This is a genomic window from Streptomyces sp. NPDC047853 (genome assembly GCF_043204535.1).
Classification (GTDB): Bacteria; Actinomycetota; Actinomycetes; order Streptomycetales; family Streptomycetaceae; genus Streptomyces.
Genome location: NZ_JBIDCI010000003.1, coordinates 107,480 through 220,176 on the forward strand (window position 1 = coordinate 107,480; position 112,697 = coordinate 220,176).

At 74.0% G+C, this 112,697-nt stretch carries 101 protein-coding genes and 1 riboswitch (2 of these 102 running past the window's edge); of the genes, 54 read left to right on the top strand and 47 right to left on the bottom strand.

The window, feature by feature from the left end; genetic code table 11:
- On the top strand, window positions 1–821 hold the 3' portion of the coding sequence (locus tag ACGF5T_RS07395; protein WP_356608503.1) for an RICIN domain-containing protein. The gene continues 619 nt to the left of window position 1, outside the view; only the last 821 of its 1,440 coding nucleotides appear in the window; its start codon lies off the left edge, out of view; the stop codon is at window positions 819–821.
- Between the two features lie 36 nt (window positions 822–857).
- Here the strand turns inward: ACGF5T_RS07395 and ACGF5T_RS07400 are convergent, their stop codons facing one another.
- From ACGF5T_RS07400 to ACGF5T_RS07410, 3 genes are all read right to left on the bottom strand, one after another.
- Window positions 858–2,897, bottom strand: coding sequence for an ATP-binding protein (locus ACGF5T_RS07400; RefSeq protein WP_366766749.1), 2,040 nt, complete (start codon window positions 2,895–2,897; stop codon window positions 858–860).
- Between the two features lie 110 nt (window positions 2,898–3,007).
- Window positions 3,008–3,763, bottom strand: a complete 756-nt coding sequence (locus tag ACGF5T_RS07405) for a DUF4255 domain-containing protein (protein WP_356608501.1) — start codon at window positions 3,761–3,763, stop codon at window positions 3,008–3,010.
- 166 nt (window positions 3,764–3,929) lie between these two features.
- The gene (locus ACGF5T_RS07410; protein ID WP_392887158.1) at window positions 3,930–4,613 is read right to left on the bottom strand and encodes a LuxR C-terminal-related transcriptional regulator; all 684 of its coding nucleotides are present in this window, start codon (window positions 4,611–4,613) and stop codon (window positions 3,930–3,932) included.
- Window positions 4,614–4,913: 300 nt separating this feature from the next.
- On the opposite strand from ACGF5T_RS07410, the gene ACGF5T_RS07415 reads away from it, so the two are divergent.
- Entirely contained in the window at window positions 4,914–8,327 is a 3,414-nt protein-coding gene (locus tag ACGF5T_RS07415; RefSeq protein ID WP_366766737.1) for an AAA family ATPase, read from the top strand.
- A gap of 19 nt (window positions 8,328–8,346) precedes the next feature.
- On the opposite strand, the gene ACGF5T_RS07420 is transcribed toward ACGF5T_RS07415, so the two are convergent.
- Both ACGF5T_RS07420 and ACGF5T_RS07425 read right to left on the bottom strand, forming a co-directional pair.
- Window positions 8,347–9,252 carry an aminoglycoside phosphotransferase family protein gene (locus ACGF5T_RS07420; protein WP_392887159.1) on the bottom strand — a complete coding sequence of 302 codons (906 nt, stop codon included), beginning with the start codon at window positions 9,250–9,252 and terminating at the stop codon, window positions 8,347–8,349.
- A 73-nt stretch (window positions 9,253–9,325) separates the two neighbouring features.
- Window positions 9,326–10,828, bottom strand: coding sequence for an MFS transporter (locus ACGF5T_RS07425; RefSeq protein WP_361015672.1), 1,503 nt, complete (start codon window positions 10,826–10,828; stop codon window positions 9,326–9,328).
- Window positions 10,829–10,931: 103 nt separating this feature from the next.
- On the opposite strand from ACGF5T_RS07425, the gene ACGF5T_RS07430 reads away from it, so the two are divergent.
- The gene (locus ACGF5T_RS07430) at window positions 10,932–11,624 is read left to right on the top strand and encodes a pentapeptide repeat-containing protein (protein ID WP_366766735.1); all 693 of its coding nucleotides are present in this window, start codon (window positions 10,932–10,934) and stop codon (window positions 11,622–11,624) included.
- A gap of 43 nt (window positions 11,625–11,667) precedes the next feature.
- Here ACGF5T_RS07430 and ACGF5T_RS07435 read toward each other — a convergent pair whose 3' ends face one another.
- Window positions 11,668–12,168 carry a hypothetical protein gene (locus ACGF5T_RS07435; protein WP_356608491.1) on the bottom strand — a complete coding sequence of 167 codons (501 nt, stop codon included), beginning with the start codon at window positions 12,166–12,168 and terminating at the stop codon, window positions 11,668–11,670.
- A gap of 82 nt (window positions 12,169–12,250) precedes the next feature.
- Between ACGF5T_RS07435 and ACGF5T_RS07440 the strand changes: the two genes are divergently transcribed.
- Window positions 12,251–13,312: a bifunctional GNAT family N-acetyltransferase/NUDIX hydrolase gene (locus tag ACGF5T_RS07440; RefSeq protein WP_366766734.1), complete on the top strand. Its 1,062-nt coding sequence runs from the start codon at window positions 12,251–12,253 to the stop codon at window positions 13,310–13,312.
- A gap of 31 nt (window positions 13,313–13,343) precedes the next feature.
- Here the strand turns inward: ACGF5T_RS07440 and ACGF5T_RS07445 are convergent, their stop codons facing one another.
- A complete protein-coding gene (locus ACGF5T_RS07445) occupies window positions 13,344–14,747 on the bottom strand; it encodes a M1 family metallopeptidase (RefSeq protein ID WP_366766733.1) in 1,404 nt (467 codons plus the stop codon).
- Window positions 14,748–14,858: 111 nt separating this feature from the next.
- Complete coding sequence (locus ACGF5T_RS07450; protein WP_356608485.1) at window positions 14,859–15,428, bottom strand: heme-binding protein; 570 nt, start codon at window positions 15,426–15,428, stop codon at window positions 14,859–14,861.
- Window positions 15,429–15,831: 403 nt separating this feature from the next.
- Here ACGF5T_RS07450 and ACGF5T_RS07455 point away from each other — a divergent pair, with 403 nt between their 5' ends.
- Together ACGF5T_RS07455 and ACGF5T_RS07460 are read left to right on the top strand one after the other, a co-directional pair.
- Window positions 15,832–17,058 carry a sensor histidine kinase gene (locus tag ACGF5T_RS07455; RefSeq protein WP_366766732.1) on the top strand — a complete coding sequence of 409 codons (1,227 nt, stop codon included), beginning with the start codon at window positions 15,832–15,834 and terminating at the stop codon, window positions 17,056–17,058.
- Window positions 17,055–17,714 carry a response regulator transcription factor gene (locus ACGF5T_RS07460; protein ID WP_356608481.1) on the top strand — a complete coding sequence of 220 codons (660 nt, stop codon included), beginning with the start codon at window positions 17,055–17,057 and terminating at the stop codon, window positions 17,712–17,714. Before ACGF5T_RS07455 ends, ACGF5T_RS07460 begins: the two co-directional genes overlap by 4 nt.
- Before the next feature lie 102 nt (window positions 17,715–17,816).
- Here ACGF5T_RS07460 and ACGF5T_RS07465 read toward each other — a convergent pair whose 3' ends face one another.
- On the bottom strand, window positions 17,817–18,392 hold the full coding sequence (locus ACGF5T_RS07465) for a TerD family protein (protein ID WP_053133088.1): 576 nt from the start codon (window positions 18,390–18,392) through the stop codon (window positions 17,817–17,819).
- A gap of 159 nt (window positions 18,393–18,551) precedes the next feature.
- Here ACGF5T_RS07465 and arfB point away from each other — a divergent pair, with 159 nt between their 5' ends.
- The gene (gene arfB, locus ACGF5T_RS07470; RefSeq protein WP_356608479.1) at window positions 18,552–18,989 is read left to right on the top strand and encodes an alternative ribosome rescue aminoacyl-tRNA hydrolase ArfB; all 438 of its coding nucleotides are present in this window, start codon (window positions 18,552–18,554) and stop codon (window positions 18,987–18,989) included.
- A gap of 18 nt (window positions 18,990–19,007) precedes the next feature.
- On the opposite strand, the gene ACGF5T_RS07475 is transcribed toward arfB, so the two are convergent.
- Together ACGF5T_RS07475 and ACGF5T_RS07480 are read right to left on the bottom strand one after the other, a co-directional pair.
- Window positions 19,008–19,478, bottom strand: a complete 471-nt coding sequence (locus tag ACGF5T_RS07475) for a GNAT family N-acetyltransferase (protein ID WP_366766731.1) — start codon at window positions 19,476–19,478, stop codon at window positions 19,008–19,010.
- A gap of 47 nt (window positions 19,479–19,525) precedes the next feature.
- Complete coding sequence (locus ACGF5T_RS07480; RefSeq protein ID WP_356608475.1) at window positions 19,526–20,134, bottom strand: flavin reductase family protein; 609 nt, start codon at window positions 20,132–20,134, stop codon at window positions 19,526–19,528.
- Between the two features lie 336 nt (window positions 20,135–20,470).
- On the opposite strand from ACGF5T_RS07480, the gene cdgB reads away from it, so the two are divergent.
- Both cdgB and ACGF5T_RS07490 read left to right on the top strand, forming a co-directional pair.
- Window positions 20,471–22,135 carry a diguanylate cyclase CdgB gene (cdgB, locus tag ACGF5T_RS07485; protein WP_356608473.1) on the top strand — a complete coding sequence of 555 codons (1,665 nt, stop codon included), beginning with the start codon at window positions 20,471–20,473 and terminating at the stop codon, window positions 22,133–22,135.
- A gap of 118 nt (window positions 22,136–22,253) precedes the next feature.
- Window positions 22,254–23,237, top strand: a complete 984-nt coding sequence (locus ACGF5T_RS07490; protein ID WP_366766730.1) for a carbohydrate-binding protein — start codon at window positions 22,254–22,256, stop codon at window positions 23,235–23,237.
- A gap of 33 nt (window positions 23,238–23,270) precedes the next feature.
- Here the strand turns inward: ACGF5T_RS07490 and ACGF5T_RS07495 are convergent, their stop codons facing one another.
- From ACGF5T_RS07495 to ACGF5T_RS07505, 3 genes are all read right to left on the bottom strand, one after another.
- The gene (locus tag ACGF5T_RS07495) at window positions 23,271–24,203 is read right to left on the bottom strand and encodes a 1-phosphofructokinase family hexose kinase (RefSeq protein WP_361015656.1); all 933 of its coding nucleotides are present in this window, start codon (window positions 24,201–24,203) and stop codon (window positions 23,271–23,273) included.
- A 147-nt stretch (window positions 24,204–24,350) separates the two neighbouring features.
- On the bottom strand, window positions 24,351–25,496 hold the full coding sequence (gene nagA, locus ACGF5T_RS07500; protein ID WP_361015654.1) for an N-acetylglucosamine-6-phosphate deacetylase: 1,146 nt from the start codon (window positions 25,494–25,496) through the stop codon (window positions 24,351–24,353).
- Complete coding sequence (locus tag ACGF5T_RS07505; RefSeq protein WP_356608465.1) at window positions 25,496–26,467, bottom strand: ROK family protein; 972 nt, start codon at window positions 26,465–26,467, stop codon at window positions 25,496–25,498. The genes nagA and ACGF5T_RS07505 overlap by 1 nt, the downstream gene beginning before the upstream one ends.
- A 180-nt stretch (window positions 26,468–26,647) precedes the next feature.
- Here ACGF5T_RS07505 and ACGF5T_RS07510 point away from each other — a divergent pair, with 180 nt between their 5' ends.
- The 3 genes from ACGF5T_RS07510 (at window position 26,648) to otsB (ending at window position 29,077) form a co-directional block, all read left to right on the top strand.
- Entirely contained in the window at window positions 26,648–27,865 is a 1,218-nt protein-coding gene (locus ACGF5T_RS07510; RefSeq protein ID WP_356608710.1) for an extracellular solute-binding protein, read from the top strand.
- Between the two features lie 35 nt (window positions 27,866–27,900).
- Entirely contained in the window at window positions 27,901–28,134 is a 234-nt protein-coding gene (locus ACGF5T_RS07515; RefSeq protein WP_356608463.1) for a DUF3263 domain-containing protein, read from the top strand.
- A 73-nt stretch (window positions 28,135–28,207) separates the two neighbouring features.
- Window positions 28,208–29,077 carry a trehalose-phosphatase gene (gene otsB, locus ACGF5T_RS07520; RefSeq protein WP_361015650.1) on the top strand — a complete coding sequence of 290 codons (870 nt, stop codon included), beginning with the start codon at window positions 28,208–28,210 and terminating at the stop codon, window positions 29,075–29,077.
- 128 nt (window positions 29,078–29,205) lie between these two features.
- Here otsB and ACGF5T_RS07525 read toward each other — a convergent pair whose 3' ends face one another.
- Both ACGF5T_RS07525 and ACGF5T_RS07530 read right to left on the bottom strand, forming a co-directional pair.
- Entirely contained in the window at window positions 29,206–30,594 is a 1,389-nt protein-coding gene (locus tag ACGF5T_RS07525) for a trehalose-6-phosphate synthase (RefSeq protein ID WP_361015648.1), read from the bottom strand.
- Window positions 30,595–30,667: 73 nt separating this feature from the next.
- Complete coding sequence (locus ACGF5T_RS07530) at window positions 30,668–31,612, bottom strand: glucosyl-3-phosphoglycerate synthase (protein ID WP_356608457.1); 945 nt, start codon at window positions 31,610–31,612, stop codon at window positions 30,668–30,670.
- 138 nt (window positions 31,613–31,750) lie between these two features.
- Window positions 31,751–31,898: riboswitch (SAM riboswitch) on the top strand.
- A gap of 17 nt (window positions 31,899–31,915) precedes the next feature.
- On the opposite strand from ACGF5T_RS07530, the gene thrC reads away from it, so the two are divergent.
- From thrC to ACGF5T_RS07560, 6 genes are all read left to right on the top strand, one after another.
- Window positions 31,916–33,220 (top strand): threonine synthase, encoded by a 1,305-nt coding sequence (gene thrC / locus ACGF5T_RS07535; protein WP_356608455.1) that lies wholly within the window; start codon window positions 31,916–31,918, stop codon window positions 33,218–33,220.
- The gene (locus ACGF5T_RS07540) at window positions 33,217–33,492 is read left to right on the top strand and encodes a MoaD/ThiS family protein (RefSeq protein ID WP_053133038.1); all 276 of its coding nucleotides are present in this window, start codon (window positions 33,217–33,219) and stop codon (window positions 33,490–33,492) included. The genes thrC and ACGF5T_RS07540 overlap by 4 nt, the downstream gene beginning before the upstream one ends.
- A 439-nt stretch (window positions 33,493–33,931) precedes the next feature.
- Window positions 33,932–34,135 carry a cold-shock protein gene (locus ACGF5T_RS07545; protein WP_004929928.1) on the top strand — a complete coding sequence of 68 codons (204 nt, stop codon included), beginning with the start codon at window positions 33,932–33,934 and terminating at the stop codon, window positions 34,133–34,135.
- A gap of 339 nt (window positions 34,136–34,474) precedes the next feature.
- A complete protein-coding gene (groL, locus tag ACGF5T_RS07550) occupies window positions 34,475–36,100 on the top strand; it encodes a chaperonin GroEL (protein ID WP_053133035.1) in 1,626 nt (541 codons plus the stop codon).
- A gap of 217 nt (window positions 36,101–36,317) precedes the next feature.
- Window positions 36,318–37,448 carry an NADH:flavin oxidoreductase gene (locus tag ACGF5T_RS07555; RefSeq protein ID WP_356608453.1) on the top strand — a complete coding sequence of 377 codons (1,131 nt, stop codon included), beginning with the start codon at window positions 36,318–36,320 and terminating at the stop codon, window positions 37,446–37,448.
- 79 nt (window positions 37,449–37,527) lie between these two features.
- A complete protein-coding gene (locus tag ACGF5T_RS07560) occupies window positions 37,528–39,036 on the top strand; it encodes a carboxylesterase family protein (protein ID WP_366766729.1) in 1,509 nt (502 codons plus the stop codon).
- 423 nt (window positions 39,037–39,459) lie between these two features.
- On the opposite strand, the gene ACGF5T_RS07565 is transcribed toward ACGF5T_RS07560, so the two are convergent.
- Entirely contained in the window at window positions 39,460–39,663 is a 204-nt protein-coding gene (locus ACGF5T_RS07565; RefSeq protein ID WP_356608449.1) for a DUF397 domain-containing protein, read from the bottom strand.
- On the bottom strand, window positions 39,647–40,486 hold the full coding sequence (locus ACGF5T_RS07570; protein ID WP_356608447.1) for a helix-turn-helix transcriptional regulator: 840 nt from the start codon (window positions 40,484–40,486) through the stop codon (window positions 39,647–39,649). The genes ACGF5T_RS07565 and ACGF5T_RS07570 overlap by 17 nt, the downstream gene beginning before the upstream one ends.
- 118 nt (window positions 40,487–40,604) lie before the next feature.
- Between ACGF5T_RS07570 and ACGF5T_RS07575 the strand changes: the two genes are divergently transcribed.
- Window positions 40,605–40,994 carry a hypothetical protein gene (locus ACGF5T_RS07575; protein ID WP_356608445.1) on the top strand — a complete coding sequence of 130 codons (390 nt, stop codon included), beginning with the start codon at window positions 40,605–40,607 and terminating at the stop codon, window positions 40,992–40,994.
- 41 nt (window positions 40,995–41,035) lie between these two features.
- On the opposite strand, the gene ACGF5T_RS07580 is transcribed toward ACGF5T_RS07575, so the two are convergent.
- The 4 genes from ACGF5T_RS07580 to ACGF5T_RS07595 all read right to left on the bottom strand — a co-directional run bounded on the left by ACGF5T_RS07580 (window position 41,036) and on the right by ACGF5T_RS07595 (window position 45,058).
- The gene (locus tag ACGF5T_RS07580) at window positions 41,036–41,605 is read right to left on the bottom strand and encodes a hypothetical protein (protein WP_356608443.1); all 570 of its coding nucleotides are present in this window, start codon (window positions 41,603–41,605) and stop codon (window positions 41,036–41,038) included.
- Window positions 41,553–43,013, bottom strand: a complete 1,461-nt coding sequence (locus ACGF5T_RS07585; RefSeq protein ID WP_356608441.1) for a PTS transporter subunit EIIC — start codon at window positions 43,011–43,013, stop codon at window positions 41,553–41,555. Before ACGF5T_RS07585 ends, ACGF5T_RS07580 begins: the two co-directional genes overlap by 53 nt.
- A gap of 15 nt (window positions 43,014–43,028) precedes the next feature.
- Window positions 43,029–43,964 (bottom strand): N-acetylmuramic acid 6-phosphate etherase, encoded by a 936-nt coding sequence (gene murQ / locus ACGF5T_RS07590; RefSeq protein ID WP_366766728.1) that lies wholly within the window; start codon window positions 43,962–43,964, stop codon window positions 43,029–43,031.
- Between the two features lie 113 nt (window positions 43,965–44,077).
- The gene (locus tag ACGF5T_RS07595; RefSeq protein ID WP_356608437.1) at window positions 44,078–45,058 is read right to left on the bottom strand and encodes a MurR/RpiR family transcriptional regulator; all 981 of its coding nucleotides are present in this window, start codon (window positions 45,056–45,058) and stop codon (window positions 44,078–44,080) included.
- A gap of 55 nt (window positions 45,059–45,113) precedes the next feature.
- On the opposite strand from ACGF5T_RS07595, the gene ACGF5T_RS07600 reads away from it, so the two are divergent.
- Both ACGF5T_RS07600 and ACGF5T_RS07605 read left to right on the top strand, forming a co-directional pair.
- Window positions 45,114–45,491, top strand: a complete 378-nt coding sequence (locus ACGF5T_RS07600) for a hypothetical protein (RefSeq protein ID WP_356608435.1) — start codon at window positions 45,114–45,116, stop codon at window positions 45,489–45,491.
- A gap of 10 nt (window positions 45,492–45,501) precedes the next feature.
- A complete protein-coding gene (locus ACGF5T_RS07605; protein WP_356608433.1) occupies window positions 45,502–45,780 on the top strand; it encodes a DUF4031 domain-containing protein in 279 nt (92 codons plus the stop codon).
- On the opposite strand, the gene ACGF5T_RS07610 is transcribed toward ACGF5T_RS07605, so the two are convergent.
- A complete protein-coding gene (locus tag ACGF5T_RS07610; RefSeq protein WP_356608431.1) occupies window positions 45,762–46,829 on the bottom strand; it encodes a GNAT family N-acetyltransferase in 1,068 nt (355 codons plus the stop codon). The two genes, ACGF5T_RS07605 and ACGF5T_RS07610, sit on opposite strands and share 19 nt — an antisense overlap.
- A gap of 10 nt (window positions 46,830–46,839) precedes the next feature.
- Entirely contained in the window at window positions 46,840–47,502 is a 663-nt protein-coding gene (locus ACGF5T_RS07615; RefSeq protein WP_366766727.1) for a hypothetical protein, read from the bottom strand.
- 132 nt (window positions 47,503–47,634) lie between these two features.
- On the opposite strand from ACGF5T_RS07615, the gene ACGF5T_RS07620 reads away from it, so the two are divergent.
- Together ACGF5T_RS07620 and ACGF5T_RS07625 are read left to right on the top strand one after the other, a co-directional pair.
- Window positions 47,635–48,336 carry a maleylpyruvate isomerase family mycothiol-dependent enzyme gene (locus ACGF5T_RS07620; protein WP_361015632.1) on the top strand — a complete coding sequence of 234 codons (702 nt, stop codon included), beginning with the start codon at window positions 47,635–47,637 and terminating at the stop codon, window positions 48,334–48,336.
- An 89-nt stretch (window positions 48,337–48,425) separates the two neighbouring features.
- Complete coding sequence (locus ACGF5T_RS07625; RefSeq protein WP_361015630.1) at window positions 48,426–49,115, top strand: copper homeostasis protein CutC; 690 nt, start codon at window positions 48,426–48,428, stop codon at window positions 49,113–49,115.
- Between the two features lie 105 nt (window positions 49,116–49,220).
- Here ACGF5T_RS07625 and ACGF5T_RS07630 read toward each other — a convergent pair whose 3' ends face one another.
- The gene (locus ACGF5T_RS07630; RefSeq protein ID WP_361015628.1) at window positions 49,221–51,278 is read right to left on the bottom strand and encodes an ATP-binding domain-containing protein; all 2,058 of its coding nucleotides are present in this window, start codon (window positions 51,276–51,278) and stop codon (window positions 49,221–49,223) included.
- A 307-nt stretch (window positions 51,279–51,585) separates the two neighbouring features.
- Between ACGF5T_RS07630 and ACGF5T_RS07635 the strand changes: the two genes are divergently transcribed.
- Complete coding sequence (locus tag ACGF5T_RS07635; protein WP_053132991.1) at window positions 51,586–51,771, top strand: hypothetical protein; 186 nt, start codon at window positions 51,586–51,588, stop codon at window positions 51,769–51,771.
- Between the two features lie 24 nt (window positions 51,772–51,795).
- Here the strand turns inward: ACGF5T_RS07635 and ACGF5T_RS07640 are convergent, their stop codons facing one another.
- From ACGF5T_RS07640 to ACGF5T_RS07650, 3 genes are all read right to left on the bottom strand, one after another.
- Complete coding sequence (locus ACGF5T_RS07640; protein ID WP_356608421.1) at window positions 51,796–53,439, bottom strand: DNA repair helicase XPB; 1,644 nt, start codon at window positions 53,437–53,439, stop codon at window positions 51,796–51,798.
- A gap of 83 nt (window positions 53,440–53,522) precedes the next feature.
- A complete protein-coding gene (locus ACGF5T_RS07645; protein ID WP_356608419.1) occupies window positions 53,523–53,738 on the bottom strand; it encodes a hypothetical protein in 216 nt (71 codons plus the stop codon).
- Window positions 53,739–54,122: 384 nt separating this feature from the next.
- Window positions 54,123–56,708, bottom strand: a complete 2,586-nt coding sequence (locus ACGF5T_RS07650; protein ID WP_366766726.1) for a helicase C-terminal domain-containing protein — start codon at window positions 56,706–56,708, stop codon at window positions 54,123–54,125.
- Between the two features lie 148 nt (window positions 56,709–56,856).
- On the opposite strand from ACGF5T_RS07650, the gene ACGF5T_RS07655 reads away from it, so the two are divergent.
- Together ACGF5T_RS07655 and ACGF5T_RS07660 are read left to right on the top strand one after the other, a co-directional pair.
- A complete protein-coding gene (locus tag ACGF5T_RS07655) occupies window positions 56,857–57,927 on the top strand; it encodes a hypothetical protein (protein ID WP_366766725.1) in 1,071 nt (356 codons plus the stop codon).
- Window positions 57,928–57,977: 50 nt separating this feature from the next.
- Window positions 57,978–58,628: an HAD family hydrolase gene (locus ACGF5T_RS07660; protein ID WP_356608414.1), complete on the top strand. Its 651-nt coding sequence runs from the start codon at window positions 57,978–57,980 to the stop codon at window positions 58,626–58,628.
- Here ACGF5T_RS07660 and ACGF5T_RS07665 read toward each other — a convergent pair.
- The gene (locus ACGF5T_RS07665; protein ID WP_356608412.1) at window positions 58,589–58,855 is read right to left on the bottom strand and encodes a hypothetical protein; all 267 of its coding nucleotides are present in this window, start codon (window positions 58,853–58,855) and stop codon (window positions 58,589–58,591) included. The two genes, ACGF5T_RS07660 and ACGF5T_RS07665, sit on opposite strands and share 40 nt — an antisense overlap.
- A 162-nt stretch (window positions 58,856–59,017) precedes the next feature.
- Here ACGF5T_RS07665 and ACGF5T_RS07670 point away from each other — a divergent pair, with 162 nt between their 5' ends.
- The gene (locus tag ACGF5T_RS07670; RefSeq protein WP_053132946.1) at window positions 59,018–59,401 is read left to right on the top strand and encodes a cold-shock protein; all 384 of its coding nucleotides are present in this window, start codon (window positions 59,018–59,020) and stop codon (window positions 59,399–59,401) included.
- A 49-nt stretch (window positions 59,402–59,450) separates the two neighbouring features.
- On the opposite strand, the gene ACGF5T_RS07675 is transcribed toward ACGF5T_RS07670, so the two are convergent.
- Genes ACGF5T_RS07675 through ACGF5T_RS07690 form a run of 4 tightly spaced genes read right to left on the bottom strand, consistent with a single transcriptional unit; the run spans window position 59,451 to window position 62,983 of the window.
- Complete coding sequence (locus ACGF5T_RS07675; RefSeq protein WP_366766724.1) at window positions 59,451–60,299, bottom strand: 1,4-dihydroxy-6-naphthoate synthase; 849 nt, start codon at window positions 60,297–60,299, stop codon at window positions 59,451–59,453.
- On the bottom strand, window positions 60,289–61,008 hold the full coding sequence (locus tag ACGF5T_RS07680; protein ID WP_356608408.1) for a futalosine hydrolase: 720 nt from the start codon (window positions 61,006–61,008) through the stop codon (window positions 60,289–60,291). The genes ACGF5T_RS07675 and ACGF5T_RS07680 overlap by 11 nt, the downstream gene beginning before the upstream one ends.
- An 11-nt stretch (window positions 61,009–61,019) precedes the next feature.
- On the bottom strand, window positions 61,020–61,532 hold the full coding sequence (locus ACGF5T_RS07685) for a DUF2771 domain-containing protein (RefSeq protein WP_356608406.1): 513 nt from the start codon (window positions 61,530–61,532) through the stop codon (window positions 61,020–61,022).
- A 59-nt stretch (window positions 61,533–61,591) separates the two neighbouring features.
- Window positions 61,592–62,983: an MFS transporter gene (locus ACGF5T_RS07690; protein WP_356608404.1), complete on the bottom strand. Its 1,392-nt coding sequence runs from the start codon at window positions 62,981–62,983 to the stop codon at window positions 61,592–61,594.
- 332 nt (window positions 62,984–63,315) lie between these two features.
- On the opposite strand from ACGF5T_RS07690, the gene ACGF5T_RS07695 reads away from it, so the two are divergent.
- Together ACGF5T_RS07695 and ACGF5T_RS07700 are read left to right on the top strand one after the other, a co-directional pair.
- Complete coding sequence (locus ACGF5T_RS07695; RefSeq protein WP_356608402.1) at window positions 63,316–64,242, top strand: DUF3027 domain-containing protein; 927 nt, start codon at window positions 63,316–63,318, stop codon at window positions 64,240–64,242.
- Window positions 64,243–64,347: 105 nt separating this feature from the next.
- Entirely contained in the window at window positions 64,348–67,500 is a 3,153-nt protein-coding gene (locus tag ACGF5T_RS07700) for a sacsin N-terminal ATP-binding-like domain-containing protein (protein WP_366766723.1), read from the top strand.
- A gap of 110 nt (window positions 67,501–67,610) precedes the next feature.
- On the opposite strand, the gene ACGF5T_RS07705 is transcribed toward ACGF5T_RS07700, so the two are convergent.
- Together ACGF5T_RS07705 and ACGF5T_RS07710 are read right to left on the bottom strand one after the other, a co-directional pair.
- Window positions 67,611–70,013, bottom strand: coding sequence for an HAD-IC family P-type ATPase (locus ACGF5T_RS07705; RefSeq protein ID WP_366766722.1), 2,403 nt, complete (start codon window positions 70,011–70,013; stop codon window positions 67,611–67,613).
- A 145-nt stretch (window positions 70,014–70,158) separates the two neighbouring features.
- Window positions 70,159–70,413, bottom strand: coding sequence for a DUF2530 domain-containing protein (locus tag ACGF5T_RS07710; protein ID WP_356608396.1), 255 nt, complete (start codon window positions 70,411–70,413; stop codon window positions 70,159–70,161).
- Between the two features lie 180 nt (window positions 70,414–70,593).
- Here ACGF5T_RS07710 and ACGF5T_RS07715 point away from each other — a divergent pair, with 180 nt between their 5' ends.
- Window positions 70,594–72,051: an NCS2 family permease gene (locus ACGF5T_RS07715; protein ID WP_356608394.1), complete on the top strand. Its 1,458-nt coding sequence runs from the start codon at window positions 70,594–70,596 to the stop codon at window positions 72,049–72,051.
- A 10-nt stretch (window positions 72,052–72,061) separates the two neighbouring features.
- Here the strand turns inward: ACGF5T_RS07715 and ACGF5T_RS07720 are convergent, their stop codons facing one another.
- On the bottom strand, window positions 72,062–72,244 hold the full coding sequence (locus tag ACGF5T_RS07720; protein WP_053142536.1) for a hypothetical protein: 183 nt from the start codon (window positions 72,242–72,244) through the stop codon (window positions 72,062–72,064).
- 156 nt (window positions 72,245–72,400) lie between these two features.
- Between ACGF5T_RS07720 and ACGF5T_RS07725 the strand changes: the two genes are divergently transcribed.
- From ACGF5T_RS07725 to thpR, 3 genes are read left to right on the top strand one after another with little or no spacing between them, the layout of a single operon-like run.
- Window positions 72,401–72,838: a MarR family winged helix-turn-helix transcriptional regulator gene (locus ACGF5T_RS07725; protein ID WP_217139705.1), complete on the top strand. Its 438-nt coding sequence runs from the start codon at window positions 72,401–72,403 to the stop codon at window positions 72,836–72,838.
- 26 nt (window positions 72,839–72,864) lie between these two features.
- Window positions 72,865–74,226 carry an MFS transporter gene (locus ACGF5T_RS07730; RefSeq protein ID WP_366766721.1) on the top strand — a complete coding sequence of 454 codons (1,362 nt, stop codon included), beginning with the start codon at window positions 72,865–72,867 and terminating at the stop codon, window positions 74,224–74,226.
- 47 nt (window positions 74,227–74,273) lie between these two features.
- Window positions 74,274–74,846 carry an RNA 2',3'-cyclic phosphodiesterase gene (gene thpR / locus ACGF5T_RS07735; RefSeq protein WP_366766720.1) on the top strand — a complete coding sequence of 191 codons (573 nt, stop codon included), beginning with the start codon at window positions 74,274–74,276 and terminating at the stop codon, window positions 74,844–74,846.
- Window positions 74,847–74,978: 132 nt separating this feature from the next.
- On the opposite strand, the gene ACGF5T_RS07740 is transcribed toward thpR, so the two are convergent.
- The 3 genes from ACGF5T_RS07740 to ACGF5T_RS07750 form a co-directional block, all read right to left on the bottom strand.
- A complete protein-coding gene (locus ACGF5T_RS07740) occupies window positions 74,979–75,971 on the bottom strand; it encodes an aldo/keto reductase (RefSeq protein WP_356608388.1) in 993 nt (330 codons plus the stop codon).
- 51 nt (window positions 75,972–76,022) lie between these two features.
- A complete protein-coding gene (locus ACGF5T_RS07745) occupies window positions 76,023–76,610 on the bottom strand; it encodes a Uma2 family endonuclease (RefSeq protein ID WP_366766719.1) in 588 nt (195 codons plus the stop codon).
- Window positions 76,611–76,729: 119 nt separating this feature from the next.
- The gene (locus tag ACGF5T_RS07750; RefSeq protein ID WP_366766718.1) at window positions 76,730–77,410 is read right to left on the bottom strand and encodes a GDSL-type esterase/lipase family protein; all 681 of its coding nucleotides are present in this window, start codon (window positions 77,408–77,410) and stop codon (window positions 76,730–76,732) included.
- Between the two features lie 100 nt (window positions 77,411–77,510).
- Between ACGF5T_RS07750 and ACGF5T_RS07755 the strand changes: the two genes are divergently transcribed.
- The gene (locus ACGF5T_RS07755; RefSeq protein ID WP_366766717.1) at window positions 77,511–78,491 is read left to right on the top strand and encodes a WD40 repeat domain-containing protein; all 981 of its coding nucleotides are present in this window, start codon (window positions 77,511–77,513) and stop codon (window positions 78,489–78,491) included.
- On the opposite strand, the gene ACGF5T_RS07760 is transcribed toward ACGF5T_RS07755, so the two are convergent.
- Window positions 78,465–79,313, bottom strand: coding sequence for a TetR/AcrR family transcriptional regulator (locus tag ACGF5T_RS07760; protein ID WP_366766716.1), 849 nt, complete (start codon window positions 79,311–79,313; stop codon window positions 78,465–78,467). The two genes, ACGF5T_RS07755 and ACGF5T_RS07760, sit on opposite strands and share 27 nt — an antisense overlap.
- A 90-nt stretch (window positions 79,314–79,403) precedes the next feature.
- On the opposite strand from ACGF5T_RS07760, the gene ACGF5T_RS07765 reads away from it, so the two are divergent.
- Window positions 79,404–80,384, top strand: coding sequence for an ATP-binding cassette domain-containing protein (locus ACGF5T_RS07765; RefSeq protein WP_361015594.1), 981 nt, complete (start codon window positions 79,404–79,406; stop codon window positions 80,382–80,384).
- Window positions 80,381–81,205 (top strand): ABC transporter permease, encoded by an 825-nt coding sequence (locus ACGF5T_RS07770; RefSeq protein ID WP_366766715.1) that lies wholly within the window; start codon window positions 80,381–80,383, stop codon window positions 81,203–81,205. Before ACGF5T_RS07765 ends, ACGF5T_RS07770 begins: the two co-directional genes overlap by 4 nt.
- A gap of 87 nt (window positions 81,206–81,292) precedes the next feature.
- On the opposite strand, the gene serC is transcribed toward ACGF5T_RS07770, so the two are convergent.
- Window positions 81,293–82,411, bottom strand: a complete 1,119-nt coding sequence (serC, locus tag ACGF5T_RS07775; protein WP_356608375.1) for a phosphoserine transaminase — start codon at window positions 82,409–82,411, stop codon at window positions 81,293–81,295.
- Between the two features lie 110 nt (window positions 82,412–82,521).
- Between serC and ACGF5T_RS07780 the strand changes: the two genes are divergently transcribed.
- Entirely contained in the window at window positions 82,522–85,374 is a 2,853-nt protein-coding gene (locus tag ACGF5T_RS07780) for an FAD-binding and (Fe-S)-binding domain-containing protein (protein WP_366766714.1), read from the top strand.
- A gap of 176 nt (window positions 85,375–85,550) precedes the next feature.
- Here the strand turns inward: ACGF5T_RS07780 and ACGF5T_RS07785 are convergent, their stop codons facing one another.
- Together ACGF5T_RS07785 and ACGF5T_RS07790 are read right to left on the bottom strand one after the other, a co-directional pair.
- A complete protein-coding gene (locus tag ACGF5T_RS07785) occupies window positions 85,551–87,248 on the bottom strand; it encodes a serine/threonine-protein kinase (protein WP_366766713.1) in 1,698 nt (565 codons plus the stop codon).
- A 145-nt stretch (window positions 87,249–87,393) separates the two neighbouring features.
- A complete protein-coding gene (locus ACGF5T_RS07790) occupies window positions 87,394–88,401 on the bottom strand; it encodes an EamA family transporter (RefSeq protein WP_356608371.1) in 1,008 nt (335 codons plus the stop codon).
- A 196-nt stretch (window positions 88,402–88,597) separates the two neighbouring features.
- Here ACGF5T_RS07790 and ACGF5T_RS07795 point away from each other — a divergent pair, with 196 nt between their 5' ends.
- From ACGF5T_RS07795 to ACGF5T_RS07840, 10 genes are all read left to right on the top strand, one after another.
- Window positions 88,598–89,050, top strand: coding sequence for an NUDIX domain-containing protein (locus ACGF5T_RS07795; protein WP_356608369.1), 453 nt, complete (start codon window positions 88,598–88,600; stop codon window positions 89,048–89,050).
- A gap of 149 nt (window positions 89,051–89,199) precedes the next feature.
- Entirely contained in the window at window positions 89,200–89,775 is a 576-nt protein-coding gene (locus ACGF5T_RS07800) for a dihydrofolate reductase family protein (RefSeq protein WP_356608367.1), read from the top strand.
- Between the two features lie 229 nt (window positions 89,776–90,004).
- Complete coding sequence (locus tag ACGF5T_RS07805; RefSeq protein ID WP_361015585.1) at window positions 90,005–90,799, top strand: TIGR03084 family metal-binding protein; 795 nt, start codon at window positions 90,005–90,007, stop codon at window positions 90,797–90,799.
- Window positions 90,796–92,472: an acyclic terpene utilization AtuA family protein gene (locus ACGF5T_RS07810; protein ID WP_366766712.1), complete on the top strand. Its 1,677-nt coding sequence runs from the start codon at window positions 90,796–90,798 to the stop codon at window positions 92,470–92,472. The genes ACGF5T_RS07805 and ACGF5T_RS07810 overlap by 4 nt, the downstream gene beginning before the upstream one ends.
- Window positions 92,469–94,067: a carboxyl transferase domain-containing protein gene (locus tag ACGF5T_RS07815; protein WP_356608361.1), complete on the top strand. Its 1,599-nt coding sequence runs from the start codon at window positions 92,469–92,471 to the stop codon at window positions 94,065–94,067. The genes ACGF5T_RS07810 and ACGF5T_RS07815 overlap by 4 nt, the downstream gene beginning before the upstream one ends.
- Window positions 94,068–94,098: 31 nt before the next feature.
- On the top strand, window positions 94,099–95,943 hold the full coding sequence (locus tag ACGF5T_RS07820) for a biotin carboxylase N-terminal domain-containing protein (RefSeq protein ID WP_366766748.1): 1,845 nt from the start codon (window positions 94,099–94,101) through the stop codon (window positions 95,941–95,943).
- Between the two features lie 88 nt (window positions 95,944–96,031).
- Window positions 96,032–97,162 (top strand): acyl-CoA dehydrogenase, encoded by a 1,131-nt coding sequence (locus ACGF5T_RS07825; RefSeq protein ID WP_366766711.1) that lies wholly within the window; start codon window positions 96,032–96,034, stop codon window positions 97,160–97,162.
- 17 nt (window positions 97,163–97,179) lie between these two features.
- Complete coding sequence (locus ACGF5T_RS07830) at window positions 97,180–98,748, top strand: 4-coumarate--CoA ligase family protein (protein ID WP_366766710.1); 1,569 nt, start codon at window positions 97,180–97,182, stop codon at window positions 98,746–98,748.
- Entirely contained in the window at window positions 98,745–99,479 is a 735-nt protein-coding gene (locus ACGF5T_RS07835; RefSeq protein ID WP_361015577.1) for an enoyl-CoA hydratase family protein, read from the top strand. The genes ACGF5T_RS07830 and ACGF5T_RS07835 overlap by 4 nt, the downstream gene beginning before the upstream one ends.
- Window positions 99,467–100,090, top strand: a complete 624-nt coding sequence (locus ACGF5T_RS07840) for a TetR/AcrR family transcriptional regulator (protein ID WP_366766709.1) — start codon at window positions 99,467–99,469, stop codon at window positions 100,088–100,090. The genes ACGF5T_RS07835 and ACGF5T_RS07840 overlap by 13 nt, the downstream gene beginning before the upstream one ends.
- Before the next feature lie 13 nt (window positions 100,091–100,103).
- Here the strand turns inward: ACGF5T_RS07840 and pdxH are convergent, their stop codons facing one another.
- Window positions 100,104–100,733 carry a pyridoxamine 5'-phosphate oxidase gene (pdxH, locus tag ACGF5T_RS07845; RefSeq protein ID WP_356608706.1) on the bottom strand — a complete coding sequence of 210 codons (630 nt, stop codon included), beginning with the start codon at window positions 100,731–100,733 and terminating at the stop codon, window positions 100,104–100,106.
- A 302-nt stretch (window positions 100,734–101,035) separates the two neighbouring features.
- On the opposite strand from pdxH, the gene ACGF5T_RS07850 reads away from it, so the two are divergent.
- The 3 genes from ACGF5T_RS07850 to ACGF5T_RS07860 all read left to right on the top strand — a co-directional run bounded on the left by ACGF5T_RS07850 (window position 101,036) and on the right by ACGF5T_RS07860 (window position 104,507).
- A complete protein-coding gene (locus ACGF5T_RS07850) occupies window positions 101,036–102,136 on the top strand; it encodes a citrate synthase 2 (protein ID WP_361015575.1) in 1,101 nt (366 codons plus the stop codon).
- Window positions 102,137–102,465: 329 nt separating this feature from the next.
- Complete coding sequence (locus ACGF5T_RS07855; RefSeq protein ID WP_361015573.1) at window positions 102,466–102,945, top strand: GNAT family N-acetyltransferase; 480 nt, start codon at window positions 102,466–102,468, stop codon at window positions 102,943–102,945.
- A 98-nt stretch (window positions 102,946–103,043) separates the two neighbouring features.
- The gene (locus ACGF5T_RS07860; protein WP_356608347.1) at window positions 103,044–104,507 is read left to right on the top strand and encodes a PAS domain-containing protein; all 1,464 of its coding nucleotides are present in this window, start codon (window positions 103,044–103,046) and stop codon (window positions 104,505–104,507) included.
- Window positions 104,508–104,522: 15 nt separating this feature from the next.
- On the opposite strand, the gene ACGF5T_RS07865 is transcribed toward ACGF5T_RS07860, so the two are convergent.
- A complete protein-coding gene (locus ACGF5T_RS07865; RefSeq protein ID WP_356608345.1) occupies window positions 104,523–105,278 on the bottom strand; it encodes an SIS domain-containing protein in 756 nt (251 codons plus the stop codon).
- Between the two features lie 213 nt (window positions 105,279–105,491).
- On the opposite strand from ACGF5T_RS07865, the gene ACGF5T_RS07870 reads away from it, so the two are divergent.
- Together ACGF5T_RS07870 and ACGF5T_RS07875 are read left to right on the top strand one after the other, a co-directional pair.
- Entirely contained in the window at window positions 105,492–106,184 is a 693-nt protein-coding gene (locus ACGF5T_RS07870) for a metal-dependent transcriptional regulator (protein ID WP_356608343.1), read from the top strand.
- 564 nt (window positions 106,185–106,748) lie between these two features.
- Window positions 106,749–107,750: an alpha/beta hydrolase gene (locus ACGF5T_RS07875; RefSeq protein ID WP_366766708.1), complete on the top strand. Its 1,002-nt coding sequence runs from the start codon at window positions 106,749–106,751 to the stop codon at window positions 107,748–107,750.
- A gap of 83 nt (window positions 107,751–107,833) precedes the next feature.
- On the opposite strand, the gene ACGF5T_RS07880 is transcribed toward ACGF5T_RS07875, so the two are convergent.
- A complete protein-coding gene (locus ACGF5T_RS07880; protein WP_361015567.1) occupies window positions 107,834–108,487 on the bottom strand; it encodes a bifunctional DNA primase/polymerase in 654 nt (217 codons plus the stop codon).
- Between the two features lie 359 nt (window positions 108,488–108,846).
- On the opposite strand from ACGF5T_RS07880, the gene ACGF5T_RS07885 reads away from it, so the two are divergent.
- The gene (locus tag ACGF5T_RS07885; RefSeq protein WP_356608336.1) at window positions 108,847–110,232 is read left to right on the top strand and encodes a transcriptional regulator; all 1,386 of its coding nucleotides are present in this window, start codon (window positions 108,847–108,849) and stop codon (window positions 110,230–110,232) included.
- A gap of 201 nt (window positions 110,233–110,433) precedes the next feature.
- Window positions 110,434–112,179, top strand: a complete 1,746-nt coding sequence (locus ACGF5T_RS07890; RefSeq protein WP_366766707.1) for a hypothetical protein — start codon at window positions 110,434–110,436, stop codon at window positions 112,177–112,179.
- Between the two features lie 50 nt (window positions 112,180–112,229).
- Here the strand turns inward: ACGF5T_RS07890 and ACGF5T_RS07895 are convergent, their stop codons facing one another.
- Window positions 112,230–112,697, bottom strand: the 3' portion of a protein-coding gene (locus tag ACGF5T_RS07895; RefSeq protein WP_366766706.1) for an ABC transporter substrate-binding protein. 852 nt of this gene lie beyond the right edge of the window; 468 of the gene's 1,320 nt are visible here — the last part of the coding sequence; the start codon falls outside the window, past its right edge; it ends in the stop codon at window positions 112,230–112,232.

The following is a 112,697-nucleotide window of genomic DNA, read 5'->3' on the forward strand; positions in this document are numbered from 1 at the left end:
TCGAGGGTACGTACGTCCAGCGCGGGTTCCTGCCCGGCTGGCTCGCGGGGGCCTTCGGCATCGTCCTGGCGCTGACCATCGCGTTCGTCATGATCTGGATCGCCTACAAGCCGCAGGTCCGCACCAGTGCCACCGAGCAGGTGGAGAACGCGGGCAGCGCCCTCGCGCCCAGCCCCAGTGCCAGCCCGGAGACGCTGCCCAGCGCGGCCGAGTCGCCCGCCGGGGTGCCGGCACCGCCCGAGCAGCCGGCCGCCGAGGAATCCGAGAAGGAGGACGGCGGGGGCGGGGGCGGCGGCGGTGGCGGCGGAGAGTCGAAGAAGCCCGCGCCGAAGGGCGTGGTGCCCGCCGAGAACGTCCTGCTGCGCAACACCACCAGCGACATGTGCGCCGAACTCCCCGGCCGGGAGAAGGGGGAGATCAACGGGCCGGTGCAGCAGGCCGTCTGCGACGAGACCGACGGGGACAACCAGATCTGGGACCTGGAGGTCAAGTACCCCAAGGGCGGTCCCGGCGGGACGGCCCTCTTCCAGATCCGGAACGTCAAGGACAAGTTCTGCATGGACCTGGGCGAGTACGGGGCCCGGCCCATCGGGACGCCCGTCGCCGAGTTCCACTGCGACGGCACGACCGCCGACAACCAGCTCTGGTGGGCCGACAAGCAGCCGAGCGGCGACTACTGGATCCGCAACTTCGCCGGCAACAACAAGTGCCTGGACGTGGACGGCGCCGACAACGGCGGTCTCTTCGCCCGGTTGACGATCTGGAACTGCACCAACTCCGACGACCAGGAGTGGAAGATCATCCAGCTGAAGAAGGACTGAGCCGGAGCGTTACCGGCGGCCCGGCGGGGCCGTCGGTCACCAGCCTCCCTCGCCGGGTACCAGCCGTCCGGCCTTGCGGTACTCGCGGCGGGCGCCCTCCAGGAGGTCGCCCGCCGTCACGTGGTCCCCGCGACCGGCGGCGAGGTAGGCGGCGGTGACCACCGCGCTGCGGATCGACCCGCCGGCCAGCTCGAACTCCCGCGCCAGCGGGGCCGGGTCGATGCCCTCGGCGGACGGGACGTGCGACAGTCCGTGCCGCCACAGCGCCAGCCGCTGGCCGGCGTCCGGGAACGGGAAGTCGACCACCAGGTCCAGGCGCCGGGTGAACGCCTCGTCGATGTTGGCCCGCAGGTTGGTGGTGAGCAGGGCGATGCCGTCGAAGGACTCCAGGCGCTGGAGCAGGTAGGCGCTCTCCATGTTGGCGTACCGGTCGTGCGAGTCCTTGACCTCGGAGCGCTTGCCGAAGACGGCGTCGGCCTCGTCGAAGAGGAGCACGGCGTCGGTGCGGTCGGCCTCCGTGAAGATCCGTTCGAGGTTCTTCTCGGTCTCCCCGACGTACTTGTCCACGATCGACGACAGCTGGACGACGTAGAGGTCCAGGCCCAGGTCGGCCGCGACCACCTCCGCCGACAGGGTCTTGCCGGTGCCGGACTCGCCCGCGAACAGGCCGAGGACGCCCCGGCCGCGTCCGCCGCCCGCGCTGAGCCGCCAGTCGCCGAGGACACGGTCGCGGTGGCGGGCGCGCAGGGCGAGTTCGCGCAGCTGGGTGAGGGGGGCCTCGGGCAGGACCAGGTCCCGCCAGTCCACGGCGGGGCGGATCCGCCTCGCGTGGCTCTCCAGGCCGGACGCCGACTGCCGGCGGGCCGCGAGCCGGACGTGGTCGGCGGTGACCGGGCCGCCGTCGAAGGCCGCGAGGGCGCGGGCGGCCTGCGCGGCCCGCTGGATCCGGTCGCCGCCCAGCCGGTAGGGGGCGACGGCGGTGGCCAGGTCGAACCCGTCGGCGTCCGGGCCCAGCGCGGCCCGCCAGGCGGCGGCACCACCGGCCCGGCGGCCCGGTGCGTCGAGGATCAGGGGGTCGACCGGGGACCAGTGCGGGTCGTAGGGGCGGGGGTCGGTCAGCAGCACGGTCACGTCCGTCGCCGCGGTCAGCGCCCGCACCAGCGGGCCCGGCCGCTCGGGCAATCCCGAGACCACGACGGCCCGGCCGCCGAGGCGGGCCTCGCGCAGCAGCTCGGGGACGCCCGGGAGGTCCTCCTCGGACCCGGAGCAGCAGAGCGCGTCGAGACCGGCGGCGCGCAGGACGGAGGCGAGCGCGGCCAGTCCGTCCCCCTCGCGCTGTTCGCGGAGGTAGACGGTGAGCGGGCCGTCGAGAAGACGGGCCGTCAGATGGCGTACGAAGCCGTCGGCGGCGGCGTCGGTGCCCGTCGGCAGCGGGGCCGGCAGCGGATGCAGCCGGCCGAGGAGCGCGGCGTCCGGGGCGTCGTCGCCGAGCAGATGCCCGGCCAGCCGGTCCGGGACGCGCAACGAGCGGGTGAGGAAGGGCCGGTCGCTCTCCTCCACCTCCAGCAGGCCGAGGGCGCGCAGGGATGCCGAGGCGTGGAAGCGGGCGCGGACCGCCGCCAGGTGGGCGGGGGCGCCGCACAGGTCCAGGGCGAGGCTCACGGTGGCGCGGCGACGGCTCACGTCGTCGTTGAGGTAGCCGTAGAGCGGCTCGAAGGTGCGGTCGACGTCGGGGGCGAGCGCGGTGAGCAGGACGGCGGTGTCCAGCTCGGTCAGCCCGTTCCGTCCGGCCAGCAGCGCCAGCCGGTCACCGGAACCGGCGGGGCCGCCGGCCGGCGCGTGCGGCGGTACGGCCCCGGGGGCGCCGGGCGCCGGCCAGGTGCGGAGCAGGTGGCGTACGGCGTCGTCGGACAGGTACAGGCCGCGCAGGGGGTCGTCGGCCGTGGGGTCGCCGGCGGCACGGTGCTCGACCAGCGCGGTCACCCGCTCCCGCAGGGCGGCCAGCCGACCGAGCAGGGCGTGCGCGGGGTCGGCGTACGGGTCGTGTGGGACCTGCGGGGTGTCGGAGGTGCGCAAGTCGTGCGAGTGGTGCGGGGCGGGGGAGTCGTACGGGTGGGGGGAGTCGTACGGGTCGGAAACCACGGAGTCGGGGAGGCCGGCCGCGGACGGCCTCCCGGCCGAGGCGCTCACCGCCGGTCCGCGCGCCGGCCGGCGGCGTCCTCGCGGGCAGCCGGGTCCTGGCCGGAGGCCGGGTCTTCGCGGGAGGCCGGGTCCTCGCGCGAGCCGGGGCCCGCGTCCTTGCGGGCGGTGCGGGCGGCCGCCACCTGGTGGGGCCGGTGGGAGCGTTCGCTGGACCGGGACGGCTCGCCCGGCAGCTCGCGCACCCGGACCACCGCGCCCTCCGTGACCGGCGGCCCGGCGTCGTACTCCGGGAAGGCGGGGAAGGGCACGGTCACCACCAGGTCCAGGGACGGTTTCAGCTCGCCGCCGAGGGCGGACCAGATCTCCGCGAGGGAACGGGACTCCGTCTGGGTCCCCGCCACCGTCAGCGGCATGGACAGTTCCAGGGCCCGCAGGCCGGGCGGGAGTTCGGCGGGCGCCAGGACCTCGCGCGGCAGCAGCGTCGCCAGTACGGCGGACAGCAGCCGGTGCTCGTCCTGCGGGGTCTTCGTCCAGGCGGTCACGAGGTACGACAGCTTGAACCAGCGCGGTGGCCGTCGGCGCCGTACCTCGATGTCCCGCTCGTCGCGCACCGACACCCGGCCGCTCTGCCGCCGGGCCACGTCCTCCCGGATGTCGTACAGGTACGCGTTGACCACCGGAGCGTTGCGCCGGGCCGCCCAGTCGCGGGTGGGTGCCTCGAAGGACACGTCGATGCCCGAACCCGTCAGAGCCCCGCCGCCGAGGAGGCCCCTGAGGACCTCGTCCACCTCGTGGATCACCCGTGCGCTCCCGCCCTGCCGTCTCGCCCGCCGCCCTGCGCCCTGCGCCCTGCGCCACCGATCGTGCCCCGGGCGCCGCCCGGCCCGCAGGCGCACCGGGGACGGCGGCCGGGCACCCCGCCCTGCCCGCGCGGCCCCAAGGGACCGCTCTCGCTTGCCCGTTCGGTCAGATGTAGCCTTCCCGCAGGGCAAAGGCCACGGCGTGCGCACGGTTGCGCAGATGGAGCCGGGTGGTGAGTCCGTGCATGACGTTCTTGACGGTCCGTTCGGAGTAGGACAGCTTGCCGGCGATCTCACCGGTGTCGAAGCCCTCGGCGACCAGTCGCAGGACGTCCACCTCGCGGGGTGCGAGCCCCAGCGAGGGGGCGCCGGGGCGGCCCGCCGCGCCCCGGTGCAACGTGCCCACCTGGCTGATGAGCCGGCCGAGCAGGTCGGCGGGCAGGTCCCCGTCACCGCGGGCGGCGGCCAGCACCGCCTGCACCAGCCGGTGGGCGGTGGCCTCGTGCCGCCAGACGATGGCGCCGACGCCGCACTCGACGACGTCCAGCAGTTCGCTCTCCCGGATCGTGCCGACCACCAGCACGGCACGCGCGCCCTCACTGCGCACGAGCCGGCGCAGCCGGGTGAGCGTCGCCTCGTCGAGCGTGTCCGCGATGAGGAGGGCCACCGTGCCGGGGCCGGACTCCTCGCGCAGGTCGATCTCCGGGTGGCGGCGCAACTGGCTGACCGCGCCCTCACGGCTGATCGGGTCCGGCGCGGACACCGCCACCGGGACGCGCCGGTCGGTGACGCCGACGGTCCCGCCGGCGCCGAGGGTGGACGTGGTGATGGTCCGGGGTGAGTTGAGCAACCGTTTCCCCCCTGTTCAGAAGCCCGCCGTCCGGCGTGGACCGGGGGCGGATGAGCATCTTCCACACTTCTGGGACTGTTGGGGCGAGCGCAATCGTGGAGGACCACGAGGCACACCACGAGACCAGCGCGGCCGGTGCGGCGGGCGGATCACCGGGTGGGCGTCGCAGCAGGTCAGCGCCGTGACGCAGGAGCGGGGGAAGGCCCGCGGCGCGGGTGAGGTGGGCCACTTCACACCACCACGGGACCGTAGGGCACGTCTCACACACCGGGGGATCATCATCCAGCACGGGAGGCAGCGATGACCGGACCGCTCAGCGAACGCGACGACGCTCTCGCGCTGCTCGCGGCCGAGACCGAACGAGCCCGGGCCGGCACCGGCGCCCTCGTCCTGCTGCGCGGTGCCACCGGCACCGGCCGGACCGCCATCCTGGAGGCCGCCGCCCGGCACGCCGCCGACCGCGGCCTGCGGGTGCTGCGGGCCCGCTGCTCGCCCGAGGACACCGGGGTGCCGCTCGCGACGGTCCTGCATCTGCTGGGCCCGGTGGCGGAGTTCACGGACCTGGCGCCCGGCGGCGACGACCGCGGCAGCGCGGCCCGGCTGTGGCGGCTGCTGCGTTCGTACGCGGACGAAGGGCCCCTGATGCTGGCCGTGGACGACGTCCACCTGGCCGACGACTCCTCACGCCGCTGGCTGGTCGAGGCCGCCCGGCGCGTGGACCGATTACCGGTGCTGGTGGTGGTCACCGAGCGCAGCCAGTACGACATCGACCCGCGGCCCGCCGGACTCACCCAGGCCCTGTCCCCCTCCCTCGTGCGCACCCACACCCTCGCCCCGCTCTCCGACGCGGCGGCGGCCGCCCTGGTCCGCGCCGCCTTCCCCGCGGCCGGCGCGCGCTGGACGGCGGAGTGTGTACGGGCGGGCGCCGGCAGCCCCCTCCTGCTGCACGCCCTCCTCGACGACCTGCGCGGCATCCCGCCCACCGAGGGCGACTCGCACGGTGGGGGCGATCCCTGGGCCGGGGGTGAGGTGCCCGCCGGGGGCGGCCCGTACCCCGGGGGCGACATGCGCGCCGCCGGGGATGCGTACGCCGGGGGCGACATGCGCGCCGCCGGGGATGCGTATGCCGGGGGAGTCCCGTACGCCGAGGGTGACGTGCACGCCACCGGAGGCGATTCGCCCGCAGGGGACGACTCACGCGCCGCCGGAGGCGATACCCCCGCCGGGGGCGGTCCGTACGCCGGGGGTGACGTGCCCGCCGGGGGCGTTACGCCCGCCGGGGGCGAGGTGCCCGCCGGGGGCGGCCCGCACGCCGGAGGCGATACCCCCGCCGGGGGCGGTCCGTACGCCGGGGGTGACGTGCCCGCCGGGGGCGGCACGCACGCCGGAGGCGGTCCGCACGTCGGGCGTGTCCCGCCCGCGTGGGGTGTCCCGTCGCTGCCCGACAGCTCGGCCGCGCTGTACCCGGGGGCCTACCCGGCCGCCGTCTCCTGGTGGCTGAACAGCGCCGGTGACGCCACCGCCGACGTCGCCCGTTGCCTCGCGACGCTGGAGCAGGCCTGGCCGCCGGGCCGGCGGGACGCCCCGCCCGCTCCGCCGGCCGCACGCGGAGCGGCCCGCCCCGCTCCACCGCCCCCGGGCGGCGGTTCCGTCCCCGCGGGCGAGCACCCGCCCCCGTACCCGCATCGCACCGACCGCGAGCGGGACGCCGGTGGCGCGGGTGGCGAGCCGCACGCGCGGCACCACCTGCTCGCCGAGGCGGCCGGCGCCGACCCCGCCCGGGTCGCCGGGTGGCTCGCCGCCATGACCCGGCTGGGCCTCCTGCGCCCGGACGCCGCCGGTCAACCCCGCTACGCGCACCCGCTGTTGCGCGACGCCGTGCTCACCGGCTGGCCGAGGTCCCGGCGGGAGGCGGCGCACCGGGTCGCGGCGGAGGCGATGCTGCGCCGCGGCGACCGGGTCGAGGCGGTCGCCCGGCACCTCCTGCGGACGCCGGCCGTCGGCCTGCCCTGGGCACTGCGCGTCCTGCGCGACGCGGTCACGGTCGCCGTGCACGACGCCCGGCCCGACGACGCCGTCGGCTATCTGCGCCGGGTGCTGGACGAACCGCTGCCGGACGACCTCCGCCAGCGGCTGCTGACCGAACTGGGGTCGCTGGAGTACGCGTCGGCCGACACCCCGGCGGCCATCGCGCGGCTCGCCGAGGCGCAGCACCTGCCGGCCGACCCCCGCAACCGGGTCCGGACCGCCGTGGCCCTCGGCACCGCCCTGGCCGGCCGCGGCGAGATCCGTACCGCCATGGAGGTGCTGCGCCGCACGGAGGGCCGGCTCTCCGGCCACCCCGGCCTCACCCGCACCGTGCAGACCGCCGTCGCGCTGCTGTCCGACCAGGATCTGGCGACCCGTCAGGAGGTGTACCGGTCGCTGTGCGAGGCCGGCGCGCGGTCCCCGGAGATGCTGGGCACCGCCGGGCAGGCGCTGCTCGTGCGGTACGCGGCGACGGCCGCGCTGATCTCGGCCGAGGAGGCGATGTCCCGCCTGCGGGCCCTGCTGGCGCAGCCCACCGACCCGCTCGCCGAGCCCTTCCTGCTGGGCACGGCCGCCGCGGTCGCCCAGTGGGCCGACGAACTCGACGAGGCGGACCGGCTCGTGGAGCGCGGCCTCGCCGGGCAGCACCCCGCCCTGCTCCACCCGATGCAGCACGCGCTCCTCAACACCCGCGCGGACATCGCCGGGGCCCGCGGGGACCACGCCCGGCTGCTCGCCGCCGACGGCGAACCGGGGGGTCCGACGCCGTTCCGTACCGGCCCCTCCAACCGGGACGCCCACGTCCTGATGGCGCTCGTGCACACCGGCCGCGCCGACGAGGCGCGGCGCTTCGCCGACCGGTTCGACCTGCGTGCGGTGCCGGAGAACTGGGAGCTGAACCGCTTCCTGTACGCCCGCGGCGTGCTGCGCGCCGCCATCGGCGACCCGGCGGGCGCGCTCCACGACTTCCTGGAGTGCGGACGGCGCCAGACCGCCCGCGAGGTCGTCAGCCCGGTCGTCACCCCGTGGCGGACGGCGGTCGCGGAGTGCCGGCTGGCGCTGGGCGGCGGTCAGGAGGCGCTGGCCCTGGCGACGGAGGAACTGCGGCTGGCCCGCGTGTGGGACACCCCCCGCACGGTGGGCCGCGCCCTGCGCGTGCTGGGCACCGCGACCGGCGGGCGACGCGGCCTGGAGCTGGCCGAGGAGGCCGTACGGACCCTGCGGAAAGCGCCCGCCGACGCCGACATGGAGCTGATCCCGGCGCTGCTCGCCCAGGGCCGTCAGCTCACCGCCGCCGGGGAACGCGGCCGGGCCCGCGACTGCCTGCGCGAGGCGGCGGAGCTGGCCGAACGCAAGGGCGCCCAGCGGCTGCTCACCCTGGTCGGACAGGCGCTGCGCGCGGGCGGCGCCCGGGGCCCGGCGACGGCCCGGACCGGCTCGGGCGCACTGACCGGCAGCGAGCGCCGCATCGCCGAACTGGCCGCCGACGGCCGTACGAACACGGAGATCGCCGACCTGCTGCACCTGGCCCGGCGCACCGTGGAGACCCACCTGACCAGCACGTACCGCAAGCTGCGGATACGCCGCAGGACGGAGCTGCCGGACGCGCTGGGCCAAGGCCGGAGCCGCGCCGCGCCCCCCGCTCCCCCCGACGACGCCGGTACCGCCGACCGTGCTCAGGACTGACGAGCAGCCACCCCACGCGTCACCCCGTCCGCAGCAGCCGTCCGATCTCCAGCTGCGGGGTCTCCAGCGGGTCGCCGTCCTCGACGTTCCACAGGCTGTTCTGCAGGACGCGGCCGAGGGACCAGGCGCGGGCCCGTTCCCGGTCCAGGCCGAGGACGTCGGTCATGGCGTCGAAGCGCCACCGCGTCTCCGCCGGGTCGTAGCGGTTGTCGAGGGCCGGCAGCAGGTCGAAACCGGGGTCGCCGGCCAGCGGCTTGGGGTCGATGGCGAGCCAGGGCGCGCGGTCGGAGCCGAGGACGTTCTCGTAGTGCAGGTCCCAGTGCAGCAGCCGGTCACCGGGCTGGTCCGCGACCTCGCGCAGGGCGGCGGCGCAGTCGGCGACCAGGCGCCGGTCCGCCGGGTCCGGGATGCGGTCGAGGGCCCACCGCGTCCGCTCCAGCATGCCCCGCGCGATGTCGCCGAGGCGGCGCACGCCGGGCGGCGCGGGGGTGGCGGTGAGGTGGGCGAGCAGCCGGGCGAGGGCGAGGACCGCCTCGCGGGAGTCCTCGACGTGGGCGAGCGTCCGGTGCGGGTCCAGGCGTTCCAGGAGCATGGTGCCGGTGGCCGCGTCGTGGTCGAGCAGCCGCACCGCCCCGTCCCCGTCCCACCGCCGCAGGGCCACGGGCTCCCCCTCGGTCTCCTCGTCGAGGAGCTGGAGCTTCAGCGCCGCCGGTGTGCCGTCGCGGCGCACGACGGGCAGCACCAGCGCCGCCCAGCCGTGCATGGACGGCCCGTCGAGACGCAGTTCCCAGCGGTCCAGGAACCCGGCCGCCAGCGCGGGCAGTCCCGCGACGAAGGCGCGGCCCACCTCCCCGTTGTACTTCGACTGCGACACGGCCAGCGCCTGCGGTACGTCGATCACGTCGGCCGACGCTACAGGGGACACGGCACGGCGGGCACGCGGTTTTCGGCTCCCCGCTGCTCCCGACGCCCCCTCGGCGGGGCGAATCCGATGGTTCTCAGGCCACCGGTTCCGGCACCGGCCGGTCGGCCGGGGTGGCGCGTCCCGGAGCCTTGGCCGTCACCATCAGGCCCGCGATCAGGCCCGCCAGCAGCATGATGCCGGCGGCCACCCAGATGGCGACCGTGTAGCCGTGCACGATGCCCGCCCGCACCACCTCCGCCCGCTGGGAGGCGTCGGTGAGGTGGGAGGCGACGTAGGACGCGCCGGTGCTGGTCGCGATCGTGTTCAGCAGCGCCGTGCCGATCGAGCCGCCCACCTGCTGAGAGGTGTTGACCGTCGCCGAGGTCACGCCGGAGTCCCGCGGGGCGACCCCGGCGGTGGCCGTGGAGAAGACGGGCATGAAGGTCAGGCCCATGCCGAGCCCCATCAGCAGCAGCGCGGGCAGGATCGCGGAGGCGTACTCCGAGTGCACGGTCATCCGGGTGAGGATCACCATGCCGCTGGAGGCGAGGAGCATGCCGGGGACCATCAGCATCCGGGGGCCCACCCGGCGCAGCAGCCGGGCCGAGATCTGGGTGGAGCCGACGAGGATCGCGGCGGTCATCGGCAGGAACGCCAGGCCGGTCCGGAGGGGGGAGTAGCCGAGGATCTCCTGGAGGTAGTAGGTCATGAACAGGAACATCCCGAACATGCCGACCACGGCCAGCATCATCGTCAGGAAGCAGCCGGCGCGGTTGCGGTCGCGGATGACGTGCAGGGGCAGCAGCGGGTTCGGGGCGCGGGTCTGCCACCACACGAAGACGACCAGGAGCACGACGCCCGCGGCGAAGAGCCCCAGCACCAGCGGGTCCGTCCAGCCGCGGGGCTGCGCCTCGCTGAAGCCGTAGACCAGGGCGACCAGCCCGCCGCAGCCCAACAGCACGCCGGGGACGTCGAGCCGGGCGCCGGTGCGGGCGGGGCGGTCGTGCAGCAGCAGGTACGCGCCGATCACGGCGGCGACGGCGATGGGGACGTTGACGTACAGGCACCAGCGCCAGTTCAGGTACTCCGTGAGCACACCGCCGACGATGAACCCGACGGCGGCGCCGCTGGCGGCCAGCGTGCCGTAGATGCCGAAGGCCTTCCCCCGCTCCTTGGGTTCGGTGAACGTCGTCGCCAGCAGCGACAGCGCGGAGGGCGCGAGGACGGCGGCGAACACGCCCTGGAGGGCGCGGGCGCCGAAGAGCATCGTGGGCGTGGTGGCGGCCCCGCCGAGCGCGGAGGCGGCGGCGAAGCCGATCAGCCCGACGACGAAGGTGCGCTTGCGGCCCACCAGGTCCGCGATCCGCCCGCCGAGCAGCAGCAGACCGCCGAAGGCGAGGGTGTAGGCCGTGATCACCCACTGCCGGTTGCCGTCGGACATGCCCAGGTCGCGCTGGGCCGAGGGCAGCGCGATGTTCACGATGGTCGCGTCGAGGACGACCATCAGCTGTGCCAGGGCGATCACGACCAACCCCCACCAACGGCGGGGGTCGGAGTGCGTGGGCGCGGCCGGCTCACCTGTCCGGGGGCCACTCATCTGGCCAGAAGACCATGAATCGGGGCATACCGCATCCTGTTGAGGTGGCACCGTCCGGCTGCTCGTGGACCGGGATGTCAGTGGCGGGGTGCAGCATGGGGCCATGGCGAGGAGAGCGGCGGGCGGCGGCGGTACGACGAAGGTACGGGCGGCGCGCCGCCCCGAGCTGCGGCTGCCGCCGCTGGAGCCGTACGACGGCGGCGGGCTGGAGGCGGACGGGGACTACGACGGGCTGGACTTCCGGGAGCGCGACCTCGCCGGGCAGGACGGCGCGGGCGCCCGCTTCATGGACTGCGCGCTGACCGGGTGCGCGCTGGACGAGACGTCCCTGACCCGGGCCCGGCTGCTCGACACGGTCCTCACCGGTGTCCGGGGCGTCGGTACGCGGCTGTCCGAGGCGACGCTGCGCGACGTCGAGCTGGTCGACGCCCGCCTGGGCGGCACCCAGCTGCACGGTGCCGTGCTGGAGCGGGTCCTGATCCGCGGCGGCAAGATCGACTATCTGAACCTGCGCCGGTCCCGGCTCAAGGACGTCGTCTTCGAGGGGTGCGTCCTGGTGGAGCCGGACTTCGGAGGGGCCCGCCTGGAGCGGGTCGAGTTCGTGGACTGCGCCCTCAAGGGGGCGGACTTCAGCGCGGCGGTCCTCACCGACGTCGACCTGCGCGGCGCGTCCCCGCTGGAGCTGACCCGGGGCGTGGACCGGCTCTCGGGCGCGGTGATCAGCCCCGCCCAGCTCCTGGACCTGGCGCCGGTGCTGGCGGCGGAGCTGGGCGTGCGGGTGGTCGCGGAGGAGTAGGGGCGCCGCCGGGGCCGCCGGCCGCCCGCCCGCTCCTCGGCCGTCAGGAGACCCGTGGGAAGCGGGCCTGGAGGGTCCAGATCGCCGGGTTCTCCGCCAGGTCGTCGTGCAGGTCGACGAGGTCCGCGAGCAGGTCGTGCAGGAAGTCCCGCGCCTCCCTGCGCAGCTCCGCGTGGGAGAAGGACAGCGGAGGCTCGGTCGCCGGCAGCCACTCCGCCTCGATGTCGACCCAGCCGAAGCGGCGCTCGAAGAGCAGGCGGTCGGTGGACTCGGTGAAGTCCAGCTCCGCCCGCTGCGGCCGGGCCGCCCGGGAGCCCGCCGGGTCCCGGTCGACGCGCTCCACGATGTCGCACAGCGCCCAGGCGAAGTCGAGCACCGGCACCCATCCCCAGGCTGTGGACAGCTCCCGGTCCGCCTCGGTGTCCGCGAGGTACACGTCCCCGCAGAACAGGTCGTGCCGCAGGGCGCGCACGTCCGCCCGGCGGTAGTCCGTCTGCGGCGGGTCGGGGAAGCGGTTGGAGAGGGCGTAGCCGATGTCGAGCACGCAGGTGATGGTGTCACGGCGGCCGGGCAGCGCGCCGCCGCGGGCCGGTCCGGCCGCCCCGGGCGTCGGATAGGTTGCCCCCGTGATCCTCAGCCGCCTCCCGCTCACCCCCGACCGGGACATCCCGGGCCCCCTGCTCACCGAGCTGACCGCCCTGTACGCCTCCCACCGCGCCTTCCACGCGCTGAGCGGCGACTTCCCCGACCCGGACGACATCCGTCCGGAGCAGGTGGCGGCGGCGCTGGCCGAGGAGCTGGCGCGGCCGGGCGCCGAGGTGCTGCTCGCCCGGGACGCGGGCCGGCTGGTGGGGTGCGCGGTCACGCTCGCCCGGCATCCCGACCCGGCCGACCCGGACCCGTGGATCGGGCTGCTGATGGTGGACGCGGGCCTGCGACGGCAGGGGTACGGCAGACGGCTCGCCTCCCTCGTCGAGGACCGCTTCCGCGCCGAAGGCCGCGCCGCCGTGCGGCTGGCCGTCCTGGACGGCCACACCGACGGGCTCGCCTTCTGGACCGCCCTCGGCTACACGGTCGTCGACCACCGCCCGGACCTGGGTCACGGCCGCCCCTGCGCGGTGCTGCGCAAACCGCTGGACGGCCCGAGCGAACCGCCGGACGGCCCGAGCGAACCGCCGGACGGGCTGCGCGAACCGCCGGCCGGCCCCCGCGCACCGCTGGACGGGCCGGCCCGTACCCCGCGCCGCGCCGCCCGCGTGGCGGTGCTCGACCCCGAGGGCGCGGTCTTCCTCTTCCGGTACGACAACGTCGAGGTCGGCGTGCACTGGGCGATGCCCGGCGGCGGCCTGGAGGCGGACGAGGGTCCGCGCGAGGGAGCCCTGCGCGAGCTGCGCGAGGAGACCGGCTGGACCGACCTGGAACCCGGCCCGCTGCTCTGCACCTGGGAACACGACTTCACCCACCTGAGCGTCGGCCCCGTCCGGCAGCACGAGCACGTCTACGTCGCCCGGGGCCCGCGCCGCGAACCCACCGGCCCCGGTCTCGCCGCCGTCCACGCCGCGGACGGAATCCTCACCTGGCGCTGGTGGACCCGGAAGGAACTCGCCGGGGCTCCCGAGCCGCTCTGGCCCCCGGACCTGGCCCGGCTGCTCGACGCGTTCGACCGCTCGGGCGCGTCGGAGGACTGAGGCGGCCGACCGGGAGGAGGGGCCCGACGGCTCAAGGGCTGTCCGGCCTGCCGTCCCCGTACAGCCAGTCCTCCCAGATCTCCGTGAAGTCCTCGTCCGGCGCCGACTTCTCCACGTACGCCGTGAAGTCCGCGGTGTCCGCGTTGCCGTGGCGGTGGGCTGCGGCCCAGCCCCGCAGCAGGGCCGGGAAGGCGTCGTCGCCGACCGTCTCGCGGATCTTGTGCAGCACCATCGCGCCGCGCTGGTAGACGGGGCTCGCGGAGATGTGCTCGGCGTCGGGCGGGTCCGCGGGCGGGAAGGCCCAGACCGAGTCGTTCGCGTCCTCGTCGGGGTAGTAGGAACCCTCGTAGAGCGCGTCGAAGGTCTCCTGCGCGGTGTCGCCGCCCTCGTCCTCCTCCCACAGCCACTCGGCGTAGGTGGCGAAACCCTCGTTGAGCCACATGTCCCGCCAGCTCTTCGGGCTGACGGAGTTCCCGTACCACTGGTGGGCGAGTTCGTGGACGAGCAGGACGGTGTCGGGGGCGCCCGGGAAGTAGGGGCGGTTCTGGGTCTCCAGGGCGTACCCGGCGTCCTCCACGCGATCCACGATCGCGCCGGTGGAGGAGAAGGGGTACGGGCCGAAGTTCTCCCGCGCCCACGCCATGACCTCGGGGATCCGCCCCAGTACCTCGCGGCTCGCGTCGGCCTGCTGCGGGTCGACCGCCGTGTACACCGGCAGGCCGTCGTCCGTGGTGGAACGGCCGGTCTCCCAGTCGCCGACGGCGACCGTGACGACGTGGCTCGACATCGGCTCGGCGGAGTGCCAGATGGACGTCGTACGGCCGTCGCGCGTCGTCTCGTCCGTCAGCTCGCCGTTGGAGACCACCCCGAAGCCCTCCGGAACGGTCACCGCGAGGTCGTACGCGGCCTTGTCGGAGGGGTGGTGGCTGCCCGGGAACCAGGCCATCGAACCCGTCGGCTGACCGAGTGCGACGGCGCCGTCCTCGGTGGGCAGCCAGCCCTCCTCGGAGCCGTCGGGATCGGTGATCGTCACGGGCTCGCCGGAGTAGCGGACGGTCACCCGGAACGTCTCCCCGTCGCGCAGCTCGTCCGCCGGGCGGACGGTCAGTTCCTGCCCGGCCCGGTTGAAGCGGGCGGCCCGGCCCTCGACGGCGACCTTCTCGACGTCCAGGCCCTTGAGGTCCAGGTGGAAGGCCGACAGGTCCCGGGTCGCGCGGGCGGTGATCGTCGCGGTGCCGTCGAGGTGCTCGGCGTCCGGGTCGTAGGCCAGGGTCAGGTCGTAGTGGCCGACGTCGTAGCCGCTGTTGCCCGCCTTCGGGAAGTAGGGGTCCCGCACGCCCGAGCCACCGGGAGTGCCCTCGACCGAACCGCCACCGCTGCACGCCGCGAGGGCGGTGACGGTGGCGGCGGCGACGAGCAGGCGGGTGGTGCGCACGTCGTGATCCTATGGGGCGTTTCACGTGAAACGCCCGTTGGGCCCGGCTGTTGAGCCTGCCGCCGGCTCGGCTGCCGGGCCCGGTGGCAGGGGTGCGGGTCCCCGGTGCGTCTAGTTCAGGGCTGCCGCGCCCGCCTGCGCGAACTTCTCGTCCAGGGCGCCGGACGGCGCACCCGCCACGCCGATGCCGGCGATCGGCGCCTTGTCGGCGGTGACCGGGACGCCACCGCCCAGGAACAGCGTGCCCGGGATGTCCTTCAGGTTCGGCGCGTTCTCCAGACGGCCCTCCAGCTCGCTGGTCGGGGCGTTCCAGGAGACGGCGGTGAACGCCTTCTTCTCGGCCGACTCGTACGACTGCGGGCCGGCGCCGTCACCGCGCATGGTCAGGATCGTGTTGCCGTTGCGGTCGACGACCGCGACCGTGATCCGCTGGCCCTCCTTCTTGGCGGCGCGCAGCGCGGCCTGCGCCGCCTCGGTCGCGGCGTCGATCGTCAGGTGGGTGGAGGTGGTGGTGTCGCGCTTGCCGGCCGCGGCGGCGGGAGCGGCGGCCACGGCCGCGTCACGGGCGGCGTCCGGCGCGGAGGCGTTCGCCGCCACGGTGCCGAAGGTGCCGGCCGCGACGGCGGCGAGGACGGCGCTGCCGGTGGCGATGCGGGCGCGTCGCGAGAGCGTCTTCTTCATGGTGGTCTGCTCCTGGTGTCGGGTGGGTCGGGGCCACGGGCGGTCCGAGCCGGCCGGGTCCGGTCGGGACGGAGGTTCCGGTTCGGACGGAGGCTCCGGTTCGGACGGAGGTTCCGGTTCGGACGGAGGGCGCCGGTTCGGACGGAAGGTGCCGGCCGGGGGCGGAGGGTGCCGGGCCGAGGTGGTCGGGCCGCCTCCTTCCGCCGCTTTCCACCCTCCGCCCCGCACCGGGGGAGCACGGTCGCCGGTCCGGCTCCTCCCGGGCGACGGAACGGGCGACGGCGGGGTCGTCCGATCGGCTGACCCGCAGACCCCCCACAGAGGGCACCATGGGAGTGTTCGCGCAGCTCAGCGGTCACCTACGACACGTTGGGGGAGACAGGCCAGGAAGGACGGGCGCGGGATGACCAAGCCGTACGACCCGGACACCCGGTGGCTCGGCGCCGTGATGCACGCGGCGTTCCTCCTGCTGCTCGGCGGCGCGCTGGCCCGCTTCCTGCTGCGTCACCCCGGCGAGCCCCGCACGCCGTGGGTCCTCGCCCTGTCCCTGGCCCTCGCGGTGCTGCACCTGCTCGGACCCGCGCTGAGCGGCCCGACCCCGCGGCCGACCCCGCGGCGCCTGGTCTGGCTGGGCGCGGTGGTCGCGGTCTGGATGGTGCTGGTCGTCCTCGCGCCGAGCTTCTCCTGGTGCGCGGTGCCCCTCTTCTACACCGGTCTGCGCACCCTCCCGGCCCGGGCGGCGCTGGTGCTGGTGACCGTCCTGACGGTGTTCGTCGTGGCCGCCCAGCTCCGGCTCGCCGGGCGTTTCGACCCGAACCTGCTGCTCGCGCCGCCCGCCGTCGCCGCCATCGCCGCGGCCGTGTTCCTGCACACCGAGCGGCAGACGGCCCGGCAGCGCGCCCTGATCGACGACCTGATCCGCACCCGCCGCGAACTCGCCGCCTCCGAGCGCCGCGAGGGCACCCTCGCCGAACGCCAGCGGCTGTCCATGGAGATCCACGACACCCTCGCCCAGGGGCTGTCCAGTCAGCGGATGCTGCTCCAGGCGGCCGAGCGGGTCTGGGGGTCCGATCCGGGCAAGGCCCGCACCCACGTCCGGGGCGCCGCCGCCGTCGCCGAGCACAACCTGGCCGAGGCCCGCCGCTTCGTCCACGACCTCGCCCCGGCCGACCTCGCCCGCGGCGGCGGCCTGGCGGCGGCGCTGCGCACCCTGGCCGCGCGGGAGTCCGGCGACCACCTCACCGTCCGCGTCCACGTCGACGGCGGCACCCCCCTGCCGCCGCTGCCCGACCGCGTCCAGTCGGCCCTGCTGCGCATCGCCCAGGGCGCCCTGGCCAACGTCCGGGAACACGCGGGCGCCTCCACCGCGGCGCTCACCCTCACCCTCCTCGACGACCAGGCCGTCCTGGACGTCACCGACGACGGACACGGGTTCGACCCGGCCGCCGTGCCCGGGGCCCCCGCCGGGGTGCGCGGACACGGGCTGCCCGCGATGCACGCCAGGCTGCGCCAGCTCGGCGGCACGCTCACGGTCGAGTCCGCCCCGGGCGAGGGCACCGCCCTGTCCGCCGCCGTCCCCCTGGAAACGCCCCGGACCGACCCCGCCGACCCGCAGGAGGCACCCCGATGACCGACCCGGCCGGCCCCGGCCCCGCCCCGGCCCCCGTGCGCATCCTGGTCTGCGACGACCACGTCGTCGTACGGGCCGGGCTGCTCGCCCTGCTCGACAGCGCCCCCGGCATCGAGGTGGCCGGCGAGGCGGGCACCGGTGAGGAGGCCCTCGCGCTCGCCGCGCGGCTGACACCGGACGTGGTGCTGATGGACCTTCAGCTCGGGGAGGGAATCGACGGCGTGGAGACCACCCGCCGCCTCACGGCCGGCCCGGGCGCGACGCCGCACGTGCTGGTCCTGACCACGTACGACACCGACGCCGACATCACCCGCGCCATCGAGGCGGGTGCGACCGGGTACCTGCTCAAGGCCGAACGCCCCGAGGAGCTGTTCGCCGCCATCCACGCCGCCGCCCAGGGCCGCACGTCCCTGTCCGGGCCCGTCGCCAGCCGGGTCATGGCCAACCTGCGCAGCCCCCGCCCCTCGCTCACCGACCGCGAGCGCGACATCCTCGCCCAGCTCGCCACCGGCCTCGGCAACCGGGAGATCGCCCGGGCCCTGTTCATCAGCGAGGCCACGGTCAAGACCCATCTGCGCCGCGTCTACGACAAGCTGGGCGTCGAGACCCGCGCGGGCGCGGTCGCCGTGGCCAAGGAGCGGCGCCTGCTGCCCTGACACCCCGCCCGGCGGAGCGCGCCGCCCCGTCACCGGGCACGCCGAAGGCCCCCCGACGCACGACCGGGGGGCCTTCGTACGGAACGAACGGGGGCGTGAACGTCAGACGTTCACGCCGAAGTCCTGGGCGATGCCCACCAGGCCCGAGGCGTAGCCCTGGCCGACGGCGCGGAACTTCCACTCGGCGCCGTTGCGGTACAGCTCGCCGAAGACCATGGCGGTCTCGGTGGCCGCGTCCTCGGACAGGTCGTAGCGCGCGATCTCGGCGCCGCCGGCCTGGTTGACGATGCGGATGTAGGCGTTGCGCACCTGGCCGAAGTTCTGCGAGCGGTTCTCCGCGTCGTAGATCGACACCGGGAAGACGATCTTCTCGATGTCGGCCGGCAGACCGGCGAGGTTGACGTTGATCGCCTCGTCGTCGCCCGCGCCCTCGCCGGTGCGGTTGTCACCGGTGTGGACGATGGTGTTGTCCGGCGTCTGCTTGTTGTTGAAGAACACGAAGTGGGCGTCGGAGTAGACCTTGCCCTGCGTGTTGACCGCGATCGCGGAGGCGTCGAGGTCGAAGTCGGTACCGGTGGTGGTGCGGACGTCCCAGCCGAGGCCCACGGTGACGTCGGTCAGGCCCGGTGCCTCCTTGGTGAGCGAGACGTTGCCACCCTTGGACAGGCTTACAGCCATTGTTGGGAGTCCCTTCCCTCGTTTACGTACGGCAAGAAAGCTACAGCTACCCCATGAACGACGAGAGGGGTGTGCAAGGTTCCTGCTCCCTTTACTTTCTTTACCGAGTGACCGGGGCCGAGGATATTCGGGTGACGTGGACCGCACGGGGACGGGAACATGGACGGCATGTCCGGTCCCCATGTCATCCGCGGCTCCGTCTCCCTGCCCGAGGCCGAGCTCGTCTGGCGTTTCTCGCGCTCCTCGGGGCCCGGCGGGCAGCACGTGAACACCACGGACACGGCGGTGGAGCTCCGCTTCGACCTGGCGCGCACCGAGGCGCTGCCCGAGGTGTGGAAGCGGCGGGCGCTGGAGCGGCTGGCCGGGCGTCTGACCGACGGCGTCGTCACCGTCCGCGCCTCCGAGCACCGCTCCCAGTGGCGCAACCGCGAGACCGCCGCGGTCCGCCTGGCCGCCCTCCTCGCCGAGGCCACCGCGCCCCCGCCCAAGCCGCGCAGAGCGACCCGCATCCCGCGCGGCATCAACGAGCGCCGGCTGCGGGAGAAGAAGCAGCGTTCCCAGACCAAGCAGGGCCGCTCCCCGAAGAGCTGGGACTAGCCGAGCCGCAGAGGGCGGCTACCGGTCCAGTGCCAGCACGCCCACCGTCTCCCCCTCGCTCGTCTCCCCGTCGGGGGTGAAGCCGAGGCCCAGGTAGAAGCCCTCGGGGCCGTGCGGACCGGTGTGCCACGTCACGTAGCACTCCTGGCCGCCGCGGCGGCGGACCTCCGCGGCCACCGACTCCACGGCGAAGCGCCCGTAGCCCCGGCCCTGTTCCCCGGCGGCGATGTTCAGCCGCCACAGTCCGGACCGCCGGACGCGGCCGTCCCCGTACCAGTCGATGTCCAGGAAGGCCATGAGGAAGCCGACGGGACGGTCCCCGTCCACGATCAGCCGCGGCCAGGCGACCCCGGCGTGTGCGTAGGCCTCCGCCAGGGACTTCACCACCGGCGAGACGGCGAACTCCTGCTCCGGGCGCACCCGGATGTCCAGGGCGGCCTCGATGTTCGCGGGAGTGATCTCCTCCAGGCGGAGCGTGCTGCTCGTCATGCGCGCACCCTAGGCGGGTGTCCCGCGCCGGACGAACGCATTACCTGCTACCCCAACTGCCGGTAGCGCCCCTTGAAGTACGCCAGCGGCCCCCCGTCCGCGCTCGGCAGCGAGGCGGTCAGCACCCGGCCGATCACCAGGGTGTGGTCCCCGGCCGGCACCCGCTGCTCGGTACGGCACTCCAGCGTGGCCAGGGCCCCGCCCACCAGGGGCACCCCGGTCGCCTCGCCGCGCCGGTACGGGATGTCCGCGAAGAGCAGCCGGTCGCTGACACGGCCCTTCATGGCGAACCGTCCGGCGATGTGGCGCTGGCTCTCGGAGAGCACGGAGACCCCCCACAGCGGCTGTTCGTCCAGCAGGTCGTCCATCCGGGAGCCCTCGCGCAGGCTCACGAGCACCAGCGGCGGGTCCAGCGACACCGACATGAAGGCGGTGGCCGTCATCCCGACGTCCTCGCCGCGCGGCGCCTGCGGGTCGTCGGGGTCCAGCGGCGGCTCCTGGGCGGTCACCAGGACCACGCCCGAGGCCAGCCGGGACATGGCGGCACGGAACTCGTCGTTGCTCACCCCCTCAGCATGCCCGGCGGCCGGTGACGGCAGCGGCAGCCCGGTGGACGTGAGGGGCGCGGGGGACGTGAGGGAGGGAGTGTTCGGCACCCCGCCACGCTAATCTCCGGGCCGTCGGCGCGGCATCGGGCCCCGGTCCGAACCGGGACCTAGGACCACGGAAGGAGAGCCCGCGGAGGTCTCGGGGGAGACGTGCGCATACCTACAAACTTTGCGTTCAGTAAACGCACAGGGAAAACGCAGAAACCCCACTCAATTGTTCATCTTTCGCTGTGACTTGAGTCACAAGGAGCGGTAATTGTTGACCCTGTGTACCGAGTGGGGAGCGCGCTGTGATTCAGTGGCGGAGAACCTGCAAGGGCACCATCAGTGAAGGCGCCGAAGGGAACCCTTGATTCGCTGCGAGGTCTCGGGGGGAGGGCGAGCATGGAGACCGAGTCGGAGCCCTACGTCCGTCTTGCGTCCCTGCGGCAGCTGCACCAGGTCATGGCCGAGATGAACAAGGCTCGCAGCCTGGCGGACACCCTGCAGGCCGTCGCCGACGGCGTCGTCCAGGCCCTCGGGTACGAGCTGGCGTGCGTCAACCTGGTCCGGCCCGACGGTGACCTCGTCGTCGCCGCCTTCTCCGGCAACCAGGCCGCCGAGGCGCTGATCACCGGCCGGGCGGGCTCCCGCGAGTCCTGGGACCGCCGCCTGAACATGGGCGAGCAGTGGGGCGACCTGATCTTCATACCCCACACCGAGGGCTGGATCCTCGACGACGACGACGTCCCGCAGTGGTACACCGACGGGCCCGCCCCCCGCTTCGAGGACGAGTGGCACCCCTCGGACCGCCTCTTCGCCCCGATGTACGCGCCCGGTCCGCAGGGCGGCGGCAACAGCGGCGAGCTGATCGGCGTCCTGTCCGTGGACCGGCCGCGCAACGGCCGTCGCCCCGGTGCCTGGGGCCGCGAGGCTTTGCAGATGTACGCGTTCCAGGCCGCCATCGCGATCAGCAACGCCCGGCTCCGCTCCAACATGCAGCGCGCCCTGGTCCGCCTGGAGCGCGACCAGCAGGCCCTCAGGGCCAGCGAGGAGAGCTTCCGGCAGGCCTTCGAGTACGCCCCCTCCGGCATGGCCATCGCCGAGATGGGCGGCGACCAGCACGGCCGCATCCTCAGGACCAACGACGCGCTCTGCCGCCTGCTGGGCCGCCCCGCCTCCGCGATGCGCCGCTACGCCTTTTCCGACCTCGTCCACCCCGAGGACATCGGCACGCTGCTGCGGACCTCCGCCGAGGGCGGCCGGGCCGAGCTGCGCCTGGGCCGCCGCGACGGCACCTACGTCTGGGTCTCCCTGCGCAACAGCGTCGTCGCCGACGCCGCCGACGGGCCGCGTTTCCTGCTCACGCACGTCGAGGACATAGAGGAGCGCAAGCGCCGCGAGCTGCAGCTCGCCCACCGCGCCTCCCACGACTCCCTCACCGGCCTGCCGAACTCCGCCGAGCTGCGCTCCCGCCTCTCCGCCCGGCTGTGCCGGCGCCCGCAGTCCTCGCACGCGGCCGTGGTCGACGCCATGGACGCGGCCTACGGCCACCCCGCCGTGACCGACTCCGGCGGCCACACCTTCGACTTCGGCGCGACGCCCGAGCCCTACGGCGCCTACGACCACCACGTGCACGCCGTCGCGCCCGCGGACGGCCGGGACGACGGCACCAAGGGGCTCGCGGTCCTCTTCTGCGACCTGGACGGCTTCAAGTCGATCAACGACCGGTTCGGGCACAACGCCGGTGACGCCGTGCTCATCGAGGTCGCCCGCAGGCTCAGCGGCGGCGTCCGCGACGGCGACACGGTGGCCCGGCTCGGCGGCGACGAGTTCGTGATCCTCGCCAACGGGCTCGGCCTCGCCGACGCCCAGGACCTCGCCGTACGGCTGCGCAACGAGATCATCCAGCCGATCCGGGCCGAGGGACGGGCCGTGCGCGTGGGGGCCAGCTTCGGCATCGGATGGGCGCACTGCGGCATGACGGCGGACGAGGTGCTGAAGTCAGCTGACGAACGGATGTACGTCGAGAAACGATCTCGTCCCAAACAACATCGCCGAGCGGGATGATCGCCAGGTCAGAGCGTTGATGCGGTCTGAGTCACCCGTTCGGGTCAGTCGGAGCGGGTAGGCTCGCTCTCTCACACCCATACCGCACACGCACCGCATCTGGTTAGGAGACCAAGGGATGACGCCCGGCAACAACGGCGCGAGCACGCCCGAGGACGACGACCCCTTCGGCTACCTCTACGCCGACGGGCAGGCCAATGGAGCCCAGCCGCCCTCCGGTGGCTACGGCTACCCGAACTCCGTCAACCGGGTGCGTCCCGTCGGCGCACGGCAGTACGGGGCACCGCAGGGCCAGGCCGCCCAGACCGCCGCCTACGGCCAGGCGGCCCCGCAGCAGCAGGGTGCCTACGGCCAGCAGCAGGGCGCCTACGGCCGGTCGAACGCGCACTACGCCGCGCCGGAGACCTTCCCCGGCGGCGGTGCTCCCACCGCCCCGCAGCAGTCGGCGCACGGCGGGGGCGGCGGACGCCGCGGTCCCAACACCAAGGGCCTGCTGATCGGCGCGGTCGCGGTCGTCGCCGCGGTCGTCATCGGCATCGCCGTGGCCATGACCAGCAGCGGCTCGGACGACGACAAGGGCGGCGACGAGGCGGGCGGCGGCACGGCCCCCACCCAGTCCCAGACCACCGACCCGAGCCCGTCGTCGAGCGGCGGCGCCGAGGACGAGGTGGAGCTCCCGACGATCGACGCGAAGGCGCTGCGGCTGTCGCCCGGCGTGGCGACGGCATCGGACATCGAGGGCGCCCGCTCCGACGGCGGCGTCTACGTGGGCAATCTCAACCAGCCCGGCGCCTCGGTCACCTGGACCGTGGACGGCATCCCCGAGGACGGTCCCTACACCCTCTTCGCGGGTTACAGCGCGGCCGGTGAGGACCAGTCGATGACCCTGACGGTCAACGGCAAGGCGTTCGGCAGCAAGCTGAACCTGGGCAACTTCGCCAACGCCGAGGACGGCGACTTCGCCAAGGGCTGGACCAAGACCTACGCCTGGCCCACTCTCAACAAGGGCACCAACACCATCTCGCTGTCCTGCGCCGAGGGTGACAAGTGCAACGTGCTGTTGGACCAGCTCTCCCTGAAGAAGGGCCAGGTCAAGGACTAGGACGTCCTGGGCCGGCCCGCCGGGCCGGGGGCGTCACGCCGCGCCCGCCTCCGTCGTCACGGCGACCCCGCGCCCGAGCAGCTCCTCGTACGCCCCCCGGTCGAACTCGCCCGCCACCGGTGACAGCACCGTCGCCGCCGACAGGGCGACCGCGCGGGCCAGGCGGTCCGGCCAGGGGAGGTGCTCGACCAGGCCCGACAGCAGGCCCGCGACCGCCGAGTCGCCCGCGCCGGTCGGGTTGCCGCGGACGTGGGCGGGCGGGGCGGCGCGCCAGCGGCCCTCCGGGGTCACCGCGAGCAGCCCCTCCGCGCCCAGCGAGGCGACCACGGACCGGGCACCGCGCCGCCGGGCGGCCTGGGTGGCCCGCAGCGGTTCGTGCGAGCCGGTCAGCTCGGCCAGTTCGTCGGCGTTCGGCTTGATCAGGTCCGGGCGGGCGGCGACCCCCCGGCGCAGCGGCTCCCCGCTGGTGTCCAGCAGCACCGGCACGCCCGCCGCGCGGGCGGTGCGCACCAGACCGGCGTAGGCGCCCACCGGGACACCCGGGGGCAGGCTGCCGCAGAGGGCCACGGCCGAGGCGGCGGCGACCAGGGGCCCGTACGCCTCCTGGAAGGCGTCCCACTCGGCGGGGGCGACGGCCGGGCCCGGTTCGTTGAGCTGGGTGGTGTCACCGGTGCGCTCGTCGACGACGGCTATGGTGCGCCGGGTGGCCCCCGCGACGGGCACGAGCGCGTCCGTCACCCCGCGCACACCGGTGAGCCCCGCGCGCACGACGTCCCCGGTGCCGCCGCCCGCGAAGCCGGTGACCGTCACCTCGTGGCCCAGGGCCGCCAGCACCCGGGCCACGTTCAGCCCCTTGCCGCCGGGGCGCTCCGTCACCGCGGTGACCCGGTGGGAGGCGTGCGGCCGCAGGCCCGGGACGCGGTAGGTGATGTCGAGAGCGGTGTTCAGCGTGACGGTGAGGATCACCCGGGCCGGCCTCCCCCGATCGTCTGCGGCTTTCCGTGCGTCCCGGTGACGTGCTCCGGGGGACACGATCATGCCAAACGGACGGCGGTGCGCCCAGCCCCCGGTTCGGCCATCGGGCGCCGGTCCGGGAGCGTACGGGGGGACGGATCAGCCCAGTTGCGGATCGACCGCCCACTCGCCCCGGCGCATCACGCCCACCAGGTCGAACGCGGCGTCCAGGACCACCAGGTCGGCGTCCTTGCCGGGCTCCAGGGAGCCGATCCGGTCGTCCATGCCGAGCAGCCGCGCCGGGTTGGCGGAGATCGCCGCGACGACGTCCTCGACGGGCAGCCCGTCCACCGTCACCGCGCGCTTGAAGGCGCGGTCCTGGGTGAGCGTGGAGCCCGCGATCGAGCCGCCCTCCACCAGCCGGGCCACGCCGTCCGCCACCTCGACCTCCAACGGGCCGAGCAGGTAGCGGCCGTCGCCGAAGCCGGCGGCGTCCATCGCGTCGGTGACGAAGGCGACCCGGGCGGCGCCCGCGCGGTGGAAGGCGAGCCGCAGGGCGGCCGGGTGCAGGTGGGTGCCGTCGTTGATCAGCTCGACGGTGATCCGCTCGTCCTCCAGCAGCGCCGCGATCGGGCCGGGGGCGCGGTGACCGAGCGGCGGCATCGCGTTGAACAGGTGCGTGGCGACCGTGGCGCCCGCGTCGATGGCCAGGAGCGTCTGCTCGTACGTCGCGTCGGTGTGCCCGACGGCCGCGATCACGCCGTGCTCCGCGAGCAGCCGTACGGAGTCCAGTCCGCCCGGCAGCTCGGTGGCCAGCGTCATCATCTTCGCGTGCCCGTGCGCGGCGTCGATGAGCTTGCGGACCTCGGCCGGGTCGGGGTCGCGCAGCAGCTGCTCGTCGTGCGCGCCCTTGCGGCACGGGGAGATGAACGGCCCCTCGAAGTGGATGCCCGCGATGTCGCCCTGCTGGGCGAGTTCGGCGAGCATCCCGGCGTGCCGGGCGAGGAAGTCCAGGTCACCGGTGACGGCCGAGGCGACCACCGTGGTGGTGCCGTGCCGGCGGTGGGTGGCGACGCCCTTCAGGACGTCCTCGGCGGTGCCGCCGGCGAAGGACGCCCCGCCGCCCCCGTGGTTGTGGAGGTCGACGAAGCCGGGAACCACCCAGTGGCCCGACAGGTCGACGACCTCGGCGTCGGGGGAGGCGGCGGAGGCGATCCGCGTGCCGTCGACGATCACGCGGCCGTCGTCCACGGTCCCGGTGGGCAGTACCACCCGGGCACCGGCGAGAACCTTGCTTGGGGCCATCAGGTGGTTACCTCCGGGGGAGTCGCGGTCGTCGGGGTGGTGCCGTTCGGATCGGTGCCGAGCAGGTCCCAGGCCATCAGCCCGGCACCCAGGCAGCCGGCGGTGTCCCCCAGCGCGGCGGGGACGATCTCCGGCAGCTTCTGGAAGGTGACGCGCCGCCCCACGGCCTCCCGCAGCGGTGTGAACAAGGTTTCCCCCGCCTCGGCCAGGCCGCCACCGATGATCAGGACCCGCGGGTCCAGCAGAGTGAGCGCGGTGACCAGTCCGTCGGCGAGCGCGTCCACGGCGTCCTGCCACACGGCGAGCGCGCGGGCGTCCCCCGAGGCGACGGCCTTGGCGCAGTCGGCGGCGTCCGCGCCCGGGTCCCCGCAGGCCTCGGCCCACGCCTGGCTGACGGCCGACGCGGACGCGAACCGCTCCAGGCAGCCGCGCTGCCCGCACGGGCACGGGGAGCCGCCGGGGCGTACGACGACGTGGCCGATCTCGCCGGCGAAACCGTGGGCGCCCGACTCGACCCGGCCGTCGATGCCGATGGCGCCCGCGATACCGGTGCCCAGCGGCACGAACAGGAACCGGTCCGCGCCGCGGCCGGCGCCGATCCTGCCCTCGGCGAGCCCGCCGGTGCGCACGTCGTGGCCCAGGGCGACCGGGATGGAGCCGAGCCGTTCGCCGAGCAGCGATCGCAGGGGCACGTCGCGCCAGCCCAGGTTGGCCGCGTAGACGGCGGTGCCGTGCTCCTCGTCGACGATGCCGGGGACGGCGACCCCCGCCGCGAGGGCGGGCTCGCCGAAGCGGTCGGCGCCGTGGGCGCGCAGTTCGGCGGCGAAGTCCAGGATGCCGGCGACCACCGCCTCGGGCCCGCGGTCGCGGCCGGTGGCCCGGCGGGCCTCGTGGAGCAGCTCGCCCCCCGGTCCCGCGAGGGCGGCCTTCATCCCGGTGCCGCCCACATCGAGGGCGATGACATGTCTCACGGAGACAGTGTGGCCCGTCGACCCGGGAGAGGTCTAGTCCACTGCCGTGGTGTAGACCTTAATCCGTTAAACGGACAGGCGAACAAGCGCGTGCGTGTGATCGACGAACGTCGGCAGGGTTGGGGAATCAGGGTGCAGCGGCACAGGACAGGAACGGTCGCGGCGGTGTCCGCGCTGGGCATGGTGGCGGTCCTCGGCGGCTGCGGGCTCACCGGCGACTCCGGCGAGGTGACGCTGAGGCTGGTCGCCGCCGACTACGGCGACAGCGAGGCCAACGGCTCGAAGGAGTACTGGGACGAGCTGGCCAAGGCCTACGAGGCCAAGCACCCCGACGTGACCGTGGACGTCACCGTCCACTCCTGGAACGACGTCGACCGCGAGGTCCGCGAGATGGTCGACGCCGGTGAGGCGCCCGACCTGGCGCAGATCGGCGCCTACTCCGACTACGCGGAGAAGGACCTGCTGTACCGGGCCGACGACGTGCTCTCCATCCCGGTCCAGGCCGACTTCGTCTCCCAGCTCGCCGGCGCCGGCCAGGTCAACGGCGTCCAGTACGGGCTGCCCTTCGCCGCCTCCACGCGCGTGCTCTTCTACAACAAGACCCTCTTCAGCGAGGCCGGCATCACGCCCCCCAAGAGCTGGGACGACCTCGCGGACGCCGCCGAGGCGCTGAAGGCGGAGGGCGTGAAGTACCCGTACGCGCTGCCGCTGGGCCCGGAGGAGGCGCAGGCCGAGACCATGCAGTGGATGCTCAGCGGCGACGGCGGCTACACCGACGACGTCGGCACCTACGCCGTCGACTCGCCGCAGAACGTCACCACCTTCACCTGGCTCCGGGACGAACTGGTCGGCAAGGGCCTCACCGGCCCGGTCGCCCCCGGCAAGCTGAACCGCGCCGCCGCCTTCGCCGCCTTCGCGAACGGCGAGGTCGGCATGCTCAACGGCCACCCCTCGCTGATGAAGATGGCATCCGACAAGGGCGTGAAGTACGGCATGGTGACCACCCCCGGCGCCGAGGGCGAGAGCCGGAACACGCTCGGCGTCACCGACTGGATGACCGCCTTCAAGGCGGGCGGCCACCAGGAGGAGATCGGCGACTTCCTCGACTTCGTCTACAGCGACGAGAACGTCCTCGACTTCTCCCGCCGCTACGACCTGTTGCCGGTGACCACCTCCGCGTCCCAGGTCATGAGCACCGCGGAGGAGGACAAGGCCCTGCGGCCGTTCCTGGACGAGCTGCTGCTCTCGGAGCTGTACCCGGTCGGCAAGACCTCCTGGGCCTCGGTCAGCGCGGACGTCAAGAAGCTCATCGGCCAGGCGGTCGCCCCCGGCAACAGCCCCTCGGAGGTGCTCGGCCGGATCCAGACGACGGCGATGCGGGCGGGCAGCGCGGAGTAGCGGGGCTGTCGGTGGCGGGCGCTACGGTGCCGTACATGGACCTGGGACGGCTCGGACAGAGGGAGCGGAACATCCTCGCGCTGGAGCGCCGCGGCTTTCCCGGCCCCGGCGCGAAGGAGCGGGCGATCCGCGAGGAGCTGGGCCTGGCCCCCGTCCGCTACTACCAGCTCCTCAACGCCCTCCTGGACGACCCCCGCGCCCTGGCCGCCGACCCGGTGACGGTCAACCGCCTGCGCCGGGTGCGCGAGACGCGGCGCGGGGAGCGGTAGGCCACCGGCCGGACGCACGGGCCGGATGCGCGGGCCAGGCGTGCGGTGCGGGTCCGCGGGATAGGTTCGCGGTATGGGCAGCCATCAGGAATCCACCCGAGACGACACGCCGGACCACCTGCCGACGCCCGCGACGGAGGCCGGACGTGCGGGGCTCGACGCCCTGCTCGCCCGCCCCGCCCGCGCGGTCGTCGCGCTCGACTTCGACGGCACCCTCGCGCCGATCGTGCCCGACCCCGACCGGGCCCGCGCCCACCCGGACGCCGTACCGGCGCTCGCGGCCCTCGCGCCGAAGGTCGCCTCCGTCGCGGTGATCACCGGCCGTCCGGCCGAGGTCGCCGTCCGCCACGGCGGCTTCGCGAACGCCCCCGGTCTGGAGCACCTCGTCGTCCTCGGCCACTACGGCGCCGAGCGCTGGGACGCCGCCACCGGCACCCTCTCCGCACCCGAACCGCACCCCGGCGTCGCCGCCGTCCGCGCCGAGCTGCCCGAGCTGCTGGAGCGGTCCGGCGCCGGGCCGGGCACCTGGGTCGAGGAGAAGGGCCACGCCGTCGCCGTCCACACCCGCCGCGCCCCCGACCCGCAGGCGGCCTTCGAGGCGCTGCGCGCCCCGCTCACCGGCCTGGCCGCCCGCCACGGCCTGATCGTCGAGCCGGGCCGCATGGTCCTGGAGCTGCGCCCGCCCGGCATGGACAAGGGCGCCGCGCTGCGGGCCCACGCCCGGGACGTCGGCGCCGAGACCGTCGTCTACGCCGGCGACGACCTCGGCGACCTCCCCGCCTTCGCGGCCGTCGACGCCCTGCGCGCGGAGGGCACCCCCGGCCTGCTGGTGTGCAGCGGCAGCGACGAGGTCCCCGACCTCAGGAAGCGCGCGGACGTGGTGGTGGACGGCCCGGCGGGAGTCGTACGGCTGCTGCGCGCCCTGGCGGACCGGCTGGCCTGAACCACGGCCCCCCTGCACGGAGAGGCCGAAAGCGGGTGCGGGGAGTCTCCCCGCACCCGCACCCGCACCCGCTCCCCGCACCCGCTTCCGCGAGACCCGCCGGTCACTCGCCGGTAGTCACCCGGCGGTCAGGACCTCAGCGCGTCCAGCTGCTCCAGGAACCACCGCGCCGGAGGCAGCGCCGTGCCCGCCGCGGCCAGCCGCTTCGACCGCTCCGCCCGCTCCCCGGCACCCACCGACAGCGCCTCGTGCAGCGCCCGGGCCGTCCCCGACACGTCGTACGGGTTCACCACCAGCGCGTCCTCGCCCAGCTCCTCGTACGCCCCCGCCTCCCGCGACAGCACCAGCACGCACCCCTCGTCGGAGACGACCGGCACCTCCTTGGCGACGAGGTTCATGCCGTCCCTGATCGGGTTGACCAGGGCCACGTCGGCCAGCCGGTACGCCGCCAGCGACCGTGCGAAGTCGTCCTTCACGTGCAGCACGACCGGCGTCCACCCCGCCGTCCCGAACTCCACGTTGATCGACTCCGCCACCCGCTGCACCTCCGCGGTGTAGTCCCGGTACACGGCGAGGTCCTGCCGCGACGGGTAGGCGAACGCCACGTGCACGACCCGCTCGCGCCACTCGGGCCGGTCGGTGAGCAGCTGCCGGTAGGCCAGCAGCCCGCGCACGATGTTCTTGGACAGCTCGGTCCGGTCCACCCGCACGATCGTCCGGCGTCCCTCGCCGATCTCCGCCCGCAGCGCGGCCATCCGCTCGTCCACGTCGGCCTCGTGCGACCGCTTCCGCAGGAAGTCAGCGTCCGCGCCCAGACCGTGCACGCCGATCTCGGTGGAGCCGGTCCCGCCCACCAGCGCGTCGCAGCACGCGGTGAACGCGTCGGCCCAGCGCCGGGTGAGGAACCCGAGCCGGTCGGCGCCCAGCATGCCGCGCAGCACCTGCTCGGCGATGTCGTCCGGCAGCATCCGGAAGTAGTCCACCGGCGCCCACGGCGTGTGCGAGAAGTGGCCGATGCGCAGGTCGGGACGGAGTGCGCGGAGCATCCCCGGCACCAGCGTCAGGTGGTAGTCCTGCACGATCGCGACCGCGCCCTCGGCGGCCTCCTCGGCCAGCGCCTCGGCGAAGGCCCGGTTGTACGCCTCGTAGGAGGCCCACTGCCGCCGGAACTCCGCGTCGAAGACCGGCTCCACGGGCGTCTGGTACAGCATGTGGTGCACGAACCACAGCACGGAGTTCGCGATCCCGTTGTACGCGTCCGCGTGCACGTCGGCCGGCACGTCCAGCATCCGCACGCCGTCCTCGCCCACCCCGCGCCGCACCGCCTCGCGGTCGCCGTCGCTCAGCGCGGAGCACACCCACAGCGCCCCCGCGTCGGGCCCGATGGCCGACAGTCCCGAGACCAGCCCGCCACCCCCGCGTTTGGCGTGCAGCGAGCCGTCCTCGCGCACCTCGTACGAGACGGGCCCCCGATTGGAGGCGACCAGCACCTGAGCAGCACCGAACCTTGAAGCCATACGCCTCAACCTAGCCCGGCCCCCGAACCCTCAAACGTGGACCGCCGGCCCTTCGGTGCGCGTCGGCCGAGATTCACGCCACCCTCCGGGCCGCGTACTCCGCGATCTCCGTCATGGGGGGCCGTTCCTCCGTGTCCACGGGGTACGTGCGCGGCTCGAAACCGGCGGGGCCCCGCTCGAACTGGGTGAGGGCCGGCCGGACCAGGTGGCCGCGGGCCAGCCGGAGCTGGGCGGTGCGGTAGATCGCGGCGGACATCCGGCCCAGGGCCTGGCCGTCCTGGTGGCGGTGTCTGCGGACCCCGACGTCGACCTGCGCCAGGCCGTCCAGGCCGACCAGGTGCAGGGCGTCGACCAGCATGCCCAGCTCGACGCCGTACCCGACGGGGAAGGGCAGCCGTTCGAGCAGCGAGCGGCGGGCCGCGTACTCGCCGCCCAGCGGCTGGACGAAGCCGGCCAGCCGCGGCCAGTGCATGTTCAGCAGCGGGCGGGCCATCAGCTCGGTGACCCGGCCGCCCTGCCCGGGAGCCGCGCCGAGCGGACGGTCGTACATGGCCTTGACGAGGTGCACGTCCGGGTCGGTGAGCAGCGGACCCACGATCCCGGAGACGAAGTCGGCCGAGAACTCCCGCAGGTCGGCGTCGACGAAGCAGACGATGTCGCCCCTGGTGACCAGCAGCGAGCGCCACAGCACCTCGCCCTTGCCGGGGACGGCCGGGATGCGGGGGAGGATCGCGTCGCGGTGCACGACCCGGGCGCCCGCCGCCGCGGCCACCGCCGACGTCCGGTCGCGCGACCCGGAGTCCACGACGACGACCTCGTCGACGAGCGGGTCCCGCCCCATCAGCTCCCGGCGGATCACCGTGACGATGTCACCGACCGTCGCCTCCTCGTCCAGGGCGGGGAGCACCACGCTCACCGTCTGTCCGGTGGCGTGCTTGGCGGTCAGCAGCTGCTGGACGGGCCGGTCCGTCACGGACCAGGAGCGTGCGCCCAGCCAGCGCTCGACTTCTTCCAGCACGGTCCGTGGCTCCTCTGTGATCCATCTCGCGGTACGGACGGCTGTCTCGACCGCCCTGGCCTTCGGTTACAGTCTTGAACAACGCGTGGGGCCACCGCATGCCGGGGTCGCCGCGCGCACCGCACAACAATCGAATACCGCTCATCCAGAGGGGCAGAGGGATACGGCCCGTTGAAGCCCCGGCAACCCTCCAGTCGGTTCTTGTCACGCAGACGTGGCGAGGCTCCCGGCTAGGGAAGGTGCCAAATCCGTCTCACGGCGAGATGCGTCGTGAGGAAGATGAGGAGAAAGGGCCTCGCCTCCATGGCTGTGCAGACCGCCGAAAGCACCACCACCACCCCCTCCGCCGCCCCCGCCGGCTCCGTCGATCTGGGCCCCGCCGCGGCGCTCTCCTGTCGCGAGTGCGGTCACCGCGTGCCGCTCGGCCCGGTCTTCGCCTGCGAGGAGTGTTTCGGCCCGCTGGAGATCGCCTACGACTTCTCGGCCTACGACACCGAGGAGCTGCGGGGGCGCATCGAGGCGGGCCCCGCGAACATCTGGCGGTACGCCCCGCTGCTGCCCGTCCCCGCCGACGTGGCCGACAAGCCGAACATCAACCCGGGCTGGACCAAGCTCGTCAAGGCCGACAACCTCGCCCGCGAGCTGGGCGTCACCGGCGGCCTCTACGTCAAGGACGACTCCGGCAACCCGACGCACTCCTTCAAGGACCGTGTCGTCGCCCAGGCCATCGAGGCCGCCCGCGCCTTCGGCTTCACCACCCTCTCCTGCTCCTCCACCGGCAACCTCGCGGGGGCCGTCGGCGCCGCCGCCGCCCGCGCCGGCTTCCGCTCCTGCGTGTTCATCCCGCACGACCTGGAGCAGGGCAAGGTCGTCATGGCCGCCGTCTACGGCGGAGAGCTCGTCGGCATCGAGGGCAACTACGACGACGTGAACCGCTTCTGCTCCGAGCTGATCGGCGACCCGGCGGGCGAGGGCTGGGGCTTCGTCAACGTCAACCTGCGGCCGTACTACGCCGAGGGTTCCAAGACGCTGGCCTACGAGATCTGCGAGCAGCTCGGCTGGCGGCTGCCCGACCAGCTCGTGGTCCCGATCGCCTCCGGCTCCCAGCTCACGAAGATCGACAAGGGACTGCAGGAGCTGATCAGGCTCGGTCTCGTCGAGGACCGGCCGTACAAGATCTTCGGTGCCCAGGCCGCCGGCTGCTCGCCGGTGTCCACCGCCTACAAGGCCGGCCACGACGTCGTACGCCCGCAGAAGCCGGACACCATCGCCAAGTCCCTCGCGATCGGCAACCCGGCCGACGGGCCGTACGTCCTGGACATCGCGCGCCGCACCGGCGGCGCCGTCGAGGACGTGACGGACGAGCAGGTCGTCGACGCCATCAAGCTGCTCGCCCGCACCGAGGGCATCTTCGCGGAGACGGCGGGCGGCGTGACGGTCGGCGTCACCAGGAAGCTGATCGAGGACGGCGTCCTGGACCCGTCGCTCACCACCGTCGTCCTCAACACCGGCGACGGCCTGAAGACGCTGGACGCGGTGGCCGGCACCGGACTCACCACCACCATCCGCCCGAACCTGGACTCCTTCCGAGAGGCTGGCCTCGCATGAGCGTGACCGTTCGCATCCCCACCATCCTGCGCACCTACACCGGTGGAAAGGCCGAGGTCGCCGCCGACGGTGCGAACCTCGGTGAGGTCATCGCCGACCTGGAGAAGAACCACACCGGCATCGCCGCCCGCGTCCTGGACGACCAGGGCAAGCTGCGCCGCTTCGTCAACGTCTACGTCAACGACGACGACGTCCGCTTCGAGCAGGGCCTGGAGACCGCCACCCCCGACGGCGCGGGCGTCTCCATCATCCCGGCGGTCGCCGGCGGCTGACCCGCCCCCGTCGTTACCATCGGTAATTGAGATAACGCAGCGTTCATCGAACGGCCCCCTCCGTGAGAGAAGCGGAGGGGGCAATTCCATGGGATTGAGCGCGGTAGAGTTGGGGAACGCGCTCCCGACCGAAAGATCGGGAATCCCGAATTCCTGCCCGGCGCCCGACAAGATGTAGCCAAAGTGTGGGCGTATTTCGCGGCTTTTGTGCCCTTTGCGTGCCCCGACTTGACCCGAATTCAGGCGAATTCTCGCCACATTGCGGACCGGGTGCGTCCAGATTTCTCGTCCGACTGACCTGTTGCAGACGGCAGTTGGACAGATACATTCAGCCGCGGTCGACGCGTTCCGGCGCACGCCCCCAGTCGTGGGGGGCGAGGTCTGACCCGGGTCCGCGAAGTGCGGATCTGTGCAAGGGCCAGTAATAGGGGAGTTAGGCATGGCTCAGGGCACCGTCAAGTGGTTCAACGCGGAGAAGGGGTACGGCTTCATCGCGGTCGACGGTGGTGCGGATGTTTTCGTCCACTACAGCGCGATTCAGATGGACGGTTACCGCACCCTCGAAGAAGGCCAGCGGGTCGAGTTCGAGATCTCGCAGGGTCAGAAGGGCCCGCAGGCCGACATGGTTCGCCTCAGCGCCTGAGACGTCCGGCCACGCAAAGCGAACGGTTCTTCTCCGAAGGGCCCGCACCTCCCCGGAGGTGCGGGCCCTTCGGGCTGTCCGCGGCCGCCGGCGCGGGGCCGCACCGGTGTTCGCGGGCGGCTGAGCCGCCGGGCCGATCCCCGGAAGGCGCTTGCACTCGATGGGGGCGAGTGCTAATCATTGGCGTTAGCACTCTGAAGGTGAGAGTGACAACGAAGGACCGGGTCGGTGAGGCCCGCAGGCCGGGTGGGGAAGGAACCACAAGGCCGGCGAGCCGTCCGTCGCGGGCGCGGGCGCGGTCCGAAGGAATCACCCCCAGTCCTGGAGGGACCACTTCACATGGCCAAGATCATCGCGTTCGACGAGGAGGCACGGCGCGGCCTCGAGCGCGGCATGAACCAGCTCGCGGACGCCGTCAAGGTGACGCTCGGCCCCAAGGGCCGCAACGTCGTCCTCGAGAAGAAGTGGGGCGCCCCCACGATCACCAACGATGGTGTCTCCATCGCCAAGGAGATCGAGCTCGAGGACCCGTACGAGAAGATCGGCGCCGAGCTGGTCAAGGAAGTCGCCAAGAAGACGGACGACGTCGCCGGTGACGGTACGACCACCGCGACCGTTCTCGCCCAGGCCCTGGTCAAGGAAGGCCTGCGCAACGTCGCGGCCGGCGCCAACCCGATGGCCCTGAAGCGCGGCATCGAGAAGGCCGTCGAGGCCGTCTCCGCCGCCCTGCTGGAGCAGGCGAAGGACGTCGAGACCAAGGAGCAGATCGCCTCCACGGCCTCCATCTCCGCCGCCGACACCCAGATCGGCGAGCTGATCGCCGAGGCCATGGACAAGGTCGGCAAGGAAGGCGTCATCACCGTCGAGGAGTCCCAGACCTTCGGTCTGGAGCTGGAGCTCACCGAGGGTATGCGCTTCGACAAGGGCTACATCTCGGCGTACTTCGCCACCGACATGGAGCGTATGGAGGCGTCGCTCGACGACCCGTACATCCTGATCGCCAACTCCAAGATCGGCAACGTCAAGGACCTGCTGCCGCTCCTGGAGAAGGTCATGCAGTCGGGCAAGCCGCTGCTGATCATCGCCGAGGACGTCGAGGGCGAGGCCCTGTCGACCCTGGTCGTCAACAAGATCCGCGGCACCTTCAAGTCCGTCGCCGTCAAGGCCCCGGGCTTCGGCGACCGCCGCAAGGCCATGCTCGGCGACATCGCCATCCTCACGGGCGGCGAGGTCATCTCCGAGGAGGTCGGCCTCAAGCTGGAGAACGCGACCCTGGACCTCCTGGGCCGCGCCCGCAAGGTCGTCATCACCAAGGACGAGACCACCATCGTCGACGGCGCCGGCTCGACCGACCAGGTCAACGGCCGCGTCAACCAGATCCGCGCCGAGATCGAGAACAGCGACTCGGACTACGACCGCGAGAAGCTCCAGGAGCGCCTGGCGAAGCTGGCCGGCGGCGTGGCCGTCATCAAGGCCGGTGCCGCCACCGAGGTCGAGCTCAAGGAGCGCAAGCACCGCATCGAGGACGCCGTTCGCAACGCGAAGGCGGCCGTCGAGGAGGGCATCGTCGCCGGTGGTGGCGTGGCCCTGCTCCAGGCCTCCCAGGTCTTCGAGAAGCTGGAGCTGACGGGTGACGAGGCGACCGGCGCCAACGCCGTGAAGCTCGCCCTGGAGGCCCCGCTGAAGCAGATCGCCGTCAACGGTGGTCTCGAGGGCGGCGTCGTCGTGGAGAAGGTCCGCAACCTCACCGTCGGCCACGGCCTGAACGCCGCGACCGGTGAGTACGTCGACATGATCGCCGAAGGCATCATCGACCCGGCGAAGGTGACCCGCTCTGCCCTGCAGAACGCCGCCTCCATCGCCGCGCTGTTCCTCACCACCGAGGCCGTCATCGCCGACAAGCCGGAGAAGGCCGCCGCGGGCGGCGCCCCGGGCGGCATGCCGGGCGGTGACATGGACTTCTGATCGGCTCCGGTCGATCAACCGTCCTACGGACCGAGGGCGGCACTCCCCGACAGGGGGTGCCGCCCTCGGGCGTTCTCCGCTCCCCGACCCCTCCGGGCGGATGTGACCTGGACCACTCATGACGGCCCGTCGGAATGCGGACGGCGAGCGGGCCTGTTGGCGCCGGTGGGTGCATGCGCATGCACATACTGACCGGTACCTCCCAAGGAGCCCCCACGTGACCGTCACCGCCTCCGACACCGCCTCGCGCGCCGCGCAGGTCCTCGCCCGGCCCGTCACCGTCAACGGCCTGACCGTGCCGAACCGGATCGCCATGGCCCCGATGACCCGGATGTTCTCCCCGGGCGGCGTCCCCGGTGACGACGTGGCCTCCTACTACGCCCGCCGCGCCGCCGCCGGCGTCGGTCTGATCGTCACCGAGGGCACCTACGTCGGCCACGCCTCCGCCGGGCAGAGCGACCGCGTGCCGCGCTTCCACGGCGAGGAGCAGCTGGCCGGCTGGGCGAAGGTGGCCGAGGCGGTGCACGCGGCGGGTGGCACGATCGTGCCGCAGCTGTGGCACATCGGCATGGTCCGCAAGCAGGGCGAGCCCCCCTTCGCCGACGCGCCCGCCGTCGGACCCTCCGGCCTGCGCATCGGCGAGGACGAGGTCACCGGCACGGCGATGACGCAGCGCGACCTGGACGACGTGATCGGCGCCTTCGCCGAGGCCGCGGCCGCCGCCGAGCGCATCGGCCTCGACGGCGTGGAGATCCACGGCGCCCACGGCTACCTCGTCGACCAGTTCCTGTGGGCCGGCACCAACCGGCGCACCGACGCCTACGGCGGCGACCCCGTCTCCCGCACCCGGTTCGCCGCCGAGATCGTGGCCGCCGTGCGCGACGCCGTCTCGCCCGCCTTCCCCGTGATCTTCCGCTACTCGCAGTGGAAGCAGGAGGCCTACGCCGCCCGCCTCGCCGAGACGCCCGAGGAGCTGGAGGCGATCCTCGCCCCGCTCGCCTCGGCCGGCGTCGACGCCTTCCACGCCTCCACCCGCCGCTACTGGCGCCCGGAGTTCGACGGCTCCGACCTCAACCTGGCCGGCTGGACCAAGAAGCTGACCGGCAGGCCCGCCATCACCGTCGGCTCGGTCGGCCTCGACGGCGACTTCACCAAGTCCTTCCTGGGCGAGGGAGCCCCCGTCGGCAGCCTCGACAACCTCCTCGACCGCATGGAGCGCGACGAGTTCGACCTCGTCGCCGTGGGCCGTGCCCTGCTCCAGGACCCCCAGTGGGCCGAGAAGGTCCTCGCCGGCCGCTTCGACGCGCTCGCCCCGTACGACGCGGCGTCGATCAAGACCCTCAGCTGAGCGCCGTGCGCACCACGGCGTAGGGTCCGTGGATCACCAACTGGCGTACGGCCTGCGGTAGACCAGTGAGGAGTGATCGATGAGCACGACCGGACCCGTGGTGCGCACCGTCGGCGGCGCGGTGCGCGGACAGACCTCGGACGGCCTGACCGTCTTCCGCGGCATCCCCTTCGCCGAGGCCCCGGTCGGGCCGGCCAGGTTCGCCGCCCCGCGCCCCGCCCGCCCCTGGGACGGCACCCGCGACGCGTACGCCTTCGGCCCGCCGCCCCCGCAGGACCTGGGCCTGGCGGGCCCGGCCGGCACCCATTCCGGGGGCGACGACTGGCTGACGGTCAACGTCTGGACCCCCGAGCCCGACCCGGCCGCGCGCCGCCCGGTGATGGTGTGGATCTACGGCGGTGCCTACAAGCTCGGCCACTCCGGCAGCCCCGGCTACGACGCCCGCCGCATAGCCGTCGACGGCGACCTCGTCGTCGTCACCTTCAACTACCGCGTCGGCATGGAGGGCTTCGCCCACATCGAGGGCGCCCCCGCCAACCGGGGCCTGCTCGACCAGGTGGCCGCGCTGGAGTGGGTGCGGGACAACATCACCGCGTTCGGCGGCGACCCGGAGCGGGTGACCGTCTTCGGCGAGTCGGCGGGCGCCGGTTCGGTCGCCTCCCTGCTGGCCATGGACCGCGCGGCCGGCCTCTTCCACCGGGCCATCGCCCAGAGCGTGCCGGGCACCTTCTTCTCCGCCGAACTCGCCCGCGACATCGGCACCGTCCTCGCCGCCGAACTGGGCCTGCGCCCGACCGTCGCCGACCTGGCAGCCGTGGACCCGGCCGAACTGGTCAAGGCGGGCCAGACCCTCGCACCCCGGATGCCGCAGTACGTGGACCGCTGGGGGCAGGCCGCGCCCACGACCACCCCGTACTCGCCGGTCGTCGACGGCGACGTCCTGCCGGTCACCCCCTGGCAAGCGCTGGCCTCCGGCGCCTCCCGGGACGTCGAGCTGGTCGTCGGCCACAACCGCGACGAGAACCGTCTGTTCACCGCCATGGCCGGCAAGCTCGGCCGGATCGGCGAAGAGCGCGCGGACAAGGCGCTGCGGCTGTACGCGCCGGGCGGCGAGGCGGCCTACCGCGCCGCGTACCCCGACGCCTCCGCGAACGACCTGTACGACCGCGTCCAGACCGACTGGCTGTTCGGCATGCCGTCCCTGCACCTGGCCGAGGCGCATCTCGCGGGCGGCGGCCGGTCCCACGTCTACGAACTGACTTGGCCGGCGCCGGGCGGCGGCGGCGCCCTCGGCGCGTGCCACGCCCTGGACGTTCCCCTGCTCTTCGGCACGTTCCAGGCCGACCTGGGGGTGCTGCTCTTCGAGGGCGCGGAGCCGTCCGCCGACGCGCTGGCGTTGTCGGCCCGGTTCCGTGCCTCGTGGACGTCGTTCGCCCGTACTGGCGACCCGGGCTGGCCCGCCTACGACACGCAGCGGCGCCTGGTGCAGATTCTGGACGCGGAGCCGGTGGTCGCGCCGTACCCGGAGGAGGCGTCACGGCGGCTGTGGGAGGGCCACGAGTTCGCGGCGCTGCCTCTGCTGGGGTGAGGCCGGTACGCCGGGCCGTGCCGGTGGAGTGACCGTCGGGCCGCCCGCTTTTCTGCCAGTGTCGTACGTCCGCGAACCGAGTGAAGGGCGCTGCGCGTCGCTTTCGGTGATGGCCCTGCGGGGCCACCCTTGACCCGGTTCGCTCCAGCACGAGGGAGAAGCGAGCGGGCGGCCTGGGGAAAGCGGGGTCCCAGCGGCAACGGTCCCTCACGTCGGCTACGGAGCCCTCCGGCGTGACGGGACGCGCTCGCGCCTCGCATGCACGCCGGGCCGTCTCGGCGGCTGTCGGTGGGTGGTGGGGCGCGCGGGTGCGCGGCGGCACGTGGCGTGTGGGCTGCTCCGCATGTCCGGCGGGGGAGGGTGGTGTCGAAAAGCGTGAACACTTCGGGCCGAAGTGTTCACGCTTTTCGAGAGGCCCCACGGTCATCTGGAAGCCGACGACGCCTTGAGGGCGCTGACGAAGAACACCCAGGCATCGGCCCGGAACAGGAGGTTCGGGCCGTAGGGGTTCTTGGAGTCGCGGACCGGGACGACGGCCGCATTGCCGACGGAGGCTTCGAGGCAGTTGTCGCCGCTTCCGCCGCTGTAGCTGGACCTGTGCCAGTCGTTCTCAGGGGTGGTCTCCATGGGCGTAATTCTGCGCCACCTGCTCGATCATGGACAGGGACTTCCCAGGCGGGAGGGCGGACATCATCAGCAGGTCGTAGTAGCCGCGGTAGCGCGCGACCGTAGCGGGGTCGTCGTCGACCCGTCCGGTACCGACTCCTTCGAGATAGACCAGGGGTGGGGTGTCCGCGAAGTCCATCAGCCGGACACAGCCCTGCATCGCCGGATGCGCGCCCACATCGAAGGTCAGCACCTGCACGATGACCCGGTTGTCCCGCATCAGCGCGGCGAGGTGGCGGAGGGCCTCCGCCATGACCGCGCGCCCGCCCGTGGCCCGGTGCAACGCGGCTTCGTCCAGGACGGCCCACAACACAGGCCCTGTTGGATCGGCGAGCACACGGGCTCGCTCCATCCGTGCCGCCACGAGCTCGTCAATCACATCGTCCGCCGCAGTCGGCTGGTAGGCGCGGCAGACGGCCCGCGTATATCCCGGGGTTTGCAGCAACCCCGGGACCAGCATCGACGCGTACTCCCTGATCGTCGTCGCCGACCTCTCCGCCTCCGCCGCCTCGGCGAAGTGCTCGGGATACTTCGACTTCGCCGAAGCCGCGCAGTTGCGCCGGAAAAAGTCCTCCGTTCCCAGCGCCTCGTCCAGCAGCCGCGCGTACTCCGGCTGCATCCTGCGCGTACCGGACTCCAGTTGTCCGATGAAGGAGCCGCTGACGAACAGCCGGCCGCCCAGTTCCTCCTGGCTCAGCCCGGCCTTCTCGCGGGCGTGCCGCAGCTCGGCGCCCAGGAGGGCGCGGGGGGACGACGAGGGGTCGAGGTCTTTGGGTCCAGGCATGGCAGCGGAACTCCCGGTCGTACACCGAAGGTTGTTGGGGCGCCCTGTCTGGCCAGGTTAGAGCCGGTTCGGACACGCTGTGTCGCGATTCACGAACTCTGCGTGGAGGTGAGGAAGCGTGCGGTCGACCGAAGAAGTCGTCGAGACCTTGCGACAGGCCCTCGTGGGCGCCGGTGTGGTGTTGCCGTCCCTGGGCGTCGATCCGGTGACGGGTGCGAGCGAGGAGCCGTTCGCGCTGGTCGAGCTGGGGCGCTGCAACGTGCGGGTCGCCGAGCGGCTGGCGTCGGTGGTGCGGGGTGAGCGGCCGCCGGTGGGCGCGCACGCCGTGGACGCGCGGGACGGGCGCGTGGGCGAGGTCATGGGGCATGGCGAGGGCGGCGTGCGGCTGCGCCCGGTCGGCGGTGGCCGTGCGTGGGACTGCCCGGTCGCGTCGGTGGCGGACGCGGAACCGGGGGACGTGCTGCGGGCCCGGCTGCACCGGACGAACCAGGAGAGCGCCCAGGGCTAGTCCGGAGCCGCGATCCGTTCCGCCGCCGTCACCGGCTCGGCTCAGAGGCCGCCCATCGGCTCGACGTCCACCCGCACCGGCGTCCCCCACACCCGCAGCACCTCGTAGTCCGTGAACTCGTGGACGAGCCGGTACGCCATCGCCGCGCGGGGCGCGCGCAGTTGGGCCGCGATGTACAGCTCGGCCTCGCGGCGGTCGCGGCGCGGGGTGCCGCACAGCTGCCACGCCTGCCCGTTCCACAGCTCGGGCAGCCAGCGCTGCTGGGGCTGCGGCCGGTCGCCGCGCGTCCCGTACCGGGACGGGACCGGCTCGGTGGGCCGCGCGGGCAGCGGGCCGCCGTTGTACTCGGCGCGGCGGGCGGCGCGGCGCCGGGTCTCGCAGAGCAGGCAGAGATCGGGGGCGGCCTGGTCCACCGGCCCGTTCGGGTGCTCGGGGCAGCGGGTGCTGGGGGCCGCCGCCGTGACGCTCTCCTCCAGCTGGTCCAGCGCGCGCTTCAGGTCGGCGCGGACCTCGTGCAGCTTGGCGTCCGGCGTGTCGGCGGTGAGGGCCTCGCCGTGCTCACCGAGGAGACGCAGGGCGCGGCCCAGGGCGGTCAGCTGGGCGTGGTTCATGCTCCCCAGCGTCGCACACGGCGCGGCCGGCGCCCTCGTCCAGACCGAAGAAGTACGTCGCCGCGAACCCGACCACGTACCCGGTGAGCAGCCCGCCCCCGTACACCCCCGCCGTCGCCGCCCAGCCCCCGCCACCCGCCAGGAGCGGGAACAGCGCCCAGCCGGACGGGCCGATCGCCGTCGCCCCCACCTCGGTGCCGAGCATCGCGAACAGGCCGACGAAGGCGCCGCCCGCCGCTCCGCCCACGCAGGCGGTGAGGAAGGGGCGGCCGAGAGGCAGGGAGACGCCGTAGATCAGGGGTTCGCCGACGCCCAGCAGGCCGGCGGGGAGCGCCGACCTGATCGTCGTCCGCAGGGACGTGTCGTGGCGCAGCCGGACGTAGACCGCCGCGGCCGCGCCGACCTGGCCGGCCCCGGCCATGGCCAGCAGGGGCAGCAGGACGGTGTGGCCCTGCTGCTCGATGAGGGTGGTGTGCAGCGGGATGAGGGCCTGGTGCAGGCCCAGCATCACCAGGGGGAGGAAGAGGCCGCCGAGGACCAGGCCGGCCAGGGCGCCCGTCGTCGCCAGCAGCCAGGTCGCGGCCGCGCCTACGGCCGTGGCGACCTCGCCGGCCGCGTACATGAGGACGTACAGGGTGACCAGGCCGGGGACCAGGACCGTCAGGGTGGGGGTGAGCAGGACGTCCAGGGTGCCGGGGAACCGGGCGCGGCACCACTTCTCGACCCGGGTGGCCAGCAGGGCCGCCGCCAGCGCCCCGAGGACGCCGCCCTGGCCGGGGGCGAGCGCGGCGCCGAACACGGTCACCTTCGCGACGCCCGGGTAGACGACGACGGCGGCGACCGCGCCGCCCAGCACGGGCGTGCCGCCGAACTCCTTGGCCGTGTTGTGGCCGACGAACACGGCGATCAGCGCCATGAACCCGGAGGCGACGGCGGCCAGGGCGGCGGTGAGGCCGGGCAGCAGCCCCAGGTTGCTGAGCAGGCCGCCGACGCCCGCGACGATCCCGCAGCCGATCAGCGCCGGGATGAGCGGGACGAAGATGTCCGCGACGCGGCGCAGGGCCGTCCGCAGCGGCGTCGCGGCCCGCTCCCGCTGACGCTCCTTCAGCGCGGCGCCGCGCCGGGCGAGGACGTCGGCCGTGCCCCCGCCCCCGGCCGCCAGCAGCGCCTCGAAGGCCTCCGTCACCCGCCCGACCACCCCGGGGCCCAGCACCACCTGGTACGTGTCGCCGTCCTCCACCACCCCGAGCACACCGGGCAGGGCGCGCAGCGCCTCGTCCTCCACCCGGGACCGGTCGGCCAGGCCCAGGCGGAGGCGGGTCATGCAGTGGGCGACGGAGACGACGTTGGCGGGGCCGCCGACCAGGGGGAGCAGCGCGGCGGCCGTGGCGTGGGGGTCCTTGTGCACCCCCCGAGCGTGCGGTCAGCCCCGTCCCGCCGCCAGCGCGGCGCGCAGGTGGCCGCCGGAGTCCTCCAGAAGGCGGGCGGCCGTCGGGCCGTCCACGTCGGCCAGCAGGGTCAGGATCGCGGGCTTGACCTCACCGCCGGTGGCGGTCAGGGCGTGCTCGATCTCGTCGTCGGCGGCGCCGGTGGCCAGCGCGACGATCCGGCGGGAGCGGGCGCGCAGCTTCTCGTTGGAGGCGCGCACGTCCACCATCAGGTTCCCGAAGGTCTTGCCGAGACGGATCATCGTGATCGTCGACAGCATGTTCAGGACCAGCTTCTGCGCCGTGCCGGCCTTCAGGCGGGTCGACCCGGTGATCAGCTCGGGACCGGTGACGACCTCGATGCCGTGCTCGGCGGCGGCCGCCAGGGCGCTGCCCCGGTTGCAGGCGAGGCCCACGGTCAGGGCGCCGAGCGCGCGGGCGTGCTCGACGGCGCCGACGGCGTACGGGGTGCGGCCGGAGGCGGAGACGCCGACCACCGCGTCGTCGGCGGTGAGACCGAGGGCGTCCAGGTCGGCACGGGCCAGCTCGGCCGAGTCCTCGGCGCCCTCGACGGAGGTGACCATGGCCTCCGGGCCGCCCGCGATGAGGCCGACGACCTGTCCGGGGGCGGTGTTGAACGTGGGCGGGCACTCCGAGGCGTCCAGCACGCCGAGCCGGCCTGCCGTGCCGGCGCCCGCGTAGACCAGCCGTCCGCCGCGTGCCATCCGGGCGGCCACCGCGTCGATCGCGGCGGCGATCTCGGGCAACCGCTCGGCGACGGCGGAGGGCACGGTCAGGTCCTCGCCGTTCATTGTCCGCGCGATGTCCAGCGTGGCCAGCCGGTCGATCTCGGCCAGCTCGGGCCGGAACGCCTCGGTGGCGAGGGTCTCCAACTGGGAGCGGAGTTCGGGGTGGTGGGGGGTGGAGGTCATGGGTGCAGCTCTTTCGGTTCGATCTCGATGCTGGACAGTGCAGCGTCCCTAGGGGCGCGGGGAACTGCGCGTCCAGCCACAACGGACTCGCAGCCGCCCACGACGATCAACCCCTACGGTCTCCCGCGCACCCCATGCCGATGAGCCAACGCCTCGTAGGACGCCGCCAGCGCCGGCGCCGCCGACTCGTACGTCCGCTGCGCCACGCCCACGAACAGACAGTCCACCACCAGCAGCTGACTGGTCCGGGACGACATCGCCGCCGGCCGCAGCTCGCTCTCCCGCGACGTGGACGTGGTCAGTACGTGGTCGGCGTACTGCGTGACGGGGCTGTCGGGGCGGCCGGTGATGGCGACGGTCGTCGCGCCCCGTTCGAAGGCCACCCGCAGCGGCTCGATGACGTCCCCCGTCGACCCGGAGTGGGTGATCGCGAGGGCGACGTCCCCGGCGCGCAGCTGCACCGCGTTGGTGACGGCGAGGTGCGGGTCGCCGGGGGCGTGCGCCATCAGCCCTATCCGCAGCAGCTTCTGGGTGAGGTCCTGGGCGACCAGCCCGGAGGCACCGATGCCGTACACGTCGGTGCGGCGGGCGGCGGCCAGCGCGGTGACGGCCGCGCCGAGCTGGACGGTGTCCAGTCCGGCGGCGGTGTCGGCGAGGGTCTGCTGCTCGTCGTAGGCCAGCTTGGCGACGACGTCGGCCATTGGGTCGTCGACCGCGATGTCGGTCGTGATGGCGGGCGCGCGGCCGGACTGCTGCTGGGCGGCGAGTCCGGCCAGCGCGAGGCGCAGATCGCGGTAGCCGGGGTAGCCGAGGAGCCGGGCCGTGCGGACGACGGTCGCCTCGCTGGTGCCGGTGAGCTCGGCGAGGCCGGTGACCGTGAGGGCCGCGCAGCCGGCCGGGTCGTTCGCGACGGCCTCGGCGACCCGCTGCATGGACCGCGTCATCGAGGGCGCCAGCGTGCGCACCTTGGCCGCGAGGGCGCCGGGCGCGGGCGGTGTGCCGCCGCTTCCGGCACCGCGACGGCCGGCGGACGCGGTACCGCCCGCCGCCCGGCCGCCCGGACTGCCGAAAGTTTCCTTCACTTCATCGGTCACTCATGAAAGATATTTTCGTTTCGGTCCGCGGGTCAAGAGTGCGCACAATGGGTGCATGGACCCCATCAGCCCCCTGGAGCAGACGCTGCATGCCGCGCGCGCCCTCGTCCTCGCCGACCTGGTGGCGGGCCAGGTCGCCGAGCCCGACGTCGTGTCGCTGGTCGAGGAGTCCGTCGCGCAGCGCCGCTGGTGGGTCGAGCAGTGGCCCGAGGGCGCGGAGTTCGTCGCCGGGCTGGTCGCCCAGGACGTGCAGGACGCCCTGCTGGAGCGGTACGGCCGCTGGCCGCTGTGCCCGGTGTGCGGCTCGGGCGACCCGCACGCGCTGGACGTCGAGCCGGAGCTGGGTCCCGACCCGCACTGGGTCTGCGGCAAGGCCGGCGTGAAGGTCGCGGCGGTCGGCTCGCTGGGCGCCGCCGGCACGCCCGCGTCGTGAGGCCGGGCCGGTGACCGTCTACATCGACCCGCCGACCTGGCCCGGCCACGGCCGGATGTGGTCGCACCTCGTCAGCGACGTCTCCTACGCCGAACTCCACGCGTTCGCCGAGACCCTGGGCGTGCCGCGTCGTGCCTTCGAACGCGACCACTACGACCTGCCCGCCCAGCGGTACGCCGACGCCGTGTCCGCCGGGGCGCTGGAGGTCAGCAGCCGCGAGGTGGTGCGGCTGCTGCACGGTGCGGGGCTGCGGCGCAGGAAGGGCGGGGCTCAGTCGCGCAGCTCGTAGGCGAGCACCTTCTCGTCCTCGGCGACCAGGCGGTAGCCGGCGCGGGTGACGACGGCCTGCGAGCGGACGTTGTCCCGGTCGATCTTCGCGAGGAGGGTGGTGCCGCCCTCGCGGGCCGGCGGCCAGGCCGACAGTACGCGCAGCGCCTCGGTGGCGTAGCCCTGGCCGCGGGCGTCCTCCGTGAGGTCGTAGCCGATCTCGGCCCGGCCCTCCTCGTCCGGCGGCCCGTGGAAGCCCATGGCGCCGACCGCGCGGCCGTCCTCGGCCCGGACGAGCACGAACATGCCCCACTCCGGCCGGTGCACCCCCGCCTCGTACGCTTTCCACAGCAGTCCGGCGCCCTCCCGTGTGCCCTGGAAGGGCCCGCTGTCGGTCCACACGAACCCGCCGTCGCCACCGGCCGCCAGATCGGCGGCCGAGGCCGGGGTGAGGCCCACGAGGGTGAGCCGTCCGGCGGGCAGGGCCAGGTTGTTCTTCCAGCGCCACTCGGTCAGCGGGGCACGCCCCGGCAGCTCGCCGCGCCCGGTGGCCCACAGCAGGGTGCGCCAGGGGTCGGTGCCGGGCTGGACGTGCGGGAAGATCCGGGCGAGGACGTCGGCGCACAGCCCGGCGGGCGGCTCGTACGCCAGGCCGAGGCCCTCGGCGATGTCGTGCGTGTGCACCAGCACCTCGGTGATCCCCATCGCCGCGAACCCCTCGCGGTCCGCGCTGCGGAAGGGGTACGGGTGGAAGGCGCGGACCTCGCGCGGGGTGGTGCGGACGGTGGCGGCGAGCAGGGCGCCGGTCGTCTCGATCACCTGGAGCACGCCCTCGTTGCCGGTGCCCTCGTCCAGGGTGAGCTCGAAGGGCACGTAGGCCTCGGTGGCGCGTCCGGCCAGCTGGCCCGCGTAGGCGATGAGGTCGCCCGCGACGTGCTCCGCCGTGTACCGGCAGCTCCACTCCAGCCGGCCGGCCCGCGCCCCCTCCCAGTCCCGGTCCGTCACCGTCCGCAGCAGCGCGACGGCGCCCGCGACGGCCTCCTCCACCTGTTCCCCGCCCATGGTCCGCATGCCGGGCAGGCTACGATGCGCGGCCCCCGCCGGGCGACAGCATTTCCAGCTCGCCGGTGAGGTTGTACCGGGCGGTCGCCTCCCACGCGCGCCGTCCGTGCGGGGTGTGGAACAGCCGGGGCAGGGCGAGGAGTTGACGGAGCACCGCGGCGCGCCCCTCGCGGAAGGCGTCGTCCGGCACGAAGCCGTACTCCTCGCGCACGGCCGCCGTGTACGCGGCGTACGCCGACGGCGGCGAGGCCAGCACGGCCAGGTCGGCGTCGCACAGCACCTGCCCGTCCCGGTCGTCGCCGGCCGGGGCGTGGGTGACGGTGAGCCGCACCAGCCGGACCACCTCGGCGGTCCTGGGCGCCGGCACGCCCGCCTCGGTCAACGCCCGTTCGGCCAGGCGGGCCGACCGCTCCTCGTTCTCGGACCGCTCGGGCCGGTACACCGCGTCGTGGAACCACGCGGCCAGCCGGACCGCGGCCGGGTCGGCCGCGTACTCCTCCAGCACGTCGACGTGGTCCAGGACCGCGGTCAGGTGGGCGAGCGTGTGGTAGCGCCGCTGGGGCTCGGACCACCGGCGCAGCAGGTCGTCCGCGTACCGGTCCGGGTCGGGATGACCGGCGCCCTCGCGGGCCGGGAGGAGGGCGTGCAGCCAGCGGGAGCGCAGGGCGTCGAGGTCGGCCATGGCGGCCATTCTTCCAGCGGGGCCGGACCGCCGGGCCGGTCCGTGCGGTCCGGGGCCCGTGGTGTCCGAAGTCCGTGGTGTCCGGGGCCCGTGGTGCTGACCTCGGAGCGGGGCCGCGCCTACCGTGGGGCCATGACGACTCCTGCAGACGTGCACGACGTACGCGACCCCGAGCGGCCCGGACGGCTGCTGGCCCTCGAGCGGGACGAGCTGGTGCCGCTGCTGCGCTCCCGGGCGGACGGGGACTTCGCGCTGCCGGTGGCCGCGTGCCCGGGGTGGACCGTGCGGGACGTGCTGGCGCACTGCTCCGCCGCGCTGATCCGGGTGGTGGAGAACCGCTTCGAGGACGGCGTCTTCTCCCCGGAGTCCAACGACCGGGACATCGCCGAGCGCGCCGACTGGACGAACGCCCGCGTCGTCGACGAACTGGAGCGGGGGATGACGGAAGCCGGTCCGGTGATCGCCCGGGCCGACGGTGCGCTGGACGGGATCGCGCTGGGGGAGTGGGTGCACGCGGGCGACGTGCGGGACGCCCTCGGCGAGCCGGGGGCGTACGCGGGGCGCGGGCTGCCGGAGGCGCTGGCGCTGCTCGGCACCCTCACCCGCGACCGCGGCCACGTCCCGCTCCACGCCGACCTCGACGACGTGGACGAGCCGCTGAAGCTGGGCGCGGTGAGCGGCGAGCGGCCGCCGGGGCGGTTCATCGGGGACGCCGCGACCCTCGTACGGCTGTACGCCGGCCGGCCCGTGAACGGCACGGCCGACGCGGACGGTGCGGCCGGGTACGAGCTGGCCGGGGTGCGGGCGGCGGAGCTGAACCTCTTCGGCGGCTGAGCGGGCCGAGGTGGGCCGAGCGGCCGGTGCCCGTCTGGGCGTAGTCTTGGATTGGACTAGACCTGTAGCAGGCCGACGAATGGGGTCCCATGAGCAAGCGTGCAGTCCTGGAGGTGATCGCCCTCGACGTCGAGGACGCGGTCGCCGCCCAGGCCGGAGGCGCGGATCGCCTCGAACTGGTCACCGACATGGCGGCCGACGGCCTCACCCCGTCGACCGCGACGGTCGCCGCGATCCGCGGGGCCGTCGACATCGACCTGCGGGTGATGCTGCGGCTCGCTGACGGGTTCGCCGCCGGGGACGTCGAGCGGCTGGTGCGGCTCGCCGCGGAGATGCGGGAGGCCGGGGCCACGCAGTTCGTGCTCGGCTTCCTCGACGCGCACGGCGACGTGGACCTCGTGGCCGTGGAGCGGGTCGCCGGGGCGCTGGACGGGTGCCGGTGGACCTTCCACCGCGCGATCGACCGCGCCGCCGACCGGGACGCCCTGCGCAAGCAGCTCGCGGACTTCCCGGGGCTGGACACCTACCTGACCGCCGGGTCGGCGGCCGGGGTGGACGACGGGCTGCCCGTCCTGCTCGCCGAGGCGCGGCGGCGGGGCGAGCCGGGGTACGAGCAGCGGCTGCTGGTCGGCGGCGGTCTGCGGCTGGACCACGTACCGGGCCTGCGGGACGCCGGGATCGACGGCTTCCACATCGGCGGCGCGGCGCGGCCCTCCGGGTGGACCGGCCCGGTGTCCGCGCAGGCCGTGGCGCAGTGGCGCCGGGCACTGGACGCCTAGGGCCTGTCCCTGCCGCGCCCCCGCGGCCGGGGGTGGTGGTCGCGCCGCCCCGGCCGGTGGCACGACCGTCCGCCACCGGGCCGGCTGCGCGGGCACGGTACGGCGCTACCGGACCAGCTGCGCGGGCAGATCCGTGCCGTGGGTCACGATCAGGCCCGAGACCGCGCGGGTCAGCGCCACGTACAGCCGCCGCAGCCCGGTCCGCTCGTCCGGCTCGCCGTCGACCACCGCCCGCGGCTCGTCCAGGACCACGTAGTCGTACTCCAGGCCCTTGGCCAGGGAGGCCGGGACCAGGGTCAGGCGGGTGGCGCGCGTGGTCTCCTCGCCGGGCCCCACGAAGCCGAGCCCGGCCGCCCCGAGGGCCGCCGCCAGCTCCGGCACCCGCGCGTCGGCGGCGATCAGGCCGACCGAACCCTCCCGTTCCAGCAGCTCGCGGCAGGCCGCCAGCACGTCCGCCGTTCCCGCCGTGCCCGGCGGCGTCGGGCGGATGTCGAAGAAGCCCGGGTTCTCGCGGATCGACGCCACCGGCGTCAGGCCCGGCGCGATGTGCGGCAGCAGCCGGGAGGCGTACGCGATCACGTCCGTCGGCACCCGGAAACCGGCCGTCAGCTCCTCCACCACGGCCTCGCCCTTGCCCAGGTGGGCCAGCGCCTCGGACCAGCTGCGGGTCGCCCACGGCGTGGTCCCCTGCGCCAGGTCCCCGAGGACGGTCGCCGAACCGGTGGTGCAGCGCCGGCCCACCGCGCGGTACTGCATGGGGGACAGGTCCTGCGCCTCGTCGAGCACCACGTGCCCGAGGGAGTGGGTGCGCTCGACCAGATCGGTGGCCTCGTCGATCAGCACGGCGTCGGCGGCCGACCACCTGGCCGCCCGCACCGAGCGGGCCGGCTTCACCCACAGCACCGCCTTGCGCTCCTCCTCGGTGAGGACGCCCGCGGAGTGCTCCGCGAGGAAATCCGCGTCCGACAGGAGGCGCAGGACCAGCTTCGCGGGCTCCACCTGCGGCCAGACCTGCTTCACCAGCGCCTTCACGGCGGCGTTGCGGGCCACCGCGTTCTGCACCCGGTCGTCCGGCGCCTCGCCGGCCCGCTCCATCTGCACCAGCACCGAGTGCGCGATCCGCTGGGGAAGGGCCTCGCGGGCGGCCCCGTAGCGGATGTCGCGGGCCAGCAGCTCGCGGACGATCTCCTCCAGCTCGTACGCCGCCACCCGCCAGCGCCGCGAGCCGCGCACCACGACGACCCCCTCGGTGGGCAGGGTGACGTGCGAGTAGAGGGCCCGGCGCAGCACCTCCGCCATCCGCGCGTCGCCCTTGACCACCGCCGTCGCCGCCTCGTCCGCGCCCCGCACCTCGACGTGGGCCACCAGGTCGTCGACGGTGGCCTGGCGGACCGTCAGCTCACCCAGGGCGGGGAGCACCTGCTCGATGTAGTGCAGGAAGGACCGGTTCGGCCCGATGACCAGGGTGCCGGTGCGGGCGAGGCGCTCGCGGTGCGCGTAGAGGAGGTAGGCGACCCGGTGCAGGCCGACGGCGGTCTTCCCGGTGCCGGGGCCGCCCTGCACACAGACCGAGCCGGACAGTCCGGCGCGCACGATCTCGTCCTGCTCGGGCTGGATGGTCGCCACGATGTCGCGCATCGGACCGACGCGGGGCCGTTCGATCTCCCGCTGGAGCAGCCGGCTGGTGACCGCCGCCTCCGCCGGGTCGGACAGGTGCTCGTCCTCGTACGCCGTCAGCTCGCCGCCGGTGTAGCCGAAGCGGCGGCGCAGCGCGACGTCCATCGGGTCCTTCTTCGACGCCCGGTAGAACGGCTGCGACACCGGCGCCCGCCAGTCGATCACCATCGGGTCGCCGTCCGCGTCGTGCACGTGCCGGCGCCCGATGTAGAAGCTCTCACCCTCCGCGCCCTCGGCCCCTTCCGCGCCCGGGGAGTGCAGGTAGTCGAGCCGGCCGAAGAACAGCGGGGTGTCGCTGAGGTCGGCGAGCGCCTTGATGCGCTCCTCGATCTGGCTCTCCAGCACCGCGGCGTTGACCCAGTTCGCGGTGACGTCGGTGATGTCGAGGGCCTCTACGTCGGCGCGCATGCCACGCAGGGCGGCACGGGACGCGGCGAGGTGCGAGCGCTCGCGGGTCAGGGGGTCGTCGTGGACGGGCGTGGACAAGGGAGTGCCTCCGGGTGACCGTGTGGGCTGGGGCGCGGGTGCGCGCGAGGGGCCGACCGGTTTCCGTCCGGAGGGCGGCACTCCGCGAGGGAGGCGGGCAGGAGCGGAGAGTGTAGGGGAGCGGGGACCGCGGGGGCCAACCGTTTTCCCCCCGCCCCGCCGCGCCCCCCCCGCGCCCCGTCGTCCCCTAGGGGACGCGCCCTCCTGCCCGAGGGTGCCGGGTCCCCCTGAAGGGGGACGGGGCGGGGGACGGGGTTGGGTCCATGGACCGATGCCGGACCGGGGTCCGCGGTCGCACCATGGAGACATGAGCGCAGCAACCATCTCCCCCGCCCCGGCACCGGGCCGCGCGTCCGGTGCCACGCCCGTGGCCGGCAGCCACCGGCACCGGCTCGGTGACGCCCTGCGCGCCGTCAGGGTGTTCGCGGGCGCCGCCTTCGACGTGGTCGTGCTCGGCGAGTACGGCGAGGAGGCCGGTGTCCGCCGCAGGTGAGCGCCCCGGGAGCCGGCCCCGGCGTCAGCTCTCGGTCAGCAGCTCGTCCGCGTCCATGATCCGGTACGCGTAGCCCTGCTCCGCCAGGAAGCGCTGGCGGTGCGCGGCGAAGTCCTGGTCGAGCGTGTCGCGCGCGACCACGGAGTAGAAGTGCGCCTGGTGGCCGTCGGACTTCGGGCGCAGCACCCGCCCGAGGCGCTGCGCCTCCTCCTGCCGGGACCCGAAGGTGCCCGACACCTGGATGGCGACCGTGGCCTCCGGCAGGTCGATGGAGAAGTTCGCGACCTTCGACACCACGAGGACGCTGATCTCGCCCTGGCGGAAGGACTCGAAGAGCTTCTCCCGCTGGGCGTTGGACGTCTCGCCCTTGATGACCGGCGCCCCCAGGTGCTCGCCCAGCTCGTCGAGCTGGTCGATGTACTGGCCGATGACGAGGATCTGCTGCCCGGCGAAGCGCCGGACGATCGCCTCCGTCACCTTCCGCTTGGTCGCGGTCGTCGCGCAGAAGCGGTACTTCTCCTCCGTCTCGGCGGTGGCGTACGCGAGCCGCTCGGAGTCGGTGAGGTTGACCCGGACCTCCACGCAGTCGGCGGGCGCGATGTAGCCCTGCGCCTCGATCTCCTTCCACGGCGCGTCGAACCGCTTCGGGCCGATCAGGGAGAACACGTCCGACTCGCGGCCGTCCTCGCGCACCAGCGTCGCGGTCAGGCCGAGCCGCCGCCGCGCCTGGAGGTCGGCGGTGAACTTGAAGACCGGCGCCGGCAGCAGGTGCACCTCGTCGTAGACGATCAGGCCCCAGTCCCGGGAGTCGAACAGCTCCAGGTGCGGGTAGACGCCCTTGCGGCGGGTCGTCAGCACCTGGTACGTCGCGATGGTGACGGGCCGGATCTCCTTCCTCGTCCCGCTGTACTCGCCGATCTCGTCCTCGGTGAGGGAGGTCCGCTTCACCAGCTCGTGCTTCCACTGCCGGGCGGAGACGGTGTTGGTCACCAGGATCAGCGTCGTCGACTTGGCCTGCGCCATCGAACCGGCCCCGACCAGGGTCTTGCCCGCGCCGCAGGGCAGCACCACGACGCCGCTGCCGCCGTGCCAGAAGTTCTCCACCGCCTGCTGCTGGTACGGGCGCAGCGCCCAGCCGTCCTCGGCCAGCTCGATCGGGTGCGCCTCGCCGTCGACGTACCCGGCGAGGTCCTCGGCGGGCCAGCCCAGCTTCAGCAGCGTCTGCTTGATCTGCCCGCGCTCGGAGGGGTGCACGGCCACCGTGTCCGGGTCGATGCGGTGGCCGACCAGCGGCGCGATCCGCTTCGACTTCAGCACCTCCTCCAGCACCGGGCGGTCCGTGGTCGTCAGGACCAGCCCGTGCGCCGGGTGCTTGGAGAGGGTGAGGCGGCCGTAGCGGTCCATGGTCTCGGCGATGTCGACGAGCAGCGCGTGCGGCACCGGGTAGCGGCTGTACTCGACGAGCGCGTCCACGACCTGCTCGGCGTCGTGGCCCGCCGCCCGCGCGTTCCACAGGCCCAGCGGGGTCACCCGGTAGGTGTGGATGTGCTCCGGCGCCCGCTCCAGTTCGGCGAAGGGCGCGATGGCCCGACGGCATTCGCCGGCCTGCTCGTGGTCGACTTCGAGGAGCAGGGTCTTGTCGGACTGGACGATCAGCGGACCATTCACGGGCGGCACCCTTTCGCGCGCTACGGCCGACCGCGACGGGACGGATCGGCCAAACATCCAGTGTGCCTGATCGCGCGGACCGGCTACCTGAGACTGATGTTGTTGATCAGCGGTCCCTCGATGGTGACGCCCTCCGTGAGCAGGGGTTCGACGCCGGCGACCGGGAGGGGCAGCGGCAGCGCGGTGGCCTCGGGGGCGAGCGCCCCGAACAGTGCGGCGGCGGTGATCAGGGCGGCGACGGAGACGGCGACGGCGGAACGGGCGGCGGAGCGGCAGGGATCGGCGGGCTTGGCGCGCATGCGGGTCCTTTCGGGGAGACCGGGAGACCGGCGGGGGGAGGGGGAGGAGATCCGGAGCGGGCCGGGCCCAGGGGACTGGGACCCGGCCCGCCGAAGGGGACGCCGAACGGCCGGATCAGAGGGTGAGGCCTCCGCCGAGGTCGATGCCGATCGCCGCGGCCTCGGCGGCGAACGCCGCGACCAGGGCGGCGGTGGAGGTCAGGACGGTGGCGACGCGACGAACGGCACGCATCAGGTGGTTCCTTTCGGTGTTCGGTTCAGGACAACCGGTGGCTGCCCGAGCGCCGAAAGTTCGATGCGGATTATGAAAAAAGCTCCCTCGCAGGTGCTAATCACCCGGCGTGGCGTGCATGAACCGGCCCGTACGCTCGAAAGAGGGGCCTTTCACAGCGCGTCGTCGGCGAGTTCGGCCACGCCGGTGATCCGGTGCAGCGGGTAGGTGCGCACCTCGTCCGCCGTGTGGTCGTACGCCGTGACGAAGCCGCCCTCGACCCGGATCGGGGCCACGACCCGCTGGCTGGCGGCGCCCTCGGCGTTCACGTAGCCGATCCACAGCGCCTCGCCGGTCATGACCGCCGCCTGCATGGTGGCGAGGGTCTCGGCGGCGCCGGTGCGGGGCAGCTCGCCCGCGGCCGGTGCCCCGCCCTCACCGGGTCCCGGCTTGCGCGGGGCGGTCGAGGCCAGGTCGCCGGCCCGGACGGCGCGGATAGCCGCCGTCAGCAGCGTGTCGTCGGGGACCGGCGGGCCCTCCGGGACCGGTACCGGGGGCGTACGCGGCGGAGTGCGGTGGGCGTCGGCCCGGGCGATCAGCACGTCACCCGCGGCGGACTCCGCGGCCGGCGCGAAGCCGATCGCCCGCAGCCCCTCCAGCAGCGCCGCCGGGTCGGCCTGCGCGGCCAGCACGGTCGGTGCGAGACGGCGCAGCCCCAGGCCGGCGGCCCGCTTGTCGGCGAGGATCTCGTCCAGCGTGGCGTCGTCGTCGCAGCGCACGTACGCCGAGGCGGCGCCCACCCGCAGCAGCCCGTGCCGCCGGGCCACGTCGTCGATCAGGTACGTGAGCGGCTGCGGCACCGGCGTGCGGGAGTGCCGGGCGAGGACGGCGTGCAGGTCCGCGGCGGTCCGCCCCGCGTCCAGCGCGCGGCGCACCGAACCCGGCGTGAACCGGTACACGGTCGCCCCGCCCTTGGACTCCACGTCCGCGAGCACCCCCAGCAGGTCGGCCAGCGGACGCTCCAGCGGGCCCGGCGCCACCGCCGTCAGATCGGCCTGGAGCAGCACGTGGTCCAGCGGTTCGGGGAAGAGCGGTGCGATCAGCCGGGCGGCGGCCGCGGTGGCGGCGGCCTGTTCGGCGGGCGTCGCGGGAAGCGGGGAGGGAAGGGCGCGGTGGTGGACGGGGAGCTTGTCGCCGGGACCCTCGGACTCCGCGGCCTCCGGCGCCGGACGCACCGGCTCGGGCGCCCCGATCAGGGCCCGTCCCGGCGCCGCCAGCGCACCGCGCCCGGTGACGCCCAGCAGCTCCGCCTCGGACAGCGTCCACCGGGCGAGCCTGCTGCGCAGGTCCTCCTCACGCGGCTCCCGTGTCTCCCGCTGCTCCCGCTGCGGTCCGCGCAGGGGGCGTTCCCAGCGCAGCCGCGCCAGCACCGACTCCTCGGTGGGCGAGGCGCCCTCGGGCAGCCCGGCGAGCAGCGCCAGCACCCGCTGCCGCACCTCCGGCGCCGCCGAACGGTCCAGGTTCGGCCCCAGCGCCGAGAGCGTACGGTCCTTCGCGTCCCGCCCGCCGACCACACCCGGGGTGCGCGTGGCCGTCAGCCACGCCTCGGCCAGCCCCGCCCACCGCTCGGCGGTGGGCAGCTCCCGCCACTCGTCGTAGGCCGGCGTCGCCGCGTACCGCTCGTCGGCCTGGCCGTCCGAGGCGATCAGCCCCGCCGCGTAGGCCAGTTCGACCCAGAAGGCGGCCACCGGCTCGGTCACGTCCAGGGCGACGGCCGTCCGCTTCAGGTCCCGCACGCTCAACCCGCCGGCCCGCAGCACCGCCGGGCCGCCCTCGTCCCATTCCTTGAGCAGCTCCTCGACGGTCGCCAGCGCCGCCAGGGCCTGCCCGGCCGCGGTGGCGTCCACGACCCGCGGACGGTGCGCCGCCGCGGCCTCCACCGGCGGCGGCACCGGCTCGGGCGCGCGGTGCGCGCGGCCCTCCCGCAGGTGCAGGGCGACCTCGCGGGGCAGGACGACCGTGCCCGGCGCGGTCGGCAGCAGCAGGCCGCGGTCGAGCAGCGCCCGCAGGTGCGGCGCGGGATCGTGGGTGACCTGGCCGTACGGCGGCCCCCACACCAGCCGGGCCAGCACCTCCCGGGACCCCTCGGGCAGCGCGGCGAGCAGCTCCGTCATCCGGGGCCGGTCGGTGAAGAGGGCGCCGAGCGCGGACACGGCGGAGACCGAGTCGTGGGTCGAGGGCAGACCGACGGCGGCGAGGAGTTCCTGGATCCGGCCCGGCGACATCCCCGCCGTCGCCTCCCGGACGGTGGGGCCGAGCCCGGTGGGCGACGGGTGCTGCGGGGAGGGCGCGAGCAGCTCGCGAGCGGTGCGCACCAGCCGTAGCCGGTCGTCGGCGCCCCACACCAGCGCCTGTTCGCGCAGCACGGCCAGGGACCGGGGCAGGGCGGCGGCGACGGCCGGGTCGGTCGCGGGCCCGGGGTCGCCCGCCATGAGCCGGAGCAGCTCGTCGTAGGGCGCCGGGTCCGCGGCCACGGCCAGCGCCTCCGCCGTCTGCAGCGCGAACCGGTCCAGCCGCTCCAGCGCCCGCACCACCGAGGCGCGGGTGGCGGCCCGGGTGGCGAGCTGGGTGAGGTCCGTGGGCACGGGGGTGATGAGGTCGGGACGGCTGCGCAGGAGGGCGGCCAGCGAGACGTCGTCCCGGACGCGGAGCTCCTCCGCGAGGGACCGGGGGGTCGCGGACTTCTCCTCGGTGCTCATCCGGCCCACGGTAGCGGGTGGGTACGACGGTGGGGCGGCGTGTGCGCCGGTGCCGTGCGCGGGGTGTCCGCCCCGCGCGCGAGGATTGGGTACCTTCGTCCCGCGGGATACCGGCGGCACACCACAACACACCGCCCCGGAGGGGTTCGTGGGGATCGAGAGCGACCAGGTCGTCTACGAGTATCTGAGCCGCGTCGGCGACGTGGCCCAGCAACGGCAGCTGCCGTCGGCCACCCGGATGCGGCTGGTCTCCGAGCTGCGCGACGAGATCGACCGGCGCCGCGCCGGGACCACCGTCGACAGCCCCGCGGCCGTCCGCCGCATCCTGGACCGGCTGGGCAGCCCCGACGACATCGTCGGCGCGGCCGGGGGCACGAGCGGTGCCCCGCAGCCCCCGGCGCCGCCGCCCACCGCGGTGCCCGAGCAACGGGAGCGCCGGCAGCGGGAGGGCCGGCAGCGGGAGGGCGAGCGGCGCGGGACGGAGCGGCTCAAGGGCCTGCGGCGCGCCGCCGCACCGCGCCCCCGCCCGGCCGAGTCCGAGGCCGGCCCGGCCCCCGCGCCGGCCCCCGCCCCGCCGCACCTGGCGAGCGCCCACGAGCTGGGGGAGAGCGCCGCCGGCCGGCAGGACTGGTGGCGGGTGGACAACGGCCCGTTCGGGGGCGTCGGCGACGGCGTGCCGGGATTCGTCGGCGGGGTGGAGATCCCGGAGCTGCTCAAACCGCCGCCGAGGGACGGGGACGAGACCGGCAAGGCGCCCCGGGCCGCCGACGGGCCCCTCGGGAAAGCGCCCGTGGAGGCAGCCGCGGAGCCGGCCGAACCGGTCGCCGGGAAGCCGGGCCGCGCCGCGCGCCGGCACCTGCGCCGCCTGTGGCCCGAGGGCGGCCGGCCCAACCCCCTGCTGCTGCTCGCCGCGGCCCTGCTGATCGCCGGTGCCGTGCTGGGCAGCCTCGTCCCGCTGGGCCTGGGCTGGCTGATCGCCTACCTCTCCCGCCGCCTCACCCCCGCCCAGACCAAGTGGGCGGTCCTGGGGCTGCCCGGCACGGTCGCCGCCGCCGGCGTCGTCTGGCTGTGGGGCCGCACGGAGGGCCGCTGGGGCGACCCGATCGCCGAGGGCCGCATGAACGAAGCCGTCGCCGACACCTGGCCCTGGGTGCTGCGCACCGCCGCCGTCGCCACCGCCCTCTACCTCCTGTGGCGCTCCCGCCGCCCCCGGGGCTGACCCGGGACCGTCCGGCCGGCGCGGCGACGGCGCCCGGCACAATGGGCCCCATGGCCTCCTCGACCCGCCCCGCGCCCACCGTCGGCTTCGATCTCGACATGACGCTGATCGACTCGCGGCCCGGCATCCACGCCTGCTACCGCGCGCTCACCGAGCGGACCGGGACGTACGTCGACGCCGACCTGGCCGTGACGCGGCTCGGGCCGCCGCTGGAGGAGGAGCTGGCCCACTGGTTCCCGGCCGAGGAGATCGCGGCCACCGCCGAGCTGTACCGCGCGATGTACCCCACGTACGCCATCGCCGCCACGCCCGCGCTGCCCGGCGCCCGGGAGTCGGTCGAGGCGGTGCGGGCGGCCGGCGGCCGGGCCCTCGTCGTCACCGCGAAGTACGAGCCCAACGCCAAGCTGCACCTCGCGCACCTCGGCATCGAGCCGGACGCCGTCGTCGGTGACCTGTGGGCCGAGCAGAAGGCCGTGGCGCTGCGCGAGCACGGCGCGCACGTGTACGTCGGCGACCACCTCGGCGACGTCCGCGGCGCGCGCGCCGCCGGCGCCCACTCCGTGGCCGTGGCCAGCGGCCCGTGCAGCGCCGAGGAGCTGCGCGCGGCCGGCGCCGACGTCGTCCTCGCCGACCTCACGGAGTTCCCGGCGTGGCTCGCCGGCTACCGCGACGGCGACGGGCCGGCCCCGGCGCGCGCCTGACGCCGGCCCGCCGCGATCGACCGGAACACCCCCGCGCCGGCGATCAGGAAGCCCACTCCCATCAGCATGCTCAGCAGGAACATGAAGGTGGGGAAGGGCGTCGTCCCCAGCAGCAGCGGGGCCACCGTGACCAGGGTGGCCACGGTGCCGACGAGGAAGACGATCGCACCGGCGCGGATCAGTCGGTCACCGGGCGCGGCGGAATTCGTTTGGGTTTGTTCACGCACTCGACCAGGGTAGTTCCCAGGCCTGGGGAACGACCGGGGGACGTCTTGTCACCGGCCCGAACCCCATTAGCCTTGGTACCGGCGGGTCCGGACGACCCGCCCAAGTGCTATCAGAAGCCGTTTCCGAGCAGTTTCCCGACGAGTACGAGGACGAGGACAGACGTGCCCACCGGCAAGGTCAAGTGGTTCAACAGTGAGAAGGGCTTCGGCTTTCTCTCCCGTGACGACGGCGGTGACGTCTTCGTCCATTCCTCGGTCCTCCCCGCCGGAGTCGAGGCCCTGAAGCCGGGGCAGCGCGTGGAGTTCGGCGTGGTCGCCGGGCAGCGCGGCGACCAGGCCCTGTCCCTGACCCTGCTGGACCCGGCGCCCTCGGTCGCGGCCGCGCAGCGCAAGAAGCCCGACGAACTGGCCTCCATCGTCCAGGACCTGACGACGCTCCTGGAGAACATCACCCCGATGCTGGAGCGGGGCCGCTACCCGGAGAAGACCGCCGGCAAGAAGATCGCCGGCCTGCTCCGCGCGGTGGCCGACCAGCTGGACGTCTGACCCCCGCCGCTCGCCCGTCCTTCACACCTCACACCTCACGTCTCGCGTCTCACGGAAACGCCAGCGCGTCCGGGCCGAGGGCCGGTACCAGTCCCTCGGCCGCCGCGCGCGTCAGCAGGCCGCGGATCGCCGCGTACCCGTTCTCGCCGAGGTCGGCCGTGAACTCGTTGACGTAGAGCCCGATGTGCTGGTCGGCGACGGCCGGGTCCATCTCCTGGGCGTGCGCCATGACGTAGGGCCGGGAGGCCTCCGGGTCGTCCCAGGCCGCCCGCACCGAGGCACGGACCGAGTCGGCCAGGTGCGTCAGCGTCCCCGCGCCGAGCGACCGCTTGGCGATGATCGCGCCGAGCGGGATGGGCAGCCCGGTGGTCTCCTCCCAGTGCTCGCCCATGTCGGCGAGCTTGTGCAGCCCGTAGTTCCGGTACGTGAAGCGCGCCTCGTGGATCACGAGTCCCGCGTCGACCTTCCCGTCCCGCACGGCCGGCATGATCTCGTGGAACGGCATCACCACGATCTCGCCGACCCCGCCCGGCACGGTGTCCGCCGCCCACAGCCGGAACAGCAGGTACGCCGTCGACGTCTCGCTCGGCACCGCGACCGTGCGCCCGCGGAGGTCGGCGTCCGCCTCCCGGGTCAGCACCAGCGGCCCGCAGCCCCGGCCCAGCGCCCCGCCGCAGGGCAGCAGGGCGTACTCGTCGAGGACGTACGGCAGCACGGCGTACGACACCTTCAGCACGTCGAACTCACCGCGCTCGGCCATGCCGTTGGTGACGTCGATGTCCGCGAACGTCACGTCGAGGGCGGGTGCCCCGGCGACGCGGCCGTGCGCGAGGGCGTCGAAGACGAAGGTGTCGTTCGGGCAGGGGGAGTACGCGACCTGCAAGGTCTCAGCGCTCATGGGGGTTCCAACTCCTGAGGACGGGTGTGAGCTTCCCGAACGCGTCCGTCAGCGCCGTCAGCGCCTCCGCGATGCGCCAGGCGGCGCGGTCGCGCGGGCCGACCGGGTTGGAGACGGCGCGCAGTTCCAGCACGGGCACCCCGTGCGCGGTGGCGGCCTCGGCGACGCCGAAGCCCTCCATGGCCTCGGCCAGGGCCCGCGGGTGGCGGGCGCGCAGCAGCGCGGCGCGTTCGGCGGTGCCGGTGACGGTGGACCCGGTCAGGACGGTGCCGGTGCGGGCCCCGGTAGCGGCGGCGACGGCGCTCACGAGGCCGACGGGCGGGTGGTGGGTGACGGTGCCGAAGCCGAGGTCGGTCACCGGCAGGAACCCGTCGGCGGTCTCGGCGCCCAGGTCGGCCGCGGTGATCTCGTCGGCGACGACGAGCGAGCCCACGGGCGCGTCCGGTGCGAAGCCGCCGCCGATCCCGGCCGACACGACCAGGTCGTAGGGCGCGGAGTCGAGGGCCGCCGCGGTCAGGGCGGCGGCGGTCGACGCGGCGGCGAGGGCGGGGCCGACGCCGGCGGCCAGGAGGTCCCAGCCGCCCGGGAGCCGGTGCAGGACCGTGCCGGGCCGGGGCACCCGCACGGCCGCTTCGGGGCCCGTCTGCGGGAACGCCCGAGCCACCGCGTCCCGTTCGACGGGGACCGCGGTGGCCACGAGAACACGCACGGAGGACGTGGTCAGTCGTCCTTCTTCAGCTTGAAGGACCACAGACCGGTGGCCTCCTCGCTGGCGTCCTTGCCGTCGCCGGCCTTGATGGTGACGAGCGTCGAGTCGCCCTGGGCGCCGTACTGCTCGTTGAAGAAGACGCTGCCCGGCACCGTGCGGTAGGTGTTGTCCGTGTCGTCGGTCAGCTGCTGACCGTTCATCAGGATCGTCCAGCGCTGGTCGGCGACCTCCGGGTCCACACCGAAGCGCACCGTGTCGTCGGCGCCGACCGTGATGGACTTGACGTCGTCGTCCTGGAGGCACTTCTGGATCTCGGCGTTCTCCAGGGCCTTGTCGTGCCCGCCGCAGGTGGCCTCGGAGCTGACCGAGTCACTGCCGACCGTGACGGTGCCCATGGGCGTCGGCTTGTCACAGGCTGACAGCAGGAGCAGTCCGGCGGATACGGCGCCGGCGGCGGCGACGGCGCGGCGGCGTCGCACTACGCCGTGTCCGATAGCGGCGGTGCCGCGGGGCAACGTGGTCATGGGCGAAAGGCTATACGGCGCTTGTGGCCCACTCCCCACCTGGGTACGGCGTGGCGTGGTCACGCCACCCTCGGCCGGGCCCTTCCCCCGCGCCGGGCCGAGCCGATCAGCCCCCGTACGGTCGTCAGCCACCCGGCGGCGATGATCGCCGCGGCCACCGACAGACCCAGCGTCCCGTTCAGCGGCAGCACGATCCCGACCGCCCCGCCGAACACCCAGGAGACCTGGAGCAGCGTCTCCGAGCGCGCGAACGCCGAGGTGCGGACCTGCTCGGGCACGTCCCGCTGGAGCAGCGCGTCCAGGGACAGCTTGGCCAGCGCCTGCGCGAACCCCGCGACCGCGGCCAGGCAGGCCACCAGGACGGTGCTGAAGAACACCGCGGCCGTGACCGCCGCGCCCAGCACCACCGCGACGACCGTCACGATGATGACCTCCGGCGCCCGCGAGCGCAGCCACGCCCCGACCGCCGTGCCCAGCGCGTTGCCCGCGCCCGCCGCCACGCCCACGATGCCCAGCGACACGGCCGCGCTCTGCCCGGACAGCGGGTGCACCCGCAGCAGGAAGGCCAGGAAGAAGATCAGGAAGCCGGTCAGACAGCGGATCGCGGCGTTGGCGGCCAGCGCGTGCGTCACCGCCGGACCCACCGTGCGCAGCCCGGGGCGCTTGACCGGCTTGCGGTGCGGGCCGTGCAGGTGCCGCTCGTCCGCGGCGAGCAGCGCCCGGTCCTCGCCCCGCGCCGAGTCGACCTTCGGCGGCAGCGTGAACGACAGCACGGTCCCCGCGACGAAGATCACGAAAGCGCCGTACAGCGGCCAGCGCGGCCCGACCTGCTGGAGGCCCGCCGCGACCGGCGCGGCGAGCCCGGTGGCCAGCAGCCCGCACAGCGTGACCCGCGAGTTGGCCTTCACCAGGGAGAAGCCGGGCGGCAGCAGCCGCGGCACGACGGCGCTTCTGACCACGCCGTACGCCTTCGAGGCGACCAGCACACCGAGCGCCGCCGGATACATCCCGATGCTCCCGCTGACCACCGCCCCCGACAGCACCAGCGCGAGCAGCGCCCGGGCACCCATCGCGACGGCCATCGCGGCGCGGCGGCCGTGCGGCAGGCGGTCCAGCAGCGGCCCGATCACCGGCGCGAGGAGGGTGAAGGGGGCCATGGTGATGGCCAGGTAGAGCGCGACCCGGCCGCGCGCCTCGTCGGTGGGGACGGAGAAGAAGACGGTGGAGGCCAGTGCCACGGTGATCATGACGTCGCCGGCGCCGTTCACCCCGTGCAGCTCGATCAGCTTGCCGAGGCCGGACTCGCCGGCGCCGTGCGCGTGCGTCGCCTTGCGGATGCCGCGCGCGGTACCCGTCACCGGCAGGCGCAGCGCCCGGCCGACCGCACGGAACCGGGAGCCGGGGCCGCGCCCCCGGCTCCCGCCCTTGAACTCAGTCCGTGCGGCTGCCACCCCGTCATACTGCCCCGAGAGCGGGGGCTATAGCGTCGATACGGCGCGGATGGCGGTGATCGAGTCGGGTGACACCACCGGGGAACGCGGTACCGTACACCGCCGAAACTCCCGTCGGTGTAGGCCCAGCGCACATGAGCAGGTAGCGTGCCTAGCGCGCCGTGGCGAACGTTCTCGGCCGCGCGCCTTACGGCCATCCCGCAGAATGGATGCAGTAGGTGTGCCCGAGCGCGATCGGGCGCGGACGTCGACGCGGTCCACAGGTCCGCTCCGTTCGCCCCTCGCAGGCAGCGGCGCACTCGTGAGACGGCGTATGGAGAGAAGCGATACCTGTGAGCGCAGCGACAACGCGAAGCCGCACCCCTGACCGTCTGTGCGCCGAGGCCGTCGACCTCGCCCGCGCCGCAGCCGAGGAGGCCGCCGCCCCCGGCGTCGTCGGCGAGCACGAGGGGACGGTGTCGGAGGGCGACCGGGTCGTCACCCACTTCTTCGCCTGCAAGGAACTCGGGTACCGCGGCTGGCGCTGGGCCGTGACCGTGGCCCGCGCCTCCCGCGCCAAGATCGTCACGGTGGACGAGGCGGTGCTGCTGCCCGGGCCCGACGCCCTCCTCGCGCCCGAGTGGGTGCCCTGGAGCGAGCGCCTGCGCCCCGGCGACATGGGCCCCGGCGACCTGCTGCCCACCGACGCCGAGGACCTGCGGCTGGAGCCCGGCTGGACCGGCGAGGACGAGCCGCCGCCCAACTCCGTCGTCTCCCACGAGATGGCCGACCTGGTCGAGGCCGAGGACGCCGAGGTCGCCGCCGGGCCCCCGGCCGAGCTGTCCACCGTCCCGGCCCGCGGCACGATCTCGGCGGTCGCCGAGGAACTGGGACTGCGCCGCACCCGGGTCCTGTCCCGGTACGGGCTGCACGTGGCCGCCGACCGCTGGGAGGACTCCTACGGCCCGAAGACCCCGATGGCCCAGGCTGCCCCCGCCTCCTGCGTGAGCTGCGGCTTCCTGGCCCGCATCGGCGGCTCGCTGGGACAGGCCTTCGGCGTGTGCGCCAACGAGTTCTCCCCGGCGGACGGCCGGGTCGTGTCCCTGGCCTACGGGTGCGGGGGGCACTCCGAGGCGGCGGTGATGCCGAGGCCCCCGCAGCCGCCCCCGCCGGTGATCGACGAGACGCGGGTCGACCCGTTCCCGCTGCGCCCCGCGGCGGATTCCGGGTCGGTCCCCCCGGCCGAGGACGAGGCGTCGGCGGAGCTGGGGCACTCGTAGGGCGGCGGCCCCCCTCGGGGCCCCCGAGGGCCCCGGCCCGGCGTCCGGACCGGTGGGGCCGGGTCCTCGCGGTACCTTCGTGGCCCGTCGATGAGGAGAGTCACCGTGAGCATGTTCGTGCAGCCTGCCGCCGAGGGAGCCGATCCGTTCGGCACCGCACGTCTGCGGCGCGGGGTGCTGGACGCCTGGGCGACGAGCCCCGCCCGGTTCCGTGAGGACGCCAACGCGGAGGAGGACCTCGTCCTCGGCGGCTACCGCGACCGGCTGGTCGTCGAACTCGCGCAGAACGCCGCCGACGCCGCTGCCCGCGCGGGTGCGCCCGGCCGGCTCCGGCTCACCCTGCGCGACGGCGTCCTCGTCGCCGCCAACACCGGCGCCCCGCTGGACGCGACCGGCGTCGAGTCGCTGTCCACCCTGCGCGCCTCCGCCAAACGGGACGCCGGGGACGACGCGGTCGGCCGGTTCGGTGTCGGCTTCGCGGCCGTCCTGGCCGTCACCGACGAGCCCGCCGTCGTCGGTCTGCACGGCGGGGTGCGCTGGTCCCTGGCCGAGGCGCGCGGCCTGGCCGCCGACACCGCCCTGCACAGCCCCGGCCTCGGCGACGAGGTCCGGCGGCGCGACGGGCACGTCCCCCTGCTGCGGCTGCCGTTCCCCGCCGAGGGCAGCGCCCCCGGCCCGTACGACACGGCCGTCATCCTCCCGCTGCGCGACACGGCCGCCGCCGACCTCGCCGAGCGGCTCCTGCACGCCGTGGACGACGCCCTGCTCCTCGCCCTGCCGGGTCTCGAGGAGGTCGTCGTCGAGGTGGCGGACGACGTGCGCACGCTGTCCCGCCGCACCGAGGGCCCGCTGACCGTCGTCGAGGATTCCCGGGAGGGCACGACCCGCTGGCGCACCGCCGCCGCGCACGGCCCCCTCACCCCGGACCTCCTCGCCGACCGGCCGGTCGAGGAGCGGCTGCGTCCGCACTGGTCGGTGACCTGGGCGGTGCCCGTGGACGCCGACGGCGCCCCCGTACGCCCCCGCACCAGCCCCGTCGTGCACGCCCCCACCCCCAGCGACGAGCCCCTCGGCGTGCCCGCCCTGCTCATCGCGTCCTTCCCGCTGGACTCCACCCGCCGGCACGCCGCGCGCGGCCCGCTGACGGACTTCCTGACGGAGCGGGCGGCGGACGCCTACGCCGGGCTGCTCGACGACTGGCGGCCGGTCTCCGTCGGCCTCATCGACCTGGTGCCCGGTCCGCTGGGCAAGGGCGAGCTGGACGGCGTGCTGCGGCAGGCGATCCTCCAGCGGCTGCCGCGCACCTCCTTCCTGCCGCCCGCCGCCGAGCCGGGCGAGGACGACCCCGACCTGCCCGAGTCCCTGCGGCCCCGCGACGCCGAGGTGGTCGAGGGCGCGGGCGCCGACACCGTGCGGGTCCTCGCGGAGGTGCTGCCGACGCTGCTGCCCGCCGGCCTGGAGCGCCGCGCGGAACTGCGCGCGCTGGGCGTGGCCCGGGTGCCGCTGACCGACGCGATCGACCGGCTGGCCGGGCTGGAGAAGGCCCCCGGCTGGTGGCGGCGGCTCTACGACAGCCTCGCCGGGGTCGACCCGGACCGGCTGACGGGGCTGCCGGTGCCGCTCGCTGGGGGCACCTCCCAGGCTTTCGGCACGGGGGGAGGCCGGACGGCCATCGGGCCCCGGCAGGTGCTCCTGCCCTCCGCGGACGCCGCGTCCCTCGACCCCGAGGTCCTCACCCGTCTCGGCCTGAAGGTCGCCCACCCGGACGCCGCCCACGGGCTCCTGGAGAAGCTCGGCGCCCTCCCGGCCACCCCGCGGGCCGTGCTCACCACCCCGCAGGTACGGGCCGCCGTCGCCGCGTCCCTGGCGGACGAGGGCGGCGCGAACTGGGAGGAGGACACCCTCGACGCCGACGAACTGGCCGACACGGTCCTCGGCCTGGTCCGCGACGCCGGGCTCGACCCCGGGGACGAGCCCTGGCTCGGCGCGCTCGCCCTGCCCGACGAGGACGGCGAGCTGTCCCCGGCGTGCGAACTCGTCTTCCCCGGCGGCCCGTTCGCCGAGGTCATGCGCGAGGACGAACTCGCCGCCGTGGACGCGGAGCTGGCACGGAAGTGGGGGCCGGAGCCCCTGGCGGCCTGCGGCGTGCTCCACACCTTCGCCCTGGTGCGGGCGACCGACGTCGTGCTCGACCCCGACGAACTGGAGCCCCGCGAGGGCGACTTCGCCGAACCGGACGACGCGGGTCTGCTGGACGCCGTGGACGTGTGGAGCGAGGACGTCCTCGACCGCTTCCCGGATTCCCCCGTGCCCCCGGTCGCCACCGAGATCGTCGCCGTGCGCGACCTGGACCTCGTGGACGACGACCGGTGGCCCGAGGCCCTCGCCCTGCTGTCGCGGCCGCCGCTGCGCGACGCGCTCGTGCAGCCCGTGCGCGTCCTGCTGCACGACGGCACGCACGAGGTCGTCCGGCCGTACACCGCGTGGTGGCTGCGCGGGCACCCGGTGCTCGGCGGGCGGCGCCCGGCGGGTCTGCGCGCGGCGGGCGGCGACCCGCTGCTGCGGGGCCTGTACGACGAGACCGACGCCACCGGTTTCGAGGACGAGCAGGTGCTGCGGGCGCTGGGCGTGCGCACGTCGGTCGCCGCCCTCCTCGACGAGCCCGGTGGCGGGGCCGAGCTGCTGGACCGCCTCGCCGACCCGGACCGTCCGGTCACGGCCGCCCAACTGCACGCCCTGTACGGCGCGCTGGCCGAGCTGGACCCGGAGCAGGTGACCCTCCCGGACGAGGTGCGGGCCGTGGTCGACGGACGCGTGGAGGTGGTGGACGCCGCCGACGCCGTGGTGGTCGACTCGCCGGACCTGCTGCCCTTCACGTCGGGTGTGCCGCTGCTGCCCGTGCGGCCGGCCCGCGCCGCCGAGCTGGCGGAGCTGTTCCAGGTGCGGCGGCTGAGCGAGTCGGTCACCGGCCGGGTGCACTCCGAGGGCGTCGAGCACGACGTGCCGGAGCCGGTGCGGGTGCTGCTGGGGGCGCGGACCCCGGCGTCGTACGTGGAGCACGAGGAACTGGTCGTCGACGGCGTGGAGGTCGACTGGCGGCTGACGGACGACGGCGCGCTGCACGCGGCGACCCTGGAGGGCGTCGCCGCGGGGCTCGCCTGGGCGGCGGGGCAGTGGCCGCGGCGGTTCGAGGTGGCGGCGCTGCTGGAGGACGAGTCGCGCACGGAGGAACTGGCCCGGGACCGCTGGTTCGACTGAGGTGGCTCCGAGAACACGTGAACGGTCGACGGGACAACGTCCTCGGTGCGCTCACGTGAGCGCACCGAGGACATCCAGGGTCGAGATGCTCACGTTCCCCCGGGAAGACCTCACATCGGAAGCCGCCGGTCGACCCACCGCCACGCCAGCTCCAGCACGCCGGCCGCCACCGCCGCGATGCCGACGGCGGCCCACGGCATCGTCACGCCCACCAGCTTCAGCGCGAAGAAGTCCTGGAGCCACGGCACCGCCAGCACCACCAGGAAGCCCGCGCCCATCGCCGCCACCAGCACCACGCGCCACCAGGTGTAGGGGCGGGCGATGATCGCCAGCACCCACATCGAGATCAGGAACAGGGTCAGCGTCGCCGCACTGGTCTCCGCGTCCAGCGCCCCCGGCCCGGAGTAGTGCTGCCGGGCCACGAGGTACGTCACGAAGGTCGCCGTGGCGGCCACCACCCCGCCCGGGACGGCGTAGCGCATCACCCGCCGCACGAACTGCGGCTTGGCCCGCTCCTTGTTCGGGGCGAGCGCCAGGAAGAACGCCGGGACGCCGATGGTCAGCGTGGAGAGCAGGGTGAGGTGCCGGGGCAGGAACGGGTACTCGACCTGGGAGCAGACCACCAGGATCGCCAGCAGCACCGAGTAGACGGTCTTCACCAGGAACAGGGTCGCGACCCGGGTGATGTTGCCGATGACCCGGCGGCCCTCGGCCACCACCGACGGCAGCGTGGCGAAGCTGTTGTTCAGCAGCACGATCTGCGCGACGGCCCGGGTGGCCTCCGAGCCCGAGCCCATCGCCACCCCGATGTCGGCGTCCTTCAGCGCCAGGACGTCGTTGACCCCGTCGCCGGTCATCGCGACCGTGTGGCCGCGTGACTGGAGGGCGCCCACCATGTCCCGCTTCTGCTGCGGGGTGACCCGCCCGAAGACCGTGCCCTCGTCCAGCGCCCCGGCCATCTCCTCCCGTCCGGCGGGCAGCCGGCGCGCGTCGACGGTGGTGCCGGACAGCCCCAGCTTGGCGGCGACCGCCCCGACCGACACCGCGTTGTCGCCGGAGATGACCTTGGCGAGGACGTCCTGGTCGGCGAAGTAGCGCAGGGTGTCGGCGGCGTCCGGACGCAGCCGCTGCTCCAGGACGACCAGGGCGACGGGCGTGGCGCCCTCGGCCACCTCGGGGTCGTCGAGCGCGCGGACCGCGCGGGCGAGCAGCAGGACCCGCAGCCCCCGCTCGTTGAGCCGCACGGTCTCGGCGAGGGCCGGGGCGTCCTCGGCGAGCAGCACGTCGGGTGCGCCCAGCAGCCAGGTGCTGGAGGCCTGGTCGCCCTCGCCGAAGGTGGCGCCGCTGTACTTGCGGGCGGAGGAGAACGGCAGCGACTCCGTGCAGCGCCACTCCTCGGCGGGTCCGGCGGCCGGGTAGGTGTCGATGATCGCCTGCAGGGACGCGTTCGGGCGCGGGTCGGACGCGCCGAGGGCGCCGAGCACGGTGCGCACGTACCGCTCGTCGGCGCCGTCGAGGGTGCGCAGCTCGGTGACGTCCATGCCGCCCTCGGTGAGGGTGCCGGTCTTGTCCAGGCAGACGGTGTCGACGCGGGCCAGGCCCTCGATGGCGGGCAGTTCCTGGACCAGGCACTGCTTGCGGCCGAGCCGGATCACGCCGATCGCGAAGGCGACCGAGGTGAGCAGGACCAGACCCTCCGGGACCATGGGCACGATGCCGCCGACCGTCCGCGCGATCGAGTCGTCCAGCGCGTCGTCCTTGGCGAGCAGCTGGCTGAGGACCAGGCCGATCGCGGTCGGGACCATCATCCAGGTGACGTACTTCAGGATGGTGGAGATGCCGGAGCGCAGTTCGGACTGGACCAGGGTGAAACGGGAGGCCTCCTCGGCGAGCTGCGCGGCGTACGCCTCCCGCCCGACCTTCGTCGCCTGGAACGCGCCGCCGCCGGCGACCACGAAGCTGCCGGACATGACCTGGTCCCCCGGCTGCTTGACGACCGGGTCGGCCTCGCCGGTCAGCAGCGACTCGTCGATCTCCAGCCCGTCCGCCTCGACGCACACCCCGTCGACGACGACCTTGTCCCCGGGCCCGATCTCGATGACGTCGTCCAGCACGATCTCCGAGGTGGCGATCTCGGCCGCCGCCCCGTCCCGCCGCACGGTCGGCCGTGCTTCGCCGATGACGGCCAGGGAGTCGAGGGTCTTCTTCGCCCGCCACTCCTGGATGATGCCGATGCCGGTGTTGGCGAGGATCACGAAGCCGAAGAGGCTGTCCTGGATCGGCGCCACGAACAGCATGATCACCCAGAGCACGCCGATGATGGCGTTGAACCGGGTGAAGACGTTGGCGCGGACGATGTCGGTCAGCGAGCGGCTGCTGCGCACCGGCACGTCGTTGACCTGACCGCGCGCGACCCGTTCGGCGACACCGGCCGCCGTCAGTCCGGTGGCCGGTGTGGGGGCGTGGACGGAGTGCGCGGGGGCGAGTCCCTCGTCCGCGTCGAGATGCGTCATGCGTTCGACGGTACGTGCCGTTTTGGGGCGCCACCCGCCGAATGCGCGGAAGATCCGACCGGGGGAGGAGGGGCGCGCCGCCGAGTGGTGCCGTAGTACTACGAGGCCGCCACGGGACCCGTACCGCGGACCGCCCGGGCGTGGGTCAGGCAGCGTCCCGCTCGGCCCGCCGGAGCGCGGCGTCGCGCTTGCGCACGTACCAGATGCCGATCAGTCCGAGCCCGGCTCCGGCCAGGCAGGTCCACACCCACCAGGCGTGACCGCGCTCGTCGAACCAGCCGTAGAAGGGAAGCTGCACGAGGAAGAGGACGAACCAGAGGACGGTGCCGCCGACGACGGTCGGGACGACGGGGCCCTCCAGGGGTGGCGGCGCCTCGTGCGTGGGTGTCCACTTCTTCATGCGTACAGCTTACGAGGAGGGCACCGGACGGGTGACGGCGCGGCGCCACCGGGGTCTACGCGCGGAGATAGCGATCCGTGCCTCATACCTTCATACTGAATTCGTTTGTCTCTGACCACTTTCATTCGTAGGAAACACCAATAAGGCCGTGGGGGAACCTGTTGGTGATGAGGTCCACGCATGCCCACCTCGGCCTCCGCCAAGGTCCCCCCGTCCCCCGAGTCGCCCGAAGACCGGCGGCCCCCGCAGAACGCGCTCGACCGCTACTTCAGGATCTCCGAGCGCGGCAGCACGCTGCCGCGCGAGATCCGCGGCGGACTGGCCACCTTCTTCGCGATGGCCTACATCATCGTGCTGAACCCGATCATCCTGGGCAGCGCGAAGGACATGTACGGCCACCAGCTCGACAACGGTCAGCTGGTCACCGCGACCGCGCTGACGGCGGCGTTCACCACGCTCCTGATGGGCGTCATCGGCAACGTGCCCATCGCCCTGGCCGCCGGCCTCGGCGTGAACTCCGTGGTCGCCCTCCAGCTCGCCCCGCGGATGTCCTGGCCGGACGCCATGGGCATGGTGGTCCTCGCCGGATTCGTCGTGATGCTGCTGGTCGCCACCGGCCTGCGCGAGCGCGTGATGAACGCCGTGCCCTACGGCCTGCGCAAGGCCATCGCCATCGGTATCGGCCTGTTCATCATGCTGATCGGACTCGTCGACTCCGGCTTCGTGACCCGGATGCCGGACGCCGCCCAGACCACCGTCCCGCTCCAGCTGGGCACCGGCGGTCACCTGCTGGGCTGGCCGGTGCTGGTCTTCGCCCTCGGGGTGCTGCTCACCCTGGCCCTGATCGTCCGCAGGACGCCCGGCGCGATCCTGATCTCCATCGTGGTGATGACCGTCGTCGCGATGATCATCAACGCGATCGCCGACATCCCCTCCTGGGGCCTGACCACCCCGGAGTGGCCCGGCAACCCCGTCGCCACCCCCGACTTCGGTCTGGTCGGCGAGGTCAGCCTGTTCGGCGGCTTCGAGAAGGTCGGCGTGCTGACCGGCGTGCTGTTCGTCTTCACCGTCCTGCTCTCGTGCTTCTTCGACGCGATGGGCACGATCATGGCGGTCAGCGACGAGGCGAAGCTGACCGACGGCGAGGGCCAGATGCCGGGCATCAACAAGGTCCTGTTCGTCGACGGCATCGCGGTCGCCGCGGGCGGCGCCAGCTCCGCGTCGGCGACGACCTGCTTCGTGGAGTCCACGGCCGGTGTCGGCGAGGGCGCGCGCACCGGCTTCGCGAACATCGTCAGCGGCGCGCTCTTCGCCGTCGCCCTGTTCCTCACGCCGGTCGCCACCATGGTGCCGTCCCAGGCGGCCACCCCGGCACTGGTCGCGGTCGGCTTCCTCATCCTGGCCGGCTCCATCAGGGAGATCGACTGGAGCGACTTCACGATCGCCGTCCCGGCCTTCGTGACGATGCTGATGATGCCGTTCAGCTACTCGATCACCAACGGCATCGGCATGGGCTTCATCACCTTCTCGGTGCTGCGCCTGGCGGCCGGACGGGGCCGGGAGGTGCCGGTCACCATGTACGCGGTGTCGGCGGTCTTCGCCTTCTACTACCTGATGCCGGCCCTGGGTCTCACCTGACCGGTGGGGTTCAGGTGACCCCGTAGAACCGTTCCGTCTCCTCCACGGCGGACTGGAACCGCTCGTCGAAGTCATCCCGAATGAGCGTCCGGACGACATAGTCCTGGACGCTCATTCCCCTTTTCGCCGCATGGTCCCGGAGCCGGTCGAGCAGCTCCCCGTCCATCCGCAGGCTGAGCACGCTGGTCCCCATGCGGACGAGGGTCGCCCTGGCAGGCCGGGTGATGCTCCGACTTCCGTACACGACTCACTCGTACGGGTGAACTGCCGGTTTCAGTGGCGGGTGTCACGGGCACGCGGGCGGTTGTGCGGTGGTACTTCGCCAGACTAATGAGTTACGCTAAGGAACATGCCGGACCTCAAGCATGGCGACGACGCCGCCGCCGTGAACTCCCTGCGCTCCGCCGTGATGCGGCTGTCCCGTCGCCTCAAGCACCAGCGGGTCGACGAGTCGCTCAGCCCCACCGAGATGTCGGTGCTCGGCACCCTGTCCAACTGCGGCAGCGCGACCCCGGGCGAGCTCGCCCGCAAGGAACACGTCCAGCCGCCCTCGATGACCCGCATCGTGGCGCTGCTGGAGGCCAAGGGACTGGTCCGGCTGGAGCCGCATCCGGAGGACCGGCGCCAGAAGGTCGTGACGCAGACCGAGCAGGCCGTGGTCATGCTCGAGGAGAGCCGCCGCAAGCGGAACGCGTTCCTGGCCACGCTGGTCGAGGGCCTCGACGAGGACGAGTGGGCGAAACTGCGCGCCGCCGCCCCCGTACTGGAGAAGCTCGCCCACCTGTAAGCGGCGCAGACGAGGAGGCGAACCCTTTGAGTACGGGACCCGGAGCAGCTTCCGCCCCCGCACCTGACGGCCACGACGAGACGACCACCCCCGACGCGCCCCGCAGGACCTCGATGTTCGCCTCCCTGAAGGTCAGGAACTACCGCCTGTTCTTCGCGGGCCAGGTCGTCTCCAACGTCGGCACCTGGATGCAGCGCATCGCCCAGGACTGGCTGGTCCTCAGCCTCACCGGCTCCTCGGCGGCCGTCGGCATCACCACGGCCCTCCAGTTCCTGCCGATGCTGCTCTTCGGCCTCTACGGCGGCGTCCTCGTCGACCGCCTGCGCAAGCGCCCCACGCTGCTGGTCACCCAGTCCGCGATGGCCCTGACCGCGCTCTTCCTCGCCGTCCTCACCCTGACCGGCCACGTCCAGGTCTGGCACGTCTACCTCGCCGCCTTCGCGATGGGCCTGGCCACCGTCGTGGACAACCCGGCCCGCCAGTCCTTCGTCTCCGAGCTGGTCGGCCGGGACCAGCTGCAGAACGCGGTGAGCCTGAACTCGGCCAACTTCCAGTCCGCCCGGCTGGTCGGCCCGGCCGTCGCCGGCCTGATGATCACCGGCGTGGGCACCGGCTGGGCCTTCCTCGCCAACGGCTTCTCCTTCGTCGCGCCGCTCAGCTGCCTGCTGCTGATGCGCGCCCGCGAACTGCACGCCGTCCAGCGCGCCCCGCGCGGCAAGGGCCAGCTGCGCGAAGGGCTGCACTACGTCGCCGGGCGCCCCGAGCTGATCTGGACCATCGTGCTCGTCGGCTTCATCGGCACCTTCGGCTTCAACTTCCCGGTCTTCCTGTCCGCCTTCGCCGACGACGTCTTCGACGCGGGCGCCGGCGCCTACAGCCTCTTCAACACCCTCATGGCCGTCGGCTCGGTGACCGGCGCCCTGCTCGCCGCCCGGCGCGGCACGGCCCGGCTGCGCGTCCTGATCGCGGCGGCGCTGGGCTTCGGCGCCCTGGAGATCGCGGCGGCGACGGCACCGGAGCTGTGGCTGTTCGCGCTGCTGATGGTCCCGATAGGGGTCTTCAGCATGACGGTCAACGTCACCGCCAACACCAGCATCCAGATGTCCACCGACCCGGCCATGCGGGGCCGCGTCATGGCCCTGTACATGATGGTGTTCCTGGGCGGTTCCCCGGTCGGCGCGCCGATCGTCGGCTGGGTCACCGACACCTACGGCGCCCGGGTCGGCTTCGCCGCCGGAGGGGCCGTGGCCGCCCTCGCCGCGCTCGTGATCGGCCTGGTCCTGGCCCGCGTCGGCAACCTGCGCCTGTCGGTCGGCTGGCACCGCGGCCACCCGCAGGTGCGGTTCGTGCCGCGGGAGCGGAGCGAGGAACTGGCACCGGCGGCGTAGGCCGGCTCAGTCGCGGCGCCGGAGTCATGCCGGGCAGACTGTGGCCCATGAGACTCTTCGCCGCCGTGCTGCCGCCCGAGGACGTCACCGCCTCCCTCGCCGACGAGGTGGCCGCGCTGCGCGGGCTGCCCGGCGCGGACGGGCTGCGCTGGACCGGCCGCCCCGGCTGGCACTTCACGCTCGCCTTCTACGGCGAGGTCGACGACGGCGTCGTACCCGACCTGTCGGCCCGGCTGGAGCGGGCGGCACACCGCACCGCCCCCTTTCCACTGGCCCTGCGCGGCGGCGGTCAGTTCGGGCACGGGCGGGCTTTGTGGGCGGGAGCCGAGGGCGACGTGGCCACGCTGCGGCTGCTCGCGGACCGTGCGGAGGCGGCGGGGCGCAAGGCGGGCGTCGAGATGGGCGAGCACCGCCGCTACACGCCCCACCTGACGGTCGCCCGCAGCCGCGAGGCGTTCGAGGTGCGGCCGTACGTCGAGGCCCTGGACGGCTTCACCGGACCCGCCTGGACCGTGACGGAGCTGGCCCTGGTGCGCAGCAACCTGCCGGGGTCCGGCGTACCGGGCGAGCAGCCCCGTTACGAGGCGGTCGGCCGCTGGCCGCTCGGCGCCTCCGGTTAGGCTCGGGGGCGTGGACCCGAAGACCCGTAACCGGATCATGGCCGGTGTACTCGTGCTGATGCTCGTCGTGGTGGCGGTGGCGGCGGCCCTCGGCTGAGCGGCCGTGCGGCGACCGCCGCCCCGCGCACACCGCTACCAGGCGAAGGCCTCCGGCGAGGGCCCCGGCCCCGGGAAGATCTCGTCCAGCCCGGTCAGCAGCTCCTCCGACAGCTCCAGCTCCACGGCCCGCAGCGCCGACGCGAGCTGCTCCGCGGTGCGCGGACCGACGATGGGGCCGGTCACCCCGGGCCGGGTCAGCAGCCACGCCAGCGCGGCCTCGCCGGGCTCGACGCCGTGCTTGTCGAGCAGGTCCTCGTAGGCCTGGATCTGCGCCCGCTTCGCGGGGTCGGCGAGGGTGTCGGCGGCCCGGCCGGAGGCACGGCGCCCGCCCTGGACCTCCTTGCGGATGACGCCCCCGAGCAGCCCGCCGTGCAGCGGCGACCACGGGATGACACCGAGCCCGTAGTCCCGCGCGGCCGGGATGACCTCCATCTCGGCCCGGCGCTCGGCCAGGTTGTACAGGCACTGCTCGCTGACCAGGCCGATGGTGCCGCCGCGCCGGGCGGCGGCCTCGTTGGCCTGGGCGATCTTGTAGCCGGGGAAGTTGGACGAACCCGCGTAGAGGATCTTGCCCTGCTGGACCAGGGTGTCGATGGCCTGCCAGATCTCGTCGAACCCGGTGGCGCGGTCGATGTGGTGGAACTGGTACAGGTCGATGTGGTCGGTCCGCAGCCGCTTCAGGCTGGCGTCGACCGCCCGCCGGATGTTCACGGCGGACAGCTTGTCGTGGTTGGGCCACGCTTCGCCGTCGGCGCCCATGTTGCCGTAGACCTTGGTGGCGAGGACGGTCCGGTCGCGCCGGTCGCCGCCCTGGGCGAACCAGTTGCCGATGATCTCCTCGGTACGGCCCTTGTTCTCGCCCCAGCCGTACACGTTGGCGGTGTCGAAGAAATTGATGCCGGCGTCCAGCGCCGCGTCCATGATGGCGTGGCTGTCGGCCTCGTCGGTCTGCGGACCGAAGTTCATGGTGCCGAGGACGAGTCGGCTGACCTTGAGTCCCGTGCGTCCGAGCTGCGTGTACTCCATGGCCCAAGCCAACGACTTGGAGTGCGCTCCAGGCAAGCGGGTCCGGCCCGTTCAGTCGCGGGGGAAGCCGGCGGTGGGGAGGGTCAGGTCGAGGACGGTGTCGGTGAGGTCCAGGTCCTGGCCGAAGGCGACCCGCGTCTCGGTCGTGTAGTCACCGTCCTTGGGGTGGGTGAAGACGTGGCAGCGGCCCTGGTAGGGATCGGCGACGAGGTAGAGGGGGACCTCGGCGGCGGCATAGGCGAGCTTCTTGGGGCCGTAGTCGTTCGCGGCCGTGCCCTGGGAGATGACCTCGGCGACGAACTCGACGTCCTCGTACCGCCAGTGGCCGGTGTCGTCCTGCTCCGCTCCGTCGCGGAGCTTGGCGACGTCCGGGCAGAAGCCGTTCTCGTGGCCGGGGAAGTCGATACGGACATCGGAGAAGATCTTGGCATTCCTGCCGAAGCGATCATCGACGGCTCGTGCGATCCGGAAGATGATCCCCCAGTGCGTGTCTCGCTGCGGTGTCATGTGGACGCTGCCCCCGACGATCTCGACCCTGAATCCTTCGGGGACGGGCATCCGCTCCAGCCGCTCGAACCACTCGTCCAGGCGCTGGGTGTTGGCGTCGGCCATGGCGATCCTGTCTTCAAGGACGGTCATCGTGGCACTCCTCCCCGGCTGTCCCACGGGCGGGAGCAGCCGCGCGGTACAACGATACGCACGGTGACCGGGACACGGGAGCCCGCGCATATGCCACCGCGGGGGAGGGCGGAGGCGGGCTACGGCGCCGCGCTGTAGGGGCCGCCCAGTTCCCACGCCTCGTGCATCGCGTCCGCGAAGGCGCCCGCGATGCCGTGCTCGCCGCGCTCGTTGGGGTGGGTGCCGTCGTAGGTGTCCCTGTGGAAGTCGTACGACGCGGGCGGCGGGACGAGCAGCAGCGGGGAGTCCGCCTCGTCGAGGTCGGCGAGCGTCTTCGCGAGGAGTTCGTTGAAGCGGGTGACCTGCTCGGCGAAGGGCGCGTCGGTGTCCGCGCGGATGTTGTGGAGCACCGGCATCACGGCGACGCGGAGGTGCGGGTTCGCCGCGCGCGCGTCGGTCACGAAGCTCCGGACGTTGTCCGCGGTCTGCTCCGCGTTCGTGTAGAAGCCGAGGTCGATGAGGCCCAGGGAGACCAGGAGCACGTCCGCGCGGCAGGACCGTACCGTCTCGCCGATGAGCGGGGTCATGTGGTGCCAGCCCTCGCCCCAGCCGGCCAGGTGCGCGCGGGGGAAGTCGGGCTCGGCGTAGGCCTGCGAGGTGGGCGCGTCCGTCGACGGGTCGTGCAGCGCCTCGCGCGGGCCGACGAACGTGAAGGGGCCGCCGTACGTGTCGCGCAGGTGCTGCCACAGCCGGTGGCGCCACGTGTGCTCGCCGGCGCTCCCTATCGTCATGGAGTCTCCGACGAACATGAACCTGAGCATCCGCTCATCATGGACGATCGGCCCGGCCGACGCGATGTGAGCCCGACCACGCAGCGTGACCCCCGGCGTGAACACCCGCGCGGGATGGCAGGCTTGGCGCATGCGCCGACCCTTCGCCCTCCTCGTCTCGGCCCTCCTCGTGGGCGCGTTCGCCGTGCCCGCCTCCGCAGCCGACGGCGGCGACGGCGACGACGGGTTCACGATCGAGGACCCGAGGATCACCGAGTCGAGCGGCCTTGCCGCCTCCCGCCTCCACCCCGGCGTCTACTGGACGCACAACGACCAGGACAACGGGCCCTACCTGTACGCGGTGGACGGCGCCACCGGGAAGACGGTCGCCCGCGTCGCGCTCTCCGGCGTCGGCACTCCGCGGGACATCGAGGCGATCTCCATCGGCCCCGGCAACAAGCTCTTCGTCGGCGACATCGGCGACAACCTCGGCGGCACCTGGCCCTACGTGTGGGTCTACGAGCTGCCCGAGCCCACGGAGCTGAAGGACCAGACGGTCAGGGCGACGCAGTACGTGGTGAAGTACGCGGACGGCGCCCGGGACGCGGAGTCGCTCGCCGTGCACCCGAAGACCGGACGGGTCTACATCATCGACAAGAACGAGGACGGCGGGCACCTCTACGAGGGCCCGGCGAAGCTCTCGGCGTCCGGCACCAACGTCTTCCGGCGCGCGGCCCCCGTGGAGCTGTGGGCCACCGACGCCGCCTTCTCCCCGGACGGCGAGCGGCTCGCGGTGCGGGGCTATCTCGGAGGCCTCTGGTACGACTGGAACGGCGGGAAGATCCAGCGCAAGGGGCGGATCAGCGTGCCCCTCGGCCAGGGCGAGTCCGCCACCTACACCGCCGACGGCGGGAAGCTGCTGCTCGGCATGGAGGGGGCGCGGAGCCCGGTGCGGGCCCAGGACGCGCCCGGGGGCGGCGGGGGCGGGGACTCGTCGTCGTCCTCCTCGGGAGGGTCGGCCGCCTCCGCTGACGACGGCTCCGGCACGGGCACGCTGAAGCTCGGGGCGCTCGGGCTGGTCGTCGCGTGCGCGGCCCTGTTCGGGCTACGCAGGCTGGTCCGGCGCCGCTGAGCCGGGGGCAGCTGGGCCGGGGGCCGCTGACGCAGGTGCCGCTGGGCCGGGGGCCGCTGGGCCCGCCGCCGTGGCGCGCGCGGCCACCAGTACCTCCAGCCCGTCCAGGATGCGCTGGAGGCCGAACTCGAAGTGGTCGAAGCCGGGGCCGAAGGTGTCCTCGGAGAGGGAGGCCAGCACCGGGTAGCGCCCGCTGGTCATGACCTTCTCCAGCACCGGCTGCTGGGCGGCCCAGAACTGGGCGTCCGTCAGCCCGGAGCTGCGCTCGGCCTCCTCCTGGTACACCTGCGTGCGGGCGGCCCCGACGACGTACCCGTCGAGCATGATGATCACCGACAGGAGTTCGGGGTCGGTCAGGCCCATCGGCTTGATCCGGGTGAGGACCTTCTCCATGCCGTCCAGGGCGCTCGGGCCGAGCACGGGGCGGGACTGGTTGACGTTCAGCAGCCAGGTGTGGCGTCGGTGGAGGGCGAGGGCGGAGCGGCCGAGGGCCTCCAGCGTCGAACGCCAGCCGCCGTCGCCGTAGTCGCCGGGGTCCTCGGAGGTGCGCTGCACGCGGTCCAGCATCAGGTCGAGCAGTTCGGCCTTGCCGGGGACGTAGCGGTACAGGGACATCGTGCCGGTGCCGAGGTCGGTGGCGATCCGGCGCATGGAGACGGCGGCGAGCCCCTCCCGGTCGGCGATCTCCACGGCGGCTTCCACGATCCGCTCCAGCGTCAGCCCCGGCTTCGGCCCGCGGCTCGGCCGCCGGCCGGTGTCCCACAACAGTTCGATGGTGCGGCCGATGTCGCCGCTGCCGCTGGTCTCCGTGCCGCTCGCCATGGAGTCAGTCTAGGTCCGCGGAAATAAATTGGGTACGGTGTACGCGCATTCGGGTACGGTGTACTCAGTTGGTGAGCGAGAGGGGGACCCATGGGTGACGGACACGCGGTACGGGCCGAGGGGCTGGAGAAGCGGTACGGCGAGAAGCGTGCGCTCGACGGCTTCGACCTGGCCGTCCGGGAGGGCACCGTGCACGGCCTGCTGGGGCCGAACGGCGCCGGGAAGACCACCGCCGTGCGCATCCTGTCCACACTGATCAGGCTGGACGGCGGACGGGCCGAGGTGGCGGGTCTGGACGTCGCCCGCCGGCCGCGCGAGGTGCGGGCCCGGATCGGCCTCACCGGGCAGTACGCGGCCGTGGACGAGGTGCTCACCGGCCGGCAGAACCTGGAGATGTTCGGACGCCTGTTCCACCTGGGCGGCCGGCGGGCCCGGGCCCGCGCCGTCGAGCTGCTGGAGCAGTTCGACCTGACCGACGCCGCCGACCGGGGCGTCGGCAAGTACAGCGGCGGCATGCGGCGCCGGCTCGACCTCGCCGCCTCGATGATCCTCGCCCCCTCCGTCCTGTTCCTGGACGAGCCGACGACGGGCCTCGACCCCCGCAGCCGCGGTGAGGTCTGGGACTCGGTCCGGGCCCTGGTGGCGAGCGGCACGACCGTCCTGCTGACCACGCAGTACCTGGAGGAGGCCGACAAGCTGGCCTCCCGCATCACCGTCATCGACCAGGGCCGGTCCATCGCCGACGACACCCCGGACGGGCTGAAGAACCTGGTCGGCGGCGACCGCGTCGAGGTCGTGGTGGCCGAGCGGGCCGACATCCCGAGGGTGGTGAAGGTCGTCGCGCGGGTCTGCGAGGGCGAACCGGAGGCCGACGAGGAGGCGCTGCGCGTGCACGCCCCGGTCACCGACCGGGTCGCCGCGCTGACCGAGGTGGCGCGGACCCTCCAGGACGAGGGGGTCGGCGTGGAGGACATCGGGCTGCGCAGGCCGAGCCTCGACGACGTGTTCCTGCGCCTGACCGGGCACCGCACGGACCGTGCCGCCCGTACCGAGAAGGAGGCGGCGGCATGAGCGCCCTCGACCCGACGACGGCCCCGCGCGAACGCGGGGGGCTGTACTGGCTGTTGGCCGACTGCGGCAACATCGTGCGCCGCGGCCTGACGCACTACCAGCGCCAGCCCGTCAACATCGCCTGGCAGCTGGGCTTCCCGATCCTGTCCGTCCTCCTCTACGGCTATGTCTTCGGCAGTGCGATGACCGTGCCGGGCGGCGGGGACTACAAGGACTTCCTGATGCCGGGCATGTTCGTGATGACCATGGCGTTCGGCTTCATCAACACCGCCACCGTCGTCGTCTACGACTCCACCAAGGGCGTCATCGACCGGTTCCGGTCCATGCCGATGTCCTCCTCCGCCGTGGTCGCGGGGCGCGGCGTGACCGACCTCGTGATCGCCTGCGCCGAGCTGGCGATCATGATGCTGACGGCGCTGGCCATGGGCTGGCGGCCGGACGGCGGCTGGGGCTTCCTGGCGGCGTTCGCGCTGCTGCTGTGGCTGCGGTTCGCGCTGATCTGGATCGGCGTGTGGCTGGGCCTGCTGGTCCCGAACCCGGAGGCGGCCGGCGGTCTGTTCGCGGTGGCGTTCCCGCTGACGATGATCTCCAGCATCTTCGTCGCCCCGCAGCTCATGCCCGACTGGCTGGGCTGGGTGGCCGCCTGGAACCCGATCTCCTCCACGGCGGCGGCCGCCCGCGAGCTGTTCGGCACGCCGGTCGGCGGCGGCGACTCGTGGGTCGAGCAGCACGCGGTGCTGATGGCGTGCGTGTGGCCGGTGGTCCTGACGGCGGTCTTCCTGCCGTTGGCGGTACGGCGGTTCCAGCGCCTCAGCAGGTAGGGGCCCGGGGGACGGGGAATGGGGAACGCGCAGGGGCGCCCGGCGGATGTCCGCCGGGCGCCCCTCGTCGTCCTGCGCGGGCGACCGCTACAGCTTCTCGATCACGTAGTCGACGCACTTGGTGAGCGCCTCGACGTCCGCGGGGTCGATCGCCGGGAACATCGCGACGCGCAGCTGGTTGCGGCCGAGCTTGCGGTACGGCTCGGTGTCGACGACGCCGTTGGCGCGCAGCACCTTGGCGACGGCGGCCGCGTCGATGTCGTCGGCGAAGTCGATCGTGCCGATGACCTGCGAGCGCTTGGCCGGGTCCGAGACGAACGGCGTGGCGTACTTGGACTCGTCGGCCCAGGTGTACAGGCGGGTCGAGGAGTCCTTCGTGCGGCCGGTGGTGAAGTCCAGGCCGCCCTGGCCGTTCATCCACTCCAGCTGCTCGCCCAGCAGGAACAGCGTGGCGAGCGCCGGGGTGTTGTACGTCTGGTTCTTGCGCGAGTTGTCGATCGCCGTCGGGAGGGAGAAGAACTCCGGGACGTGCCGGCCGGACGCGTGGATCCGCTCGGCGCGCTCGATCGCGGCGGGGGAGAAGACGCCGATCCACAGGCCGCCGTCCGAGGCGAACGACTTCTGCGGGGCGAAGTAGTAGACGTCGGTCTCGGCGATGTCCACGGGCAGGCCGCCGGCGCCGGAGGTGGCGTCGACCAGCACGAGGGAGCCCTCGTCGGCACCGGCGACGCGCTTGATCGGCATGGCGACGCCGGTCGAGGTCTCGTTGTGCGTGAACGCGTAGACGTCCACGCCGGCCTCGGCGCGCGCCTCGGGATGCGTGCCCGGGTCGGAGGCGACGACCGTCGGCTCGGCCAGCCAGGGGGCGAGCTTGGCCGCCTTGGCGAACTTGGAGGAGAACTCGCCGAAGTTCAGGTGCTGCGACTTGTTCTCGATCAGGCCGTGGGTCGCGACGTCCCAGAACGCGGTGGAGCCGCCGTTGCCGAGGATCACCTCGTAGCCGTCGGGGAGCTGGAACAGCTCGCGGATGCCCTCACGGACCTTGCCGACCAGGTTCTTGACCGGGGCCTGGCGGTGGGAGGTGCCGAGGAGGGACGTACCGGTGGCGGCCAGGGCGTCCAGCGCCTCCACCCGCACCTTGGAGGGGCCCGCGCCGAATCGACCGTCCGCGGGCTTGATGTCAGCAGGAATCTGGATCTCAGCCACGTGCCGGAGGGTATCTCCTCGGCGAAACCGGACGGCGACATGTCCGTCCGATGAGACGAGATCTCCGCCTTGCGGACCTGTACGGAGCTACGACGGCCCATCCTGGACGCATGACCGATCTGGAGGCAGCACTGCGCGGAGCCGTCCGGGGCGAGGTCGCCTTCGACGTCACCTCGCGCGCCCTGACGACGATGGACGCGTCCAACTACCGCAGGGTCCCGCTCGGCGTGGTGGCGCCGAGGGACGCCGACGACGTGGCGGCGGTGCTGGCGGTGTGCCGGGAGCACGCGGTGCCGGTCGTGGCGCGGGGCGGGGGCACGTCGATCGCGGGGCAGGCGACGGGCACCGGGGTCGTGCTGGACTTCACCCGGCACATGAACCGGCTGGTCTCGCTCGACCCCGGGGCGCGCACGGCCGTCGTCCAGCCGGGTCTGGTCCTCGACCGCCTCCAGGAGGCCGCGGCCCCGCACGGCCTGCGCTTCGGCCCCGACCCGTCCACCCACAGCCGGTGCACGCTCGGCGGGATGATCGGCAACAACTCGTGCGGCTCCCACTCGGTGGCCTGGGGCACCACGGCCGACAGCGTGGACGAGCTGACGGTGCTCACCGCGCGGGGCCGGTCGCTGCGGCTCGGGCAGGGCTGGGCCGGGGCGCCGCCGGGCCTGCGGGAGCTGGTCGACGGCGAACTGGCGCGGCTGCGCACCGGTTTCCCGGACCTCCCCCGCCGGATCTCCGGGTACGCGCTGGACGCGCTGCTGCCGGAGCGGGGCGCGGACGTGGCCCGTTCCTTCTGCGGCTCGGAGGGCACGCTGGGCGTGCTGACGGAGGCGGTGGTGCGGTTGGTGGAGGCACCGCGGTCGCGTGCGCTGGCGGTGCTGGGCTACGCCGACGAGGCCGGGGCGGCGGAGGCGGCGGCGGGGCTGCTGCCGCTCGGGCCGCTGACGGTGGAGGGCATGGCGGTGGACCTCGTGCCGTCGACGCGGGGGCTGCCGCGGGGCGGGGCGTGGCTGTTCGTCGAGACCGGCGGCGACACGGAGGCCGAGGCGCGGGCGCGGGCGGAGGCCGTCGTGCGGGCGGCGGACGTCGTGGACGCCCTGGTGGTGGCCGACCCGGCCGGGCAGCGGGCCCTGTGGCGGGTCCGGGAGGACGCGAGCGGCACGGCGACCCGGATGCCCGGGGGCGCGGAGGCGTGGCCCGGCTGGGAGGACTGCGCGGTGCCGCCGGCCCGGCTCGGCGCCTATCTGCGGGACTTCCGGGGCCTGTTGGCCGCTCACGGACTGCGGGGCACGCCGTACGGGCACTTCGGGGACGGCTGCATCCACGTGCGCATCGACTTCGACCTGCTGACGGCGGCCGGAGTGGCCCGTTTCCGCCGCTTCTCGGAGGAGCTGGCGGACGTCGTCGTGGCACACGGAGGTTCCCTCTCCGGAGAGCACGGGGACGGGCAGGCGCGGGCGGAACTGCTGCCGAGGATGTACGGCGAGGAGACGGTGGCCCTCTTCGAGCGGGCGAAGGCCGTCTGGGACCCGGACGACCTCCTCAATCCCGGGATGCTGGTCCGCCCGGCGCCGCTGGACGCGAACCTCCGCTTCTCCGTCCTGCCCCGCGGACCGGTGGACGTGGCCTTCGGCTACCCCGCCGACGGCGGCGACTTCTCGGCCGCCGTGCGCCGCTGCGTCGGGGTCGCCAAGTGCCGTACGACGTCGGCGGCGGGGTCCTCGGTGATGTGCCCGTCCTTCCGGGCGACCGGCGAGGAGGAGCACTCGACGCGCGGTCGTGCCCGCCTGCTGCACGAGATGCTCGCCGGCGAGCTGGTCACCGACGGCTGGCGGTCGACGGAGGTCCGGGACGCCCTCGACCTCTGCCTGTCCTGCAAGGGCTGCCGCTCCGACTGCCCCGTCGAGGTCGACATGGCCACGTACAAGGCGGAGTTCCTGCACCACCACTACGCCGGGCGCCGCCGCCCGGCCGCCCACTACGCGCTGGGGTGGCTGCCGGTGTGGCTGCGCTGGGCGTCCCGAGCGCGGCTGGCGCCGGTCGTCAACGCCCTGTCCGCCGTGGGGCCGCTCGCGGCGGTGGCGAAGCGGCTGGGCGGGATCGCGGGGGAGCGGCACGTGCCGAGGCTGGCGGGGGAGACGTTCAGTCGGTGGTGGCGGGGGCGGCCCGCCCCGACGGGCGGCGGCGACCTGGTGGTCCTGTGGCCCGACACCTTCACCGAGCACCTCTCGCCGTCCGTGGGCCGGGCGGCGGTGCGGGTGCTGGAGGCGGCGGGACTGCGGGTGGCGCTGCCGCCGACCCTCGCGGGAGGAGCCCTCGCGGACGGCCGCACGTGGGCGGCGACCGCCCTGCTCACCGCCCGCAGGGGCCGGGTCTGCTGCGGCCTGACGTACGTGTCCACGGGCCAGCTGGACCGCGCCCGCGCGGTGCTGCGCCGCACGCTGGACCTGATGGCGCCGGTGCTGGAGACCCCCGCGCCGGTCGTCGTCCTGGAGCCGAGCTGCGCCGCGGCCCTCCGCACGGACCTGCCCGAGCTGCTCCACGACGACCCCCGCGCGGCCCGCCTCGCCGCCCGCGTGGTGACCTTCGCGGAGGTTCTGGAACGCCACGCCCCCGACTGGACGCCGCCCGCTCTGGACGTCCCGGCGGTCGGCCAGACCCACTGCCACCAGCACGCGGTCCTGGGCGACGCGGCCGACCGCCGCCTGCGCGAGGCGGCCGGCCTGACCGGCGAGCTGAGCGGCGGCTGCTGCGGACTCGCGGGCAACTTCGGTTTCGAGGCCGGCCACTACGAGGTCTCGGTCGCCTGCGCGGAGGACCAGCTGCTGCCAGCGGTGCGGGAGGCGCCGGAGGGGTCGGTGGTCCTGGCGGACGGCTACTCGTGCCGGACCCAGCTGGAACAGCTGGCGGGAGCGCGGGCACGGCACCTGGCGGAGGCACTGGCGGAGGGGTTGGAGGGGTCCTGACGGGCGGGGTGCAGATCCGCTCCGGGTGCTCTCCGCGCGCTCGGTCGAGCGTGTGCAGCCTCCGTCCCCGGCTCTCGGTCACCCGCAGCGCATCGCCCGCTGACCGAGCCTCACCCCGAGCTGCCGCCGGCGAGTTCGCGCACGGGCCCGGCCCGGGTGCGCACGAGACCCGATGATCAGTGCGCCCGCCAGATCGTCAGGTCCGCGGTGACGAAGCCGATGTCCGGGATCGCGGTCGACTTGGTCTGGATGACCAGCAGTGCGATGTCGCCGTCGGGGTGCCTGACGCAGATCTCGGATCCGGCCGCCGCCGTGGCCAGCGGGAGGCGGCGGCCGTCGTCCTCGGCGGTCCGCCGGCGGCACGTCTCGTACGTGGCACCCGGATCGCCGTACAGCTGGCTGAGCACACTGGTGTCGCTCTCCAGTTCGCAGCCCGTCTCGGTGCAGTCGAAGCGGATGTCACCCTCGCGGTCCTCGCGTTCCCTTCCGCTGCGGATGCTCAGGGAGTTCTCGCCGGTCAGCATCGGGGGGTAGTAGGCGTGGGCACGCGGCGCCCCGGCCTCCCCGGAGGGGGGCCGGCCGGACGGCGCGGACCCTCCGGTCGACGCCGGCCCGGGCACCGCGGCTGCGGAGGCCTTCGCCCCTTCCGCCGCCGGTCCGGGCGTCACGGAGGCGGACGCGGAGGCGGATGCGGCCGTGTCCCGGTCGCGGCCCCGGTCGCCGTCGGCGTCGAAGGCGTCCCGCACCGTCCACGCCGCCGCGATCAGCAGCCCGGCCGCGGCCAGGGCGCAGGCCCCGACCAGCGCGGCGCGCCCGCGGCGGGAGCGCCGGCCCTCGGGTCCGGCCTGCGGCCGCGGCACGGACGGCCCGTGCGGGGCGGCCCACGGCTGCGGAACCGTCCAGGGACGTGTGCGGGCCGTGACCGGGACCGGGTGCGCCGCGGCCGGAACGGGGGCCGGGGACGGGGCGGTGGGCGGCGGGGGTACCGACACCTCGGGGCCGGCCACCTCCCGCCAGACCGCCGGGCCGGCACCCGCCTCGGCATCCCCGCCCAACTCCTGCCGGCACCGCTCGACGAGCTCCGCCGGGGTGGCCCGTTCTCCGGGGGCGGCGGCGAGGCAGCGGGCGATCAGCGGGCGCAGCGGTTCGGGCAGCCCGGACAGGTCGGGCTCGGAGTGCACGATCCGGTACAGGACGCTGACCCCGGGGCCGTCGCCGTAGAGCGGCCGGCCCAGGGCGGCGAACGCGGCCGTCTGCCCGAGCGCGAAGACGTCGGTCGCCGCCGTGACGTCTCCCCCGGCCGCCTGCTCGGGGGCCATGTACTGAGGGGTGCCGATGGTGGCGCCGGTCGCGGTGTGCGCGGTGCTGTCGGAGGCGACCGCGATGCCGAAGTCGATGACACGGGGGCCGTCGGAGGCCAGCAGGACGTTGGACGGCTTGAGGTCCCGGTGCACGATTCCCGCACCGTGGATGGCCTGCAGCGCCTCGGCCACCCCCGCCATCAGCCACAGCACCGCCGGCACCGGCAGCGGTCCGCTCCGGGCGACGACGTCCGACAGGGCGGGCCCCGGCACGTACAGCGTGGCCAGCCAGGGGGGTGTGCCGTCCGCGTCGGCGTCGATCAGCTCGGCGGTGTAGGCGCCCTTCACCCTGCGGGCCGACTTGATCTCCCGGCCGAAGCGCCGCCGGAACGCCGGGTCGTCGGCCAGTTCGGACCGGACGACCTTGAGGGCCACCGGGCGTCCGCCCCGGGTGTACGACAGGTACACCCGGCCCATGCCGCCCGCGCCGAGCCTGGCCGCGAGGCGGTAACCGGCCACCGAGCGTGGATCGTCGTCCCGCAACGCCTGGAAGACCTCGGCCGTGTGGTTCACCGGTTCCCTCCCCCATGATCCCGATGAGCTGACCAGCACCGCAGCTTATGTGCTGCGGGTGACGGGCCGCCCCGCCGGGGCGGGGCCGGGCTTCGGGCACGGACTCCGGGCGGGACCGGGCTCCGGACGGGAGGGACCCCGCGGCCTACGGGAGATCCGGGAGCGCCTTGGCCCGCCTGCGCCCCATCTGGGTCCGCACCGCTCCCATGCTGGCCGCGATGACCAGCGCGATGGCGGCGGACTGGGTCGCGGTCAGGGCCTGGTCGAGGATGAGGAAACCGGCCGCCGCGGCGATGGCGGGCTCCAGGCTCATGAGGATCGCGAAGGTCGGCGCGGGCAGCCGGCGCAGGGCGAGGAGTTCGAGGGTGTACGGCAGCACGGAGGAGAGCAGGGCGACCCCGGCGCCCAGCGCCAGCGTCACCGGGTCGATCAGCTCGGCGCCGGACTCGGCGATGCCCAGCGGAAGGAACAGCACCGCCCCGACCGCCATCGCGAGGGCCAGCCCGTCGGCCTGCGGGAAGCGCCGCCCGGTGCGCGCGCTGAACACGATGTACGCCGCCCACATGACGCCCGCCCCGAGGGCGAAGGCCGCACCGGCCGGGTCGAGGCTGTCGAAGCCGCCGCCGCTGAGCAGGAAGACGCCGGCCAGGGCGAGCGCGGCCCAGACCAGGTTGACCGCGCGACGGGAGGCGAAGACGGAGAGGGCGAGCGGGCCGAGCACCTCCAGGGTGACGGCCGGGCCGAGGGGGATGCGGTCGACGGCCTGGTAGAAGAGGCCGTTCATCCCGGCCATGGCGATGCCGAAGACGACGACCGTGCCCCAGTCGGCCCGCGAGTGCCCGCGCAGCCGCGGGCGGCAGATCAGGAGCAGCACGACGGCGGCCACGACCAGCCGCAGCGTCACCACGCCCAGCGCCCCGGCCCGCGGCATCAGGCTCACCGCCAGCGCGGCGCCGAACTGCACGGACAGGCCGCCGGCGAGGACCAGCCCGACGGGGCCGAGGGCACCGAACCGGCCGCCGTCGGCCGGGGCGCCGCCCGGCGCGGACGCGGGACCGGCGGCGGACGCCTGGCCGGCGGCTCCCGCTGCCTCGGGGCCCGCCATGGAGGCGGCCGGGGCGGGGGTGCCGGGGGTGGCGCTGGGGGTACTCACGAGGGCTCCGGGACGGTCTGCGGATCGGTTTCGTTCATCGTGCTGTACGGCACGGTCCACAGTAGTGGACTCGGTCAGGCGCGTATACCTGCCATGCAACTGTCGCGGGCGGGGAACGGCACTGTCAACGCACTTCCACCGGCTGGGACGGGGTTCACCGGTCGGGCCCGCACGCCGACCGGGTAGCGTCCACCGCGTGAGACGACTCCTCGCCCGCCTGTGGCGCCTGCTGCGCCCGGTGCAGAGCCGCGTGATGTGGCTGCTGCACACGAAGTACGTGGTCGGTGTCACCGGCGTCGTGCGCGACGACGAGGGGCGGGTCCTGCTGCTGAAGCACCGGATGTGGCCGCCGGGCCGCCAGTGGGGCCTGCCGAGCGGCTTCGCGCGCAAGGGCGAGGACTTCCGGCACACCGTGGTGCGCGAGGTCAGGGAGGAGACGAACCTCGACGTCGAGGTGGGCCGCCTGGTCATGCTCAACAGCGGCCTGCGCACCCGCCTGGAGGTGGCCTACGAGGCCCGGCTGGTCGGCGGTGACCTGCGGATCGACCCGTTCGAGATCCTGGAGGCCCGCTGGTGCCGCCCGGACGACCTCCCCGAGGACGTCCAGCCGGTGTGCCGCCCTCTGGTGCGGGGCGAGACGGCGCCCTGAAGCGCCGGGCCGGTGGTGTCGGGGATCGTCGGGCCGGTGGTGTCGAAGCTTCCGCGCTCCGGTCCTCCGAAGTACCGGTTCGGGAAGTGACCGGGGCGGAGCGGGCGTACGGTCGGAACCGGGCGGCACCGTACCGAGGAGGACTTCCGATGCGCAGCGTGACCTACTCGATGGGCGCCTCGCTCGACGGCTACATCGTCGGGCCGGACGGCGGCTTCGACTGGACGGCACCCGACAGGGACGTCTTCCGCTTCTGGATCGACGAGATCCGGCAGGTCGACGTCCACCTGATGGGGCGGCGGCTGTACGAGACGATGCTGTACTGGGAGACCGCCGAGCAGGACGCGTCGCTCGATGACGACGGGCTCGAATGGGCCGCGCTCTGGAATCCGCTCCCCAAGGTGGTGTTCTCCACCACGCTGTCGGCCGTGCGAGGCAACGCCCGTCTGGCCACGGGCAGCGTCGCGGAGGAGATCCGGCGACTGCGGGCCGAGCCCGGCGAGGGCGAGATCGCGATCGGCGGCGCGACCCTCGCCGCCGAGGCGGCCGCGTCGGGCCTGATCGACGAGTACCGGGTCATGGTCCACCCGGTGCTGGTCGGCGGTGGCGTCCCCTACTTTCCCCGGGACGAACGCAGGGTGGATCTCGACCTCGTCGAGACGCGCACCTTCAACTCGAAGATCGTCCACCTCCGCTACCGCGTGGCGCGCCGAGCGACGTCCTGAGCCGCTACCGCGTGGCGCGCCGAGCGACGTCCTGAGCCGCTACCGCGTGGCGCGCCGAGCGACGTCCTGAGCGCCCGGCACGGGAGGCGTTCTCCCCCGCGGGTGGGGCCCGAGAGGGGCCCACGTCTCCTCGGACAAAATCATGCATGCACGCTTGATTGTTCCGAACCCCACTGCCATGCTCCTCACCACACCGCGCCGCACACCGCCGTGCCCGAGGGGAGCGTCCGTGTCCGATCCCACGCCCGTGATCGACGACCTGCGCGAGGAGAGCGCGGAACTCGACGCGCTGGTCGCGCGGCTCAGCCCCGGGGAGTGGCGGCTGGCCACCCCCGCGCCCCGCTGGACGATCGCCCACCAGATCGCGCACCTGGCCTGGACCGACCGGGCCGCCCTGCTCGCCGTCACCGACGAGAAGGGCTTCGCCGGCCTGGTCGAGCAGGCCCTCGCCGCGCCCGACCGGTACGTCGACGACGGCGCCGAAGAAGGCGCCCGGCAGGCCCCCGCCGAGCTGCTGGCCGGCTGGCGGGAAGGGCGTGCCGCCCTCGACGGGGCGCTGCGCGAGGCGCCCCCCGGCGCCCGCTTCCCCTGGTACGGCCCGCCCATGGCCGCCGCCTCCATGGCCACCGCCCGCCTGATGGAGACCTGGGCCCACGGCCTCGACATCGCCGACGCCCTCGGCGTCACCCGGCCGCCCACCGACCGGCTGCGGCACATCGCCCGCATCGGCGTCCGCGCCCGGGACTTCGCCCACGCGGCCCACGGCCTCACCCCGCCCGCCGAGCCGTTCCGCGTCGAACTCACCGGCCCCGGCGGCGACCTGTGGACGTACGGCCCCGAGGACGCCCGCCAGCGGGTCACCGGCCCCGCCCTCGACTTCTGCCTCCTCGCGACCCAGCGCGCCCACCGCGCCGACCTCGCCCTGCGCGCCGAGGGCCCGGACGCCGACCGCTGGCTGGACATCGCCCAGGCCTTCGCGGGACAGCCCGGAGCGGGCCGGCCGCCGAAGGGGGCCGGCCGGTGAGCGTGCTCCGCGTCGGCAACGCCTCGGGTTTCTACGGCGACCGCTTCGACGCCATGCGGGAGATGCTCACCGACGGCCCGCTGGACGTCCTGACCGGTGACTACCTCGCCGAGCTGACCATGCTGATCCTCGGCCGCGACCGGCTGAAGGACCCGGCCGCCGGGTACGCGCGCACCTTCCTGCGGCAACTGGAGGAGTGCCTCGGCCTCGCCCACGAGCGGGGCGTCAGGATCGTCGCGAACGCCGGCGGACTCGACCCGGCCGGACTCGCCGACGCCGTCCGCACGCTGGCCGGCCGGCTCGGCCTGCCCGTGCGGGTCGCGCACGTCGAGGGCGACGACCGCACCACCGCCCACCCGGGCAGCCTCACCGCCCACGCCTACCTCGGCGGCTTCGGCATCGCCCGGTGCCTGAGCGAGGGCGCCGACGTGGTCGTCACCGGGCGGGTCACCGACGCCGCCCTGGTCACCGGCCCCGCCGTCGCGCACTTCGGCTGGGCGCCCACGGACCACGACCGGCTGGCGGGCGCGGTCGTCGCCGGACACGTCCTGGAGTGCGGGGCGCAGGCGACCGGCGGCAACTACGCCTTCTTCGAGGAACGCGCCGGGGACCTCCGGCGCCCCGGCTTCCCCCTCGCCGAACTGCATGCCGACGGCACCTCGGTCATCACCAAGCACCCCGGCACCGGCGGCTTCGTCGACGTCGGCACGGTCACCGCCCAGCTGCTGTACGAGACGGGCGGCGCCCGGTACGCGGGACCCGACGTCACCGCCCGGCTGGACACCGTACGGCTCACCCGGGACGGACCGGACCGGGTGCGGATCGACGGCGTGCGCGGTGAGGCCCCGCCGCCCACGCTCAAGGTCGGCCTGAGCCGCCTCGGCGGCTTCCGCAACGAGGTCGCCTTCGTGCTCACCGGCCTCGGTGTCGAGGCCAAGGCCGCGCTGGTGCGGGAGCAGATGGCACCCGCCCTGGGCAAGGTCGCCGACGTCCGCTGGGACCTCGTGCGCACCGACCGGCCCGACGCCCCGACCGAGGAGACGGCGAGCGCCCTGCTCAGGCTCGTCGTCCGCGACGCGGACCAGCGGGCCGTGGGGCGGGCGCTGAGCGGCGCCGCCGTCGAGCTGGCCCTCGCCAGCTACCCCGGTTTCCACGTGCTCGCGCCGCCCGGCAAGGGGGCGCCCTACGGGGTCTTCGAGGAGGACCGCGTCCCGCAGGACGCCGTCCGTCAGGTGGCCGTCCTCCACGACGGGCGCCGGGTCGAGGTGGCGCCGCCCCCGGTGACCGCCGCCCTCGACGCCGTACCGGAACCGCCCCTGCCCGAGCCGCTTCGGCCGGGGCCGGTACGCCGGGCCGCCCTCGGCCTCGTCGCCGGGGCCCGCAGCGGCGACAAGGGCGGCAACGCCAACGTCGGCGTGTGGGTCCGGACCGACGAGGCCTGGCGCTGGCTCGCGCACGAGCTGACCGCCGACCGGTTCCGGGAGCTGATCCCCGAGGCCCGCGACCTGCCCGTCACCCGGCACGCGCTGCCCGCCCTGCGCGCCCTCAACTTCGTCGTCGAGGGCATCCTCGGCGAGGGAGTCGCCGCCCAGGCCCGCTTCGACCCGCAGGCCAAGGCGCTCGGCGAATGGCTGCGCGCCCGCCACCTGGACATCCCGGAGGTACTCCTGTGACGGTCCTGCCCTCGGCCCTGGACCCGGCCGCCCCGGACCACCGGGCCCACCGCGAGGCCATGCTCGGCAAGCTCGCCGAGCTGGACGCCGAGCACGCCAAGGTCCTCGCGGGCGGCGGCGAGAAGTACGTCGCCCGGCACCGGGGGCGGGGCAAGCTCCTCGCCCGCGAGCGCGTCGAGCTGCTCCTCGACCCCGACACGCCCTTCCTGGAGCTGTCCCCGCTGGCGGCCTGGGGCAGCGAGTACACCGTCGGCGCCTCCCTGGTCACGGGCATCGGCACCATCGAGGGCGTGGAGTGCCTGATCACCGCCAACGACCCGACCGTGCGCGGCGGTGCCAGCAACCCCTGGTCGCTGAAGAAGGCCCTGCGCGCCAACGACATCGCCCTCGCCAACCGGCTGCCCTGCGTCAGCCTGGTCGAGTCCGGCGGCGCCGACCTGCCGTCCCAGAAGGAGATCTTCATCCCCGGCGGCGCGATCTTCCGCGACCTGACGCGGCTGTCGGCGGCCGGCATCCCGACCGTCGCCGTCGTCTTCGGCAACTCCACGGCGGGCGGCGCCTACATCCCCGGCATGTCCGACCACGTGATCATGGTCAAGGAGCGGGCGAAGGTGTTCCTCGGCGGGCCGCCGCTGGTCAAGATGGCCACCGGTGAGGAGAGCGACGACGAGTCGCTGGGCGGCGCCGAGATGCACGCCCGCACCTCCGGCCTCGCCGACTACTTCGCCGTGGACGAACCGGACGCCCTGCGCCGGGCCCGCAGGGTCGTCGCCCGGCTCAACCACCGCAAGGCACACCCCGATCCGCCGGTCGCCGAGCCGCCGAAGTACGACCCGGAGGAACTCCTCGGCATCGTCCCCGGCGACCTCAAGGTCCCCTTCGACCCGCGCGAGGTGATCGCCCGGATCGTCGACGCCTCCGACTTCGACGAGTTCAAGCCGCTCTACGGGACGAGCCTGGTCACCGGCTGGGCGGCCCTGCACGGCTACCCCGTGGGCATCCTCGCCAACGCCCAGGGGGTCCTCTTCAGCGAGGAGTCGCAGAAGGCGGCCCAGTTCATCCAGCTCGCCAACCAGCGCGACGTCCCGCTCCTGTTCCTGCACAACACCACCGGCTACATGGTCGGCAGGGAGTACGAGCAGGGCGGCATCATCAAGCACGGCGCGATGATGATCAACGCCGTCTCCAACTCCCGCGTCCCCCACCTGTCCGTCCTGATGGGGGCGTCCTACGGCGCCGGCCACTACGGCATGTGCGGCCGGGCCTACGACCCGCGCTTCCTCTTCGCCTGGCCCAGCGCCAAGTCCGCCGTCATGGGCCCCCAGCAACTCGCCGGCGTGCTCTCCATCGTCGCCCGCCAGTCCGCCGCCGCGAAGGGGCTGCCCTACGACGACGAGGGCGACGCGGCGCTGCGCGCCATGGTGGAGCAGCAGATCGAGTCCGAGTCGCTGCCCATGTTCCTGTCCGGGCGGCTCTACGACGACGGCGTCATCGACCCGCGCGACACCCGCACCGTCCTCGGCCTGTGCCTGTCGGCCGTCCACACCGCGCCCTACCAGGGCGCGCGCGGTGGCTTCGGCGTCTTCCGGATGTGAGGGAACCACTGTGACCAGCGAGGAGCACCCTGTGATCGGCACCGTCCTCGTCGCCAACCGGGGCGAGATCGCCTGCCGGATCTTCCGCACCTGCCGCGAGGCGGGCATCCGGACGGTCGCCGTGCACTCCGACGCCGACGAGAACGCCCTCCACGCGCGCGTGGCGGACGCGGCCGTCCGCCTGCCGGGCACCGCGTCCGCGGACACGTACCTGCGCGGCGACCTGATCGTGAAGGCCGCGCTCGCCGCCGGCGCCGACGCCGTGCACCCCGGTTACGGCTTCCTCTCCGAGAACGCCGGCTTCGCGCGGGCCGTCACCGACGCGGGCCTGACCTGGATCGGGCCGCCGCCGGAGGCGATCGAGGCGATGGCGTCCAAGACCCGCGCCAAGGAACTGATGGGCATCGCCCCCCTCGGCGAGGTCACCGAGGCCGACCTGCCGGTGCTGGTGAAGGCGGCGGCCGGTGGCGGCGGGCGCGGCATGCGCGTCGTACGGCGGCTCGCCGACCTCGACGCCGAACTGACCGCCGCCCGCGCGGAGGCGGCGAGCGCCTTCGGCGACGGCGAGGTCTTCGTCGAGCCGTACGTGGAGGACGGGCGCCACGTCGAGGTGCAGATCCTCGCCGACACCCACGGCACGGTGTGGGTGCTCGGCACCCGCGACTGCTCCCTCCAGCGCCGCCACCAGAAGGTGATCGAGGAGGCCCCGGCCCCCGGCCTGGACGCCTCCCTCACCCAGGACCTGCACGAGCAGGCCGTCCGCGCCGCCCGCGCCGTGCACTACACCGGCGCCGGGACCGTCGAGTTCCTCGTCGCCGACGGCCACGCGCACTTCCTGGAGATGAACACCCGCCTCCAGGTCGAACACCCCGTCACCGAGGCGGTGTTCGGCATCGACCTGGTCGCCCTCCAGCTCCGCGTCGCCGAGGGCCACGCCCTGGACAGCGAGCCGCCGCCCCCGCGCGGCCACGCCGTCGAGGCCCGGCTCTACGCCGAGGACCCGGCGCACGGCTGGGCGCCGCAGACCGGTCGCCTGCACCGCCTCGCCGTCCCGGACGGCATCCGCCTGGACACCGGCTACACCGACGGCGACGACATCGGCGTCCACTACGACCCGATGCTGGCCAAGCTCGTCGCGCACGCGCCCACCCGCGCGGAGGCCGTCCGGCGGCTCGCCGGGGCCCTGGAACGGGCGGCGATCCACGGCCCGGTCACCAACCGGGACCTGCTCGTCCGCTCCCTGCGCCACGAGGAGTTCACCTCCGCCCGCATGGACACCGGCTTCTACGCACGCCACCTGACCGCCCTCACCGCGCCCGCCCCCGACCCCCTCGCCCCGCTGGCCGCCGCCCTCGCCGACGCGAGCGCCCGCTCGGGCCGCTTCGGTGGCTGGCGCAACCTGCCCTCGGCACCCCAGGTCAAGCGGTACGCCCTGGCCGGTGAGGAGCACGAGGTCCGCTACCACCACACCCGCGCGGGCCTCACCGCGGAAGGCGTACGCGTGGTGCGGGCCGACGCCCGCTCGGTCGTCCTCGAGACCGACGGCGTCCGGCGCCGCTTCGAGATCGCCCGCTACGGCGACACCGTCCACGTCGGCTCCACCACCCTCACCGCCCTGCCCCGCTTCCCCGACCCCGCCGCCGAGCACGTCCCCGGCTCCCTCCTCGCCCCCATGCCCGGCACGGTCGTCCGCGTCGCCGAGGGCGTGACGGAGGGCGCGCGCGTGGCGGCGGGCCAGCCCCTGCTCTGGCTGGAGGCGATGAAGATGGAACACCGGATCACCGCCCCGGCCGACGGCACCCTGACGACCCTGCAGGTCGTCCCCGGGCAGCAGGTCACGGTCGGCTCGCTCCTCGCGGTGGTGCAGGAGACCTAGGGGCGCGGGACTGCATGGAACATGCGGCTGCGCCGCGTGAGCGCGACAAGCCACGACGAATCCCGCACCCGACCGAAGGAGCACAGAGATGACCCCCCTCCTCGAGTCCGAAGAGCACAGGTCCCTGCGTGAAGCGGTATCCGCCTTCGCCCGGAGCCACCCCCGCACCGACAACCGGCAGTTCTGGCAGGACGCCGCCAAGCTCGGCTACATAGGCGTCAACCTGCCCGAGGCCTACGGCGGGGGCGGCGGCGGCATCACCGAACTCTCCCTCGTCCTGGAGGAGATGGGCGCCGCCGGCAACCCCCTCCTCATGATGATCGTCTCCCCGGCGATCTGCGGCACCGTCATCGCCCGCTTCGGCACCGAGGCCCAGAAGCGCGAGTGGCTCCCGGCGCTCGCCGACGGCAGCCGCCTGATGGCCTTCGGCATCACCGAACCCGACGCCGGTTCCAACAGCCACCGCATCACCACCACCGCCCGCCGCGACGGCACCGACTGGCTCCTCACCGGCCGCAAGGTCTTCATCAGCGGCGTCGACATCGCCGACGCCACCCTGATCGTCGGCCGCACGGAGGACGCCCGCACCGGCCGGCTCAAGCCCTGTCTGTTCATCGTCCCCCGCGACATCCCCGGCTTCGAGCGACGGCAGCTCGACATGGAACTGAACGCCGAGGAGAAGCAGTTCGAGCTGACCCTCGACGACGTGCGGCTGCCCGCCGAGGCCCTTGTCGGCGAGGAGGACGCCGGCCTCCTCCAGCTCTTCGCCGGCCTCAACCCCGAGCGCGTGATGACCGCCGCCTTCGGCATCGGCATGGGCCGCTACGCGCTGACCCGCGCCCTGGACTACGCCCGCGAACGCACCGTGTGGAAGACCCCGATCGGCGCCCACCAGGCCATCGCCCACCCCCTCGCCCAGGCCCACATCGAACTGGAACTGGCCCGCCTGATGATGCAGAAGGCCGCCCACCTCTACGACGCCGGCGACGACCTGGCCGCCGGCGAGGCCGCCAACATGGCCAAGTACGCCGCCGGTGAGGCCTGCGTGAAGGCCGTCGACCAGGCCGTGCACACCCTCGGCGGCAACGGCCTGACCCGCGAGTTCGGGCTCGCCCGGCTGATCACGGCGGCGCGCGTGGCCCGGATCGCGCCGGTGAGCCGCGAGATGATCCTCAACTACGTGTCCCACCAGACCCTCGGCCTGCCCAAGTCGTACTAGCCCGCCCGGGAGGAACCGTGTTCCGCAGCCAGTACGCAGCCGTCCCGCCCGTCGACCTGCCCATCCACGACGCGGTCCTCGGCCGGGCCGCCGCCTTCGGGAACACCCCGGCGCTGATCGACGGCACCGACGGCACCACCCTCACCTACGAGCAGGTCGACCGGTTCCACCGGCGGGTCAGCGCCGCCCTCGCCGAGGCCGGCGTCGGCAAGGGCGACGTCCTCGCCCTGCACAGCCCCAACACCGTCGCCTTCCCCCTCGCCTTCTACGCCGCCACCCGCGCCGGCGCCTCCGTCACCACCGTGCACCCGCTCGCCACCGCCGAGGAGTTCGCCAAGCAGCTGGGGGACTCGCGGGCCCGCTGGATCGTCACCGTCTCACCCCTGCTGGACACCGCCCGCCGGGCCGCCGCACTCGCGGGCGGCGTCCAGGAGATCTTCGTCTGCGACAGCGCCCCCGGTCACCGCTCGCTCGCCGACATGCTGGCCTCGACCGCACCCGAACCGTCCGTCACCCTCGACCCCGCCGAGGACATAGCCGCGCTGCCCTACTCCTCGGGCACCACCGGCACCCCCAAGGGCGTGATGCTCACCCACCGGCAGATCGCCACCAACCTCGCCCAGCTCGAACCCCTGGTGCCCGCCGGTCCCGGCGAACGCATCCTGGCCGTCCTGCCGTTCTTTCACATCTACGGGCTCACGGCCCTCATGAACGCCCCGCTGCGGCTCGGCGCCACCGTCGTCGTCCTGCCCCGCTTCGACCTGGAGCAGTTCCTCGCGGCCATCCAGAACCACCGCATCACCGGCCTGTACGTCGCCCCGCCGATCGTCCTGGCCCTCGCCAAGCACCCCCTCGTCGCCGACTACGACCTGACCTCCCTCAAGTACGTCCTCAGCGCCGCCGCCCCCCTGGACGCGCGGCTCGCCGCCGCCTGCTCGCGGCGGCTCGGCCTGCCGCCCGTCGGCCAGGCCTACGGCATGACCGAACTGTCCCCGGGCACCCACGTCGTCCCCCTGGACGCCATGGCCGACGCACCGCCCGGCACCGTCGGCCGGCTCGTCGCCGGCACCGAGATGCGCATCGTCTCCCTCGACGACCCCGGCAAGGACCTCGGCGTCGGGGAGTCCGGCGAGATCCTGATCCGCGGGCCCCAGGTCATGAAGGGCTATCTCGGCCGCCCCGACGCCACCGCCGCCCTCATCGACGAGGACGGCTGGCTGCACACCGGGGACGTCGGGCACGTGGACGCCGACGGTTGGTTGTACGTCGTCGACCGCGTCAAGGAACTGATCAAGTACAAGGGCTTCCAGGTGGCCCCCGCCGAACTCGAAGCCCTCCTGCTCACCCACCCCGGCGTCGCCGACGCGGCCGTCGTCGGCGCCCACGACGACGACGGCAACGAGATACCGCACGCCCACGTGGTGCGCCGGCCGACCGCGCCCGGCCTCTCGGAGAGCGAGATCATGCTGTACGTCGCCGAACGCGTCGCCCCCTACAAACGCGTCCGCCGGGTCACCTTCGTCGAAGGCGTCCCCCGGTCCGCCAGCGGCAAGATCCTCCGCCGGGAACTGCGAGGCGGCCGGTGACCGCGCTCGGCCGCTCCCGCGCACGCGGCGTCGAGACCCTCACCCTCGACTCCCCGCACACCCGCAACGCCCTGTCGGCGGCCCTCGTCACCGACCTGGCCGCCGCCCTCACCGACGCCGGACGCGACCCGGACGTCCGCGCCGTCGTCCTCACCCACACCGGCAACACCTTCAGCGCCGGCGCCGACCTGCGCGACCCGCCCGACCCGGACGCCCTGGTCGGCCTGGTCCGCGGCATCGTCGAACTGCCCAAGCCGGTCGTCGCCCGCGTCACCGGACACGTCCGCGCGGGTGGCCTCGGCCTGCTCGCCGCCTGCGACATCGCGGGCGCCTCCACCGACTCGACGTTCGCCTTCACCGAGGTCCGCATCGGCGTGGCCCCCGCCGTGATCTCCCTGCCCCTGCTGCCCCGCACCGACCCCCGCGCCCTCGCCCGCTACTACCTCACCGGCGAGCGCTTCGACGCCGCCGAGGCCGCCCGGATCGGCCTGGTCACGGCGGCGGGCGACGACGTGGACGCCGTACTGGGACCCGTCCTGGACGGTGTGCGCCGCGCCTCACCGCAGGCGCTGGCCGAGACGAAACGGCTGCTCACGGCTAGGGTGCTGGAGGCCTTCGACCGGGACGCGGCCCAGCTGACCGCGCTCTCGGCCCGGCTGTTCGCCTCCCCGCAGGCCCGCGAGGGGATGACGGCCTTCCTCGAACGACGGGATCCGGAATGGGTGGTGTGAGCGGCGCCGTGGGCACGGCCGGCGCGGAGCGTGTTCCCAAGCAGGACCGCAGCCGGGCCACCCGGCAGCGGCTCCTGGAAGCGGCCGTGGCCTGCCTCGCCGAACGCGGCTGGGCGGGCTCCACGGTCTCCGTCGTCGCCGAACGCGCGGGTGTCACCCGCGGCGCCGCCCAGCACCACTTCCCGACCCGCGAGGACCTCTTCACGGCCGCCGTGGAGTACGTGGCGGAGGAACGCTCCGGCGCCCTGCGCGCGCTGTTCCCCGAGGGCACGGCGGCCGACGACCGCCGGGCCGTCGTCTCGGCCCTGGTCGACCTGTACACCGGCCCCCTGTTCCGGGCCGCCCTGCACCTGTGGGTCGCCGCCTCCGACGAGGAGCAGCTGCGGGGCCGGGTGACCGAGCTGGAGGCCCGCGTCGGCCGCGAGAGCCACCGCATCGCCGTCGAACTCCTCGGCGCCGACGAGACCCGCCCCGGCGTCCGCGAAACCGTCCAGGGCCTCCTCGACATGGCCCGCGGCCTGGGCCTGGCCACCCTCCTCACCGACGACGCGGCCCGCCGGCGGCGGGTGGTCGACCAGTGGGCGCGGCTGCTGGACGAGGCGCTGGGCTGAGCCGCCCCGTCCCTCAGGGGCTGAGCCGCTCCACGCGCCAGCCCCCGTCCGCCTCCGCCACGTACCGGAGCCGGTCGTGCAGCCGGTTCTCCCGCCCCTGCCAGAACTCCACCTCCCGCGGCACCACCCGGAACCCGCCCCAGTGCGGCGGCACCGGCACCTGCTCGCCCTCCGGATACCGCGCGGCCAGCTCCGCGTACGCGGCGTCCAGGGCGTCCCGCCCGGTCACCACGGACGACTGGACACTGGCCCAGGCACCGAGCTGGGAGCCGTGCGGCCGGGTGCGGAAGTACGCGGCGGTCTCGTCCCGCCCGGTACGCCCCGCGACGCCCGTGACGATCACCTGCCGGGCCATCGGATGCCAGGGGAACAGCAGCGAGACCTGCGGGTTCTCCGCCAGCTCGCGCGCCTTGCGGGAGCCGTAGTTGGTGTAGAAGACGAACCCCTGCTCGTCGAAGTGCTTCAGCAGCACCGTGCGGGAGCTGGGCCGCCCCCGCGCGTCCGCCGTCGAGACGACCACGGCGTTCGGCTCGAAGAGCCCGCCCTCGGTCGCGGCCTGCCGGAACCAGCGCGCGAACTGCTCGACGGGCGTGGCGGCCAGCTCGGTCTCGGCGAGTCCGTCGGCCCGGTACTGCTTGCGCATCGAGGGGAGATCGAAGGGAGCGGCGTCGCGATCGGTCACGCCGCCATCCTGCCGTACCGGCGGTGTTCTTGGTCACTGCGTGGCACTGAGTGCCGCACCCCCTCCCCAAGCGTGTCACTCGGGGATATCGTGCTTGCTCCCGCTCCGGTCGGATGAACGCCGACCGTACGGGGCATCACAGGGGTGACCGCCAGGACCGCGAGTCGTCGGCACGACCGTGGATCCGAGGGACCTAGCGTCCGCGGGGGCGCCGCACCGCTCCCGCACCGGTCGCCACACATCACGATCACGAGGAGCCGCTGATGTCCGACTTCGTACCCGGGCTCGAGGGAGTCGTCGCGTTCGAGACGGAGATCGCCGAACCCGACAAGGAGGGCGGCGCGCTGCGCTACCGCGGCGTCGACATCGAGGACCTCGTCGGCCACGTCTCCTTCGGCAACGTATGGGGCCTGCTCGTCGACGGCGCCTTCAACCCCGGTCTGCCGCCCGCCGAGCCCTTCCCGATCCCCGTCCACTCCGGCGACATCCGCGTCGACGTCCAGTCCGCCCTCGCCATGCTCGCCCCCGTCTGGGGCCTCAAACCCCTCCTCGACATCGACGCCGAGCAGGCCCGCGCGGACCTCGCCCGCGCCGCCGTCATGGCCCTGTCCTACGTCGCCCAGTCCGCCCGCGGCCAGGGCCTGCCCATGGTCCCGCAGCGCGAGATAGACAAGGCCGGCTCCGTCGTCGAACGCTTCATGATCCGCTGGCGCGGCGAACCCGACCCCAAGCACGTCGCCGCCGTCGACGCCTACTGGACCTCGGCCGCCGAGCACGGCATGAACGCCTCCACCTTCACCGCCCGCGTCATCGCCTCCACCGGCGCCGACGTGGCCGCGGCCCTCTCCGGAGCGGTGGGCGCCATGTCCGGCCCGCTGCACGGCGGCGCCCCCTCGCGCGTCCTGCACATGATCGAGGAGATCGAGCGCACCGGCGACGCGGAGGCGTACGTCAGGAAGACCCTCGACGCGGGCGAACGCCTCATGGGCTTCGGCCACCGCGTCTACCGCGCCGAGGACCCCCGCGCCCGCGTCCTGCGCCGCACCGCCCGCGAACTGGGCGCGCCGCGCTTCGAGGTCGCCGAGGCCCTGGAGAAGGCCGCCCTGGCCGAACTCCACGCCCGGCGCCCCGACCGGGTGCTGGCCACCAACGTCGAGTTCTGGGCCGCCATCATGCTGGACTTCGCCGAGGTCCCGGCCCACATGTTCACCTCGATGTTCACCTGCGCCCGCACCGCCGGCTGGTCGGCGCACATCCTGGAGCAGAAGCGCACCGGCCGCCTGGTCCGCCCCTCCGCCCGCTACGTGGGCCCCGGTCCCCGCGACCCCCGCGCGATCGAGGGCTACGCCGACATCGACCACTGACCCGCGCACGCAGACGACCCGCGAGTCTGGTTCCTCCAGTGGAGGAGCCGGCCGGACGTACCGGCGACTCGCGGGTCGGGTGACTGCTGGGATTGGGCCGGCTGCACGCGTCTGTCACGCGCTGGTCCGGCACCGCACTCCGTGTGGTGACGGGCCGCTAGCCCGCAGCCACCTCACGCGTCCGGTTCTCATACATCTGCCGAACCACCTCCCTTCTCGTGTACCGCACAGCCTAGGAACCGGTCGGCGTCCGCTCAACCGGTTTTCACGGTCATTTCGCCGGCGGTCTCCCATGGACGCGTCCGCGCTGGTCACCTACCGTTCGGCGCATGACACAGCGACAGGGGGAGCCGTCGGTCCCGGGGCTGCGGATCGAGGCCGTGCGTGGTGACGCGATGGCCGAGGAGTGGCGGCACGTCCACAACGTGACCGTGCCGCCCGCGGCGATGAGTCCGGACCAGGCGCGGGAGCGGGCCGGGCGGTACCGGCTGGAGAACGCCTACCTCGGGGACGTGCTCGTCGGCTGCTCCACCGTGCGGCCGCCCCAGGGGGAGGAGCGGGTGGCGACCGTGATCGCCCGGGTCCTGCCCGGCCACCGCGGCCGCGGGATCGGTTCGGCGCTCTACGCGTCGGGGATGGCGCACGCGCGCTCCCTCGGTGCCGGGGCGGTGGAGACCGTGGTGCTGGCCGCGAACGCCGAGGGGCTGAGGTTCGCCGAGGCGCGCGGGTTCGTGGAACGCGAGCGGTACGTGCTGGACGGCGAGAGCGACGAATGGGTCGATCTGCGGCTCGCCCGACGCCCCGCATGACGGGGGCGTATGCCGAGTTTCCGCAGTACAACGATTTTCGCAATCTTGTGGGAACTCGGTGTGTGCTGCATCACGTTCGAGTTGAATGAAGGCCAGTGATGGCCACTGAGCGAGCCGACGTACCGTACGGCGGACGCAGCCTGCAGGGGGTCCAGGTGAGTGCTTCCCGGAGTAGTGGGATCACCGACGAGCTGGGGCCGGACGAGCCGGAGCAGCCCGAGCGGGTCGGCGCGGACCTGTTGGCCGCGCTGCTCGACGGCATGGACGCGGCCCTGTGCGCCTTCGACGGGGACGGGGTCGTCACCCATTGGAACCGGGAGGCGGAGCGCATCCTGGGCTGGACCGCGGCCGAGGCCGTGGGGCGGCAGGGCTTCGCGGGCTGGGCGGTGCGCCGGGCGGACGCCGGTGAGGTCGAGCAGCGGCTGCTGTCCGCGATGCGGGCGCCGGGCCGGCAGGTGCACGAGTTCGCGCTGCTGACCAAGGACGGCGGGCGGGTGCTGGTGCGTACCCAGTCCGCGGCCGTACGCGGCCCCGACGGCCGACCCGCGGGGGTGTACTGCGCGTTCAGCGAGGTGCACGCCCAGATCGACCTGGAGCGTTCCATCGCGCTGAGCGAGGCCCTGCTGGAGGACGCGAGCTGGGGCGTGGTGCTGGTGGACGTGGATCTGCGGCCCGCCGTGGTGAACGCGCACGCGGCCCGCGCGCTGGGCGCCGGGCGTACGTCGGTGCTGGGCCGGCCGCTCGGCGACCTGCTCGCCCAGGGCGTGGAGGAGCTGGAGAGCGCGCTGACGCACGTGCTGGCGGAAGGGACGCCGCCGGGGCCCGCCGAGGTCTGGGTGAGCGTGCGCACCGCGGAGGGCGAGCGGCGCCGGTGCTGGCGCAGCGGCTTCGTACGGCTGGCGTCGCCGCTGGCGGAGGAGCCGGTGCCGCTGGGTGTCGGCTGGCTGTTCCAGGACGTCACGGAGTCGAAGCAGGTCGAACAGGACGCGGCGCTGCTGCGGTTCCGGGCCAACCAGCTGCACCGCGCGGCGCGGGCGGCGGCCGAGTGCGAGGACCCGGCGGAGGCGGCGGTCGTCCACCTGGACTTCGCGCTCGCCGGGTTCGCCGACCACGCGCTGGTCGACCGGATCGCGGGCGGCGCGACGGACGCCGACGCGGACCCGGCGGAGCCGGTCCGCCTGGTCCGGGTGGCGGCCACGCCGTCCGGTGCGCCGGGACCGAGCGTGCCGGCCGGGACGACCGGGATGCCGGTGCGCTACGGCGCGAGCCACCCGGCGGTGCAGTGCGTGGAGCGGGCGGGTTCGGTGCGGGCCAGTGCCGGTGTCCGGGCGGTGCCGGCCGAGCGGGTGCGCGAGTGGGCGGCGGCCCGGCAGTGGCCGGCGGACACGGTGCACGGCCTGTGCGCGGTGCTGCGCAGCCGGGGCCGGACGCTGGGCGTCGTGACGTTCCTGCGGGGCTCGGGGCGGAGCGCGTTCGAGCGGTCCGACGCGATGTACGCCGAGGACGTGGCGGTGCGCATCGCGGCGGTGCTGGACCTGGCCGGTGCGGTGGGGAAGCGGTAGCGCGGGCGGCGCGGGTCAGCGTCGGTAGAAGATCCGGTCGCCGTACTGCTCCAGTACCCGCTCGTTCCACTCGGGGCCGCCGTCCACGTTGCCGGAGCGCAGCAGGGGCGGTTCGATGCCCCGGTCGGCGAGGGCGGTGGCGGCCGTGGCCGTGATGGCCTGCATCAGGGCGCTGGTGACGACCGTGGAGGCGGGGGCGAAGGGCGCCGGGACGGTGTCGAGCGTGAGTTCCGCGTCGCCGACGGCGATCTTGGAGTCGAGCACGATGTCGCAGTGGTCCTTGAGGAAGGTGCCGGAGGAGTGCCGCGACGTGGTCTCGGCGGCGTAGGCCACCGAGGTCACGCCGATGACCCGTACCCCCAGCGCGCGGGCGTGCTGGGCCATCTCCACGGGCAGGGCGTTGCGCCCGGAGAGGGAGACGACGACCAGGGCGTCGCCCTCGCGCAGGGGCGAGGAGTCCAGCACCACGCCGGCGAGGCCGTCGACGCGCTCCAGGGCGGAGCCGAGGGTGGCGGGCATGACGTCGACGCCGACGACGCCGGGCACGGCGAGCAGGTTCATCAGGGCGAGTCCGCCGGCGCGGTAGACGGCGTCCTGGGCGGCGAGCGAGGAGTGACCGGCACCGAAGGCGAAGAGCCGCCCGCCGTTCTGCACGGTGTCGGCGAGCAGTGTGCCGGCCGCCTCGATGGCGTCCGCCTCCTCGTCGCGGACGCGCCGCAGGAGGTCGATCGCGGCGTCGATGAACTGGCCGGCCGGCTTGCGGTCGCTCATGCGGGACCCCTTAGGTGTGGCTGTGTCGCGGATCACCGTGCGGTCTGGACCACTGCGGTGTCAATACGGTGTCGGGGACGCCCGCCCGGGCCGCCGGGGCCCGGCTTTCCGCGGTGAGGCACGGTTGTCGGTGGTATGCGTCAGAATTGAATTCCAGGGCCAGCGCACGCGCCGGTGGGCCGTAGCCTCCGGCAATCTCATCAAGGGGCACGAATGTCCGGACTGATCGACACCACGGAGATGTATCTCCGCACCATCCTGGAGCTGGAGGAGGAAGGTGTGGTCCCGATGCGCGCCCGGATCGCCGAGCGGCTCGACCAGAGCGGTCCGACGGTCAGCCAGACGGTGGCGCGGATGGAGCGCGACGGTCTGGTGTCCGTGGCGGCCGACCGGCACCTGGAGCTGACCGACGAGGGCCGTCGGCTGGCCACCCGCGTGATGCGCAAGCACCGGCTGGCGGAGTGCCTGCTCGTCGACGTGATCGGCCTGGAGTGGGAGCAGGTGCACGCCGAGGCGTGTCGCTGGGAGCACGTGATGAGCGAGGCCGTGGAGCGCCGCGTGCTGGAGCTGCTGCGCCACCCGACCGAGTCGCCGTACGGGAACCCGATCCCGGGCCTGGAGGAGCTGGGCGAGACGGACGGCGCGGACCCGTTCCTGGACGAGGGCATGGTCTCGCTCGCCGACCTGGACCCGGGCCTGGAGGGCAAGACGGTCGTCGTGCGCCGGATCGGGGAGCCGATCCAGACGGACGCGCAGCTGATGTACACGCTGCGCCGGGCCGGTGTGCGGCCCGGCTCGGTGGTGAGCGTGACGGAGTCGGCGGGCGGGGTGCTGGTGGGCAGCGGCGGCGAGGCGGCGGAGCTGGAGTCGGAGGTCGCCTCCCACGTGTTCGTCGCCAAGCGCTGAGGACCGGCCGGCCGGTCCCGCCCGTCGCGGGGCGTTCCGGCCACGGGTGTGATCCCGTCGTTTCCGGGGGCCGGTGAGCCGAATCGCAGCGCCCGGCGGCGTCGCGTGCAAGGCTGGGCGCGAGGCATATGACGTGAGGGGCTCTGGGCCGTGCGCCGACAGCGATGTCGCCCGGCCGGGGAGGGGGAGGGTGTGACGGAGAGACGGAGAGGGCCCCGGCGCCGTGTGGCGCCGGGGCCTGTCCTCCCCTGTGCTGACCCGGAGCCCCGAGCTCTCAGGGTCAATCCCCTCGGACCGTTTTCCCCGAGCGGTCCGCCTCCCGTTGAAGATCTCCCCTGGGCGGGGACGATCAATCCCTGAGGGGTGTCACTCGAATGAGGGGTGTTGCTCAGCGAGACGGCCTCTTCGAATGGGTATTCGATACTCTGCGGACGTCGGACGGCCGCGCACGCGACGGCGGTCACGGCGAGCAGGACAGGCACGGCAGGCAGGACACGGTTCACAGGACCGGCCGGCCCGGCAGGGGCGGGCGGTCCGAGCGGAGCTTGGGGGGTGCCAGGACCTATGGCGCGGCGCATCGACGTGACCGGCGCGGGCGGCGTACGCCTCGCGGCCTGGGAGTTCGGCGACCCTCCCAAGACCGGCGGGCCCTACGACACGGCCCTCGAAGACACGGCTCTCGGACACACGGCTCTCGGGGGCACGGCTTCCGGTGGCGCGGCTTCCGGTGGCGCGGACGGGAGCGGCGGCGGCCCGTCGCCCACGCCCTCCGGTCCCTCCGCCCCCGGCACCGGTGACCAGCCGGGTGTGCTGTTACTCCACGGCCTGATGGGCCGCGCCTCGCACTGGGCCCCCACCGCCCGCTGGCTCTCCGCCCGGCACCGGGCCGTCGCCCTCGACCAGCGCGGACACGGCCGCAGCGACAAGCCCCCGCGCGGCGCCTACACCCGGGAGGCCTATGTCGAGGACGTCGAGGCCGCCCTGGAGCAGCTCGGTCTCGGCCCGGCCGTCCTGATCGGCCACGCCATGGGCGCGCTGACCGCCTGGCAGCTCGCCGCGAAACGCCCCGACCTGGTCCGCGGCCTGATCATCTGCGACATGCGGGCGTCGGCGCTCGGTGCCGCCTCGCAGCACACCTGGACCGAGTGGTTCCGCGCCTGGCCCGTCCCCTTCGCCACACTCGCGGACGTGCGCAAGTGGTTCGGCGAGGACGACCCATGGGTGGAGCGGCCCAACCCGGCCCGGGGCGAGTTCTACGTCGAGGTGATGGCCGAGTCGCCGGACGGCTGGCGGCCCGTCTTCGAGCCGGAGCAGATGCTCAGGTCCCGCGAGACGTGGGTCTACGACGCCCACTGGGAGGAGCTGGCCCAGGTCCGCTGCCCGACCCTGGTCGTCCGCGGCCTCGACGGCGAGCTGGGCCGCGCGGAGGCGCAGGAGATGGTCCGCGTGCTCCCGCGCGGCGAGTACGCGGAGGTCGCCGACGCCGGCCACCTCGTCCACTACGACCAGCCGGAGGCGTGGCGGGCGGCCATCGAGCCGTTCCTGGACGCCCTCAGGGAGTCCTGACCCGGACGCCGGCGGGGGAGGGCGGCCGGCGTCAGCCTCGCCGACCGTCCTTCCCGTGGCGCGTGGCGCGGGCGGCGACTTCCCTAACGGTCCCTGCCGCAGGCGTACGCCAGCGGTGAGATCAGCTCCTCCACGTCCGGCAACCACCGGTTCGCCGGGGTGGGCCGGCACGCCCACTGCACGGCCCCCCGCGTCCCGTACCGCGTGGGCGGTGCGGCCACGAAGGCTCCCTCGCCCAGCGCGGTCAGGTCGAGGGAGGACGGCGACCATCCCAGCCGCCGCACGAGGTCCGGCACCTTGGCCGCGGCACCCGGGAGGACGAAGAACCGCATCCGCCGGTCCGGCGTCAGCGTCACCGGGCCGAGCGTCAGCTCCATCCGCTCCATCCGGGCCAGCGCCAGGAAACCCGCGGTCTCGGGCACGTCGATCGCGTCGAACGTCCGCCCGGTGGGCAGCAGGATCGACGCCGTCGGCTGCTTCTGCCACATCCGGCGGGCGACGGTGGCGCTGCCCGTCGCCTGGGTCGCCCAGTCCTCGCGCGCCGGGTGCGCGCCCGGGGCGGCGCACGCCGGGTCCCCGCAGGAGCAGCGCTGCACCCCGTCGGCGGCTTCGAGCCAGGTGCCGGGGAACACGTCCCAGTGGCGCTCCTCGGCGTAGCGTACGGCGGTCTCCAGCAGCGATGCACCGCGCTGCTGGGGGATCTGAGCGGCTTCGGTGCCCGGGATGGTCTCTTCCACGTGGAACTCAACTCCCGCGCCCACCCCGGGTTACGGGGGCCCGCCCGTCTCCCGCGGCCGCCCTCCCGACGCGCGCCCGCCGGGCCCCGCCCCGCCCTTTGCGCCGGAGAGGAGCACCGATTCCGCACCCGGGGCGCATGGGTGCATGTCCGGGGGCGCGCGGGAGGATCCACCGCGGGAGCTGGGTAGCCACGTCTGGGGCCGGCGGCGGCCGTTGCCCCGGCAATCCTCGCAAGCTTCGCAAGTCTCGCATTGTCGGCACATCGACGGGGCATTGATCTTCACGGCCGGATCCATCGGTCCGCCGGGACAGCACCGATACCGCATGACACCGCAAGAGACCGCATGGGGGTTACGCCATGGCCGCAAGGCCTCTCGTCGCGCGGCAGCCGAACGAACGACTGCAGGCGCTCATTCAGGAAGCGGGCTGCTCGAACGCGGGCCTCGCCCGCCGGGTCAACGTGTGCGGGGTCGAGCACGGACTCGACCTGCGGTACGACAAGACCTCCGTGGCCCGCTGGCTGCGCGGACAGCAACCCCGGGGCCGGGCACCGGCGATCATCGCCGAGGCGCTCGGACGCAAGCTCGGCCGCACGGTCACGATCGACGAGATCGGCATGGCCAACGGCAAGAACCTCGCGTCGGGCGTCGGCCTCCAGTTCTCGCCGACGGTCCTGGGCGCCATCGAGCAGGTCTGCGAGCTGTGGCGCAGTGACGTCGGCCGCCGGGACTTCCTGTCCGGTTCCTCCGTCGCCGCCTCCGCGCTCGTCGAACCGAGCCGGGACTGGCTGATCTCCGCCCCCGACTCGCAGGTCTCGCGCTCGGCCGGGCCGCGGGTGGGGCCCTCCGACGTGGCGGCCGTGCGGGCGATGACGCAGGCGCTGGTGGACCTGGACCACCAGTACGGCAGCGGGCACGTGCGCCCGGTGGTCGTGCACTACCTGAACAGCGTCGTCTCCGGGCTGCTCGCGGGCTCCTACCGGGAGGCGGTCGGACGGGAGTTGTTCGCCACCGTCGCCCGACTGACCGAACTGGCCGGATACATGGCCGTCGACACCGGGCAACCGGGGCTCGCCCAGCGGTACTACATCCAGTCGCTGCGGCTCGCGCAGGCGGCAGGCGACCGCGGGTACGGCGGGTACGTCCTCGCCGCGTCCATGAGTCACCTGGCCGCCCAGCTCGGCAACCCGCGCGAGATCGCGCAGTTGGCGCGCGCGGCGCAGGAGGGCGCACGGGGGCGGGTGACACCGCGGGCGGAGGCGATGTTCCACGCGGCGGAGGCCCGCGGCCACGCGCTCCTCGGCGACGTGCGGGCCGCCCACACGGCGGCCGGACGGGCGGTCGCCGCGATGGACGCGGCCGACGCGGCCTCCGGGGACGACCCCGTGTGGATCGCGCACTTCGACGAGGCCTACCTCGCCGACGAGTTGGCCCACTGCCACCGGGACCTCGGGCAGGCCGACGCCGCGGCGCGGTACGCGCGGGAGTCCCTGGACGGGCACCCCGAGTCACGGGCGCGCAGGCGGGCCATCGGGCATGTGCTGCTGGCCACCGCGCAGGTGCAGCAACGGGAGATCGAACAGGCCTGCACCACCGCGACGAAGGCGGTGGAACTCCTGGAGACGCTCCGCTCGAACCGGGGCGCCGAGTACCTGGACGACTTCCAGGCGCGGCTGGAACCGTACCGGGAGGAGGCGGTGGTGAGGGAGTTCGGGGCGCGGCTCGACCTCCAGACCGCGGCGTGAACACGAGGGCCGCGCGCGCGTGAACTCACGGGAAACGGCGGCACGGTGAGCGCGATCCACCGTGAACAGCGTGCCGCGGCCCGGTTTTGTTACTGCTGTCACAGGGAAGGAGTCCACGCCCCATGCGGCGTGGCAGTGGGCTCCGGGGACCCGGTAGCGTGAGCCGACGATTCCGAAGGTCCCCCATTCGTAGGAGTCCCGGTGACGCAGAGTGGACAGGGCGAGGAGCCCTCGGCGCGGCCCGCGCGCGAAGGCATCGTGCTGCCCTCCGACGGTGGCGAGCCGCTGCTGCCGGGCCTGGCAGGCACAGGTGCCGGGCCGGCCGGCCGGCCCGTGCCCCCCTCGGCGCCGCCCGGCGGCCAGGCCTGGGACCGGCCGTGGGGTCCCGAGCAGCAGCAGGGCCCGGCGCAGGACCAGGGCTGGCCGACGCCGGCCGGAGCCCAGCCCTGGGACACCGGCCGACCGGAGACCGCCCAGCCGCCCGCCGCGCACGGCTGGCCCGCGCAGGACGGCCCGGACCGGTCGCCCGGCGCCCTGCCGCCCCAGGCGGGCCCCGGCCCGCTCCCCCCGGAGGGCGCGCAGCCCCCGGCGTACGGCGCTCCGGCCGCGGCCTACGGCGGCCAGGTTCCGGGTGCGTACGCCTACGGCGACCAGGCGGGTGCCCAGGTCGCGGACGCGTACGGCGACCAGGGGTACGGCGCGGGGTCCTCGTACCCGCAACAGGGCCAGGGGGCCGGGTCCCCGGCGCCGCAGCAGCCGTCCGCACCGCTGCCGTCGGCCGACGAGGGGCTCACCCAGTTCCTGCCGCCGGTCGGGATACCCGCGGACGAGGGCGCGACGCAGTACATACCCCCCGTGGGACCGGGGGCGCTGCCTCCGGAGAGACCCGCGCAGCCGCACGCCCGCCACGGCCGGCCCGACGCCGAGTCGACGCAGTTCCTCGGCCGGGCCCCGCAGCACTACCCGGCGCCGGACGCGGCCGGACACCGGCCCGCCCCCGCGGCGCCCGCCCCGCACCCCGACGCCGAGGCCACGCAGTACATCGCCCCCGTGCCCGGCGGCCCCGCGCCGGCCCCCTACGGGGCGCCCGGCGGTGCGGAGAACCGACAGCCGCCCGCCGAGTTCGACAACCTCTTCCGCAGGGGGCCCGGCGCCGACGGCCCGGCCTCGTCCACCCAGCAGATGCCCCGCTTCGACGAGCCGCAGCCGCCGCGCCCCGGCGACCGGTCCGGGTACGCCGCCCCCCAGGGCCCCGGCGGTGGCGGCGGCAGGCGGCGCGGGAACGAGGACGGCGGCGGCCGCGGCGGACGGACGGGTTCCCGGCTGCCGCTCCTGGCGGCCGTGGGGGTCGGCATCGCCGTCGTCGGCGTCGGGGCCGGCGCGATGATGGCGGGCGGCGGCGGCGAGGAGGACACCGGCGGCAACCAGACCGTGTCCGCCACCGCCCCGGCCTCCGCCTCCGCGTCCGCGTCCGCCTCCGCGTCGCCGTCCGCGGACCCGGTCCGGCAGCAGGCCGTCGAGCTGGACAAGCTGCTGGCCCACAGCGGCAACAGCCGGTCCATGGTGATCAACGCCGTGGGCGACGTGAAGACCTGCGACAACCTGTCCCAGGCGGCCAAGGACCTCCGTGAGGCCGCCAAGCAGCGCACCGGGCTGGTCACCAGCCTCTCCCAGCTGAGCGTGGACAAGCTGCCCCGGCACTCCGAGCTGACCACCGCCCTCACCAAGGCGTGGCAGGCCTCGGCGTCGGCCGACAACCACTACGCGGCCTGGGCCGACCAGACGGCCGGCAAGAACGGCTGCAAGAAGGGCAAGCCCCGCTCCAGCCCGGGGGCCGGCAACCGGGAGAGCGGCACGGCGAGCAAGGAGAAGGCGAAGGCCGCCAAGCTCTGGAACGCCATCGCCAAGGAGTACGGCCTGACGGAGCGCCAGCCCACCCAGCTGTGACGGCCCCGGCCCCGGCCCCCCGCCTCCGGGCGCCGGGCCGGGCGGTTCGCTCAGGCCACGTCGGCGTTCTGCAGGGTGCGGGTGGTGTCCAGGGTGCCCTGGCGGGCCGAGACGAGCCGGCCCTCGCGTACGACCTGCAGCGACACCTCGGTGTTGACCAGGCGCGGGAAGCCGACCGAGGCCAGCTTGTCCGCGAACGTCCACCGGAGCGGCGGCGTGAGACCGCCCGTGCCGATCTCCAGCCCGCCGTCCAGGGCCCGCCGGACGGTGTCGGCGCCGACCTCGCCGTCACCGAGGGACTCGACCACCTTCCTGAGGACGGTGTACGCGATGTACGTGGTCTGCACCCCGGCGTCCGCCGCGTCGACGTCGTTGTCGCCGAACGCCTGCTCCTTGATCACCTTCTTCATCCCGGCCCAGGCGGGGTTGCTCACCGACGGGTACCAGCCGGTGACGTACGCCCCCTCGTAGGGCCCGGACTCTCCGCCGCTCGCGTTGATCGTGGTCTGGTCGACGCT

What these genes read in the sequence shown, in the direction of transcription:
- ACGF5T_RS07615 (WP_366766727.1), bottom strand. Translation starts at nt 47,502, where the DNA reads ATGGCCGACCTCGACGCCCTGCGCTCCCGCTGGCTGCACGCCCTCCTC.
- ACGF5T_RS07885 (WP_356608336.1), top strand. Translation starts at nt 108,847, where the DNA reads ATGGCCGCAAGGCCTCTCGTCGCGCGGCAGCCGAACGAACGACTGCAG.
- ACGF5T_RS07780 (WP_366766714.1), top strand. Translation starts at nt 82,522, where the DNA reads ATGACCGATCTGGAGGCAGCACTGCGCGGAGCCGTCCGGGGCGAGGTC.
- ACGF5T_RS07465 (WP_053133088.1), bottom strand. Translation starts at nt 18,392, where the DNA reads ATGGCTGTAAGCCTGTCCAAGGGTGGCAACGTCTCGCTCACCAAGGAG.
- murQ (WP_366766728.1), bottom strand. Translation starts at nt 43,964, where the DNA reads ATGACCTCCACCCCCCACCACCCCGAACTCCGCTCCCAGTTGGAGACC.
- ACGF5T_RS07455 (WP_366766732.1), top strand. Translation starts at nt 15,832, where the DNA reads ATGACCAAGCCGTACGACCCGGACACCCGGTGGCTCGGCGCCGTGATG.
- groL (WP_053133035.1), top strand. Translation starts at nt 34,475, where the DNA reads ATGGCCAAGATCATCGCGTTCGACGAGGAGGCACGGCGCGGCCTCGAG.
- ACGF5T_RS07770 (WP_366766715.1), top strand. Translation starts at nt 80,381, where the DNA reads ATGAGCGCCCTCGACCCGACGACGGCCCCGCGCGAACGCGGGGGGCTG.
- ACGF5T_RS07450 (WP_356608485.1), bottom strand. Translation starts at nt 15,428, where the DNA reads ATGAAGAAGACGCTCTCGCGACGCGCCCGCATCGCCACCGGCAGCGCC.
- ACGF5T_RS07650 (WP_366766726.1), bottom strand. Translation starts at nt 56,708, where the DNA reads ATGAGCACCGAGGAGAAGTCCGCGACCCCCCGGTCCCTCGCGGAGGAG.
- ACGF5T_RS07825 (WP_366766711.1), top strand. Translation starts at nt 96,032, where the DNA reads ATGACCCCCCTCCTCGAGTCCGAAGAGCACAGGTCCCTGCGTGAAGCG.
- ACGF5T_RS07475 (WP_366766731.1), bottom strand. Translation starts at nt 19,478, where the DNA reads ATGACGAGCAGCACGCTCCGCCTGGAGGAGATCACTCCCGCGAACATC.
- ACGF5T_RS07545 (WP_004929928.1), top strand. Translation starts at nt 33,932, where the DNA reads ATGGCTCAGGGCACCGTCAAGTGGTTCAACGCGGAGAAGGGGTACGGC.
- ACGF5T_RS07600 (WP_356608435.1), top strand. Translation starts at nt 45,114, where the DNA reads ATGGACCCCATCAGCCCCCTGGAGCAGACGCTGCATGCCGCGCGCGCC.
- ACGF5T_RS07425 (WP_361015672.1), bottom strand. Translation starts at nt 10,828, where the DNA reads ATGAGTGGCCCCCGGACAGGTGAGCCGGCCGCGCCCACGCACTCCGAC.
- ACGF5T_RS07850 (WP_361015575.1), top strand. Translation starts at nt 101,036, where the DNA reads ATGTCCGACTTCGTACCCGGGCTCGAGGGAGTCGTCGCGTTCGAGACG.
- cdgB (WP_356608473.1), top strand. Translation starts at nt 20,471, where the DNA reads ATGGAGACCGAGTCGGAGCCCTACGTCCGTCTTGCGTCCCTGCGGCAG.
- nagA (WP_361015654.1), bottom strand. Translation starts at nt 25,496, where the DNA reads ATGGCCCCAAGCAAGGTTCTCGCCGGTGCCCGGGTGGTACTGCCCACC.
- ACGF5T_RS07610 (WP_356608431.1), bottom strand. Translation starts at nt 46,829, where the DNA reads ATGCGGACCATGGGCGGGGAACAGGTGGAGGAGGCCGTCGCGGGCGCC.
- ACGF5T_RS07660 (WP_356608414.1), top strand. Translation starts at nt 57,978, where the DNA reads ATGGCCTCCTCGACCCGCCCCGCGCCCACCGTCGGCTTCGATCTCGAC.
- ACGF5T_RS07870 (WP_356608343.1), top strand. Translation starts at nt 105,492, where the DNA reads ATGTCCGGACTGATCGACACCACGGAGATGTATCTCCGCACCATCCTG.
- ACGF5T_RS07525 (WP_361015648.1), bottom strand. Translation starts at nt 30,594, where the DNA reads ATGGCTTCAAGGTTCGGTGCTGCTCAGGTGCTGGTCGCCTCCAATCGG.
- ACGF5T_RS07760 (WP_366766716.1), bottom strand. Translation starts at nt 79,313, where the DNA reads ATGGCGAGCGGCACGGAGACCAGCGGCAGCGGCGACATCGGCCGCACC.
- ACGF5T_RS07685 (WP_356608406.1), bottom strand. Translation starts at nt 61,532, where the DNA reads ATGACCACGTTGCCCCGCGGCACCGCCGCTATCGGACACGGCGTAGTG.
- ACGF5T_RS07460 (WP_356608481.1), top strand. Translation starts at nt 17,055, where the DNA reads ATGACCGACCCGGCCGGCCCCGGCCCCGCCCCGGCCCCCGTGCGCATC.
- ACGF5T_RS07415 (WP_366766737.1), top strand. Translation starts at nt 4,914, where the DNA reads ATGACCGGACCGCTCAGCGAACGCGACGACGCTCTCGCGCTGCTCGCG.
- ACGF5T_RS07860 (WP_356608347.1), top strand. Translation starts at nt 103,044, where the DNA reads ATGGCCACTGAGCGAGCCGACGTACCGTACGGCGGACGCAGCCTGCAG.
- ACGF5T_RS07715 (WP_356608394.1), top strand. Translation starts at nt 70,594, where the DNA reads ATGCCCACCTCGGCCTCCGCCAAGGTCCCCCCGTCCCCCGAGTCGCCC.
- ACGF5T_RS07565 (WP_356608449.1), bottom strand. Translation starts at nt 39,663, where the DNA reads ATGGAGACCACCCCTGAGAACGACTGGCACAGGTCCAGCTACAGCGGC.
- ACGF5T_RS07725 (WP_217139705.1), top strand. Translation starts at nt 72,401, where the DNA reads ATGCCGGACCTCAAGCATGGCGACGACGCCGCCGCCGTGAACTCCCTG.
- ACGF5T_RS07540 (WP_053133038.1), top strand. Translation starts at nt 33,217, where the DNA reads ATGAGCGTGACCGTTCGCATCCCCACCATCCTGCGCACCTACACCGGT.
- ACGF5T_RS07755 (WP_366766717.1), top strand. Translation starts at nt 77,511, where the DNA reads ATGCGCCGACCCTTCGCCCTCCTCGTCTCGGCCCTCCTCGTGGGCGCG.
- ACGF5T_RS07840 (WP_366766709.1), top strand. Translation starts at nt 99,467, where the DNA reads ATGGGTGGTGTGAGCGGCGCCGTGGGCACGGCCGGCGCGGAGCGTGTT.
- otsB (WP_361015650.1), top strand. Translation starts at nt 28,208, where the DNA reads ATGGGCAGCCATCAGGAATCCACCCGAGACGACACGCCGGACCACCTG.
- ACGF5T_RS07625 (WP_361015630.1), top strand. Translation starts at nt 48,426, where the DNA reads ATGAGCAAGCGTGCAGTCCTGGAGGTGATCGCCCTCGACGTCGAGGAC.
- ACGF5T_RS07620 (WP_361015632.1), top strand. Translation starts at nt 47,635, where the DNA reads ATGACGACTCCTGCAGACGTGCACGACGTACGCGACCCCGAGCGGCCC.
- ACGF5T_RS07560 (WP_366766729.1), top strand. Translation starts at nt 37,528, where the DNA reads ATGAGCACGACCGGACCCGTGGTGCGCACCGTCGGCGGCGCGGTGCGC.
- thpR (WP_366766720.1), top strand. Translation starts at nt 74,274, where the DNA reads ATGAGACTCTTCGCCGCCGTGCTGCCGCCCGAGGACGTCACCGCCTCC.
- ACGF5T_RS07645 (WP_356608419.1), bottom strand. Translation starts at nt 53,738, where the DNA reads ATGCGCGCCAAGCCCGCCGATCCCTGCCGCTCCGCCGCCCGTTCCGCC.
- arfB (WP_356608479.1), top strand. Translation starts at nt 18,552, where the DNA reads ATGGACGGCATGTCCGGTCCCCATGTCATCCGCGGCTCCGTCTCCCTG.
- ACGF5T_RS07855 (WP_361015573.1), top strand. Translation starts at nt 102,466, where the DNA reads ATGACACAGCGACAGGGGGAGCCGTCGGTCCCGGGGCTGCGGATCGAG.
- ACGF5T_RS07430 (WP_366766735.1), top strand. Translation starts at nt 10,932, where the DNA reads ATGGCGAGGAGAGCGGCGGGCGGCGGCGGTACGACGAAGGTACGGGCG.
- ACGF5T_RS07745 (WP_366766719.1), bottom strand. Translation starts at nt 76,610, where the DNA reads ATGACCGTCCTTGAAGACAGGATCGCCATGGCCGACGCCAACACCCAG.
- ACGF5T_RS07710 (WP_356608396.1), bottom strand. Translation starts at nt 70,413, where the DNA reads ATGAAGAAGTGGACACCCACGCACGAGGCGCCGCCACCCCTGGAGGGC.
- thrC (WP_356608455.1), top strand. Translation starts at nt 31,916, where the DNA reads ATGGCTGTGCAGACCGCCGAAAGCACCACCACCACCCCCTCCGCCGCC.
- ACGF5T_RS07510 (WP_356608710.1), top strand. Translation starts at nt 26,648, where the DNA reads ATGGTGGCGGTCCTCGGCGGCTGCGGGCTCACCGGCGACTCCGGCGAG.
- pdxH (WP_356608706.1), bottom strand. Translation starts at nt 100,733, where the DNA reads ATGCGCAAGCAGTACCGGGCCGACGGACTCGCCGAGACCGAGCTGGCC.
- ACGF5T_RS07515 (WP_356608463.1), top strand. Translation starts at nt 27,901, where the DNA reads ATGGACCTGGGACGGCTCGGACAGAGGGAGCGGAACATCCTCGCGCTG.
- ACGF5T_RS07740 (WP_356608388.1), bottom strand. Translation starts at nt 75,971, where the DNA reads ATGGAGTACACGCAGCTCGGACGCACGGGACTCAAGGTCAGCCGACTC.
- ACGF5T_RS07875 (WP_366766708.1), top strand. Translation starts at nt 106,749, where the DNA reads ATGGCGCGGCGCATCGACGTGACCGGCGCGGGCGGCGTACGCCTCGCG.
- ACGF5T_RS07675 (WP_366766724.1), bottom strand. Translation starts at nt 60,299, where the DNA reads ATGAGCGCTGAGACCTTGCAGGTCGCGTACTCCCCCTGCCCGAACGAC.
- ACGF5T_RS07570 (WP_356608447.1), bottom strand. Translation starts at nt 40,486, where the DNA reads ATGCCTGGACCCAAAGACCTCGACCCCTCGTCGTCCCCCCGCGCCCTC.
- ACGF5T_RS07865 (WP_356608345.1), bottom strand. Translation starts at nt 105,278, where the DNA reads ATGAGCGACCGCAAGCCGGCCGGCCAGTTCATCGACGCCGCGATCGAC.
- ACGF5T_RS07750 (WP_366766718.1), bottom strand. Translation starts at nt 77,410, where the DNA reads ATGCTCAGGTTCATGTTCGTCGGAGACTCCATGACGATAGGGAGCGCC.
- ACGF5T_RS07705 (WP_366766722.1), bottom strand. Translation starts at nt 70,013, where the DNA reads ATGACGCATCTCGACGCGGACGAGGGACTCGCCCCCGCGCACTCCGTC.
- ACGF5T_RS07765 (WP_361015594.1), top strand. Translation starts at nt 79,404, where the DNA reads ATGGGTGACGGACACGCGGTACGGGCCGAGGGGCTGGAGAAGCGGTAC.
- ACGF5T_RS07720 (WP_053142536.1), bottom strand. Translation starts at nt 72,244, where the DNA reads ATGGGGACCAGCGTGCTCAGCCTGCGGATGGACGGGGAGCTGCTCGAC.
- ACGF5T_RS07800 (WP_356608367.1), top strand. Translation starts at nt 89,200, where the DNA reads ATGCGCAGCGTGACCTACTCGATGGGCGCCTCGCTCGACGGCTACATC.
- ACGF5T_RS07580 (WP_356608443.1), bottom strand. Translation starts at nt 41,605, where the DNA reads ATGAACCACGCCCAGCTGACCGCCCTGGGCCGCGCCCTGCGTCTCCTC.
- ACGF5T_RS07635 (WP_053132991.1), top strand. Translation starts at nt 51,586, where the DNA reads ATGAGCGCAGCAACCATCTCCCCCGCCCCGGCACCGGGCCGCGCGTCC.
- ACGF5T_RS07490 (WP_366766730.1), top strand. Translation starts at nt 22,254, where the DNA reads ATGACGCCCGGCAACAACGGCGCGAGCACGCCCGAGGACGACGACCCC.